General features: G+C 70.9%; 98 protein-coding genes and 3 tRNA genes (2 of these 101 only partly in view). 58 read left to right on the forward strand and 43 right to left on the reverse strand.

The window, feature by feature from the left end; all coding sequences use genetic code 11:
• From ACFQU3_RS12470 to ACFQU3_RS12500, 7 genes are all read left to right on the forward strand, one after another.
• A protein-coding gene (locus ACFQU3_RS12470) for a DUF6049 family protein (protein WP_385910191.1) crosses the window boundary here: on the forward strand, positions 1-1,774 show its 3' portion. The gene continues 584 nt to the left of window position 1, outside the view; only the last 1,774 of its 2,358 coding nucleotides appear in the window; its start codon lies off the left edge, out of view; the stop codon is at positions 1,772-1,774.
• A gap of 58 nt (positions 1,775-1,832) precedes the next feature.
• A complete protein-coding gene (locus ACFQU3_RS12475; RefSeq protein ID WP_385910193.1) occupies positions 1,833-3,797 on the forward strand; it encodes a protein kinase family protein in 1,965 nt (654 codons plus the stop codon).
• A 3-nt stretch (positions 3,798-3,800) separates the two neighbouring features.
• Complete coding sequence (gene sigM / locus ACFQU3_RS12480) at positions 3,801-4,373, forward strand: RNA polymerase sigma factor SigM (RefSeq protein WP_385910194.1); 573 nt, start codon at positions 3,801-3,803, stop codon at positions 4,371-4,373.
• Positions 4,374-4,617: 244 nt separating this feature from the next.
• Positions 4,618-5,511, forward strand: a complete 894-nt coding sequence (locus tag ACFQU3_RS12485; RefSeq protein WP_385910196.1) for a hypothetical protein — start codon at positions 4,618-4,620, stop codon at positions 5,509-5,511.
• A gap of 195 nt (positions 5,512-5,706) precedes the next feature.
• Complete coding sequence (gene trxB, locus ACFQU3_RS12490; protein WP_385910198.1) at positions 5,707-6,741, forward strand: thioredoxin-disulfide reductase; 1,035 nt, start codon at positions 5,707-5,709, stop codon at positions 6,739-6,741.
• 59 nt (positions 6,742-6,800) lie between these two features.
• Positions 6,801-7,130 carry a thioredoxin gene (gene trxA / locus ACFQU3_RS12495; protein WP_045189044.1) on the forward strand — a complete coding sequence of 110 codons (330 nt, stop codon included), beginning with the start codon at positions 6,801-6,803 and terminating at the stop codon, positions 7,128-7,130.
• A gap of 140 nt (positions 7,131-7,270) precedes the next feature.
• Positions 7,271-8,488 (forward strand): N-acetylmuramoyl-L-alanine amidase, encoded by a 1,218-nt coding sequence (locus ACFQU3_RS12500; RefSeq protein WP_385910199.1) that lies wholly within the window; start codon positions 7,271-7,273, stop codon positions 8,486-8,488.
• A gap of 31 nt (positions 8,489-8,519) precedes the next feature.
• Here the strand turns inward: ACFQU3_RS12500 and ACFQU3_RS12505 are convergent, their stop codons facing one another.
• Positions 8,520-9,176, reverse strand: coding sequence for an N-acetyltransferase (locus ACFQU3_RS12505; RefSeq protein ID WP_385910201.1), 657 nt, complete (start codon positions 9,174-9,176; stop codon positions 8,520-8,522).
• Positions 9,177-9,282: 106 nt separating this feature from the next.
• Here ACFQU3_RS12505 and ACFQU3_RS12510 point away from each other — a divergent pair, with 106 nt between their 5' ends.
• On the forward strand, positions 9,283-10,299 hold the full coding sequence (locus tag ACFQU3_RS12510) for a glutathione S-transferase family protein (protein ID WP_385910203.1): 1,017 nt from the start codon (positions 9,283-9,285) through the stop codon (positions 10,297-10,299).
• Positions 10,300-10,398: 99 nt separating this feature from the next.
• Here ACFQU3_RS12510 and ACFQU3_RS12515 read toward each other — a convergent pair whose 3' ends face one another.
• Entirely contained in the window at positions 10,399-11,226 is an 828-nt protein-coding gene (locus ACFQU3_RS12515) for an alpha/beta fold hydrolase (RefSeq protein WP_385910205.1), read from the reverse strand.
• Positions 11,227-11,328: 102 nt separating this feature from the next.
• The gene (locus ACFQU3_RS12520) at positions 11,329-12,219 is read right to left on the reverse strand and encodes a metallophosphoesterase (protein ID WP_385910207.1); all 891 of its coding nucleotides are present in this window, start codon (positions 12,217-12,219) and stop codon (positions 11,329-11,331) included.
• A gap of 11 nt (positions 12,220-12,230) precedes the next feature.
• Between ACFQU3_RS12520 and ACFQU3_RS12525 the strand changes: the two genes are divergently transcribed.
• On the forward strand, positions 12,231-12,707 hold the full coding sequence (locus ACFQU3_RS12525) for a nitroreductase family deazaflavin-dependent oxidoreductase (RefSeq protein ID WP_385910209.1): 477 nt from the start codon (positions 12,231-12,233) through the stop codon (positions 12,705-12,707).
• 49 nt (positions 12,708-12,756) lie between these two features.
• Here ACFQU3_RS12525 and ACFQU3_RS12530 read toward each other — a convergent pair whose 3' ends face one another.
• Complete coding sequence (locus ACFQU3_RS12530; protein WP_385910211.1) at positions 12,757-13,617, reverse strand: Fpg/Nei family DNA glycosylase; 861 nt, start codon at positions 13,615-13,617, stop codon at positions 12,757-12,759.
• A gap of 201 nt (positions 13,618-13,818) precedes the next feature.
• Here ACFQU3_RS12530 and ACFQU3_RS12535 point away from each other — a divergent pair, with 201 nt between their 5' ends.
• Positions 13,819-15,258 (forward strand): hypothetical protein, encoded by a 1,440-nt coding sequence (locus ACFQU3_RS12535; protein WP_385910213.1) that lies wholly within the window; start codon positions 13,819-13,821, stop codon positions 15,256-15,258.
• A 13-nt stretch (positions 15,259-15,271) separates the two neighbouring features.
• On the opposite strand, the gene ACFQU3_RS12540 is transcribed toward ACFQU3_RS12535, so the two are convergent.
• The 8 genes from ACFQU3_RS12540 to rpmH all read right to left on the reverse strand — a co-directional run bounded on the left by ACFQU3_RS12540 (position 15,272) and on the right by rpmH (position 22,083).
• Positions 15,272-16,420 (reverse strand): ParB/RepB/Spo0J family partition protein, encoded by a 1,149-nt coding sequence (locus ACFQU3_RS12540; RefSeq protein ID WP_385910215.1) that lies wholly within the window; start codon positions 16,418-16,420, stop codon positions 15,272-15,274.
• A gap of 340 nt (positions 16,421-16,760) precedes the next feature.
• Positions 16,761-18,305 (reverse strand): AAA family ATPase, encoded by a 1,545-nt coding sequence (locus ACFQU3_RS12545; RefSeq protein ID WP_385910217.1) that lies wholly within the window; start codon positions 18,303-18,305, stop codon positions 16,761-16,763.
• A 160-nt stretch (positions 18,306-18,465) separates the two neighbouring features.
• A complete protein-coding gene (gene rsmG, locus ACFQU3_RS12550; protein ID WP_385910219.1) occupies positions 18,466-19,257 on the reverse strand; it encodes a 16S rRNA (guanine(527)-N(7))-methyltransferase RsmG in 792 nt (263 codons plus the stop codon).
• A gap of 70 nt (positions 19,258-19,327) precedes the next feature.
• Positions 19,328-20,077: a protein jag gene (locus ACFQU3_RS12555; protein ID WP_385910221.1), complete on the reverse strand. Its 750-nt coding sequence runs from the start codon at positions 20,075-20,077 to the stop codon at positions 19,328-19,330.
• Between the two features lie 96 nt (positions 20,078-20,173).
• A complete protein-coding gene (yidC, locus tag ACFQU3_RS12560) occupies positions 20,174-21,163 on the reverse strand; it encodes a membrane protein insertase YidC (protein WP_385910223.1) in 990 nt (329 codons plus the stop codon).
• Positions 21,164-21,256: 93 nt separating this feature from the next.
• Complete coding sequence (gene yidD, locus ACFQU3_RS12565; protein WP_385910225.1) at positions 21,257-21,580, reverse strand: membrane protein insertion efficiency factor YidD; 324 nt, start codon at positions 21,578-21,580, stop codon at positions 21,257-21,259.
• Positions 21,577-21,927: a ribonuclease P protein component gene (rnpA, locus tag ACFQU3_RS12570; protein WP_385910226.1), complete on the reverse strand. Its 351-nt coding sequence runs from the start codon at positions 21,925-21,927 to the stop codon at positions 21,577-21,579. Before rnpA ends, yidD begins: the two co-directional genes overlap by 4 nt.
• Positions 21,928-21,945: 18 nt before the next feature.
• Entirely contained in the window at positions 21,946-22,083 is a 138-nt protein-coding gene (rpmH, locus tag ACFQU3_RS12575; RefSeq protein ID WP_028051105.1) for a 50S ribosomal protein L34, read from the reverse strand.
• Between the two features lie 550 nt (positions 22,084-22,633).
• Here rpmH and dnaA point away from each other — a divergent pair.
• Positions 22,634-24,268 (forward strand): chromosomal replication initiator protein DnaA, encoded by a 1,635-nt coding sequence (dnaA, locus tag ACFQU3_RS12580; RefSeq protein WP_385910229.1) that lies wholly within the window; start codon positions 22,634-22,636, stop codon positions 24,266-24,268.
• A 47-nt stretch (positions 24,269-24,315) separates the two neighbouring features.
• Here dnaA and ACFQU3_RS12585 read toward each other — a convergent pair whose 3' ends face one another.
• Positions 24,316-25,272, reverse strand: coding sequence for an NAD-dependent epimerase/dehydratase family protein (locus ACFQU3_RS12585; protein ID WP_385910231.1), 957 nt, complete (start codon positions 25,270-25,272; stop codon positions 24,316-24,318).
• Positions 25,273-25,395: 123 nt separating this feature from the next.
• Here ACFQU3_RS12585 and ACFQU3_RS12590 point away from each other — a divergent pair, with 123 nt between their 5' ends.
• The 13 genes from ACFQU3_RS12590 to ACFQU3_RS12650 all read left to right on the forward strand — a co-directional run bounded on the left by ACFQU3_RS12590 (position 25,396) and on the right by ACFQU3_RS12650 (position 41,095).
• Positions 25,396-26,187: a TetR/AcrR family transcriptional regulator gene (locus ACFQU3_RS12590; RefSeq protein ID WP_385910233.1), complete on the forward strand. Its 792-nt coding sequence runs from the start codon at positions 25,396-25,398 to the stop codon at positions 26,185-26,187.
• 661 nt (positions 26,188-26,848) lie between these two features.
• A complete protein-coding gene (gene dnaN / locus ACFQU3_RS12595; RefSeq protein ID WP_385910235.1) occupies positions 26,849-27,976 on the forward strand; it encodes a DNA polymerase III subunit beta in 1,128 nt (375 codons plus the stop codon).
• Positions 27,977-28,054: 78 nt separating this feature from the next.
• The gene (gene gnd, locus ACFQU3_RS12600; protein ID WP_385910497.1) at positions 28,055-29,245 is read left to right on the forward strand and encodes a phosphogluconate dehydrogenase (NAD(+)-dependent, decarboxylating); all 1,191 of its coding nucleotides are present in this window, start codon (positions 28,055-28,057) and stop codon (positions 29,243-29,245) included.
• Positions 29,246-29,264: 19 nt separating this feature from the next.
• Positions 29,265-30,551, forward strand: a complete 1,287-nt coding sequence (recF, locus tag ACFQU3_RS12605) for a DNA replication/repair protein RecF (RefSeq protein ID WP_385910237.1) — start codon at positions 29,265-29,267, stop codon at positions 30,549-30,551.
• Complete coding sequence (locus ACFQU3_RS12610; protein ID WP_385910239.1) at positions 30,544-31,098, forward strand: DUF721 domain-containing protein; 555 nt, start codon at positions 30,544-30,546, stop codon at positions 31,096-31,098. The genes recF and ACFQU3_RS12610 overlap by 8 nt, the downstream gene beginning before the upstream one ends.
• A 113-nt stretch (positions 31,099-31,211) precedes the next feature.
• Positions 31,212-32,699, forward strand: a complete 1,488-nt coding sequence (locus ACFQU3_RS12615; RefSeq protein ID WP_385910240.1) for a protealysin inhibitor emfourin — start codon at positions 31,212-31,214, stop codon at positions 32,697-32,699.
• 129 nt (positions 32,700-32,828) lie between these two features.
• A complete protein-coding gene (locus tag ACFQU3_RS12620; RefSeq protein ID WP_385910242.1) occupies positions 32,829-34,250 on the forward strand; it encodes a M4 family metallopeptidase in 1,422 nt (473 codons plus the stop codon).
• Positions 34,251-34,625: 375 nt separating this feature from the next.
• On the forward strand, positions 34,626-36,797 hold the full coding sequence (gene gyrB, locus ACFQU3_RS12625) for a DNA topoisomerase (ATP-hydrolyzing) subunit B (RefSeq protein WP_385910244.1): 2,172 nt from the start codon (positions 34,626-34,628) through the stop codon (positions 36,795-36,797).
• 136 nt (positions 36,798-36,933) lie between these two features.
• The gene (gyrA, locus tag ACFQU3_RS12630) at positions 36,934-39,741 is read left to right on the forward strand and encodes a DNA gyrase subunit A (protein ID WP_385910246.1); all 2,808 of its coding nucleotides are present in this window, start codon (positions 36,934-36,936) and stop codon (positions 39,739-39,741) included.
• A complete protein-coding gene (locus tag ACFQU3_RS12635) occupies positions 39,738-40,538 on the forward strand; it encodes a DUF3566 domain-containing protein (RefSeq protein ID WP_385910248.1) in 801 nt (266 codons plus the stop codon). The genes gyrA and ACFQU3_RS12635 overlap by 4 nt, the downstream gene beginning before the upstream one ends.
• Before the next feature lie 178 nt (positions 40,539-40,716).
• Positions 40,717-40,793 (forward strand) — tRNA-Ile (locus ACFQU3_RS12640).
• Positions 40,794-40,821: 28 nt separating this feature from the next.
• Positions 40,822-41,001 (forward strand): DLW-39 family protein, encoded by a 180-nt coding sequence (locus tag ACFQU3_RS12645; protein WP_385910250.1) that lies wholly within the window; start codon positions 40,822-40,824, stop codon positions 40,999-41,001.
• Positions 41,002-41,019: 18 nt separating this feature from the next.
• Positions 41,020-41,095: transfer RNA gene (locus ACFQU3_RS12650), tRNA-Ala, on the forward strand.
• 77 nt (positions 41,096-41,172) lie between these two features.
• Here the strand turns inward: ACFQU3_RS12650 and xerC are convergent.
• Positions 41,173-42,093 (reverse strand): tyrosine recombinase XerC, encoded by a 921-nt coding sequence (gene xerC, locus ACFQU3_RS12655; RefSeq protein WP_385910252.1) that lies wholly within the window; start codon positions 42,091-42,093, stop codon positions 41,173-41,175.
• Between the two features lie 146 nt (positions 42,094-42,239).
• Here xerC and ACFQU3_RS12660 point away from each other — a divergent pair, with 146 nt between their 5' ends.
• Positions 42,240-43,175 (forward strand): hypothetical protein, encoded by a 936-nt coding sequence (locus ACFQU3_RS12660; protein ID WP_385910254.1) that lies wholly within the window; start codon positions 42,240-42,242, stop codon positions 43,173-43,175.
• Here the strand turns inward: ACFQU3_RS12660 and ACFQU3_RS12665 are convergent.
• From ACFQU3_RS12665 to ACFQU3_RS12685, 5 genes are all read right to left on the reverse strand, one after another.
• Entirely contained in the window at positions 43,172-43,327 is a 156-nt protein-coding gene (locus ACFQU3_RS12665) for a hypothetical protein (protein ID WP_385910256.1), read from the reverse strand. The genes ACFQU3_RS12660 and ACFQU3_RS12665 overlap by 4 nt on opposite strands.
• Positions 43,324-44,265 carry an SMP-30/gluconolactonase/LRE family protein gene (locus ACFQU3_RS12670; protein ID WP_385910258.1) on the reverse strand — a complete coding sequence of 314 codons (942 nt, stop codon included), beginning with the start codon at positions 44,263-44,265 and terminating at the stop codon, positions 43,324-43,326. The genes ACFQU3_RS12665 and ACFQU3_RS12670 overlap by 4 nt, the downstream gene beginning before the upstream one ends.
• Before the next feature lie 88 nt (positions 44,266-44,353).
• Positions 44,354-44,932 carry a DUF6529 family protein gene (locus ACFQU3_RS12675; RefSeq protein ID WP_385910259.1) on the reverse strand — a complete coding sequence of 193 codons (579 nt, stop codon included), beginning with the start codon at positions 44,930-44,932 and terminating at the stop codon, positions 44,354-44,356.
• A 95-nt stretch (positions 44,933-45,027) separates the two neighbouring features.
• Positions 45,028-45,981 (reverse strand): aldo/keto reductase, encoded by a 954-nt coding sequence (locus ACFQU3_RS12680; RefSeq protein WP_385910261.1) that lies wholly within the window; start codon positions 45,979-45,981, stop codon positions 45,028-45,030.
• A 65-nt stretch (positions 45,982-46,046) separates the two neighbouring features.
• Positions 46,047-46,553 (reverse strand): SRPBCC domain-containing protein, encoded by a 507-nt coding sequence (locus ACFQU3_RS12685; protein WP_385910263.1) that lies wholly within the window; start codon positions 46,551-46,553, stop codon positions 46,047-46,049.
• A gap of 153 nt (positions 46,554-46,706) precedes the next feature.
• On the opposite strand from ACFQU3_RS12685, the gene ACFQU3_RS12690 reads away from it, so the two are divergent.
• Both ACFQU3_RS12690 and ACFQU3_RS12695 read left to right on the forward strand, forming a co-directional pair.
• Positions 46,707-48,065 (forward strand): glutamine synthetase, encoded by a 1,359-nt coding sequence (locus tag ACFQU3_RS12690; RefSeq protein WP_385910265.1) that lies wholly within the window; start codon positions 46,707-46,709, stop codon positions 48,063-48,065.
• Complete coding sequence (locus ACFQU3_RS12695) at positions 48,065-49,231, forward strand: amidohydrolase family protein (RefSeq protein WP_385910267.1); 1,167 nt, start codon at positions 48,065-48,067, stop codon at positions 49,229-49,231. The genes ACFQU3_RS12690 and ACFQU3_RS12695 overlap by 1 nt, the downstream gene beginning before the upstream one ends.
• Before the next feature lie 31 nt (positions 49,232-49,262).
• On the opposite strand, the gene ACFQU3_RS12700 is transcribed toward ACFQU3_RS12695, so the two are convergent.
• From ACFQU3_RS12700 to ACFQU3_RS12715, 4 genes are all read right to left on the reverse strand, one after another.
• Positions 49,263-51,572 carry a caspase domain-containing protein gene (locus tag ACFQU3_RS12700; protein WP_385910268.1) on the reverse strand — a complete coding sequence of 770 codons (2,310 nt, stop codon included), beginning with the start codon at positions 51,570-51,572 and terminating at the stop codon, positions 49,263-49,265.
• A complete protein-coding gene (locus ACFQU3_RS12705; protein ID WP_385910270.1) occupies positions 51,569-51,946 on the reverse strand; it encodes a hypothetical protein in 378 nt (125 codons plus the stop codon). Before ACFQU3_RS12705 ends, ACFQU3_RS12700 begins: the two co-directional genes overlap by 4 nt.
• Before the next feature lie 465 nt (positions 51,947-52,411).
• Positions 52,412-53,536, reverse strand: a complete 1,125-nt coding sequence (locus ACFQU3_RS12710) for a hypothetical protein (protein ID WP_385910272.1) — start codon at positions 53,534-53,536, stop codon at positions 52,412-52,414.
• 128 nt (positions 53,537-53,664) lie between these two features.
• On the reverse strand, positions 53,665-54,294 hold the full coding sequence (locus tag ACFQU3_RS12715) for an antitoxin (protein WP_385910274.1): 630 nt from the start codon (positions 54,292-54,294) through the stop codon (positions 53,665-53,667).
• A 188-nt stretch (positions 54,295-54,482) separates the two neighbouring features.
• Here ACFQU3_RS12715 and ACFQU3_RS12720 point away from each other — a divergent pair, with 188 nt between their 5' ends.
• Together ACFQU3_RS12720 and ACFQU3_RS12725 are read left to right on the forward strand one after the other, a co-directional pair.
• Entirely contained in the window at positions 54,483-55,001 is a 519-nt protein-coding gene (locus ACFQU3_RS12720) for a peptidylprolyl isomerase (RefSeq protein ID WP_385910275.1), read from the forward strand.
• A gap of 86 nt (positions 55,002-55,087) precedes the next feature.
• Complete coding sequence (locus ACFQU3_RS12725; RefSeq protein WP_385910277.1) at positions 55,088-55,990, forward strand: rhomboid family intramembrane serine protease; 903 nt, start codon at positions 55,088-55,090, stop codon at positions 55,988-55,990.
• Positions 55,991-56,241: 251 nt separating this feature from the next.
• Here ACFQU3_RS12725 and ACFQU3_RS12730 read toward each other — a convergent pair whose 3' ends face one another.
• Positions 56,242-56,493, reverse strand: a complete 252-nt coding sequence (locus ACFQU3_RS12730) for a cell division protein CrgA (protein ID WP_188028851.1) — start codon at positions 56,491-56,493, stop codon at positions 56,242-56,244.
• Positions 56,494-56,680: 187 nt separating this feature from the next.
• Here ACFQU3_RS12730 and ACFQU3_RS12735 point away from each other — a divergent pair, with 187 nt between their 5' ends.
• Together ACFQU3_RS12735 and ACFQU3_RS12740 are read left to right on the forward strand one after the other, a co-directional pair.
• Positions 56,681-57,463: a DUF881 domain-containing protein gene (locus tag ACFQU3_RS12735; protein ID WP_385910279.1), complete on the forward strand. Its 783-nt coding sequence runs from the start codon at positions 56,681-56,683 to the stop codon at positions 57,461-57,463.
• Between the two features lie 38 nt (positions 57,464-57,501).
• Positions 57,502-58,131, forward strand: a complete 630-nt coding sequence (locus ACFQU3_RS12740) for an aminodeoxychorismate/anthranilate synthase component II (RefSeq protein WP_385910281.1) — start codon at positions 57,502-57,504, stop codon at positions 58,129-58,131.
• Positions 58,132-58,250: 119 nt separating this feature from the next.
• Here the strand turns inward: ACFQU3_RS12740 and pknB are convergent, their stop codons facing one another.
• The 7 genes from pknB to ACFQU3_RS12775 form a co-directional block, all read right to left on the reverse strand.
• Positions 58,251-60,104 carry a Stk1 family PASTA domain-containing Ser/Thr kinase gene (gene pknB, locus ACFQU3_RS12745; RefSeq protein WP_385910283.1) on the reverse strand — a complete coding sequence of 618 codons (1,854 nt, stop codon included), beginning with the start codon at positions 60,102-60,104 and terminating at the stop codon, positions 58,251-58,253.
• 103 nt (positions 60,105-60,207) lie between these two features.
• The gene (locus tag ACFQU3_RS12750) at positions 60,208-61,563 is read right to left on the reverse strand and encodes a serine/threonine-protein kinase (protein WP_385910285.1); all 1,356 of its coding nucleotides are present in this window, start codon (positions 61,561-61,563) and stop codon (positions 60,208-60,210) included.
• Complete coding sequence (locus ACFQU3_RS12755; RefSeq protein ID WP_385910287.1) at positions 61,560-63,020, reverse strand: peptidoglycan D,D-transpeptidase FtsI family protein; 1,461 nt, start codon at positions 63,018-63,020, stop codon at positions 61,560-61,562. Before ACFQU3_RS12755 ends, ACFQU3_RS12750 begins: the two co-directional genes overlap by 4 nt.
• Complete coding sequence (locus tag ACFQU3_RS12760) at positions 63,017-64,414, reverse strand: FtsW/RodA/SpoVE family cell cycle protein (RefSeq protein WP_385910288.1); 1,398 nt, start codon at positions 64,412-64,414, stop codon at positions 63,017-63,019. Before ACFQU3_RS12760 ends, ACFQU3_RS12755 begins: the two co-directional genes overlap by 4 nt.
• A complete protein-coding gene (locus ACFQU3_RS12765; protein ID WP_385910289.1) occupies positions 64,411-65,841 on the reverse strand; it encodes a protein phosphatase 2C domain-containing protein in 1,431 nt (476 codons plus the stop codon). Before ACFQU3_RS12765 ends, ACFQU3_RS12760 begins: the two co-directional genes overlap by 4 nt.
• A gap of 4 nt (positions 65,842-65,845) precedes the next feature.
• Entirely contained in the window at positions 65,846-66,448 is a 603-nt protein-coding gene (locus ACFQU3_RS12770; protein ID WP_385910290.1) for an FHA domain-containing protein, read from the reverse strand.
• A gap of 66 nt (positions 66,449-66,514) precedes the next feature.
• Entirely contained in the window at positions 66,515-67,291 is a 777-nt protein-coding gene (locus tag ACFQU3_RS12775) for an FhaA domain-containing protein (RefSeq protein WP_385910291.1), read from the reverse strand.
• Positions 67,292-67,511: 220 nt separating this feature from the next.
• Here ACFQU3_RS12775 and ACFQU3_RS12780 point away from each other — a divergent pair, with 220 nt between their 5' ends.
• The 5 genes from ACFQU3_RS12780 (at position 67,512) to ACFQU3_RS12800 (ending at position 72,263) form a co-directional block, all read left to right on the forward strand.
• Positions 67,512-69,110, forward strand: a complete 1,599-nt coding sequence (locus ACFQU3_RS12780; protein ID WP_385910293.1) for a MinD/ParA family protein — start codon at positions 67,512-67,514, stop codon at positions 69,108-69,110.
• A gap of 42 nt (positions 69,111-69,152) precedes the next feature.
• Complete coding sequence (locus ACFQU3_RS12785; protein ID WP_385910295.1) at positions 69,153-69,962, forward strand: NAD-dependent epimerase/dehydratase family protein; 810 nt, start codon at positions 69,153-69,155, stop codon at positions 69,960-69,962.
• 235 nt (positions 69,963-70,197) lie between these two features.
• Positions 70,198-70,280, forward strand: a tRNA-Leu gene (locus tag ACFQU3_RS12790).
• Positions 70,281-70,576: 296 nt separating this feature from the next.
• The gene (locus ACFQU3_RS12795) at positions 70,577-71,563 is read left to right on the forward strand and encodes a serine/threonine-protein kinase (protein WP_385910297.1); all 987 of its coding nucleotides are present in this window, start codon (positions 70,577-70,579) and stop codon (positions 71,561-71,563) included.
• A gap of 49 nt (positions 71,564-71,612) precedes the next feature.
• Positions 71,613-72,263 carry an LON peptidase substrate-binding domain-containing protein gene (locus tag ACFQU3_RS12800; protein WP_385910299.1) on the forward strand — a complete coding sequence of 217 codons (651 nt, stop codon included), beginning with the start codon at positions 71,613-71,615 and terminating at the stop codon, positions 72,261-72,263.
• A gap of 203 nt (positions 72,264-72,466) precedes the next feature.
• Here ACFQU3_RS12800 and ACFQU3_RS12805 read toward each other — a convergent pair whose 3' ends face one another.
• A complete protein-coding gene (locus ACFQU3_RS12805) occupies positions 72,467-73,174 on the reverse strand; it encodes a M50 family metallopeptidase (RefSeq protein WP_385910301.1) in 708 nt (235 codons plus the stop codon).
• A gap of 163 nt (positions 73,175-73,337) precedes the next feature.
• Here ACFQU3_RS12805 and ACFQU3_RS12810 point away from each other — a divergent pair, with 163 nt between their 5' ends.
• On the forward strand, positions 73,338-74,174 hold the full coding sequence (locus ACFQU3_RS12810) for a peptidase M10A and M12B matrixin and adamalysin (protein WP_385910303.1): 837 nt from the start codon (positions 73,338-73,340) through the stop codon (positions 74,172-74,174).
• Between the two features lie 37 nt (positions 74,175-74,211).
• On the opposite strand, the gene ACFQU3_RS12815 is transcribed toward ACFQU3_RS12810, so the two are convergent.
• Positions 74,212-75,147 (reverse strand): 2-dehydropantoate 2-reductase, encoded by a 936-nt coding sequence (locus tag ACFQU3_RS12815; RefSeq protein WP_385910305.1) that lies wholly within the window; start codon positions 75,145-75,147, stop codon positions 74,212-74,214.
• A 161-nt stretch (positions 75,148-75,308) separates the two neighbouring features.
• Between ACFQU3_RS12815 and ACFQU3_RS12820 the strand changes: the two genes are divergently transcribed.
• Positions 75,309-75,803, forward strand: a complete 495-nt coding sequence (locus ACFQU3_RS12820) for a metallophosphoesterase family protein (RefSeq protein ID WP_385910307.1) — start codon at positions 75,309-75,311, stop codon at positions 75,801-75,803.
• 37 nt (positions 75,804-75,840) lie between these two features.
• On the opposite strand, the gene ACFQU3_RS12825 is transcribed toward ACFQU3_RS12820, so the two are convergent.
• A complete protein-coding gene (locus ACFQU3_RS12825; RefSeq protein ID WP_385910309.1) occupies positions 75,841-77,121 on the reverse strand; it encodes a cysteine desulfurase-like protein in 1,281 nt (426 codons plus the stop codon).
• A gap of 127 nt (positions 77,122-77,248) precedes the next feature.
• On the opposite strand from ACFQU3_RS12825, the gene ACFQU3_RS12830 reads away from it, so the two are divergent.
• Positions 77,249-79,015, forward strand: a complete 1,767-nt coding sequence (locus ACFQU3_RS12830) for an FAD-dependent oxidoreductase (protein WP_385910311.1) — start codon at positions 77,249-77,251, stop codon at positions 79,013-79,015.
• Positions 79,008-80,438, forward strand: coding sequence for an adenylate/guanylate cyclase domain-containing protein (locus ACFQU3_RS12835; RefSeq protein WP_385910313.1), 1,431 nt, complete (start codon positions 79,008-79,010; stop codon positions 80,436-80,438). The genes ACFQU3_RS12830 and ACFQU3_RS12835 overlap by 8 nt, the downstream gene beginning before the upstream one ends.
• Before the next feature lie 22 nt (positions 80,439-80,460).
• Here ACFQU3_RS12835 and ACFQU3_RS12840 read toward each other — a convergent pair whose 3' ends face one another.
• Positions 80,461-81,852, reverse strand: coding sequence for an FAD-binding oxidoreductase (locus ACFQU3_RS12840; RefSeq protein ID WP_385910315.1), 1,392 nt, complete (start codon positions 81,850-81,852; stop codon positions 80,461-80,463).
• A gap of 484 nt (positions 81,853-82,336) precedes the next feature.
• On the opposite strand from ACFQU3_RS12840, the gene ACFQU3_RS12845 reads away from it, so the two are divergent.
• The 4 genes from ACFQU3_RS12845 (at position 82,337) to ACFQU3_RS12860 (ending at position 86,759) form a co-directional block, all read left to right on the forward strand.
• Positions 82,337-84,661, forward strand: a complete 2,325-nt coding sequence (locus ACFQU3_RS12845; RefSeq protein WP_385910317.1) for a trehalase family glycosidase — start codon at positions 82,337-82,339, stop codon at positions 84,659-84,661.
• A gap of 109 nt (positions 84,662-84,770) precedes the next feature.
• Complete coding sequence (locus ACFQU3_RS12850) at positions 84,771-85,295, forward strand: DinB family protein (protein ID WP_385910319.1); 525 nt, start codon at positions 84,771-84,773, stop codon at positions 85,293-85,295.
• 111 nt (positions 85,296-85,406) lie between these two features.
• Positions 85,407-86,219: a CPBP family intramembrane glutamic endopeptidase gene (locus ACFQU3_RS12855; protein ID WP_385910320.1), complete on the forward strand. Its 813-nt coding sequence runs from the start codon at positions 85,407-85,409 to the stop codon at positions 86,217-86,219.
• Positions 86,220-86,249: 30 nt separating this feature from the next.
• On the forward strand, positions 86,250-86,759 hold the full coding sequence (locus ACFQU3_RS12860; RefSeq protein ID WP_385910323.1) for a GNAT family N-acetyltransferase: 510 nt from the start codon (positions 86,250-86,252) through the stop codon (positions 86,757-86,759).
• Here ACFQU3_RS12860 and ACFQU3_RS12865 read toward each other — a convergent pair.
• Positions 86,732-87,553, reverse strand: a complete 822-nt coding sequence (locus tag ACFQU3_RS12865) for a hypothetical protein (protein ID WP_385910325.1) — start codon at positions 87,551-87,553, stop codon at positions 86,732-86,734. The two genes, ACFQU3_RS12860 and ACFQU3_RS12865, sit on opposite strands and share 28 nt — an antisense overlap.
• Positions 87,554-87,744: 191 nt before the next feature.
• Here ACFQU3_RS12865 and ACFQU3_RS12870 point away from each other — a divergent pair, with 191 nt between their 5' ends.
• Positions 87,745-88,083 (forward strand): MmcQ/YjbR family DNA-binding protein, encoded by a 339-nt coding sequence (locus tag ACFQU3_RS12870; protein ID WP_385910327.1) that lies wholly within the window; start codon positions 87,745-87,747, stop codon positions 88,081-88,083.
• A gap of 37 nt (positions 88,084-88,120) precedes the next feature.
• Here ACFQU3_RS12870 and ACFQU3_RS12875 read toward each other — a convergent pair whose 3' ends face one another.
• Positions 88,121-88,525 (reverse strand): VOC family protein, encoded by a 405-nt coding sequence (locus ACFQU3_RS12875; RefSeq protein WP_385910329.1) that lies wholly within the window; start codon positions 88,523-88,525, stop codon positions 88,121-88,123.
• 223 nt (positions 88,526-88,748) lie between these two features.
• On the opposite strand from ACFQU3_RS12875, the gene ACFQU3_RS12880 reads away from it, so the two are divergent.
• Genes ACFQU3_RS12880 through ACFQU3_RS12890 form a run of 3 tightly spaced genes read left to right on the forward strand, consistent with a single transcriptional unit; the run spans position 88,749 to position 91,440 of the window.
• A complete protein-coding gene (locus tag ACFQU3_RS12880; RefSeq protein ID WP_385910499.1) occupies positions 88,749-89,663 on the forward strand; it encodes an ROK family protein in 915 nt (304 codons plus the stop codon).
• Positions 89,660-90,610, forward strand: coding sequence for a 1-phosphofructokinase family hexose kinase (locus tag ACFQU3_RS12885; protein ID WP_385910331.1), 951 nt, complete (start codon positions 89,660-89,662; stop codon positions 90,608-90,610). Before ACFQU3_RS12880 ends, ACFQU3_RS12885 begins: the two co-directional genes overlap by 4 nt.
• Complete coding sequence (locus ACFQU3_RS12890; RefSeq protein ID WP_385910333.1) at positions 90,607-91,440, forward strand: class II fructose-bisphosphate aldolase; 834 nt, start codon at positions 90,607-90,609, stop codon at positions 91,438-91,440. Before ACFQU3_RS12885 ends, ACFQU3_RS12890 begins: the two co-directional genes overlap by 4 nt.
• 270 nt (positions 91,441-91,710) lie before the next feature.
• On the opposite strand, the gene ACFQU3_RS12895 is transcribed toward ACFQU3_RS12890, so the two are convergent.
• Positions 91,711-92,610, reverse strand: coding sequence for an SIS domain-containing protein (locus ACFQU3_RS12895; protein ID WP_385910335.1), 900 nt, complete (start codon positions 92,608-92,610; stop codon positions 91,711-91,713).
• Positions 92,611-92,735: 125 nt separating this feature from the next.
• Between ACFQU3_RS12895 and ACFQU3_RS12900 the strand changes: the two genes are divergently transcribed.
• The 4 genes from ACFQU3_RS12900 (at position 92,736) to ACFQU3_RS12915 (ending at position 96,878) form a co-directional block, all read left to right on the forward strand.
• Entirely contained in the window at positions 92,736-93,536 is an 801-nt protein-coding gene (locus ACFQU3_RS12900) for a DeoR/GlpR family DNA-binding transcription regulator (RefSeq protein ID WP_385910337.1), read from the forward strand.
• Between the two features lie 165 nt (positions 93,537-93,701).
• Complete coding sequence (locus ACFQU3_RS12905; protein ID WP_385910339.1) at positions 93,702-94,970, forward strand: extracellular solute-binding protein; 1,269 nt, start codon at positions 93,702-93,704, stop codon at positions 94,968-94,970.
• Between the two features lie 13 nt (positions 94,971-94,983).
• Positions 94,984-95,979, forward strand: a complete 996-nt coding sequence (locus tag ACFQU3_RS12910; protein ID WP_385910340.1) for a carbohydrate ABC transporter permease — start codon at positions 94,984-94,986, stop codon at positions 95,977-95,979.
• Complete coding sequence (locus ACFQU3_RS12915; RefSeq protein ID WP_385910342.1) at positions 95,976-96,878, forward strand: carbohydrate ABC transporter permease; 903 nt, start codon at positions 95,976-95,978, stop codon at positions 96,876-96,878. Before ACFQU3_RS12910 ends, ACFQU3_RS12915 begins: the two co-directional genes overlap by 4 nt.
• A gap of 3 nt (positions 96,879-96,881) precedes the next feature.
• Here the strand turns inward: ACFQU3_RS12915 and ACFQU3_RS12920 are convergent, their stop codons facing one another.
• The 4 genes from ACFQU3_RS12920 to ACFQU3_RS12935 all read right to left on the reverse strand — a co-directional run bounded on the left by ACFQU3_RS12920 (position 96,882) and on the right by ACFQU3_RS12935 (position 106,404).
• Complete coding sequence (locus tag ACFQU3_RS12920) at positions 96,882-98,309, reverse strand: hypothetical protein (RefSeq protein ID WP_385910344.1); 1,428 nt, start codon at positions 98,307-98,309, stop codon at positions 96,882-96,884.
• A 145-nt stretch (positions 98,310-98,454) separates the two neighbouring features.
• Entirely contained in the window at positions 98,455-100,806 is a 2,352-nt protein-coding gene (locus ACFQU3_RS12925) for a beta-galactosidase (RefSeq protein ID WP_385910346.1), read from the reverse strand.
• Complete coding sequence (locus ACFQU3_RS12930) at positions 100,803-102,980, reverse strand: glycoside hydrolase family 3 N-terminal domain-containing protein (RefSeq protein ID WP_385910348.1); 2,178 nt, start codon at positions 102,978-102,980, stop codon at positions 100,803-100,805. The genes ACFQU3_RS12925 and ACFQU3_RS12930 overlap by 4 nt, the downstream gene beginning before the upstream one ends.
• Position 102,981: 1 nt before the next feature.
• Positions 102,982-106,404, reverse strand: a complete 3,423-nt coding sequence (locus ACFQU3_RS12935; RefSeq protein ID WP_385910350.1) for a GH36-type glycosyl hydrolase domain-containing protein — start codon at positions 106,402-106,404, stop codon at positions 102,982-102,984.
• Between the two features lie 178 nt (positions 106,405-106,582).
• On the opposite strand from ACFQU3_RS12935, the gene ACFQU3_RS12940 reads away from it, so the two are divergent.
• The 5 genes from ACFQU3_RS12940 (at position 106,583) to ACFQU3_RS12960 (ending at position 113,235) form a co-directional block, all read left to right on the forward strand.
• Positions 106,583-108,265, forward strand: coding sequence for an ABC transporter substrate-binding protein (locus ACFQU3_RS12940; protein ID WP_385910352.1), 1,683 nt, complete (start codon positions 106,583-106,585; stop codon positions 108,263-108,265).
• Positions 108,262-109,251, forward strand: a complete 990-nt coding sequence (locus ACFQU3_RS12945) for an ABC transporter permease (protein ID WP_385910354.1) — start codon at positions 108,262-108,264, stop codon at positions 109,249-109,251. Before ACFQU3_RS12940 ends, ACFQU3_RS12945 begins: the two co-directional genes overlap by 4 nt.
• Complete coding sequence (locus tag ACFQU3_RS12950) at positions 109,248-110,180, forward strand: ABC transporter permease (protein WP_385910357.1); 933 nt, start codon at positions 109,248-109,250, stop codon at positions 110,178-110,180. The genes ACFQU3_RS12945 and ACFQU3_RS12950 overlap by 4 nt, the downstream gene beginning before the upstream one ends.
• Positions 110,177-112,030, forward strand: coding sequence for a dipeptide ABC transporter ATP-binding protein (locus ACFQU3_RS12955; RefSeq protein WP_385910359.1), 1,854 nt, complete (start codon positions 110,177-110,179; stop codon positions 112,028-112,030). Before ACFQU3_RS12950 ends, ACFQU3_RS12955 begins: the two co-directional genes overlap by 4 nt.
• Positions 112,031-112,188: 158 nt before the next feature.
• Positions 112,189-113,235, forward strand: a complete 1,047-nt coding sequence (locus tag ACFQU3_RS12960; protein ID WP_385910361.1) for a LacI family DNA-binding transcriptional regulator — start codon at positions 112,189-112,191, stop codon at positions 113,233-113,235.
• Between the two features lie 119 nt (positions 113,236-113,354).
• Here ACFQU3_RS12960 and ACFQU3_RS12965 read toward each other — a convergent pair whose 3' ends face one another.
• Positions 113,355-114,470 (reverse strand): carbohydrate kinase family protein, encoded by a 1,116-nt coding sequence (locus ACFQU3_RS12965; protein WP_385910363.1) that lies wholly within the window; start codon positions 114,468-114,470, stop codon positions 113,355-113,357.
• 152 nt (positions 114,471-114,622) lie between these two features.
• Here ACFQU3_RS12965 and ACFQU3_RS12970 point away from each other — a divergent pair, with 152 nt between their 5' ends.
• Positions 114,623-114,943: the 5' portion of a 6-phospho-beta-glucosidase gene (locus ACFQU3_RS12970; RefSeq protein ID WP_385910365.1), read on the forward strand. The gene runs 1,041 nt beyond the window's last position; only the first 321 of its 1,362 coding nucleotides appear in the window; the start codon lies at positions 114,623-114,625; its stop codon lies beyond the right edge, outside the window.

The raw sequence follows: 114,943 nt of genomic DNA on the forward strand, positions 1-114,943 counted from the left end.
GTACGTCCCCCTCGAGGTCGCCACCCTCCTGCCCGTCACGCTCGACCCCGACATCGACCTCTTCTCGCGCGACGACGTCGCTCGACAAGCCGCCTGGGAGCGTGTCATCGGGCCGGGCTCGCGAGTGGCCCGGATCCTCGAGGGCACCCGCGGCCGGCCCGTCAACCTCGCCGTCGACCCGTCCGTGCTCGGTCCCGAGGCGACGACCGACCCCGGGACCGGTGGCCCGACGCCCACACCGTCGGGGAGCGGCACGTCGACCGGCACGCCGACACCCGGCGCGGGCTCCGGCACGTCGGCAGCAACCACCTCGCCGACCACCGCCGTGCCCACGACTCCGCCCACGGGTGAGCAGACCGGTCAGCCGACCGATCCGTCGACCGGCAACCCGTCGAACGCCGCGTCGGTCATCGAGGGCCTCGGTGACGACGTCGCCGCGCAGCTGCGCGGCCGCAGCGTGTGGTCCCTGCCGTACGCCGACGCCGACCTCGCCGCGACCGTCGGCACCGACCCGGCCAACTCCCTCGTGCGCGACCTCGTCAGCCGGGCGGCCACCCTGACCACTCGTCTCGGCCAGCCGGCACGGGCGGACATCGTGTGGCCCGTCGACGGGCTGCTGCCGGCCGGGCGCGAGCAGGGCATCAAGACGCTGCTGTCGGGGACGACGGTCAAGAAGCCCGCCGGCGTCGTGGTCAGCGCGGCCGCCGTCACGAAGGCGACGGCATACACCCCGACCGCCCGCAGGGCGACGGCCTCCGGGACCCGGCTGCTCGCGTACGACCCGCGCCTGTCGGCGCTGCTGCCCAGACGCGCCGACCCCAGCCCCGTCCTGTCGGTGCAGCGCTACCTCGCCGAGTCGCTCGTGCTCCTCGGCGAGCGCGCCGGCACCCCCCGGTCGGTGCTCGTCGTCGCGCCGCGCAGCTACGACCCCGACGCCGCAGGCCTCGCGACCTTCCTCGCCGCGGTCTCCAGCGCCCCGTGGCTCCAGTCGGTCGACGCCGCGTCGCTGCTCACCGACAGGGGCAACGACGTCGCCGCGCCGCAGACGAAACCCACGACACCCGTCTCGTCGGCAGCGCCTCGCCCGGTCCTCAACACCCGCCGGCTCTCCCAGATGGCCGACCAGCGCGACACCCTCCTCAGCGTCTCGTCGGTGCTGCGTGACGGGGATGCGTTCGAACGCACCTACCGCGAGGTCCTCGACGAGCTCGCGAGCGCGCGATGGCGCTACCGCCCGGGCTCCTGGGGCAACCTCGCGAACTCGGTCGCGAGCGACGTCCGGTCCGCGACGAGCGCGATCAAGGTCGCCTCGCGTGCCACGGTCAACCTGCTCGCAGAGACCGGCACGCTCCAGGTGACGATCGAGAACGGCCTCGACTACACGGTGCAGGACATCCGGCTGCGTCTCGCACCGAACAACCCACGCCTCCAGGTCATCGAGCAGCCCGGTCCGATCACGATCGGGCCCTCGTCGCGCACCAACGTGCCCGTGGAGGTCGCGGCGGTCGCCGCCGGGCGGGCCGAGATCCGGGCCTTCCTCACCACCGCCGACGGCACCCAGATCGGGTCACCCGCGACGATCAAGGTCTCGGCCAACCCCATCGACGGGGCCATCTACTGGGTCGGCGGCATCCTCGTCGGCCTCGTCCTGCTGTTCGGTGTCGTGCGCGCCATCGTCAAGGGCACGTCGCGTGTCGACGAGATCGCGGACATCGAGGCGGTCACCGCGGCCCACGAGGCGCTCGGCGATTCGGAGGACAGGGATCGCCGCTGACTCGGCCTAGGATGGGCCCCGAGCCACGAATCCACGCACGACGACCGGACGAGGGAGGGTGACGCACGTGCAGGGAGTCGGACCCGGATCCGTCCTGGGCGGCCGCTATGCGGTGACGCTGCGCACCTCCGAGGGCACCCACCACGAGCGCTGGCGCGCCAACGACCACACCCTCGAGCGCGAGGTCGTGCTCGTCTGCTTTCCCGCCCGCTCGTCCGTCGCCGCCCCCGCGCTCGACGCTGCCAGACGCGCGGCGGGCGTCGAGGACTCACGCCTCGTCCGCGTGCTCGACGTCGGGTCCGACCAGGGCGTCGGCTTCATCGTCGAGGAGCCCCTGACCGGTGCCGTGCCGCTCTCCCACCTGCTGCAGGGCGGCGGTCTGTCCCCCGACGAGGTGCGCCGCCTCACCGGAGAGGCCGCGACGGCCCTCGACAAGGCCGGCCACCGCGGGCTGCACCACCTCGCCCTGACCCCGAGCACGGTCCTGCGCATGCCCGGCGGGGAGGTCAAGGTCCGCGGCCTCGCCACCGAGGCCGCCCTCACCGACGCCGACCTCCTCTCCGACGAGCAGGCCTCTCGCGCCGACGCCGTCGGCCTCGTCAAGATCGCGTATGCCGGGCTGACCGGTCGCTGGCCCATGGTGGCCGTCGACGGTGGCCTGGTCCCCGCAGGTGCGCCTGTGGGCCTGGAGCCCGCGCCGACGATCGTCGGAGGCGTGGCCGCGCCCTCCGAGATCGCCGTGGGCGTGCCCAACGACCTCGACCTCATCTGCCGGATGACCCTGTCCGGCGGCGGGCGCGGACCGGTGTCGCCCGGTGACCTGGCCCTGCAGATCGCCCCCTGGCCGTCCGAGCCGCCCGCGTCCGACGGCGCGACCGGCATCGGGCTGCGCAGCCGGGAGGAGCTCGAGCCCACGCGTGTCCTACCGGCCGTGGGGACCACCGGGGCGGCAGGAGCCGCCGGGACGGGCCTTCGTGCGGATGCCGCCGCCGGCCTGCCGGGTGACCCGTCGAGCCAGTCCGACACGTCCTTCTTCGACCAGGTCTCCGAGGCACCGCCGGGACCGTCCGTGGCGTCCGGTGACCAGCCGTCGCGCGGCGCGGGCGACGCGACCGAACGCATCTCCGGCGGTCTCGCGGCCGCCGGCGCCGCGGCCGCAGGGGTGGCTGGGTCGATCGGCGACAAGGTCGGCTCGTTCGCGCGCGCCGCGGCCGACAAGGCGGCCGCTCGCGCTGCCGAGCGCCGATCCGCGCACGACGACGACTTCGAGGGCGAGGAGATCGCCCTCGCCGACGCCCTCGAGGAGGCCCCGACCACGGGCCTCGAGCCGCCGCTGCCGGTCTTCGGCCGGGACGTCCCCGAGTCCCCGAGCGGCGCCCAGTCCCGCATCGCCCTCGCGATCGTCGGGGTCCTCGTCCTCGTCGCGCTCTTCATCGGCATCAACAACGTCGCGAAGATCGGCCAGCACGACGGTCCCGCCCAGGCGGTGACCGTCACCCGGACCCGCCCGCCGAGCACGTCGCAGCAACAGCCCAGCACGTCCACGCAGGCCCCCACGTCGACGACGCAGGCCCCGTCGGCCGCCCCCGTCGAGATCACGGGTGGCACGGGCTTCGACCCGGAGGACGGCAACGAGGCCGACCAGAACGTCAAGAACGTCTACGACGGGTCCGACGACGACGGCTGGCGGTCACGCTGGTACGGCACGCCCTCGTACAACGGCAACAAGGATGGTGTCGGGGTCCTGCTCGAGCTGAGTGCACCGACCGCCGTCAAGGAGGTCGAGCTCGACCTCCCCGCCGCCCAGAACGTCACCGTCTACGCCACCGACTCCGACTCGACCGACTCGCTCGACGGGGCCCAGGAGGTCGGCTCGATGAAGGACGCCGAGGGCCGGGTCACGATCAAGGCCGAGGAGACCCTCGAGCCCGCGAGCCGGATCATCGTCCTCGTGACCAAGGCCGGCGAGGCCGAGTCCGACGGCCGCTACCGCGCACAGATCAACGAAGTGACGGTGCGCTGACCGATGAACCCGGGGGTTGCCGCCCCGATCGCCGAGCTGAGCGACCGGGAGCTGTTGGCACTGCATGTCGCCGGTGACGACCACGCCTTCGCCGAGCTGTTCCGCCGGCACAAGGACCGCATGTGGGCGGTCGCGCTGCGCACGGTTCGCGACCCCGAGCTCGCCGCCGACTGTGTGCAGGACGGCTTCATCGCTGCCTTCCGCAGGGCCGACTCCTTCCGCGGCGAGGCGGCCGTCACGACGTGGCTGCACCGCATCGTCGTCAACGCCTGCCTCGACCGGCTCCGCCGCCGCAAGCCGACCACCGAGCTGCCGGAGTACGAGCTCGCCGACCGGCACGACCACCACGCCTCGACCGAGGTGCGCCTCGACATCCAGGAGGCGCTCGCCAGGCTGCCCGAGGGCCAGCGCGCCGCACTCGTGCTCGTCGACATGCACGCCGTGCCCGTCGCCGAGGCCGCCGTGATCCTCGGGGTCGCGGAAGGCACGATCAAGTCACGATGCGCCCGAGGTCGGGCGGCGCTCGCGCAGCACCTGGGGCTCACGCCGGGCCTGCGCCCCGTGCATGAGGACTGACCTCGAGGACGTCGAGGACTGACACCACTGGTGGCGGGTGCTGCGGGTGGGCCGGCCGCGAGGGTTCAGCGTGCCGAGTGGGTAGGCAGCGTCCGACGGCGCGGCGAACCTGCGCCGGGTGCCGAGGATGATGGTTGAATCCGGTGGAACCCGACGGCCACAGGGGGCCGTCGAACCCTTGGCGTCCGGCATACCTCTGCCAGCCCGTACGACCACTGCACGCACTGCCCGAAGGACCACATCCGTGGACGAGTCCGCGCACACCCCTGACCACGACCGGCCGACCGGCGACCCCGCAGAGCAGGAGACCCTCCCGACCGTTGCGCCGCGCCCCGGCATCGCCGACGAGCCCGAGATCGAGGATGCCGGGCCCGAGCCGCACCTCGACCCCGAGGTCGAGGCCCGGGTGCAGGCGCTGCTCGCCGAGGCCTCGGACCCCGGACCCATGCCCGACGCAGTCGCCGACCGCATCTCCACTGCCCTGCTCGACGCCGCCCGGCTGCGCGTCGACCCCGGGCCCCTCGTCCCGGGCGCGCCCGGGTCGTCGACGGTCTCCGACACCCACAGCACGGGCCACACCGGCGGTTCCGTGCTCGCCATGCCCTCGCGCGCCGACCGACCCAAGCCGATCTATCTCGCTGCCGCGATCGCCGCCGCGGCAGCGGTCGTCGCAGTCGGAGCGTCCGCACTGCACGTGACCAAGCGCCCCAACGGCGCTGCCGTCGTCGGCGACAGGTTCACCTCCGGTTCGACCCGCCCGACCCCGGCGCCCAGCACGAACGGCGGACTCCACATCCAGCTCAGCACGACGGCCTACGACGAGACCAACCTCGCCTCCGAGGCGCGGCAGCTGCTGGAACACCCCGGACAGCCCATCCGCGACCTCGCGGCCGAGGCGCCCTCGATCGGCCCAATCGCGACGCCGATCGGCCTCGAGTCGTGCCTCGAGGCCATCGGAGCCCTCGACGCTGCGAGCCCCGCCCCCGAGGCCGTCTCGGCCGACCTCGCGACCTACGACGGCCGGCCCGCGGTGGTCGTGGTCGTGACCCGCAGCGGCGTCAGCACGGCCTGGGCGGTCGAGCGCAGCTGCACCACCGGCTCTCCCGGGGTGCTCAAGGACGCCACGCCCGTCCCGTGAGCCTCACCAGGGCCCTGTCTTCACACGCTCTCGCGCCTCACGAGCGCCGGTCCGCGCCCTGACGGGCGCGGGAACAACGACCGCCTAGGATCGGTTGAGGCCTATGCGGCTCGCGGCCTCCCGCGGCACCGGCGTCCGCCGGCAACCCTGGGGGCGAGCTCGCACGACACGAGAGCGTTACGAGGAGCAGCCCACATGTCCGACGTCCGCAACGTCATCATCATCGGCTCAGGCCCCGCGGGCTACACCGCGGCCGTCTACGCCGCACGCGCGAACCTCGCGCCCCTCGTCTTCGAGGGCGCCGTGACCGCCGGCGGCGCGCTGATGAACACGACCGAGGTCGAGAACTTCCCCGGCTTCACGGACGGCATCCAGGGCCCCGACCTCATGGACGGCATGCGTGCGCAGGCCGTCCGTTTCGGCGCCGAGATCGTGACCGACGACGTCACCTCGGTCGACCTCACGGGCGACATCAAGACCGTGACCGACGGCGAGGGCACCGTCCACCGCGCCAAGGCCGTCATCCTCGCGATGGGATCGGCCTACCGCGAGCTCGGACTGCCCCGCGAGAAGGAGCTCTCCGGCCACGGCGTCTCGTGGTGTGCGACGTGCGACGGCTTCTTCTTCCGGGACCAGGACATCGCCGTGGTCGGTGGTGGCGACTCCGCCGTCGAGGAGGCGACCTTCCTGACGAAGTTCGCGCGCAGCGTGACGATCGTGCACCGCCGCGACGAGCTGCGCGCGAGCAAGATCATGGCCGCGCGTGCTTTCGCCAACGACAAGATCCGGTTCGCCTGGAACTCCGAGGTCGCCGAGCTCCACGGCGAGGGCAAGCTCGCGGGCGTCACGCTGCGCGACACCGTCACGGGCGAGACGCGCGAGCTCGCGATCACCGGCCTGTTCGTCGCGGTCGGCCACGATCCGCGCAACGAGCTCATCAAGGGTGTCGTCGAGACCGACGACGCCGGCTACGTCATCGTGCAGGGTCGTTCGACCCGCACCAACCTGCCCGGTGTCTTCGCCTCCGGTGACCTCGTCGACCACACCTACCGCCAGGCCATCACCGCCGCCGGCACCGGCTGCGCGGCCGCGCTCGACGCCGAGCACTACCTCGCCGCGCTCGAGGACGCCGGTTCACCGGCCGAGGCCGCCGCCGAGGCGGCCGCCATCGACGAGACCGACTCGGGCGAGATCCTCGACCCCCGTGCCACCGTCGGCGCCGACGCCTAACCTCGAACCAGCCACCCCACCCAGCCACCTCACCCAGCCCCGCCGCACACCGAGAAGGAATCTCCATGGCACTGAAGAACACGACCGACGCCACCTTCGCCGACGACGTCCTCATGAGCGAGAAGCCCGTGCTCGTCGACTTCTGGGCGACGTGGTGCGGCCCGTGCCGCAAGGTCGCCCCGATCCTCGAGGAGATCAACGAGCAGTACGGCGACAAGATCGAGGTCGTCAAGCTCGACACCGACGCCAACGTCGACACGGCCGCCCGCTACGGCGTCGTGTCGATCCCGACGCTCAACGTCTACGTCAAGGGCGAGGTCGTCAAGACGATCGTCGGCGCGCACCCGAAGCCGAAGCTCCTTCGTGAGCTCGAGGAGTTCATCGCCTGACCAGGCTCGCCGAAGAGGTGGCACCGTTACCGGTGCCACCTCTTCGCCGTACTACGCTGCTTGACGGCGCCCGACTGCTCCGGCCGACGCAGAGCCCCACCGCGACTCCGACCGGAGCCCCTCCCCACGAAGGAGCCGAGATGACCCCACCGCAGTCAGTCGTGCTCCGGCGCGGCGACTCAGGCCCGGCCGTGGCCGCCGTGTGCGAGCGGCTCGTGCTGTCCGGCGACCTCCCGGGCGGGCCTGGCCACACGGATGGCTTCGGCGAGCCGGTCTACGACGAGCGCGTCGAGCAGGCCGTCAAGTCGTTCCAGCAGCGGCGCGGCCTCATCGTCGACGGCGTCGTCGGACGGTCGACGTATGCCGTGCTCGACGGTGCGCGGTGGGCGCTCGGTGACCGGGTGCTGCGCTACGTCCCCGAGCACTTCGTCGAGGGCGACGACGTCGTGGCGCTGCAGACGCGCCTCGCCGAGCTCGGCTTCACACCGGGCAAGGTCGACGGGTTGCACGGCCCCAACACCGATGCGGCGTTGCGCGCGTTCCAGGCGGCGGTGGGCATGACCCCGGACGGCACCGTCGGGCCGGAGACGATGCGCGCGTTCGCCGGCTTGCGCCGCTCGGTCAGTGGCGGCTCGGCCAACGCCCTGCGCGAGCGGGAGCAGATCCGGCGCAGCGGCTACAGCCTCAGCGGGCGCACCATCGTGCTCGACGCGGGCCACGGAGGCGCCGACTCGGGCGCCGAGGGGCACGGCGGGCTCGTGGAGTCGCGCCTCGCGCTCGACCTCGCCCGCCGCGTCGAGGGCCGGCTCTCAGCCCACGGTGTGAGCGTCGTCTTCACCCGCACCGAGACCACCGAGGGCGGCAGCGACGAGGAGCGCGCCTCGTTCGCCAACTCGTGCGACGCCGACCTCGTGATCAGCCTCCACACCGACCATGCGGAGTCCGGCTCGGCCCACGGCGCCGCTACGTACTTCTATGGCCATCCCGACAGCCATGGACGGGCCGACTGGTCGGTCGTCGGTGAGCATTTCGCCGACCTGCTGCTGCGGGAGGTCGTGGCCCGCACCGGGCTCACCGACTGCCGCTCCCACGCGCGCACGTGGCCGCTGCTGCGTCGCACGCGGATGCCAGCCGTGCGCCTCGACTTCGGCTACCTCAGCCACGAGGGCGACGCGAAGGCCCTGGCAGACCCGTACACGCTCGACCACATCGCAGAGGCTGTCGTCGTGGCCCTCCAGCGTGTCTACCTCGGCGAGTCCGACACGGCTCGCACCGGGGTGCTGCGCCTCGACGACCTGCGCCGTCACCTCGAGACGATGCGCGCTCAGCAGGTGCGAGCCGGGCGGACGGTCGGCTGAGCCCGACCCGCGGCCAGAGGCCCCGGCGTCCTCAGGCGCGGTCGGTCACGCTGGCGTGGCTCGACCCGTTCGGGTGCGTCTCGGGCACCGGCCGCACGCCGGGGACCCGGGCGAGGACCCGCGCGACCGCCGCGGCGGCCTCGTCGCGGAGCGTGACGACCGTGCGCAGCTCGATGCGCAGCCGCGGATAGGCGGGGTGGTCACGCTCCACACGGAAGCCGACCTTCTCGAGGAAGGCGACGTCGAGCACGCACGAGTGCCGCGACACCGCGAGCGGGCGGGCCGCGACGACCTCGAGCGAGCGGGCTCGGTGTCGCAGGGCGTCCTTGGCCGCTGACTGCACGAGGACCTTGCGCAGCCCGCCGCCGGCATACGGCGGCGTCATGACGGCGGTGACCAGCATGAGCGTGGAGGGGTCGGACGGCGACGTCGCGAAGGCCGCGAGGCGCGCGACATGGCGGGCCGGCGCGACGAGGACGTGGCCGGCCGGCTGTCCGTCGACATAGGCAACGCGGCCTGGCGGCCCCCAGTCCGCCGTCACGGTCTCGACCCAGTCGGCGAGCTGCTCGAGCGGCTCGCGCGGGTCGGAGTGCCCGTTGCGCGGGACCGTCTGCCAGAACGTGCACGGCGCGCACGGCCCGACGAGGTCGCCGACGCGGTCAGGCGTCAGGGGGCGCAGCTCACGCATCACGCCTCCTCGATCCCTGCATGTTCCCCATTCTCACCTCACGAGTCGACATCGGCACCACCAGCAGAGCCACCGTCGTGTCGTGGAGCCGAACTAGGGTGGCGGCATGAGTGAGCCCGGCACCTACGTCGAGAAGAGCTTCAAGCGCGACACCAACTACATCACGACCCGCATCACCGCCGACGGACGCGACGGCTTCCCCGTCGAGGCCGGGCGCTACCGCCTCGTCGTGGCCCGCGCCTGCCCGTGGGCCAACCGCGCCATCATCGTGCGACGCCTGCTCGGCCTCGAGGGCGCCCTGTCGATGGGGATCTGCGGGCCGACCCACGACAAGCGCAGCTGGACGTTCGACCTCGACCAGGGCGGGCTCGATCCCGTGCTCAAGATCCCGCGCATCCAGGACGCCTATCTCAAGCGTGACCCCGACTACCCGCGCGGCATCACCGTGCCGGCGCTCGTCGACATCCCGACCGGCGCGGTCGTGACGAACGACTTCAAGCAGATCACCATCGACCTCGAGACGCAGTGGCGCGAGTTCCACCGGGACGGCGCCCCGGACCTCTACCCCGAGGCCCTCGCCGACGAGATCGAGGCTGTGAGCGAGCCGATCTACCGCTACGTCAACAACGGCGTCTACCGGTGCGGGTTCGCCGGCACGCAGCAGGCCTACGAGAAGGCCTACCGCAGGCTCTGGGAGCACCTCGACCTGTTGGAGGATCGGCTCAGGACCCGCCGCTACCTCGTCGGCGAGCACGTCACGGAGGCCGACGTGCGGCTGTTCACGACCCTCGTGCGCTTCGACCCCGTCTACCACGGTCACTTCAAGTGCAACCGCAGCAAGCTCACCGAGATGCCCGTCCTGTGGGCCTACGCGCGCGACCTCTTCCAGACGCCGGGCTTCGGCGACACCGTCGACTTCACGCACATCAAGCGGCACTACTACGTCGTGCACCAGGACGTGAACCCCACTGGCGTCGTCCCGCTCGGCCCGGCGCTCGAGAGCTGGGCAACACCTCATGGGCGTGAGGAGCTCGGTGGCTACCCCTTCGGCGACGGCACTCCCCCCGGTCCGCCGCGAGAGGTGGTGCCTCCGGAGCACAACCCGGCCCTCGGGCTGCTCTAGACGACGGAGCCGGGTCTCCTGCCCCGCGCCGTCGGGTTTCCCTGTGGTCCAAGGAGCCCCGACGGCAGACGGCGGACTGGTGACCCAGCTCGCGGACGGTCAGGCCCGGAAGAAGTCGGCGAGCACCGGGGCGAGTGTCGCGGCCGGCACCTGGTGGAACTCACCCGGGAGCTCGACAGCGGTTGCGTTCGGCAGGGCGTCGGCGACGACCTGCGCTGCGTCGTGCAGCCACGGCATCTGGGTGCCGCTGCTGCAGACCGAGAGGAACGGGATCGTCACCCTGGCGAACGTGTCCTCGGGGATGCTCTGGTCATCGCCGCCGAGGCAGAGGCCGTCGTACCTCACCGTGTAGGTGAGCGAGAGCATCGGCTCCCACATGAGGGTCCCCTTCATGCCGTCGACCATCTCGGCCGGCATGCCGACGACGACGTTGTTGAAGTAGCGAAGGATGCCCTCACGGTCCCCGGCGGCCTCGAAGCGCTCGAGCGTGCCGATGTAGTCGTCGGGTGCCGGCGGCCAGCCCTCGGTGCGATACGGCACCTCGATGGCGGCGGCCTTGGCGAGCCGTGCCTCCGCGGCAGCGGCCTGGATGACGAGAGCGCCGCCGGAGGAGACCCCGAACGCATAGGCGGGAGAGCCGGTTTCGCCAGCAGCCTCCAGGACGGCGGTGATGTCCTCGACCTCGCGGGCGACGGCATACGGCTTGGTGTCCCCGCTGTCGCCCCGGCCGCGCCGGTCGTACGTGACGCCGGTGAGGCCATGCTCGCCGAGCGCCTGCGCGAGATCACGGAAGGCGCCCCGATCGCAGAACGCGCCGCCGACGACGAGGGCCACGGGTCCGGAGCCGTACGCCTCGTAGGCGATGGTCGTGCCGTCCGCGGACGTGGCGTGCGCAACGGTGGTGATGGTGTCGGGCTTGGTGCTCATCAGGGTGCTCCTCTGGTGCGTGGTGCGGGCTGCTGTCACCTCAATGTCGAACGACGGGGCCGGCTCTCGACATTTCGAATCTCGAAACATCCCGTGCGACGCTCAGCGCTTCGTCGAGAAGACGGTGCGGCGTTCCTCCTCCGGAACCGTCGCCATGAACTCGACGACCGCCTCGCTGAGGCTCGGCCACGTCGGGTGCTGCTCGACCGGAGCGACCGTGCCGACGACCGAGTCGTCGTGCACCTCGATGAGATTCCACGACTGCGGCCCGTCGACACCCATGAGCAGGTCGCGCGGGGCGCCGACGTCGTCGACGTAGCTCACCCCACCCGCCACGAAGACCGGGATGGCGCCCAGCATGCCGAAGCTCGTCACGTGCAGGTGCCCGCTGAGAATCGCCCGCACGTCGGTGCCCTCCAGTGCCGAGCGCAGCCGCTCGACGTCGTCGAAGTCGAGCAGCTGCATGACCGGTGACCGGTAGGTGATCGGCGCGTGGTGGGTCACGAGGATCGTGCCGTGCTCTGCCGGCGACGCGAGTTGCCTTGCGAGCCAGTCGTACTGGTCGTCGGAGAAGCCGCCGTGGTGGAAACCGGGCACGGCCGAGTCGATGTCGATGATCCGCAGCCCGTTGACGACCGTGACGGTGTCCTGAGGCTCGTCGGTGTCGCGTCCGTAGAGCTCACGGGCGAGTGGTCGCCGCTCGTCGTGGTTGCCGCCGGTCATGATGAGCGCAGCCCCCAGGCGCTCGGCGACGGGCTCGACCATCTGGCGCAGCAGCGCGTACGCCTCCGGCTGGGCGCTGTCGGTGAGGTCGCCGGAGAGCACGATCGCGTCAAAACGCTCCCCCGAGCCCTCCACCTTCTCCAGCGCCCCGCGGAACTTCGCCACGGTGTCGATGTGCCCCTGGAGCAGGCCCGGCCCGGCGATGAGGTGCATGTCGGACAGGTGGGCGATGACATGAGTCGGCGCCGGCCGGCTCCCCGTGAAGACCATGGCGCCAATGTATGCCGGCGGGCCCGCTCGAGCGCGCCGTCATCGCCCTCGGCGAGGTGGGACGCTGGACCTCGGAGGTGGTTCCCGTGCCGATCCCGGCCGCGGTCACGCGCTTCAACAAGGCGGTCCTCAACAAGGCGGTCGTCCATCTCGGCGGGCACGGCTGGTTCGTCGAGCTCGAGCACGCCGGCCGCCGCTCCGGGCAGACCTACCGGGTGCCTCTCATGGCCTTCGACGGTGGCGACGTCGTGACCATCGCGCTCACATACGGTCCTGGCGTCGACTGGCTCGCCAACCTCCGTGCCGCCGGGGGCGGTCGCATGCACCTCCGGTCCGAGCTGCTGAGCCTGGGCACGCCGCGCGACCTTCCCGAGGAGGAGGGACGGTCCCGGATGCCGCAGCCGCCGAGGGCCCTGCTACCGGTGCTCGGTTGCCACGACTACGTCGAGATCCCGGTGTTGACCCGCGTCCCCTTCGCGAGGTGGTGAGCCGAGTCATTCTGTCGCTCAGTCGTTTTCGGCGGTCTGGTTCCGGTCGTCAGTGGCGGACCTGGCAGGCCGGGCACCAGTAGAGGGTGCGTCCCGACACCTGGGTGTCCCGGACCGGCGCGCCGCACCGGGGACAGGCCTCACCAGTGCGCTTGTAGACGAGGAACCGTCGCTCGAACGTGTCACCGAGTCGTTCGCCCGTGAGCCGGCGGGTGATCTCTCGCGAGCGGCCGGACCGGCGGGCCCGGCTCGCGGCGGCTACCTGGTCGGGCATCGTGATGATCTGGGAGAACGTCCTCCCGAGCGGCATGAGGAGCACGAGGTCCTGCCAGATCTGCTGCCACGTCGTCGGGTCGAGCTCGCGCCCTGGGGTGAACGGGTCGACCGCGATCCGGTGCAGCACCTCGCAGCGGTAGACGTTGCCGACACCAGCAACGACGGACTGGTCCATCAAGAGTTCACCGATCCCCTTGCGGGACTTGGTGATTCGTGCCATGGCGGCCTCCGTTCGCTGGGCACGCCGAAGCGGGTCAGGGCCGAGCGTGGAGATGATCTCGCGCTGTCGGGCTCGGTCGACGAGCGTGCAGATCATCGGGCCGCGCAGGTCCGCCCAGTGTTCGGGCCCGACGAGGCGCAGCCGTACGGCTCCCACCGGGGACGGTAGCGGCATACCCCCGAGGGGTTTGACGGCGAACTGTCCGATGAGCCCGAGGTGCACGTGGAGGGTCACCGCCCCGATCTCGACGAAGAGGTGCTTGCCCCACGCCTGGGCGCGCTCGAGCACCTGTCCGTCCAGGTGCTCGGCGTCGGCTGCGAACCGGCCCTGTGGGCTCATGGCCTCGATGCGGTGGCTGCGGAAGGCTCGCTCCAGGCGATCGGCCAACGCGTGGATGGTGTGTCCCTCGGGCATCCTCGTCCTCTTCGTCCCTTGTCCGCCGGCCCCGCCGCCCCGAAGCCGCAGGACCGATCCTGCCCGACGTCGAACCTCGACAACTGGCAGGGGTCCCCCAGCGGACCCGCAGGTCAAGGCCGGGATGCCGGGTTACCGTGGAAGCGAGCACGATCAGGGGTGCGGGGCAGGTACGCACGCCACGGGACCAGGGATTGCCGCATGAGTGACACCGCGCGCCTCGTGGCCGATCCGTCGGCCACCGACCGTCAGTCCGCGACGATGCGACGACCTGCGCCGAGCTGGGCCGCGTTCGCCGCCGCCCTCATCGTCGGGACTCTCGCCACGGGAGTCCTGCTGCAGGTCTTCCACCCGTTCATCCGGCACGACGACTGGACGTCCACCCTTCCAGGTGACGCACCCGGCTCGGTAGGGCAGTTCGCCCGGAACCGGTTCGAGGGGCGTTGGCTCAACACCGTCTACTGGGTCCTCGTCGGCCAGTGGACCTCGATCGTCGTCGCGTCGGTCGTGTTCTTCGCGGCACACTGCGCCTTCACGTGCGGGTTCGTCCGCCTGTTCCGCCTGCGGCACCCCGGCGCCATCTTCTGCGCGACGCTCGCGGCGTTCGTCTCGCCGATCTGGGTGCGGCTGACGTACTGGCCCGGCACGCTGTCGGCGTCCATGATCGTCGCCGCCACGTCCGCGTGGACGCTCCCGTGGGCAAGACGTAGGCGGCTCACCCTGGTGGCATGGCTCCTGCTCTTCGTCGTTCTGTCAGTCCTCTCTTACCCACCCGTCGCCGCGCTCGTCTTCCTGTGCCTCGTCGTCAGTGAGCTGCGGTCCCGCGTACGCCGGCTCGCCCTGCTCGCCGCCGGTTTCGTTCTCGCGTACGGCGTCGGAGTCCTGGCCGTGTACACCTTCAACTGGCTCGCGTTCGGCGACTTCGGGCTCACGATCTCCGCGTGGCGCGGGCCCAACCCCCTGGTCAGCCTCGAGACCCTGGCCGAGAACGTCACACGCTACGGCCGCCAGTTCGCCAACGTCTCCCGGGTGCTCGGCTGGGCCGGCGTGATCTCACTGGTGTGTCTCGTCTGGGCGGTCCTCGACGCGTCCATCCGCCGGCTCGCCCTCGTGGCGCTGGCGGGCGTTGCGGTCGTCGTCGGCCTCGAGGCCGCCCTGACCATCTACTCCGGCGTCGTCGCCGGCCCGCGCGCGTCGCTATGGTCCTGGCCCGCGGCGTTCTTGCCAGCCATCTTGCTGCTCAAGGGAATTGGCGTGTCCCGCCGCATCGGGGTGGTGGCGCTCGTGGGCATGGCGGTCGTGGGTGGCGTCGCCTGGCGCAGTGACCTGGGCGAGCACCAGCAGACACGGGTGCAGTACGACGCGATCGTCGCCGACGTGGCCTCCGTCGCGGCCGAACACCCCGCTGACCGGGTGGTCATGTGGATGGAGCCGCAGCTGCGCAAGTCACCGGCGGGCAACATGACGGCAGTGACCATCCAGCAGATGCTCTACGACCAGCGCGGCATCTACCCCCGCTGGTGCAAGCCGCTCGCGTGCGAGTCGATCGCCGAGGCGGTCGCGCAGCAGCCGAAGGCCGACGTGCTGCGCGTCGACGGGCTCACCGTCGTGCGACTCCCCCAGCCCCCCAGGTGGTTGTGACGCAGGGCGGCGATCAGTCGCGGCCCGGGCTCGCCATGCCCATGAGGCCGAGGATGCGTCGGAGGTCCTCCATCGAGGCGAACTCGACCGTGATCTTGCCCTTGCGCTGGCCGAGCGCGATCGCGACCCGGGTCTCGAGGTGGTCCGACAGGCCGGACGTGAAGTCGTCGAGCTGTGGGTGGCGGCCACCGGCGCGGGGACGCCGCGGCTTCGGGGCGTCGTTGCCCTCGCCCAACGCCACGAGCTCCTCCACGTTGCGCACCGACAGCCCCTCGGCGACGATCCGTTGTGCCATGCGCTCCATGGCTCCCCCGTCGGCCATGCCGAGCAGGGCACGAGCGTGGCCCGCACTCAGCACGCCGGCGGCCACGCGACGCTGCACGAGCGGCGGCAGCTTGAGCAGGCGCAGCGTGTTGGAGATCTGGGGACGAGAGCGCCCGATGCGGGTGGCCAGCTCCTCGTGCGAGCACCCGAAGTCGTCGAGCAGCTGCTGGTAGGCCGCGGCCTCCTCGAGCGGGTTGAGCTGGCTGCGGTGCAGGTTCTCCAGGAGCGCGTCGCGAAGGAGGTCGTCGTCGCTCGTGTCCTTGATGATCGCCGGGATGACTCCCAGGTCAGCCGCCTCGGAGGCCCGCCAGCGACGCTCGCCCATGATGAGCTCATAGGTCTTGCCCTCGGCATCCTCGAGCTGGTCGGCCGGGATCCGGCGTACGACGATCGGCTGGAGCACGCCGATCTCTCGGATCGAGTGCACGAGCTCGGCCATGTGATCCTCGTCGAACACCGTGCGGGGCTGCTTCGGGTTCGGTCGAATGGAGTCGATGTCGATCTCGGCGAACTCGGCACCTGGGACGACGGCCAGTCCGCTGCCGTCCGCCGCATCGACCGTCCCTGCCGCTGCGGCGTCGGTGCGCGAGACGGCCTCGGCTGCGAGGGGTGCGCCGTCACCAGTGGCAGGCGCACCGGATGCCTGCACCGGCCGGTGAGACCCGTTCGCCCCGTCAGGAGCGGAGGCCCCCTCGACAGGGTCGCTGGCGGGCGCGACGGGCTCGGCCTGCTTCTGCTCGGTGAAGAAGACGTCCACGGGTCGGCCGGCGCCTCCGCTCGGTGCGCTCGGGATGAGTGCCCCGAGGCCTCGACCCAGTGCTCGACGCTTCTCCGCCATTCGCCAACCCCTTGCCGTCACCGACGCGGCCATCGCGTCCGGCGCTCAGTCTAGGTGCTTGCCCGGCCGCCGACGTGCAGCGGCAGCCGGATGTCGTTGCCGTTGAAGGTGGCTCGGAGGGATGCGGTCTGGTGTTTCACGTGAAACAGCCGGATATTCTGTGTTTCACGTGAAACGGAAGAGTCCTGAACCGTCGTGTTGCCGGCGGGGTGTTGACAGCCAGATCCGCAGCTCAGCCCTGCAGGACAGGACCACAAGGGCGGTCACGTTTCACGTGAAACGGGATCGCCACCTCGTGGTGACGGTCCCGCTAGGACGATGCCTCGTGGACCACGCCCGGTCAGGTGCGGCCGGCTGCACCTCGGTCGGCGATCTCGCCCGCGGCCTCGAGGTACGCGAGAGCCCCGCTGCTCGCGGGGTCGTACGTCATGACCGTCTCGCCGAAGCTCGGCGCCTCCGAGACGCGGACCGACCGCGGGACCGTTGTGCGCAGCACCTCTTCCGGGAAGTGCTCGCGCACCTCGTCCGCCACCTGTGCCGACAGGCGCGTGCGCCCGTCGTACATGGTCAGCAGGATCGTCGAGACGTGGAGCGAGGGGTTGAGGTGCACCCGCACGAGGTCGATGTTCTTGAGCAGCTGCGAGAGACCCTCGAGGGCGTAGTACTCGCACTGGATCGGGATGAACACCTCACTGGCCGCCACCATGGCGTTGACGGTCAGCAGGCCGAGGCTCGGCGGGCAGTCGATGAGGATGTAGTCGAACTCGTGCCCCTGCTCCCCCGCAGCGGCGATCGCCTTCTGCAGCCGCGACTCGCGCGCGACGAGAGAGACGAGCTCGATCTCCGCGCCGGCAAGGTCGATGGTGGCCGGGGCGCAGAAGAGGTTCTCCACCGTCGTGCACGGCTGGATCACGTCAAGCAGCTTGGTGCCGTCCACGAGCACGTCGTAGATCGAAGGAACCTCGGCGTGGTGGTCGATGCCCAGGGCAGTGCTCGCATTGCCCTGAGGATCGAGATCGATGACAAGGGCCTTGAGACCGGCCTGTGCGAGGGCCGCCGCGATGTTCACGGTCGTCGTCGTCTTGCCGACGCCGCCCTTCTGGTTGGCCACGGTGAGCACCCGCGGCGAGGTGGGCTTCGGGAACCGACGTCCGGTCAGCTGGATGCGTCGACGAGCGTTCTCGGCAAGCTCGCGCGCCAGGGGGGTGTCGTCCCCCGGAGTGGGGATGGCTGCGGCAAGGGCATCCCGGTCGGCCCGGTCGGCCCGGTCGGCGTGATCGACGCGATCGGCGGGCTGGCTCGCCTCCGGCGGTGCCGTGGAGGCGAGGGGTGCCGATCCGTCCCCGGCGTGCTCGTCCACAATGTTGTCCCCAGCCTCGGACGAGGCCGTTCTCCGTTCAAGAGCGCTGAATTCGGACGCCTCGTCCACGGCGTTGTCCACAGGCTCCTCGCTGGCTTCCCCCGCCTCCGGACGAGTCGGCTGCGAGACGACGGGCGCCTCGATCGGGGACTCGGACCCCTGCACGGAAGGGGTTTCCGCCGGGCGCTCCGATGGTCCCGCAGGGATCTCGCCGACACCCGCCGAGGACGTGCCGTTCTGCTCGGGGACGCCCGGCGCGGAGGCCGCGTCGTCCGCGGGCGGGGGGCTTCCCGCGAGCTCGGCCTCCTCGGTCGCTCCCAGCCTCTCGGCCGGCAGCCCGACCTCGACCTCCTCCGAGGCACCGAGATCCTCGGCGTCCAGGCGCTCGGCCGGCGTTGCGGGGGCTTCACCGGAGGGCGCGGTCCCGTCGCCCTCGACACCAGCGTGGACGTCCTCGCCACCAGCGTGGCCGTTCTCGCCGCTCAGTGTCGTCTCGTCGGCTGTTTCACGTGAAACACCCAGCATGCGCGCCAGCCAGCCCAGGCGCCGATGCTCAGGACCCGGCTCGGGTTCGCTCGGCCAGCCCAAGTTGGTCGACATCGTCACGGGGACAGCACCTCCGAGGTTGAGGGTCGAACCGCGTGGACCTTCGCGCGGACCGGCCATCGAAATGGTCTGGACACGATCATGGCTGATGCGGCGGACGGCCGCCCGCCGCCGGGCCGGGGCGTCGCGCACCACGTGGGCGATCCGCCCTTCGGCGTGCGGATCCGGCACTCGAGGGCTGTCGTGAACGAAAGAGTCGCCGGTCGACGACGTCACCGATCGTGGCGCGCAGCACGAAGGTCGGTTCGTCGAGCAGGCCGGTGCCGCAGGCCTCGACGCCGGCCTCGACGACGCCGAGTCGGGTCAGGGCCGTGCGGCCCTCCTCGAGCTCCTGCGCCGCCCGGGAGCCCTTGAGCGCCAGCAGGCTGCCACCGGCCGTGAGGAGCGGCAGCGTCCACTCTGCAAGCTGCACGATGCGCGACACTGCGCGAGCGGTGACCCACGGGGCGTCGAGCTGGTCCCACATCGTCTCTGCCCGCGCGGTGTGGACGGTGACGTTGACGAGGCCGAGCTGGGCGACCGTCCCGGAGAGCCACTCCGTCCGTCGGGCGAGGGGCTCGACCAGATGGAGCTCGAGGTCCGGTCGCGCGATGGCGAGGGCCACACCCGGGAGGCCAGCACCAGAGCCCACGTCGATGACGCGCTGGGTGGCCGCCGCGACCGGGATCGCCTCCTGGACGACAGCGCAGTTGAGGACGTGTCGATCCCAGAGTCGCGGCGCTTCTCGCGGACCGATCAGCCCGTGGGTGATACCAGTGTCGGCCAGGACGGCAACGAACTGTTCTGCCAGCTCGAGTCGGTCACCGAAGATGGCGGCAGCGGCCACGGGGGTCTGTGGTGGCGCGACCGGTTCGAGAGCATCGTGGGCCACGCGCTCACTCCTCGGGGTCTGCCGGCGATCTGCCTTCTCGCTGCCTCGTTTCACGTGAAACGAGGAGCGGTCACGCAGGAAGGATGACGACGTGGCGGTGCGGGTCGACGCCCTCGGACTCGGAGACCAGGCCAGCGGCAGCAACCTCGTCGTGCACGACCTTGCGCTCGAAGGCGGTCATCGGCTCGAGCGCCTGCTTCGTGCCCGACTCCTTGACCTCGGCGATCGCCGACTTGGCCAGCTCGACAAGCGCAGAGCGACGCTGCGCCCGGTGCCCCGCGATGTCGAGCATGAGCCGGCTCCGCTCACCGGTCTCGACCTGCACGGCAAGGCGCGTCAGCTCCTGGAGTGCCTCGAGGACCTTGCCGTCGGTGCCGACGAGCCGACGCGGCACGCGACCCTCGTCGGAGTCCACGATGGCGATGGCGGCACGGTCGCCGTCGACGTCGACATCGATGTCGCCGTCGAGGTCAGCGATGTCGAGGAGGGTCTCGAGGAAGTCGGCGGCCACCTCGCCCTCCCGCTCGAGCTGTCGGACGCGTGACTTCTTCTCGCCCTTGGCGGAGCCGGGCGCCGCACCGTCAGCACCCTCAACGCCGTCAACGTCGTCAACTCCGTCAGCCTCCACGTCCTCCGGCTCGAACTCCTCCGGCTCGGCGTCATCGCTCTTCGAGTCCGCCGGCTGCGGGCCCAGGTCGTCCTCGAGCACCGGGGCGGCCTGCTCGGCGACGGCCTCGGGCGCCACGGCGTTGCTCTCGCTGGTGGGCTGTTGCGTCACGTCGGTGGGGGTCTCGACGTCAGTGGCCTGTGTGTCGCTCATGGATACTCCTTCGTGAACCCGGGCTCTTCTGTGGATAACCTACGTTTCCGCAGTTCAGAGGCCCAAAGGCAATGTGGACAAGTATGTGGAGAACCGTCAGCGGCGGTTCTTGGGCGGCTGCGCCTTGGCGCGCTTCTTGCCCTTCGGCTGCTGCCTCTGGCCCGCCTTCGGCGCGTCGTCGAGGACCTCGTCGTCGGAGCCGAGGCCCGGCACCGTGAGCTCCTCCATGTCCTTGCCGCGCTTCTTGAGCCGCTCGCGACGGCGCGCCTCGGCCTCGGACCCGGGAGCGGGCATGTTGCGGATGACGTAGAACTGCTGGCCCATCGTCCAGAGGTTCGTGGTGAGCCAGTAGAGCAGGACACCGATCGGGAAGTTGATGCCGGAGATCGCGAAGAAGATCGGCATCAGGTAGAGCAGCACCTTCTGCTGCTTGGCGAACGGGTTGTCCAGGGCCGACGCAGGCATGTTCTTGCGCATCAGCTGGTACTGCGTCGTGAAGGTCGTCGCCGACATGAGGATGATGAGGATCGCCGTGAGGATCTTCGTGCTGAGCGGCGAGGTCGCGCCCTGCATGATGAACGCGTCCGAGAGCTTCGCGCCGAAGATGGTCGAGCTCTCGATCTGCGCAGCGACCGTGTTCGTGATCGGCCCGATCGCGTCGTGACCCGGCTTGCCCTCGGCCTGCGCCTTGAGGTTGTTGAGCAGCTGGAACAGCGCGAAGAAGAAGGGGCTCTGGATCAGGATCGGAAGGCACGAGCTGAACGGGTTGGTGCCCGTGCGCCGGTAGAGATCCATGATCTCTGCCTGCTGCGCCTTCTGGGCCTCCGGGTCGCGCTTGCCCTTGTACTTCTTCTGGATCTTCTGCATCTCCGGCTGGATGAGCTGCATCCGCCGTGACGAGTGGATCTGCCGTACGAAGAGCGGAATGAGCAGCACACGCACGATGACGGTGAGGCCGACGATCGACATGGCCCAGGCCCAGCCGGTGGGCAGCCCGATCTTGTCGAAGAGCCAGTGCCAGGCATACATGACCCAGGCTTCACCGAGCTTGATCGGGAAGAGCAGGGTGTTGAAGAACTCGATCAACGTGTGTCCTCTGTCGTCTGGTGGGCCGGCCGGTTCGAGGGGCATTCGGGTGAACGGCCGCTCACCACTGATCGGCAACCTTATGCCGGTTGGTCAGGTCGTGGGATGTGGGTGCGCGTGGTCGGTGCTGGGCTCACCGGGCCGGAAGTCCTCGGGCCTCCAGTCGTTGCGCTCTGCCCATGTCTTCGGAACGGGGTCGACCCCACCCGGGTTCCACGGGTGGCAGCGGCCGAGCCTCCGGGCCGTGAGCCAGGTGCCGCGCACCGGGCCGAAGCGGGTCAGCGCCGTGACGGCGTACTGCGAGCAGCTCGGGTAGAAGCGGCAGGTCGCTGGGCGCAGCGGGGAGACGAAGCGCTGGTAGAGCCGGACGGCCAGCACGAGCGGCGCCGACAGCACGCGGCTGAGGGAGACGCTCATCGTGAGCACGCCTTCTCGAGCTGGCGCGCGACGGCGCCCTCGAGATCGTCCCAGGTGGCGGTGGCCGCAGCCGGGTTGGCGCGCACGACGAGGTCGAACCCCGCGGGTATGCCGTTCAGCCGGGTCGCGACGCTCGCGCGGAGCCGGCGCTTGGTCCGGTTGCGCACGACGGCGTTGCCGACGGCCTTGGACACAACAAAACCGACGCGCGGCGGAAGCTCCGCACGCGCATCGGTCCGGTTGGCATGCACGACGATGAGTCGCCCGCCTGCTCTGCTGGCGCCGGGCCCGCGTACTGCCGTCGTGAAGTCCGCCCGCTCACGCAGTCGGTGACGTGCCGGCAGCACGCCGAGGCCTTCGGCTGCTCAGGCCGAGAGCTCGGCGCGGCCCTTGCGACGGCGGCCGGCGAGGATGGCGCGGCCGGCGCGGGTGCGCATGCGCAGGCGGAAGCCGTGCGTCTTGGCGCGGCGACGGTTGTTCGGCTGGAAGGTGCGCTTGCTCACGAGGATTCTCCGTAGGTTGCGAGTGCCCGTCCGGGCCGAGGACGGCGTCGGTGTGCACCCGTGGTGGGGCTGGCGATGGTCGTTGCGACCGCAATCGGCAAGCCCGTGGAGTCCGGGGCTCTCCGGACTGGTCCGGTGGGCCGTTCGGGGCCATGGGCATGCGAAAGAGGTCGCCGACACGCTCGGCCAACGATACGGGAGCCCCGGAACGAGGGTCAAACCGGCGCGTGGATGCCCGCGCGGAACGCAAACCCACGATCCTCGGACGTCTCGGCACGTGTGCAAGCCGACACGCCGAGCATCGGGGAATCTGTGGATGACTCGATTGTCAGCACGGGGTGCTCGGCTGTAGGTTTTCGACTCTGCCCGTTTCCTCGACTCCCCATGCACAGCCTGTGGACAAACGTGTGGACAACAGGGCATCGTTCACCAGACACGGACGAACCCAGACCGTCCGGACGGCGGAACCAAGTCCGCACAAAGCGACCCGCACCGAACCGGGAACCGCAACGGACACATGGCAATTGATTCAGGGGCAGGTGGGAAACAGGTGGCTCCGACAGGCGTCGACTACGCGCAGATCTGGCAGCAGACGCTCGGCACTCTCGACTCGGTCGGCCTGTCCAACCAGGAGCGCGCCTTCGTCCGGTTGTGCCGCCTCGTCGGCGTGCTCGACCAGACGGCACTGGTGCGCGCACCCAACACGTTCACGAAGGACTTCCTCGAGCAGCGGGTCCGGGAGCAGATCCACAGCGCCCTGGGCGACCAGCTGGGCCACCCCGTGCAGCTCGCAGTCTCGGTCGACGAGAGCCTCGAGACGGACCTCGGGATGATCACCGACGAGCCGAGTGGCCAGGCCTCGGTCCACGACGGCTCACGCGGTCAGCAGGGGGGCCAGCAGAACGGTCGGACCGGCTACGGATCCTCCGCGGGACCGACCGGGCTGACCGGCCAGGGGATGCAGTCGCCGCCCAACCCGCTGCGTGACCTCGCCGAGAGTGCCCCGGCACTCAACGGTGCCGACCTCGACGAGCCGCGCAGCGCGCTCTATCCCGACTTCCAGACCCGCATGGAGCTCGGGCCCGACCCGCTGAGCGCCGGCGAGAGCGGCCCCCTGCGCCTGCAGCAGCGTCCCGAGCCGACCTCGCCGGGCGACACCCGCCTCAACCCGAAGTACACCTTCGACACCTTCGTCATCGGTGCGAGCAACCGCTTCGCGCACGCGGCGGCCGTCGCGGTCGCGGAGGCCCCCGCCAAGGCGTACAACCCGCTCTTCGTCTACGGCGAGTCAGGGCTGGGCAAGACGCATCTGCTCCACGCGATCGGCCACTACGCGCGCACGATGTTCCCGAACGTGCGGGTGCGCTACGTGAACTCCGAGGAGTTCACGAACGACTTCATCAACAGCATCCGCGACGACAAGGCGAGTGCGTTCCAGAGTCGCTACCGCAGCGTCGACGTGCTGCTCATCGACGACATCCAGTTCCTCCAGGGCAAGCTGCAGACCCAGGAGGAGTTCTTCCACACGTTCAACACGCTGCACAACGCGAACAAGCAGATCGTCATCACGAGTGACCTCCCTCCCCGTGAGCTGTCGGGCTTCGAGGACCGGATGCGCACCCGTTTCGAGTCGGGCCTGCTCACGGACGTCCAGCCGCCCGACCTCGAGACCCGCATCGCGATCCTGCGCAAGAAGGCGATCCAGGACCGGATGAAGGTGCCGGACGACGTCCTCGAGTACATCGCGACGAACTTCAGCACGAACATTCGCGAGCTCGAGGGGGCGCTGATCCGCGTCACCGCCTTCAGCAACCTCAACCGTCAGTCGATCGACCTGCCGCTGGCCGAGATCGTCCTCAAGGACGTGCTGCCCAACGAGACCCCGAACCAGGTGACGGCGGCGACGATCATGGCCGTCACGGCGGCGTACTACGCGGTGACGCTCGAGGACCTCTGCGGCTCGTCGCGGTCGCGTCAGCTCGTCACGGCGCGCCAGATCGCGATGTACCTGTGTCGCGAGATGACCGACCTGTCGCTGCCGAAGATCGGCCAGCACTTCGGCGGCCGCGACCACACGACGGTGATGCACGCCGACCGCAAGATCCGCGAGCTCATGGGTGAGCGCCGTGCGATCTACAACCAGGTCACCGAGCTGACGAACCGCATCCGCCAGCAGTCCCACTGACGCCCACTGTGACCTGTTGCGGTCCCGCCTGCCTGTGACGTATGCCGTCAGCGGCGCCGGGCGGCGACCGTAGCCTCGAGTGCCTCCTCCCACGGTGTCGGTGCGAGCCCGAAGGTCTGCTCGGTGAAGGTGGAGTCGAGCACGAAGGGGCGCTCGAACTGGTGCCGTGTCTCGCGCACCTCGCGCATGAACGGCACGACGAGCCCGGCCGCGGTGCCGAGCGCCCGAGGCAGCACGCGTACCCGGCGGGACCGCACGGCGGCCACGCGGGCGACGTCCGCAGCAGCCTCGTCGAAGGTCCGGGGCGCGGCGGTCGGCACGTGCCAGGCCCGGCCCCAGCCGTCGTCACTCGTCGCTACTCTGGCGGCCAGGGCACCGACGTCGGGAACGTAGGTCCACGAGTGAGGGGCGTCCGCCCGGCCGACGGGCAGGAACGGTCGGCGTCCGGCGAGCAGTGAGTCGATGATGATGTCGTTGAGGTAGCTCGTGCGCGCCGTCGTGCCGGGGCCGAAGTAGTCGCACGAGCGCAGCTCGGTGACACGGAGGCGCCCGGCCTCGTGCCGGGCCAGGGCCTCGGTCCACATGTCGGCGCGCAGGGCGCCCTTGTGACCGCTCGGACGCATCGGGTCGTCCTCGCGCATCGGACGGTCGACCCGCCCGTAGCCGTAGAGGTTGCCGATGATGACGAGCCCGGCCCCGGTCGCCTCGGCCGCCGCCAGGGTCGCTGCCGCGACCGGCGGCCAGTCGGTGTCCCACGTCATGTAGCTCGGAGGGTTGACGGCGTTGACGATGCTCGTGGCGCCGCGAGCGAGCTCCGTGAGGCGTGCGGTGTCTCCCGCGTCGGCCGCGACCACCTCGACGGCGTCAGGCCGCGTTGCCTCCCACGGCCGCTCGGCCACTCGACCGGATCGCGAGGCGAGGGTGACGGTGTGGCCGAGCGCGACGAAGGCCGCGGTCGTCGTGCGGCCGACGCCGCCGGCGCCGAGGACGAGGTGGTGGGTCATGTCTGCTGCTCCCTTGGTGGTAGCTCTTGGTGAGCACTGCTCACGTTCAGAGGATGCTAGGAGATGTGGGAAAAATCAAGAGCACTGCTCACATTTTTTCCGCGGATGTGGCAGGCTCGGCCCATGGAGACGAGCCGCCGCGCTGACGGCACCGCCGACGCCACCGCCGACGCCACCGCCGAGGCCGACGACGTGCCGGTTGCCGCACTCGGAAAGCGGGCCCGCAACCGGCTCGCGGTCGAGGCGCAGATCCTGCGCGTCGCCCGAGCCCACCTCGCCTCCCATGGGGCCGCCTCCCTCAGCCTCCGGGCCGTGGCCCGCGACCTCGGCATGGTCTCGTCGGGCATCTACCGCTATGTGGAGAGTCGTGACGAGCTGCTCACCCGGCTCATCGTCGACTCCTACTGGTCCCTCGCGGCCGCGGTGCGCGCGGCGCACGACGCCGTTCCCGCCCATGACCTCACCGGTCGGTGGACCTCCATCGGTCACGCCTTGCGGGAGTGGGCGCTCGAGCACCCGCACGACTTCGCCCTTCTCTACGGGTCGCCTGTGCCGGACTACGAAGCGCCCGCCGAGCGGACCGAGCAGGCCGGCACCGCTGTGCTCGCGCTACTCGTCTCCCTCCTCGAGGACGCCCGGCTGGCCGGGCGCCTGGCCGAGGCCCCGGACCTGGGGGTGCCCCCGGAGCGAGCCACCGCGGGCGTCGGGCCGATGCTGGCCGATCCGATGTTCGAGGCGACGGGCCTCGATGCGGTCACCCTTGCGCAGGGGATCACCGCCTGGACCCTGCTCCTCGGCGCCGTGACGAGCGAGGTGTTCTCCCAGCTGGGCCCCGTACCGGACAGCGCAGCCCTCTTCGAGATCCTCCTGGCGGCGTCGAGCAGGCACGTCCTCGCCCCGTCCGAGACGCGCTGACGGACCGGGTGGACATGGGCGTCGACCAGCCACCCACCACTGTCGACCCGCCCCCGGCGCGCGAGCCACCGTCAGAGGTCCACATCTGTCCACAGAGTTGTCCACAGCTGTGTGCACAGCGTGACCTCACCGTGACCGAGGGTGGGCAGACGCCCCGCGCGTCGACCCACCAGAGTTGTCCACCGACTGTGGACAACTCTGTGGAAGCGGAGGGCAGCTCCATGCACAGGTGACTAGTCACCAAACAGGGCGAACCGGACATATGGTGTCGGCTCTTCCACATCCTTCTGTGGACGGGTGTGGACGGCGGCGCTCAACCTGCGGACAACCCACAGCCCGGCTGTGCGCGGCGTGTGCACGCTCGTTCGCCGTCCACACCCGCGTCCGGGCTAGCCTGCGCCCGCCCCACACGTCGTGCACATCCCCATTTCGTTCCTGACCTGCCCCGACGCGGGTTGTCCACAGGATCCACAGCACCTATGACTATGACGAGACCCTCTATCAGGGGAGATGCCCCGACAACGGGTCTCAGCCCCGCCCGCCCCGTTTGGGCGAAGCAGTCCAGGTCTCGTGGGCGCCCTAGGGAGTGTCTGTGGTGCCCGACACCGCCAGGCACTAGTGTCTGAGCCCCAATAGTCCTTCCCCTCGAAGTGAGTGCACCGTGAAGTTTCGGGTTGAGCGAGACGTCCTGGCTGAGGCCGTGACCTGGGTGGCCCGCGGCCTCCCGGCCCGCCCGCCGGTTCCCGTTCTCGCCGGCGTGCTCGTTGACGCGAACGAGGACGGCACGCTGACACTGTCGGCGTTCGACTACGAGGTGTCCGCGCGCATCACGGTCCCGGCCGATGTCGCCGAGTCCGGCCAGGTGCTCGTCCTCGGTCGTCTGCTCGCCGACATCTCGCGCAACCTGCCCAACAAGCCGATCGACGTCAGCACCGATGGCAGCAAGGTCAACGTCGCCTGCGGCTCGTCGCGATTCGCGCTCCGGGAGATGCCGGTCGCCGACTACCCCACCCTGCCTGCGTCCCCCGAGACGAGCGGCACCATCGCCGGCGACGTCTTCACCCAGGCGGTCGCCCAGGTGTCGGTTGCGGCCGACAAGGGCGACACGCTCCCGATCCTCACGGGCGTGCGGATGGAGATCGACGGCGACAAGGTCACGCTCCTGGCCACCGACCGCTACCGCCTCGCAATGCGTGAGCTCAACTGGAGCCCCGCCGCCCCCGACGCGAGCCACGTCGCGCTCATCCCGGCCCGTCAGCTCTCCGACACGGCCCGTGCCCTGGGTGCGTCCGGCTCGGTCGAGCTCGCACTGGGCCAGGGCGGCGACGGCCTCATCGGTTTCGAGGCGGGGCAGCGTCGCGCGACGACGCGCCTGCTCGACGGCGAGTACCCGAAGGTCACCTCGATCTTCCCGACATCGGTCGACACGGAGGCCGTCATCGAGACCGCGGCCCTCGAAGAGGCCGTCAAGCGCGTCGCCCTCGTCGCCGAGCGCAACACCCCGGTGCTGCTCAAGTTCACCGACGGCCAGGTCGCCATCGAGGCCGGCACCGGCGACGACGCCCAGGCCTCCGAGGCGGTCGAGGCGACCCTCCACGGTCCCGAGATCCAGATCGCGTTCAACCCGCAGTTCCTCCTCGACGGCCTGCACGCGGTCGGCACCCCCTGGAGCCGCCTGTCGTTCACTCAGCCGAGCCGGCCGGCCGTGCTGACCGGACAGGCTGAGGCAGACTCCGACCCGGACAGCAGCTACCGCTACGTCCTGATGCCGGTGCGGTTCGCCAGCTGACGCCTGCGGCTGTGTCCGCAGCGAGCCGCGTCCCGCCGGACGCGGTCAGGCTGGCGTAGCCTCGAACCGCGTTCCACGATCCGCTCCGCCCGCACTCCCTGCAGAAAGGCTCGCGACATGCAGCTTGGTCTCATCGGTCTCGGCAAGATGGGCGGCAACATGCGTGAGCGCTTGCGCCGCGCGGGCCACGAGGTCGTCGGTTACGACCGCAACCCCGACGTCGCCGATGTGCGCACGCTGCCGGCGCTCGTCAAGGCGCTCGCTGCCCCGCGCGTCGTCTGGGTCATGGTGCCGGCCGGCGACCCGACCCGCGAGACCGTCGCCAAGCTCGCCGAGCTGCTCGAGCCGGGCGACCTCGTGATCGACGGAGGCAACTCCCGCTTCACCGACGACTTCGAGAACGCCAAGCTGCTCGGCGAGAAGAAGATCGGCTACGTCGACTGTGGCGTGAGCGGCGGCATCTGGGGCCTCGAGAACGGCTACGGCCTCATGTGCGGTGGCGACAAGAAGTGGGTCAACAAGGCGATGCCGATCTTCGACGCGCTGCGGCCAGAGGGCCCGCGCGAGGAAGGCTTCGTCCACGCCGGCAAGGTCGGTGCCGGCCACTACACGAAGATGGTCCACAACGGCATCGAGTACGGCCTCATGGCGGCCTACGCCGAGGGCTACGAGCTGCTCGAGAAGAAGGACATCGTCACCGACGTCCCGGGCGCCTTCAAGGCATGGAGCCGTGGCACCGTCGTGCGCTCCTGGCTGCTCGACCTCATGGTCGACGCGCTCGAGGAGAACCCGCACCTCGACGACGTGTCCGACTACACCAACGACTCCGGCGAGGGGCGCTGGACCGTCGAGGAGGCCATCGCCCTGTCGGTGCCGATGCCCGTCATCTCCGCCTCGCTCTTCGCCCGGTTCGCCTCGCGCCAGTCGAGCTCGCCGACGATGCAGGCCGTCGCTGCCCTGCGCGGCCAGTTCGGCGGCCACCAGGTAATGACCATCGCCGAGGGCGAGAAGCTGCGTCAGGGTGACGTGCCGGCCGCCCCCGCCAAGAAGGCAGCCGCGAAGAAGGGGGCCTCGCGCCGAGCGGCGACGAAGCAGGCCAGCAAGCGCGCGTCCGCCCGCGCCTCGAAGGCCAACGTCGCCGCGGCCGAGAAGGCAGTCTCCTCCGGGCGCGCGACCGCGACCAAGGCCACCGACATGGCCGACTCGGCCCGCGGCCAGAAGCGCGCGGCTGCGAAGAAGACCGCTACGAAGTCCGCCACGAAGGCCTGAGCAGAGCGCCGCACCCTCCTTGCATGTCCGACACCTGACCCTCAAGGACTTCCGCAGCTACCCGAGCGCAGAGCTCGCGCTGACGCCGGGTGTCACGACGCTCGTCGGTCTCAACGGTCAGGGCAAGACCAATCTCGTCGAAGCGGTCGGCTACCTCGCGACACTCGGATCGCACCGGGTGGCGACCGACCAGCCGCTCGTGCGGTTCGGTGCGGCCCAGGCGATCGTCCGCGGCGCCGTCGTGCGCGACGACCGCGAGACGATGGTGGAGCTCGAGATCACGCCGGGTCGGGCCAACCGCGCTCGGCTCGGACGCTCGCCGGTGGCGCGGCCGCGCGACGTGCTGGGAACCCTGCGCACGGTCCTCTTCGCGCCCGAGGACCTGGCCCTCGTCAAGGGAGACCCCTCAGAGCGGCGCCGCTTCCTCGACGACCTGCTCGTGCAGCGCCAGCCGCGCTGGTCCGGGGTGCGCTCCGACTACGACAAGGTCGTCAAGCAGCGCAACGCCCTGCTGAAGTCGGCGGCGCCCGTGCTGCGCAAGGGCGCCCGACGCCAGTCCCGCCCCGGTGACCAGCCACTCGACGAGGCCCGCGAGGCCGCCCTGCACACCCTCGACGTGTGGAACGACCACCTCGCGACCGTCGGGTCGCAGCTCGTCTATGCGCGCCTGCGCCTGCTGCGCGACCTCGTGCCCGACCTCTCCGAGTGCTACGACGCGGTGAGCGCGGCCGCCTCCAACGCACGGGCCACGTACAAGAGCTCGCTCCACGAGGACCTCGCCAAGCAGATCGCTGCCGGGGAGGTGCCGGAGATCGACGAGCTGCGCCGCGGCATGCTCGAGACGCTCGAGCAGGTGCGCACCACCGAGATCGAGCGCGGCATCTCGCTCGTCGGTCCGCACCGCGACGACCTCGTCCTCTCGCTCGGCGAGCTGCCCGCCAAGGGGTACGCCAGCCACGGCGAGTCGTGGAGCTTCGCGCTGGGACTCAAGCTGGCGGCATACCGGCTCCTGCGGCGCGATCTCGGGGACGACCCCGTGCTCGTGCTCGACGACGTCTTCTCCGAGCTCGACTCCGGGCGCCGGGATCGGCTCGCCGCGCTCATCGCCGACTGCGAGCAGGTGCTCATCACGGCGGCCGTCGGCGCGGACGTGCCAGCCGTGCTGCGCGAGAACGGGACGACGTATGCCGTCCAGCTCGGCCAGGTGGACGTCGGCGGTTCCGGCGCGGTTGCCGGCGCGGCTGCGGACGTGGACACGGACGTGGACACGGATGTGGACTCGAGTCTGGACTCGGGTGATGAGTGACGAACCGCCGGGCGACGACGCCCCGGAGCCGAGTGACGAGGCCACGCGCATCGCGGACGCCGCGGCCTCGGCCCTGGCTCGCGCGCGGGCCGCGGCGGCCGACAAGGGGCTGCGGCCGGGGATGAAGCCGCGCAAGCGGCGCCGACCGATCGGCGACGCTGCGGTGCTCTCCGGGTCGGCACGCGACGGTCGCGACCCGTCCCTGCTCGGCGACCAGCTCGACCGGCTGCTCATCGACCGCGGCTGGAAGGTCGACGTCGCGGTCGGGTCGGTCATGGGCCGGTGGGCCGAGATCGTCGGTCCGGACATCGCGGGTCACGTGGAGCCGCTGACGTTCGTCGACGGCGTGCTCACCGTGCGAGCCGACTCGACCGCCTGGGCCACCCAGATGCGTCTGCTGTCGTCGTCACTGCTCGCGCGGATCGACGAGGAGATCGGCGCGGGCGCAGTCAAGGAGCTCCGGGTCGTCGGCCCGAGCGCACCGTCGTGGAGCCGGGGTGCGCGGCGCTCCCCCGACTCGCGTGGGCCGCGCGACACGTACGGCTGACCGGCCCCGGGCCGGGTGCGAACTGCCCACTCGACAGGGGCTCGTGGTCGAGTGGGCAGTTCCCCCCCGTGCGTCGCCGGGCGCCTGTCGGTGTCGCGTCGCAGACTGTCGTCATGACCTCGACGCAGCACCCCGCACCCCAGCCGACACATCAGCTGTCCGCGTGCACGATCGTGCCGCCGTACATGCTCGAGGCGATGGCGGCGAGCGACGAGCCGCTCCTCGTCGAGCACGCGCGCGAGGCGTTGCGCCACGACGCCGAGCTGCGGGCGTCGCGTCGCACCCCGACAGCACGGCCGACCGGTCGGCGGGCACCGCGGCGGGCCGACGTCCCCGAGGCGCACGGGGCCGGACCACACCGGACGATCTCGGACGCCAAGGGCGCCACCACGACTCCTGGCACGAAGATCCGCGGCGAGGGCCAGGCCGCCTCGCAGGACGAGGCCGTCAACGAGGCCTACGACGGGCTCGGCGCGACCTGGGAGCTGTGGTCAGAGGCGTACTCCCGCGACTCGCTGGACGGCAAGGGCATGCCGCTGCTCGCGACGGTCCACTACGGCCGCAACTACGACAACGCCTTCTGGGACGGATCCCAGATGGTGTTCGGTGACGGCGACGGTGTCATCTTCGAACGGTTCACCAAGAGCCTCGACGTCATCGGCCACGAGCTGGCCCACGGCGTCACCGAGCACACGGCCGGGCTGCTCTACCAGGGCCAGTCGGGGGCGCTCAACGAGTCGATCTCCGACGTCTTCGGCGTTCTCGTCAAGCAGCGCCAGCTCGGGCAGAGCGCCGAGCAGGCCGACTGGCTCGTCGGTGCCGACGTGCTCAACCCGTCGGTCCAGGGCCGGGCCCTTCGCGACATGCGCAACCCCGGCACCGCCTACGACGATCCGCGCCTGGGCACCGACCCGCAGCCCGCCCACATGGACGCCTACGTCGACACCGACGACGACAACGGCGGCGTGCACATCAACTCCGGCATCCCCAACCGCGCGTTCGTCCTCGCAGCCCTCGCCATCGGCGGCAACGCGTGGGAGGACGCCGGCGCCGTCTGGTATGCGGTCGTGTCGGGTGACGGGATCAAGGCCGACTGCGACTTCGCGACCTTCGCCGAGCTGACCGTCGCCGCCGCGGCCACCGCCCATGGAGAGGGATCGGCTCAGCAGGCCGCGGTGCGCTCGGCCTGGGAGCAGGTGGGCGTGCTCGGGGCGAGCGTCGGGTCGGGCGAGCCGACGCCCGGCGAGTCCGTGCCGGGTCGCGACTCGGCGGGCGACTCCGAGGGTGACGAGCAGCCGACCGGCGAGGTGCCCGGTGTCGGCGCCCGGCTCCTGCTGCGCCGCACCGGGGGTTTCGCGGGCCAGGTGCGCGAGCGGCAGATGGCCCTGGGCGACCTGCCCGAGCGGGATGCCAGGGACTGGCGCCACCTGCTCGCGGCGCCGACGCTCCAGCGGATCGCCGCGACGCCGCAACGCAGCCACCCCGACGCGTACACCTACTCCGTCGTGTGCGACGAGGTCGGCTGCAACGTCACGGTCGAGGAGCCGCACCTGCCCGAGGCGATCCACTCGCTGTTCGAGCGCACCCTGGCCCACGACTGACCGACGCCGTCCTCGGCACCTGCCGAAACGAGGGGAACTCTTTACGAATCCTTGCCGTGCGACGCGTGCTCCGGGTGGTTGCCTGTGTCGTCGCCACCAGCGACACCACAACCCTCCGAAAGGTTCGACATGCGTCGTACGCCTCTCATCGCCTCCGCCGCCGTCGTCGCGGCGGTCGGCGCCCTGCTGTCGACGGCCGCCACCGGCTCCGTCGCGGCTCCCCTGCCCACCGCTACAGGCTCTGCGGTGCCTGCAGATCTCAGCCTCGTCAAGGTGCGCCAGAGCCTTCTCGGCTCACACACGTGGTACGCCCAGACGTACCGCGGTGTACCGGTGCTCGGTGGCTACTACGCCGTGCACGCCACGGGTGTCACCGCCTCGGTGGACGACGGCCGGCGCACGGTGAGCGGGCTCGCCTCGACGACACCTGGGCTGGCCCGGACCGCCGCGGCGAGCGCGGCGAAGGCGCACGGCAACGCCCGCGTGACCCGTCTCGTCGTCGTCCCCGACGCCGCCGGAGCGGTCGCGACCCTGGCGTGGGAGGTGACGACAGACCAGGACAAGAAGGTCCTCGTCGATGCCCGCAGCGGCACGGTCACGAAGGTCACCGACGAGCGTGTCCTCGCCAGCGGCACCGGCAAGGTCTTCGACCCCAACCCGATCGTCGCCCTCCAGAACGAGTCGCTCACCGACGGCAACAACGCCGATGCCGCCGTGCCGGCGGCCGCCTACAAGACGGTGACGATCGCCAACCTCGACGGCTCCGGCTACCTGCGCGGTTCCTTCGCCACGGTCGTCAACAGCAAGAAGGGCAAGAACGCCGCCGCCTACTCCGCGACCAACGCGTTCAGCTACACCCGCAGCGACACCCGGTTCGAGCAGGTCAACAGCTACTACGCCGTCGACCGGATCCAGACCTACATCCAGTCGCTCGGGTTCACCGACGTCAACAACGAGGCCCAGGACCTCAGCATCAACACGACGACGCAGGACAACTCCTGGTACACGCCCAGCCAGGACACCATCACGGTCGGGACCGGTGGCGTGGACGACGGCGAGGACCAGGAGGTCGTGTGGCACGAGTACGGCCACGCGATCCACGACGACCAGGTGCCCGGCTTCGGCAGCAGCTCCGACGCCGGCGCCATCGGTGAGGGCTTCGGCGACTACATGGCCGCGACGATGTCGCAGGCCAACTCCTCCGACACCGCGACGACCCCGTGGGCGTGCGTCATGGACTGGGACTCGACCTCCTACACGTCCGGCACGCCGCACTGCATCCGCCGGCTCGACACGAGCAAGACCGTCGCCAACCGCACGGGTGAGATCCATGACGACGGCGAGATCTGGAGCCACGCGCTCTGGGACCTGAACAAGGCGTTCGGTCGCGACAAGGCGACGCGGATCATCCTCGAGGCGCAGTTCGGCTACGCGCCGTCGACGACGTGGGCCGCCGCCGCGCAGAAGACGGTCGACACGGCCGCCGCGCTCTACGGCTCCGCCGACGCCACCACGACCAAGGCGGCCTTCCAGGCCCGCGGCATCCTCTGACGTTCGCCGAAGCCGGATGCCGGGAGGCCGGGTTCCGCTGGGACCCGGCCTCCCGGCATACCCCGGCAGAAGCCATGGGGAAGTGAGCGTGAACACCTGTGGACGAGCGGCTTCCGGCGTTCGTGGAAGGGAGAGAATGGAGCTGTCCGGCCCGCTCTGACGCCGTCGTACGGCTGGCTCGTGGGAAGGCGTCACAGGGGCGCTGAGGGGTCGGGGCGTGACTCCCCCCTCGGAACACAGGGTGTGCGGGCCGGAAACTGGCCCTCTGGCGCGTCTCAGGGCACGGTTTGCCTCGCCGGACCGTTAGACTGGTGAGGTTGCGGCTCGACGTCCACGTCGAGCCGCCCGCATGAGGTCTGACCACCGAGGAGAGACGTGTCCGACGCTGACGAGCCGACCACCAGCAGCACCACCCTCAGTTCCACCGGACCCTCGTCCTTCGTCGACCAACCAGCGGCACCCATCGACTCCCGCCCCAACGGCGTCGACTACGACGCGAGCGCGATCACTGTCCTCGAGGGCCTCGAGGCCGTCCGCAAGCGTCCCGGCATGTACATCGGCTCGACCGGGCCGCGGGGCCTGCACCACCTCGTCTACGAGATCGTCGACAACGCGGTGGACGAGTCGCTGGCCGGCTACGCGGACACGATCGACGTGACCCTGCTCGCCGACGGCGGCGTCCGGGTCAAGGACAACGGCCGCGGCATCCCCACCGACATCCACCCGGTCGAGAAGATCAGCGCCGTCGAGCTCGTGCTGACGCAGCTGCACGCCGGTGGGAAGTTCGGCGGAGGCGGCTACAAGGTGTCCGGAGGCCTCCACGGAGTGGGCAGCTCGGTGGTCAACGCCTTGTCGACCCGCCTCAAGGCTGCCGTCCGCCAGAAGGGCCACGTCTTCCGGATGAGCTTCACCGACGGTGTGCCCGATGGTCCCCTGGACCGTCAGGAGGCCACCGACGAGACCGGCACGACGATCACCTTCTGGGCCAACGACCAGATCTTCGAGACCGTCGACTACGACTTCGAGACCATCCGTGCGCGGATGCAGCAGATGGCCTTCCTCAACAAGGGCCTGACGATCAACCTCGTCGACGAGCGCGTCGAGCAGGCTGCCGCCGACGAGCAGGACGTCGACCTCGACGACCTCGGCGAGGGCCTGGAGGTCGTGGAGGAGTCCGACGACGACGGCCCGCAGGGCGCGGCGTCCGACGCAGCCGGGGCGCCCGAGAAGAAGAAGGTCACGGCCAAGCGGGTCAGCTACCGCTACGACAACGGCCTCGTCGACTACGTCAACCACATCAACGGCAGCAAGCGCAGCGAGCCGGTGCACCCCGAGGTCATCTCCATCGAGGTCGAGGACTCCGCCCGCTCGCTCAGCCTCGAGCTGGCGATGCAGTGGACCAACGCCTACAGCGAGTCGGTCCACACCTACGCCAACGCGATCAACACGCACGAGGGCGGCACGCACGAGGAGGGCTTCCGCGCGGCGATGACCAAGCTCATCAACGACTTCGCCCGCCGGCAGAACCTCCTCAAGGAGAAGGACGAGAACCTCACCGGCGACGATGTCCGCGAGGGCCTCACGGCGGTCATCTCGGTCAAGCTCGCCGAACCGCAGTTCGAGGGCCAGACCAAGACCAAGCTCGGCAACTCCGAGGTCAAGGGATTCGTCCAGCGCGCCATGACCGACGAGTTCGGCCACTGGCTCGAGGCGCACCCCAACGAGGGCAAGGACATCGTCCGCAAGTCGGTCCAGGCCGCGGCCGCGCGCATGGCGGCCCGCAAGGCGCGTGAGGCGACCCGCCGCAAGGGCCTGCTCGAGTCGGGTGGCCTGCCGGGCAAGCTCAAGGACTGCCAGAGCAAGGACCCGAGCCTCTCCGAGGTCTTCATCGTCGAGGGCGACAGCGCGGGCGGCTCTGCCACGCAGGCCCGCAACCCGCACACCCAGGCGATCCTCCCGATCCGAGGCAAGATCCTCAACGTCGAGAAGGCGCGCATCGACAAGATCCTCGCCAACAACGAGGTCCAGGCGCTCATCTCGGCGTTCGGCACGGGCATCGGCGAGGACTTCGACATCGCGAGGGCGCGCTACCACAAGATCGTGCTCATGGCCGACGCCGACGTCGACGGCATGCACATCCGCACCCTGCTGCTGACGCTGCTCTTCCGCTTCATGCGCCCGCTCATCGAGGCCGGCTACGTCTACCTCGCGCAGCCGCCCCTCTTCCGCCTCCGGTGGAGCAACGCCGACCACCAGTTCGCCTACTCCGACAAGGAACGCGACGGTCTGCGCCAGCTCGGCGAGGGCAAGGGCTGGCGCCTGCCCAAGGACAACCCGATCCAGCGTTACAAGGGTCTCGGCGAGATGAACTACCAGGAGCTCGGCGAGACGACCATGGACCAGAGCACGCGCACGCTGCTCCAGGTCACGCTGGACGACGCGGCCAAGGCCGACGAGGTCTTCGCGATCCTCATGGGCGAGGATGTCGAGTCCCGCCGCACGTTCATCCAGAAGAACGCGCGTGACGTGAAGTTCCTCGACATCTGAACGCTCGGGAGCTCACGGCCCGGACGGGCCTGCGGCCCCGACCCCGAAAGCACAGCCGGTCGCGCCGAGCGTTCCACGTGAAACGTGACCACACGGCATACGAAATGAATGTGACTGAGAGACAAAGGGATCTGACGTGAGCGACGACCTGCCTCCCACCAACGGAGACGACGTCAACGAGACGCCCGGACAGAACGAAGAGCAGACCGACGAGCAGACCGGCGGCACCGACCTCGAGGCCCTCCTCGGGGGCGGATCCGGCGGGGACGGCGGCGACGGTGGCGACGGCGGGGACGACGACGAGGGCGACCCCAACGCCCAGGCGGTCGTGGTCCCGGCCGACGTCGGCCAGCACGACCGGGTCGAGCCCATCGACCTCAACACCGAGATGCAGCGCAGCTACATCGAGTACGCCATGTCGGTCATCGTCTCCCGCGCGCTGCCCGACGTGCGCGACGGCCTCAAGCCGGTGCACCGCCGCATCGTGTACGCGATGTACGACGGCGGCTACCGCCCCGACCGCGGCTACAACAAGTGCGCGCGCGTCGTCGGCGACGTCATGGGTCACTACCACCCGCACGGCGACAGCGCGATCTACGACGCCCTCGTACGCCTCGTGCAGGACTGGTCGCTGCGCTACCCGCTCGTCGACGGGCAGGGCAACTTCGGCTCGCGCGGCAACGACGGCGCGGCCGCCCCGCGGTACACCGAGTGCCGGATGGCCTCCATCGCCATGGAGATGGTCCGCGACATCGAGCAGGACACTGTCGACTTCGTCCCGAACTACGACGGCAAGACGATGCAGCCGGCCGTGCTGCCGAGCCGCTTCCCGAACCTCCTCGTCAACGGCTCTGCGGGCATCGCCGTCGGCATGGCCACGCAGATCCCGGCGCACAACCTGCGCGAGGTCGCGGCGGGTGCGCAGTACTACCTCGACCACCCCGAGATCAACCGCGAGGACCTCCTCGAGGCGCTGCTCGGCATCATCAAGGGCCCGGACTTCCCGACCGGCGCGCTCATCATGGGCCACCGCGGTATCGAGGAGGCCTACCGCACGGGCCGCGGCTCGATCATCATGCGAGCCGTCGTCGAGGTGGAGGAGATCCGCAACCGGCAGTGCCTGGTCGTCAAGGAGCTGCCCTACCAGGTCAACCCCGACATGCTGGCCATGAAGATCGCCGACCTCGTCAAGGACGGCAAGATCTCGGGCATCGCCGACATCAACGACGAGACCTCGGGTCGCACCGGCCAGCGCCTGGTCATCACGCTCAAGCGCGACGCCGTCGCGAAGGTCGTGCTCAACAACCTCTACAAGCACACCCAGCTGCAGACGACGTTCGGCGCGAACATGCTCGCCCTCGTCGACGAGGTGCCGCGCACGCTGCCGCTCGACGGCTTCATCCGGCACTGGGTCGACCACCAGATCGAGGTCATCGTCCGGCGCACGAAGTTCCGCCTGCGCAAGGCCGAGGCCGACATCCACATCCTGCGTGGCCTGCTCAAGGCACTCGACCGGCTCGACGAGGTCATCGCCCTCATCCGCGCGTCGCGCACCGTGGACGTCGCACGCGACGGCCTCATCGAGCTGCTCGAGATCGACGAGATCCAGGCCAACGCGATCCTCAACATGCAGCTGCGACGTCTCGCTGCCCTCGAGCGCGAGAAGCTCATCGAGGCGCACGACGAGCTGCAGGCGCTCATCGACGAGTACAACGCGATCCTGGCCTCGCCGCAGCGCCAGCGCGACATCGTGTCGGAGGAGCTCGCCGACATCGTCGAGCGCTACGGCGACGAGCGCCGCACGACGATCGTGCCCTTCGACGGGGACATGTCCATGGAGGACCTCATCCCCGAGGAGGACGTCGTGGTCACGATCACGCGCGGTGGCTACGCCAAGCGCACTCGAGTCGACCAGTACCGCTCGCAGAAGCGTGGCGGCAAGGGCGTGCGTGGTGCCTCGCTCCGTGGTGAGGACGTCGTCGAGCACTTCTTCACGACGACGACCCACCACTGGCTGCTCTTCTTCACCAACCTCGGCCGGGTCTACCGGGCCAAGGCGTACGAGCTGCCCGAGGGCTCCCGAGACAGCAAGGGCCAGCACGTCGCCAACCTGCTCGCGTTCCAGCCGGGCGAGCAGATCGCCCAGGTGCTCGCCATCCGTGACTACGAGTCCTCCGACTACCTCGTGCTCGCGACCCGGGGTGGCCTCGTGAAGAAGACGCGGCTCGCCGACTACGACTCGAACCGCTCGGGCGGTCTCATCGCGGTCAACCTCCGCGAGGGAGACGAGCTCGTCGGCGCGGGCCTCGCGACCAACCGCGACGACCTGCTCCTCGTCTCGCGCAAGGGCATGTCGCTGCGGTTCACCGCCACCGACGAGGCGCTGCGTCCGATGGGCCGATCCACGTCCGGTGTCACGGGCATGAAGTTCCGCGACGGCGACGACCTGCTCGCCATCTCGGTCGTCGAGGAGGGTGAGAGCCCCGACGTCTTCGTCGTCTTCGAGAACGGTCTCGCCAAGCGGACCCCCGTCAGGGACTACCGCCTGCAGGGTCGCGGCGGTCTCGGCATCCAGGTGGCCAAGCTCTCCGAGAAGGGCGGCGACCTCGTCGGTGCCCTGACCGTGATCGACACCGACGAGGTCATGGTCGTCATGGAGAAGGGCAAGATCGTCCGCTCGCGCGTCGACCAGGTCCGACACACCGGCCGCTCCACCCAGGGCGTGAAGTTCGCGACGCCCGACAAGGGCGACTCGATCGTGGCCGTGGCCCGCAACGCCGAGTCGGAGATCGCCGTCGAGGAGATCGAGGCCGGTGAGAGCGTCGACCAGCCGACCGGTACGGGAGCGCCGGCTACGGTTCCCGCCGTCGATGGCGTACCGTCGGACGAGACGTCGAACGACGAGGCCGGCTCGTCCGAGGGCGACACCGGAGGTGACGAATGAGCACGAGCAGCCCCGAAGGCTCCCGGAGTGGGGCAGGTGCTACCGGCGGGTCCGACGATTCCCGGCGCGCGTCCGGCGCGTCCACGAGGACCAGCTCCGAGTCAGCCGGCTCGTCCGGCCGTAGCGACCAGCCCACCTCGAACGGATCCGGCTACTACGGCTCCAACGGCGCCACCTACTCCGCGAGCGGTTCCCAGCTGTCCGGTTCGGGCTCTGGTCCGTCCGCCTCGAGCTCGGCCGGTTCGAGCGCTGCCGGTTCGGGCCTGACCGGTTCGGCCAGCACGTCCGGTGCGGCGAGCGCGGACCAGGGCCACGCCCTCTCGCGCGGCGCGGTCACCAACCGCACGGCCCCGACGCAGCGCGTCGGCGCCGGCCACGCCGGTGCGACCACGGCCGCCGGCGCCCGCCCGGCGGCCCAGCGCAAGCACAAGGGCCCGCGCCGTGTCCGTCTTGCGGTCGCGCGCGTCGACCCGTGGTCGGTCATGAAGATGAGCTTCCTGCTCTCCGTGGCGCTCGGCATCGCCGGCGTCATCCTCACGGCCGTGCTGTGGATGATCCTGTCGACGATGAACGTCTTCACCGACGTCGAGGGTGTCCTGCAGTCACTGCAGACGACGACGTCCGACCCGTTCTCGATCAAGGACTACGTCGGCTTCGGTCGCGTCGTGTCCCTCTCGATCGTCATCGGCGTCATCGACGTCATCCTGATGACCGCGATAGCGACCGTCATGGCCTTCCTCTACAACATCTGCTCGGCCCTCGTCGGTGGCGTGCAGCTGACCCTCACCGACGACTGATCCCGCTCCCTGCCGTGCTGGGACGCCCCCGTGCAGCAGCCGCCCGCCTGCCGGCATACGGCCGTCCGGAGGGTGGTCCCGGACCGTTTTGTAGGTTGCCGGGGGCATCAGGTAACGTTTCCCCTCGCGTCCGGTCATCCGTTCCGACGGGGTCGACCGAGCGCGCGAAGGTGACGATGGGCCTATAGCTCAGACGGTTAGAGCGCTTCCCTGATAAGGAAGAGGTCGGAGGTTCAAGTCCTCCTAGGCCCACCATCACCGCCACCACGGAGAGGATCGTCGAATGCTGAAGCGTCTCGCCCTCATCGGTGGCGCCGTCGCAGGTCTGCTGTTCCTTCGCAAGAAGGCGAAGCAGCAGCAGGCCGAGCAGGACCTGTGGACGCAGGCCACGGACGACGTGCAGGCACCGGTCAACCCGGCTCCCCGTCCCACGGCGACCGACGAGACGTCGACCTCGGCCTGAGGCCGCTCTTCCACATCAGGGGCCATGGCGCAATTGGTAGCGCACCTGCTTTGCAAGCAGGGGGTTAGGGGTTCGAGTCCCCTTGGCTCCACCACTTCCCACCTGGGCAAACGCCCACCGGTGTCGCCGGACGCCTCGGCACCCGAGGGCCGATCCGGACAGACTGCCTGACTACGCGGCGTCGTCATCGTCGTCCTCGCTCCCGCTGCTCAGTGCCGGAAACACGGTGTCCATCACGCTGGCGCCGGCCTCAAGCACGGGGCGCAGCTCGTGCCGGTAGACCAGTTCGGTGACTGCCGTTCCCGAGTGGCCCATCAGGCGCGAGATCTCCTCGATAGCCAACCCGCGCTCGGACAGGATCGACACGAACGAGTGCCGCAACTCGTACGGCGTCCACTGCTTGGGGTCGAGCCCCGGCACGTGCGTCAGGGCGTCCCGGAACATCCGCCGCACGTTGTGCGCGTCCTGCTCGGTCCCGACCCGCGAGGGAAAGACGAGATCGTGGTCCTGCCAGCGCGCACCCGCCTGCTCACGCTCCGCGGCCTGGTCCTGACGGTGACCCTTGAGAACTGCGACGACGTAGCCAGAGCTTGCCAGAGTCCTCCGAGACTTCCGCGTCTTGACGTCACCGCCGACCCGGACCGACCGCCACACCTCGACGTATGGGACCTCCCCGCCGTCCTCGGCAAGATGCACTCGAGACCAGCGCAGAGCCCGAACCTCCTCCGGGCGCAGACCGACGAGCAACGACACCACGATGTACGCGTGCATGTGATGGCGGCGCGTCTTGTCCAGTACGTCGGAGGCCTGCTGCAAGGTGAGCGACTTCGACGGTCGACCGGGCCGACCCTTGGTCGCCGGGCAGAGGTCGACGACGTTGCGCTCCACCAGCCCGCGCTTCATGGCCCGCCGCACCGAACGACTCAGCACCGAGCGCACCTGCTTGAGCGTTGAGGTCCACAGGCGCTTCCATCCGTCCGGGCTACTCGTGGAACCTCCCGCCATCCGGGGCCCCTTCATTGCCCTGTGGACGGTTGGACTGCCGCTGTATCTCGCCATGACTGTCACGAACAGCTGCCGGATCACGCTCATACACCACCCTTCCGGACGTGACCCCTCAGCTGCAGGGGCGAGCACGGGTTTGAGTACGGAGACTGATGCCCCGGTCGGGTCCCGTGCCTAGCCTCGGGCAGGGTCGGCGCCCGCTCCGTGAGGTGCCGCGTTCACAGGGGAGTGACATGAAGGCAGTTGCGCGCGTGACCGTGCTGTTCGCGATGGTGGTCGGGGTGTTGCTCGGCACGAGCTCGGTGGCCCAGGCGGCCTACTACAACGAGTACTCCGACATCGCGTCGACGCCGGACTCCAACAGCTGCACGGCGGCCCAGGGCTTCGCGGCCGGTGCGACCTACCTCTACGTCGTCAAGACGAAGGGCGACGACTCGAGGGCTGTCATCTACCGGGTCAACAAGAGCACCGGCAAGCGCGAGCTCATGACCAACGGCACCGACAAGCGGTCGTACAACACGTGGCTCGGCCACGCCAACGACATGACGATCAGCGACATCGACGGCCGGCACCACCTGTTCGTCGTGACGATGAAGAGCAGCGGGGCCCAGCTCGTCAAGCTGCGCTACGACGGCACGACCTACTACAAGGTGGGCTCGTACGCCGTGAAGCTCGGCGGGGTCACCAAGACGGTGTCCGGGATCAGCCGGGTGTCGGTCTCGAGCACCACGCTTACGTTCTTCTTCAAGTCCGGCGCCGCGGTCTACAACGGCAGCATCCCGCTGCGGGCCAACACCGGCACCGTCAACCTCTCCAAGGCCTTCGACCTCAAGGTCGCTGGTGCGCTCGTCAACGGCAAGACCGTCTCGGACCTGACGACCTTCACCAACCAGGGCTTCTTCTACGACGCCTCGACCAAGCTCCTCTACTACCCGCTGACCAAGGACAACCGCAGCATCGTCCTCGTCTACCGAGGCATCACGGCAGCGACCCGCGGCACGCTGACCTCGACGAGCACCCTGTCGTTCCGGATCACGTCGTCGGTCTACTCGAAGTTCGAGATCGAGAGCGTGGGCACGAGCGGCGGCAGGCTGTACTTCAACACCAACCGCTCCAACTCCAGCGGCGCCCATGACGGGGTGCACGTCTTCAAGGGCTACTCCGGCTAGTCACGCGTGCGCCCGACCCGGTCGCTGAGGGCGCCGCCGAGAGGCTTCAGGAGCATGAGGACGACGAGGGCGACGAGGTTGACCCACGTCGCGGTCATGCCCTGGCCGGCATACGTCGCCTTGACGGTCGTGGGCCCGTTGACGCGTCTCACCGCTCGACGAGGACGACCTCGTACTCGTCGGCTGTCGGCGGGAAGCCGGTGTCGAACTTGGCGTTCACGGCGGCGAGCTGGTCGCCGTGAAGCGCGATGGTCGACGGCGTCTGGAACAGTTCACTGGTGATGACGTCCTCGACGACCGCTCCGGTCAGATCTGGGTTCGGTCGTAGCCGGGTGACCTGGTTGAGGAAGGGCTCGGCCACCCAGAGCCTCCCGGACTCGTAGAGGATTCCGTCCGGAGCGACGCCCGCCACAAGAAGCTCACTTGCGCCGGTCAGCGGATCGACGGTGTAGAGCGCCCCGTTGGTCGAGTGGGCCACGATCAGCGTGCGCCCGTCCGGTGTGGCGGCGATGCCGTTCAGGTTGAAGTCGCCGCTGGTGTCGGCCGCTGGACCGGTCAGCGTCAGCACGTTGAAGTCTCCTGGTGTCCCGGTTGGGCTGATCGGCACGAAGTAGAGCTTCGGCTGCACGGAGTCGGTGAACCAGGCACCGTCCTGAGTGATCACCACGTCGTTGATGATCGACGTGCCCGGCGTCCCGAACTGGTACGTCGCGACGGCCGCACCGGTGGTGCCGTCGTAGACGTAGCCCTGGCCGGTGAAGCCACCGGCGACGAACAGCTGACCACTGGCGTCGTCGAGCTTCAGGCCCAAGGCCATGTGATCAGGTGGCGCGTCGATGAACTGTTCGGCGGTGCCACGTTGGAGATCACCTCGGAAGATGTCACCGCCGAAGAGCTCTCCGGCGTAGAACGTGGAGCCACGCCCAGCTGCGACACCTTCAGCCGAGCTCGCGCCCGGCAGCACGATGACCTCCTCGGCCGGCGCCGCAGCGGCCGGCGTCAGCCACGTGACCGCCGCAAGAACCGCCAATCCCACCGCGCCCAGCAGTCGACGCCGTGATCGGAGAATCCACAGATCGATGCCTGGCATGGGGACCTCCCCCACTCGTTCGGCCGCGACTTTTGCCGTAAGGGGACGCTAGCGCACGAGGAACCGGACTGTCACCGGTCCTGAGTGCTTAGCCACCCGAGCCGGGCCAGCCGTTGGCGCCGATGTACCAGACGGCCGACGTCAGCACGACGACGACGAGCAGAGCGAAGAGCAGACCGCCGGCCACGGGAAGGAACCACCCGGGTGCTCGCCTTGACCGGACTGCCACGACCTTGACCACAACCGCACCGATGACGGCGCATCCGAGTACGCCGTGCACGACCGTCCGCGCCGGCACGGGCTCCCCGTCGGCGAAGGTCCCGGTCTCCAGGCCGAGGGCCCAGAGGCAGTGGTACGCGACGACCACGGTGAGCACGAGAGCGATCGCTCCCGAGGTCCGGTGAGCGGTGCCGAGCCAGGACGGCGCCCTGACGCCGAGCTTGCCGTACATCCAGAGCGCCCCGATGAGCTGGACCACGGCGAGCACTCCGATCACGACGGAGAGCACGACCTTCATGTCGATGACCGTGCGGAAGCCGAACGTCGTCGTGCCGGCGAGGGTCGGGTCGTGCACCTTGCCGAACACCCCGACGAGCAGCGCAACGACCGCTCCTGCGATGAACGCCGTCAAGGGGACGGACATGCTCCTCGGCGTGCTGTCTGCCATGGGGTCAGGATGCTCCTGGGCGGCTCGTTCCGGACCGGAACGCCGTGAACGCCCCACACTGGCGCCCGTCGTCGACGCCCGGGGCGCCCATCGAGCTAGCGCCAGGCTCGCGTCGCAACCTCGAGCGTGTCGATCTCGTCCTGGGTCAGGTGGAACGTCAACGCCTCGGCATTCGCCATGGCCTGCTTGCGGTTCTTGGCTCCCGGGATGGGCAGGATCGTGTCGTTCTCGATCAACCAGCGAAGAGCCACCTGAGCCGGGGTCCTGCCGTGGCGCTCGCCGATCTCCCGCAGCAAGGCGGTGACCGGCTCGAGGGCCGCCAGACCCCGACGGTCGAACGGTTTGCGGTACCGCCGCAGGCCTCTGGGTCGGTTGGCCCGGGTGTACGTGCCGGTCAGCGCGCCGCTGGCCAGCGGCTGGTAGGCGATGAGGGTGACGCCGAGCTCACGGCAGGTATCCAACACCCCGTTGGTCTCGGGTCGGCGGTGCAGCAGCGAGTACTGCACCTGGTTGGACGCGAGCGGGATGCCGCGCCGGGCCAAGGCCGCGTGCGCCTGGCGCATCTGGTCGGCGGAGTAGTTGCTCACTCCGACGGCGCGAACTCGTCCGGCAGCCACGGCATCGGCCATGAGGTCCATCAGGCGTGGGATGTCCACCCGCCGCGAGGGGAAGTGGTGCTGGTAGAGATCGACGTGGTCACGTCGCAGCCGGGCCAGGCTGTCGGCGAGCTGGCCCGGCATGTCGTCGGCGCCGGCCCGCAGAGTGGCGGGGAACTTCGTCGCGATCAACGCTGCGTCACTGGAGAGCTCGCCGAGCCGCCGCTCCGAGGCGCCGCCGGCGTACATGGCTGCCGTGTCGAAGAGGGTCACCCCCGCCGCGATGCTGACCTGCCATGCGGCGCGCTCCTCGTCGAGGCCCTCCGCGCCGCCGTAGGCGATCTTGGCCGGGTGGAGCCGGGCCAGCCCGTGCGCCTCTCCCCAGGTCATCGCACCGACGCCGAGCCGCGGCACGAGCACGTCGCTGCGTCCCAGCGGCTGGGTAACTGGCATGGTGCGACCGTCCTGTCCCTTCGTGGCCGTCACCCAACCGTACTGGCTGGTCCGGCAGCGACGAACTACCTGACGGCGACGGTCAGTGCGTTGAGACGCAGCTGGATGCCTCCGCGCAGATGAGCCAGGTCGACGTCCCCATCACCGTCGCTCGCCACGATCAGGGCCACCTGCTCGGTCCAGGTCAGCCGCGTCGACACCGAGGTGGGTGGGTCGACGCTCGCGACCACTGCGTCGTCGCCCCCGTCGGCCACACCGAGCTCCACCGTCACCAAGGACGCCCAGCGCACCACGCCGTCGACGACAGCCCGGTACGCGAAGACGATGCGCTGATCGTCGACGAGCTCGAGGTAGTGCGACTGGTTCTCCAGCTGCTCGGTCGGGGAGTCGAGGGTGGTGAACGACGCCCGAGCGTTCTCGCCACCTCCTACGCGGAAGTCGTGCGCGTAGCGGGCGCCGGAACCCGGCATCCGGATCCACCGCCGCCGGATGGTGTCTTCGGCAAACGCCGCATACACGGCCGCCGGAGGCGCGGGCAGGGTCCTGGTCAGGACGAGGGTGTCGTGCCGCATGGTGGTGCAAGGCGCACGGGCGCGAATCTAGTCCCGGAGGCTGATCGCGCGCGTGATCGCGCAACCGGTTCGTCCTGGCGACAGCACGACCTGGCGCGCGATCAGCTCGCCCCAGCTGTCGCCACGAGCTACCCGCCGGAGCAGACTGCCCTCATGAGCGACAGCGACCTCACCGAGCCGGCCGAGCTGACCGAGTCACTCGCCCGGCAGGGCGTACGCATCGTCGCGGGCTGGGCGACCAACGCCTCGAACCTCGTTCACGCCAAAGCGATGCCGGTCGCACGCACCGCCGACTTCGTCACCGCCGGGGCCGGCATGTCGCCCGTCTACAACGGGTACTCGCTCGACGCCTCGATCCAGCTCACGCCGTTCCACGACGCGGTCGGCGACCTGCGGCTGCGCCTCGTCCCCGAGGCCGTACGCGTGCTGCCGGGTGGGGTGGCCGCCGGACCGACGTATGCCGTCACCCAGGACGGCGAGCCCGACCCGGCCGAGCCCCGCGGCATCCTGGCCCGCACCGTTGCTCGCCTGGAGGCTGTCGGCCTGACCCCGCTCGTCGGCCACGAGCTCGAGTTCGTCCTCGTTGCGCCCGACGGCTCGGCGCTGCCAGCAGCCTCGTGGACGCCGTACGGGCTCTCGGCGGTCGTCGACCGATCGACTTTGATCGGCGAGATCGTCGAGGCGGCGGCCGCAGCGGGTCTCGGCGTCGAGCAGGTCCACGCGGAGTACGGGGCGCACCAGCTGGAGCTGTCCCTCGCGCCACAGTCCCCGGTCGAGGCGGCTGACTCCGTCATCCTGCTCAAGACCGTCGTCGGCGTCGTCACCCGCGCGCACGGCCTCGCCGCGTCGTTCTCGCCGGTGCCCTTCGCCGGCCTCGTGGGCAACGGCGCGCACCAGCACCTGTCCCTCGTGGCCGACGGCGCGAACCTGTTCGGTGACGAGGCAGCGTCCGGATCCGCCGACCTGACCGGCCCGGGTGGGCACGCGATCGCCGGCATCCTCGACGGGCTCCTCGGCGCCCAGGCCGTGCTCGCCGGGTCCGTGCTCTCCGGCCTCCGTCTCCAACCAGGCATGTGGTCGGGGGCGACCGTCTGCTGGGGCACCGAGAACCGTGAGGCTGCCGTGCGCTACCTCGCACCCGGTCCGGCCAACCCGCACGGCGCCAACATCGAGGTCAAGCTCGTCGACCCGTCGGCCAACCCGTACCTCGCAACGGCCGTCATCCTCGGCCTCGCCCTCGACGGCATCGAGCGCACCCTCCTGCTGCCGCCGGAGACGACGCTCGACGTCGGCCAGCTCGACGCCGAGGACCGCGCCGCCGCGGGGCTCGAGCTCGTGCTCACCGACCACACCGCGATCCTCGACGCCTTCACCGGCTCGGTCGCCGAGCACGTTCTCGGCGAGCAGGCGGCAGCCGCCCTCCTCGCCGTCCGGCGCCACGAGGGCGAGGTCTTCGCGGACCTCGATGCCACCGAGCTGACGGCTCGCCTCCGGCTCGCCTGGACCGTCTGATGGCCGACCGCTGGGCCGGCGCGGCCGCAGAGCTGCTCGAAGAGCTCGACCGGATCCGGCTCGTCGACCACCACGTGCACGGCGCGCTGAGGGAGGCACCGACCCGGACGGCATACGGCGACGCGCTCAACGAGGTGGACACCGATCCGCTTCCGCCGCAGGCGAACCCGTTCGACAGCCAGCTCGGCTTCGCCATCCGCGCGTGGTGCGCGCCGGTGCTCGGACTCGACCGGCATGCCTCCGCCGACGACTACTGGGCGGCCCGCGCCCAGCTTGGCGAGGACGAGGTCAACCGTCGCTTCCTGACCGCAGCCGGAGTCAGCCACTGGCTCGTCGACACCGGGTTCCGCACCGACGACCTGCTCTCCCCCGCCGCCATGGCCGACGCGGGCGGCGGGGACGCCCTCGAGGTCGTGCGCCTCGAGACGCTCGCCGAACAGGTCGTCGCCGACGGAGCCACCCCGAAGACGTATGCCGTCCGCTTCCGTGAGCTGCTCGAGCGCCGCTCGATCGGGGCCGTCGCCGCCAAGTCGGTCCTCGCGTATCGCGCCGGCTTCGACGTCGACCTCGGCCGGCCCGGTGATCGCGAGGTCGAGCACCACGTCGATGCCTGGCTGCGCCGTGGCGACCCGTCGAGGCTCACGGACCCACGCCTCATCGCCTTCGGCCTCCACGAGGCGGCCGCCAGTCGACTGCCGATCCAGCTGCACGTCGGGCTCGGCGACCGCGACCTGGACCTGCGCCGGTCCGACCCGCTCCTGCTGACCGAGCTCCTGCGCGACCCGAGCATCGCCCGCGTGCCGGTCATGCTCCTGCACTGCTACCCGTTCGAGCGCGAGGCCGGCTACCTCGCGCAGGGCTTCCGCAACGTCTTCCTCGACGTCGGCCTCGCCGTCAACCACCTCGGCGCCCGTTCACCCGCCCTCGTCGCCCGCAGCCTCGAGCTCGCGCCGTTCGACAAGGTGCTCTACAGCTCGGACGCCTGCGGCCCGTCGGACCTGCACTTCCTCGGCGCGCGGCTCTGGCGCAATGCGATGGCCACGGTGCTGGGCCGGTTCGTCGACGACGACGAGTGGTCCTTCGACGACGCCCGCCGCATGATGCGGATGTCCGCCCGGGAGAACGCGTTCCGCGCGTACGAGCGCCTCGCAGAGCGGCCGTCCTGAACCGGCCTTCGTGTCGCTCCCGGCCCTCTCGTCAAGCCGGCGCTGCGCGACGGCCGATGAAGCCGGCGCCGATGGCGAGCAGCGCAGTCGTCGTCACGAGCCACGGCATGCCCGACGCGTCACCACCTTCGGCCGTGAGCAGGACCCACTCCGACAGGACGAGCCCCAGGACGGCGATCGCCCACGCGAGCAGCATCATCCGGCCGGCGGCGCTGGGTCTGGCTGAGAGCGCCAGCAGCGTGAGCGCGACCGTGAGCAGTCCCCACAGGTAGAGGATGGCCGCCCAGTAGCCGGCGATGGGAATGTCGACAGAACCCACGTAGCCGGCGTAGTTTGCCAGCACGACCGCCGTGACGGCGGCAGTGGCCAAGACGGCATACGTGGCACCGTCGCGCCACGCGATCGGCCCCCGGGGAAGCGGTGAGCGCCAGGCCGTCACGGCGACGACGGCAAGACCGGTGATCGTGATGAGCGACTGCCCGACGAAGGCGAGCACCCACCCCACCACGATGTCCCGGTTCTCGATCCTGGACTCGACAGCGACGCCGATCGAGGTCAGGACGCCCATCCCTGCTGCAGCGACACATCCCGTCAGGAAGCCGATGGCCACGTCTGCGCGCACGCGCGGGGCCAGCACGAGCGCTGCCGCCACGACGGCGAGCAGTGCCCGGACGCCGGGTCCCAACAGGATCTCGACCGTCACCGTGGCGTCCTGGTCGGCGAACCACCACGTGGTGCCGGCGAGAACCATCACGGCGCCGATGAAGAGTCCCCAGGCGGGCCATCGACCCAGACGGCGTTCCTCCTCGGATGACTCCCCCGCCGACCCAGCGCCGATCCTCCGGTATGCCGTGTCCCCAGCCGTGCCCAGCGCCTCCTTCGTGTCCTCGAGCGGCCGCTCCACCGGCGTCGGCGGTGGCGTGATGTGCGGTTGGGCAGTGGGCTCGGCCGGCGTGAGGCGACGTTCGGTCAGCTCGGGGCCGCTTGCGGCCGTGGCGGATCCGGCCGCCTCACCGACCGGCTCGGGCGGCGTCGGCGCTGGAACCTCCGTCGGTGGGCTGGCCCATCGACTGGTCACCCGCGCCTCGACTGGCACGATCACCGATCCCGTCGACCCGATCAATGTCACGGTTCCGGCAAAGGCGCGACCGGGCGGTGACAACGACACCGTCACCGTCCCGCCCTCCACGAGGGCGGACAGTGGTGGGTCGGCCTCGGCGCGGACCTCGCGTGCGATCGGGAGCCCGTGCACGTGCAGCTCGCGCTCCACGGCGACGTCGGCGTCCGGGTGCAGGTCGCCGAAGTCGAGCGCCGTCGGCGTGACCTTGGGTGCGGCGGCGTCGATGACGGCGACGGCGTCGTCGGCCACGGACCTCGTGTCGGAGCGGGCAACCTCGCGCAGGGCCTCGAGCGCACCGAGGGCCACCCCGAGGTCCTCGTGCCCGAGCCGGTCGCGCAGCTCGAGCACCGCGCCGCGCCGATAGGTCGGGTCGGGGTTGCCCAGAGCGGTCCTCAGCGCCTCCGAGATCGGCACCGGACGGATCCGCCTGCGCCTGCTCCGCGCGAGGTACACCTCGCCGGACATCTCGACGTCACGGCCGGGGGTCTGGCGCGGGTTCTGCTCACGCACCCGGTCGAAGACGTAGTCGTAGAGCTCGCCGAGCGCCACGAGCCCGTCCTCGTCGCGGTCCGCCTCGCCGCTGCGCAGCCCCTCGACGAGCGCCGAGGTGAAGACCGAGGGCTGCGGCTGGTGGTCCGCCGTCAGCGTCGTGCCCTCGAAGGCGTACTCCATCGCACTCGACGCGCTGATCACCGCGCGTCCCCGGCCCCCGCCGAGCCGACCCGCCGGGAAGCTGTCGGCTACGTTGACCGGACCCCCCGCACGCACCGCCACGCCTTCACCGAAAGCGCCTCCGTAGCAGCAGTCGATGAAGAGCACGATGGTGCGCGCTCTGGCCGATCGCATGCACCGCTGGACGAAGTCCGCGGACACCGAGGTCGAGCCCAGCCGGTCCGGGCGGGTGTTGCGCGCCGCGAAGAAGAGCTCGCCCGTGTCGCTCTTCAGTCCGTGCCCGGAGAAGTGCAGCAGGAGCAGGTCCTCCGGGCGGCTGTCGGCGAAGAGATCGTCGATGTGGGCCTGCACCTCGTATGACGCCGCGTTGCGCACCACGGACACGTCGAAGCCGCCGATGTCCGAGTCGCCGAGCACCTCGGCCAGGGCACGCGCGTCGGCCTCGGGCGCACGCAGCTGGGTCAGGCTCGCGTGCTCGTAGGTGTCATTGGCGATGATGAGGGCGCGGCGCGTGCCGGCACTTTCCGGGGCGCCCGGCAGGGACGTCATCTGGCCTCCTCGTGTCGGCGCACGAAGAGGTCGAGCAGTCGCTGCTCCTCCGCCGACGACCCGCCCCTCAGCACGATCACGTCGCCGTCGATCTCGAGACGCACCGTGCGGGTGGTGCCGCGCTCCCGGCCGAGCCAGCCACGCAGCGTCGCCACGAGCGCGGTGAGACCCCCGGATCCGAGCACCGCGATCGCGAGGCTGTTCAGGGCCGCGACGTCGATGGCCCGGGTGCCGGGTGGACCGACGACTCGTGTCGTGGCGACCTCGAGCTCGTCGACCTGGCGCAGCTCCTCGAGGACGTTGCGGTGCAAGGCGTCGATGCGCGAGGCGTCCGCCTCACGCTCGTCCAGCCGCACGTCGACGATCATGCCCATCGGCCCACCTCACGGTGCCGGAGTCCCCTCGGTCGATCGTACTCGCGAGACCACGGGCCAGCCGGGCCTTCACGCACCGTCCCGGCGGGTCCGGTGGACCGGCCGGTCGCCCGGTCCACCGCCAATCGACGGCTGACTTGCTCTGGCGCAACCCGCGGCCTGGTGCCATGCTCGTCAGAGCAGCATCGTCCGAGCCTCCCCGAGGCCCGGATCCAGCGGCGTTTCGCGTGGAAGGACCCAGCACTGACACGCTCAATGTGATGCAATCTTCATCGAGCCCCTCGCGCAACCAGCCAGTTCATGGCAGACTGGGTGCAGCGAAGGGTTGGGCCCGCACGAACCGCGCCCAGCCCTTCTGCTTGTGCTGGCTCGCACTGTCCCCCTGTCGGTGCGAGCCAGCTCAAGCAGAGAAGGACCCGGATGCCTCAGGCACCCGGGTCCTTCTCTGTGTGGAGTCGCGCTTTGTCAGCTCGAGCGGTCTCCCTGTTCCTTGGCCATCCGCGCCTTGGCCGACCCACGCGGTGACGCCTTCGTCGAGGCCCCGTTGATCGTGCCGCCCTCGACCGCGTCAGACGTGATCGCATCGGAGTCCGGCGCTGCGTCGACGGCCGTCACCTGCCCAGGGCTTGCTGACGCGCCGGCCGGCTCCTCGGTGTCGGCACCGTAGGCGTCGGTCGCGTCGTCGATGGCCTCACCGGAGCGGTCCTTGGCGTCGGCGATCGCCGCCTGGCCCTTGGCCGCGAGGTCGCCTGCCTTGTCCCTGGCCTTGCTCGCGGCGTCGGCGACGACCTCCTTCGCATGGCCGACCTGCTCGGCTGCCTTGTCCTTCAGGGTCGCGCTGTCCGTGGTGCTGACGGCACCCGCCGCACCCGCGGAACGGGAGTCGAGCGGGGTCGCCCACGGGTCGTCGGCCTCCTTCTGCTTGCGGAAGGCCGCGACCGCGGCCACGGCTGCGGCCGACAGGCCGATGGCGATGAGCCACCTGCCCTTGCCGCGCCGCTTCTTCGCGACGGCATCGCCCTTGAGCACGGCGTAGGCATCCTGGGCGCGGTGCCCACCCACGGCGGCGGTCTCGCGCGCCTGAGCGGCGGCCTGCTCCAGGTGCGGCTGGGCCGCCTCACGCGCCTGCTCGGCGCCGGCTGCGAGGGCAGCGGCAGCGGTCGCGATGGCTGCTCCCACCTTCGGCAGCACCGACTCGACCAGCGTCGACTGCGCCGACTCGACCCTGGGCCGGGCCCGGTCGGCCGCCTCGTGCAGCGCCTCTCCGGCGACCTCGCGGGCGCTCACGGTAGCGTCGTGGAAGCGGTCGCGGGCCACGTCGGCGGCGTCGTGCAGCGCCGGGGCCGCAGCCTCGCGGGCCGCGAGGAAGCGCTCTCGTGCCGCGTCGGCAGCGTCGTGCAGGACCGGCGTCGCGGCCTCCCGAGCGGCATACGCCCGGTCTCTGGCGGCGGCGGCTGCCCCGCTCGCCGAGTCGGCGGCACCATGTCTGAGGGAGCCGAGCCGGTCGCCTGCTGCCGACCCGAGATCGGCTGCCGCAGCTCGCGCCTGGTCGACGGCAGCCTCCGTGCGGGACTGCTTGGTTCGGAACATGCGTCCTCCTAGGTCCTCTCGTCCTTACCCATCCTGCCAAGTTCGGCCACGAACCGCACGGAGGGCGCCGGCGGGTGGGTCGCACCCGTCGGAGACGCCCGGTCCCGTATGCCGTGTGCCTCGACCACTCAGCTCGTGGCCTCGTGCGGGGGCTGGGCCGCGCGGTCGGTCCCGCGTTCGGTCGCGAGGTCGGCGTCCTCGGGCTGAGGAGCGTCGCCGTGGCCGGGCGTGCCGGGCGTGGCAGGCGGGTGGTCGAGTCCCAGCACGGTGTCCTCGAGCGTCGTGTCGGTGAGCGACTCCTGCGTCGGGGCCGGGAGGTCACCTGCCGCGGCGTCGAAACCGGTCTCGTCCGGCGTCGTGGCCGTGGCGTCCGTCGTCGGGTCCACCGCTGTCGGCGCCTCGGGGTCGACCGGGTAGGGCGCACCGGGGGTCACGTCGGCGGCGCCCGCGGCTGCGGCCGCGCCGGTTGCGGTCGTCGGCCCTGCCGTGTGGCCCTCGGCGACCTTGTCGACCCCCTTGGCGACCTGGTCCTTCACCTTGACGACCTTGTCGTGGTACTTCCCGTCGGTCTTCTCGTCGATCTTGGCGGTCGCCGACTCGACGTAGCCGTCGATCTTCTCGCGGTTCTCGGCGGCGAAGTCGCCTGCCTTCTCCCGCGCCTGCTTGGCCGCGTGTGCCGCGGTCTCCTGCAGGTGCTTCGCCTTGGCTTCGAGGTCGAGCTCCTCGGCCTTCTTCTTCAGCTTGTCCATGAACGACATCGGCACTCCGTCCTGCACCGGGCCGGGCCCGGCGACTCATCGGGTCGCGTCCTCATCTGGCGGTGAGGATGATCCTTCCCCTTGGGCAACGGTGGGTCCACTTGAAGGGTTCCGTGCCCCACCGGTCATACTCACGCTTACCCGGCCGGACGGCATACGTGCTCATCCGCCGTGCGAGGATTGGGCGCATGAAGGCAACCCTGCACACGAACCACGGCGACATCGTCGTCGACCTCTTCGCGCACCAGGCCCCGAAGACGGTGGAGAACTTCGTCGGCCTCGCCAAGGGCGAGAAGGAGTACAAGGACGAGGCGGGACGCACCAACCCGACCCCGTTCTACGACGGCCTGATCTTCCACCGGATCATCCCGAACTTCATGATCCAGGGCGGCTGCCCGCTCGGTCAGGGCTTCGGTGGGCCGGGCTTCACGTTCGACGACGAGATCAGCCCCGACAAGGACTTCACCAAGCCCTACGTCCTCGCCATGGCCAACGCCGGCAAGCGCATGGGCCGCGGCACCAACGGCTCGCAGTTCTTCATCACGACCGCTGCGACCACCTGGCTGCAGGGCAAGCACACGATCTTCGGCGAGGTCGCCGACCAGGCGTCACGAGACGTCGTGGACAAGATCGGTGCGGTCGCCACGGGTGCCAACGACAAGCCGCTCGAGGACGTCGTCATCAACTCGGTCACCATCGAGGACTGACCTCACCTCATCCACGGACGCGACCGGCAGGGGGAATCCCGTTGTCTGACAACCCGACCAGTGGCCAGCCCCCGGTGGAACCGGACGTGCCACAACCCGCTGCCGGTCCGTCCGTGTGCCCGCGCCACCCTGACCGGGAGGCGTACGTCCGCTGCCAGCGCTGTCGACGCCCCGCGTGCCCCGAGTGCCAGCGGCCCGCGGCAGTGGGCATCCAGTGCGTCGACTGCGTGCGCGAGGCCGCCCGCACCGCCCCCAGCGCGCGCACCGTCTTCGGCGGCCGCGCGACCGACGGCACGCCCGTCGTGACGTACGCGATCATCGCCGTCTGCGCCGTCGCCTACCTCGCCCAGCGGGCGAGCCCAAGTGTCACCGGGGACTTCGCCTTCGCCCCGGCGCTCGGCTGGACCGAACCGTGGCGCTTCGTCTCGGCCGCGTTCCTCCACTCGCCGGACACCATCTTCCACATCCTGCTCAACATGTTCGCGCTGTGGTCGCTCGGCCAGTACCTCGAGCCGATGCTCGGGCGCGCCCGCTTCGCGGCGCTGTACCTCATCAGCGGTATCGGCGGCCAGGTCGCCGTCACGCTGCTCGCCGGCTCGCCGACGCGGGACGGGCTCATGACCGGCACGGACCGGCCTTGGGTCACCGGGGTCGTCGGTGCCTCTGGCGCGATCTTCGGCCTGTTCGGCGCTCTGCTCGTGCTCAACCGCCACCTCGGCCGGTCCTCGACCGCGATGTACGCGACGATCGCGATCAACGCGGCCTTCGGCTTCCTCTATCCCGGCATCTCGTGGCAGGCCCACCTCGGCGGCCTCGTCACCGGCCTGGCGTGTGCCGGCGTCATCGTCGCGTTCCGACGCCAGCGCATCCGTCAGCTGGTGTGGGTCGCCCTCGGCGGAGTGCTCGCGGTCCTTGTTGCCGTGACCGTCGCGAAGTACCTCTCGGTTCCGGAGGCCATCCGGATGATCGACTCCAGCGACTTCCGCTGAGGCTCCCGGTGAGAGTTGTCCACCGCCTGTGGAAAAGCCTGTGGATGTAGTTACACACGTGTGATTCATCCCCAGCTGGGGACAATGGTGTGGATAACCGTGGCGATGCGCGGTCCGGGTTGTGCACGGCCATCATCCACAGCTGTGGACCACAGACGACGACGCCGGCTGTCCACAGATGTGGACAGCCGGCGTCGTGGTCTTGTGGGCAGCCGGAGCGCCTCAGCGGGGCCTCAGCGGCGTCAGCGGCGTCAGCGCCAGCGCATCGTCATGATGAAGCCACCCATGAGCAGGACGAAGCCCACCCCGAGGTTCCACACACCGATGGACCCGATGGGGTACTTATACTCGCTCACGTAGTAGACGACGATCCACAGCAGCCCGAGGACGAGCAGCGTGATGAAGACGGGCGCCCACCAGGTGGGGTTGGGCTCTGCGGCCTTGCTCGTGCGGGGCGGGGTGTACGCCGTCGCCTTGTGGTCGCGGCCTTTGGACTCGGGCACTGCTTTCTCCTTGCTCTGAGTTGAGCCAAGGGTAGCCAATGACCGGTGTCATGGACGGGCTCACCGCGTACTGCCGGCGCTCGACGGCACCCCGAGCCCTCGCCGCCGCACCTGAGATCGGTCCGATGAGGCGAGCCGTGCACAATGGTGTCAGCGCGGAGGGTCCGCGCGAGCGAGGACATCGGTGATGACGGACGTCGACCCGCCCGAGGTGGCGCACGACGACGTGGCCCCGGCGGCTCCGGCACCCCGCCGGCGCGTGACCTGGCGCCTGCTCGTGCCCGTCGTCACGGCTGCGGCAGGCGTGATGTTCGCGATGAGCTTCCAGGCGGCGCAGGGCCGAGACCTGCGGGCCGACCGCGACCTGCCGCAGCTCATCATCGAAGGTGACGCCCGCGTCGCCGAGAAGGCGACGGACCTCGACGAGCTCCAGAAGGAGGTCGAGGCCCTCGCCAAGGCCAGTGCGCCGACCGACAAGCACCTCTCGAGCCTGACCCGCGCCGCCGACGAGCTCGCCGCCACGGCCGCGACGACCAAGGTCAGGGGGGAGGCCATCGAGGTCACCCTCGACGACGCCAAGCGCACCGCCGACTCCCTGCCCGACGGCTTCACCGCCGACGACATCGTCGTGCACCAGCAGGACGTGCAGGCCGTCGTCAACGCACTGTGGACCTCGGGCGCCGAGGCGATGATGATCCAGGACCAGCGGGTCATCTCGACCAGCGCGGTCCGCTGCGTCGGCAACACCCTGATCCTCCAGGGGCGTGTCTACGCCCCGCCCTACCGGATCACCGCGATCGGTGACATCGACCGCCTGCAAGAGGGTCTCGACGCGGACCCTGCGGTCAACATCTACCGCCAGTACGTCGACGCCGTCGGTCTCGGCTACGGGATCCACACCCACACCTCGATCGAGTTCCCGGCATACTCGGGGTCGGTCGACTTCCAGTACGCGTCGCCGATCCGCTGAGCGCCCGTCCACCGCCGCCACCACCACTGAGGCCCCGCATGACCCGCATCCTCGTCGTCGACAACTACGACAGCTTCGTCTACACCATCGTCGGCTACCTCGAGCAGCTCGGCGCCGAGTGCACGGTCGTGCGCAACGACGCGGTGCCTGCTACGGACGCTGCGGCCTACGACGGCGTCCTCGTGTCACCGGGCCCGGGCACCCCCGAGGAAGCCGGGGTGTCGATGGACATCATCCGCGAGTGCGCACGGCTCTCGAAGCCGATGTTCGGCGTCTGCCTCGGCCACCAGGCCCTCGGCGTCGTCGCCGGCGCGACGGTCGGCCGCGCACCGGAGCTGCTCCACGGCAAGACCTCGCTGGTGCACCACGACGGCACCGGCGTCCTCGAGGGGCTGCCCAGCCCGTTCACCGCGACGCGCTACCACTCGCTGACGATCGACCCCGCGACCCTTCCCGACGAGCTCGTCGCCACCGGCCACACCGACTCGGGCCTCGTCATGGCCGTGCGTCACCGCGACCTGCCGCTGCACGGCGTGCAGTTCCACCCCGAGAGCGTCCTCACCGAGGGCGGTCACCGGATGCTCGCCAACTTCCTCGCCATGTGCGGTGACGGCGAGGCCGTCGAACGCTCGGTTGGGCTGAGCCCGCTCGTCACCGCTGCCGTCTGACGTCGCCCTCTGATGTCGCCGTCTGACGTCGCCGTCGGGGCGTATGCCGTCGGGCGGACGACAGTGCCCACTCGACCTCGTCATCCGGTCGAGTGGGCACTTTCCACCGTGCAGCCGGGTCAGGGAAGCAGCGTGGTCGGCTCGACAGTGCCTGTCGGCGGCTCGGTCGTCGCGGGCGGCGGGGTGACGGTCACCGTGGACGGGCTCGGGCTCGGCGCGCGGGCCACCTTGACGACGATCTCGGTGCCGATCTTGACGACGTCGCCGGCCTTGTCGACCGAGAGCACCTCGTCGGGGTTCTTGTCGGAGTCGACCGTCTGCTTGCGCGGCTCGAGGCCGGCGTTTTGGAGCGCGACCGCGGCCAGGGCCCAGTCCTGCCCGACGAGGTTGTCGGGCACCTTGACGTTGCCGGTGGCGTAGAAGATACGGATCTTGGTGTCCTTGGACACGACCGCCTGGGCGGCCGGCTCGGTCTTCGTCACCTTGTTCTTGTCCTGGTCGGGCGTGTTCTCCTCGGTGAAGCCCGCGACGGCGAAGCCTGCCTTCTCGAGCTCCTCGCGGGCGGTGTCCTTGTCGAAGCCCGTGACGTCCGGGACCGTGAGCGTGTCGGGGCCGGACGAGACGACGTACTTGACGACCGACTGCTCGGCGACCTGCGTGCCGGACTCGGGGTACTGGCTGATGACCGAGCCCTTGTCGACGTCGCTGCTCGCGGCGGTCGTCTTCTCGCCGCGTAGGCCGTTGGTCGTCAGGGTTCGGGCGGCGACGTCCTCCTTCATCCCCTCGATGGTCGGGACGGCGACCTTGGTGACGTTGGGCGTCTGGTTGCTGAACCAGGAGGCCGCGCCCCAGCCGACGAGGGCGAGGACGGCGATGACGAGCGCCGTGATGAGAGCGGCCTTGCCCCGGCCGCCCTGCCGGCCCCTGGAGTCGGTCTCCTCGTGGCCGACGGCCGGGAGGCCGGCAGTGTTCTGGTACCGCTCGCGCCGGGACGTCATGGCGGGCTGCACCGCGGTCGGGGCGCCGGGCGAGGCATACGACTGCGGGAGGGTCTGGGTCGCGGCGGCGCCGACGACTGCAGCGGTGCCGAGCGCCGCGGCGCTGATCTGGCGACCGAGACGGACGTTCTCGAGGTCGGCCCGGAAGGACGCGGCGTCCTGGTAGCGGGCCTCGCGGTCCTTGGCCAGGGCGTGCAGCGTCACGGCGTCGAGGTCGCCGCCCACCGAGTCGTTCCACACGCTCGGGGGCTGCGGGAGCTCACCGACGTGCTGGTACGCGATGGCGACCGCCGAGTCGCCCGTGAACGGCGGACGGCCGGCGAGCAGCTCGAAGAGGAGGCAGCCGGTCGAGTAGAGGTCGGAGCGCTCGTCGACCGTCTGGCCCTGCGCCTGCTCGGGCGAGAGGTACTGGGCGGTGCCGACGACCGACTGGCTCTGCGTCATCGTGGCGGCGGTGTCGGCGATCGCCCGGGCGATGCCGAAGTCCATCACCTTGACGTGGCCGCCGCTCGTGATCATGACGTTGGCGGGCTTGATGTCGCGGTGGACGATGCCCATCCGGTGGCTGTAGGACAGTGCGTCGAGGATGCCCTCGGTGACCCGGATGGCCTCGGCCGGGTCGAGCTGCTGGTGCTGGGTCAGCTTCTGGCGCAGCGTCTCGCCGTCGACGTACTCCATGACGATGAACGGCAGGGTCGTGCGCGTGCCGTTGGGTCCTTCGGTGAAGCTCTCGTCCTCACCGGAGTCGAAGATGGCGACGATCGAGGGGTGGTTGAGGCCGGCCGCGGACTGGGCCTCGCGCCGGAAGCGCATGAGGAAGTTCGCGTCGCGGGCGAGGTCGGAACGCAGCATCTTGATGGCGACCTGACGGCCCAGCCGGGTGTCGTGGCCGAGGTGCACGTCGGCCATGCCGCCTCGGCCGATCAGCTCGCCGACCTCGTAACGTCCACCGAGGACACGGGCTGCGGTGCTCACGTCGATCGCCTCTGCTCGTTGGGGAACTGCTCGTCCGGCTGGTGGTTCATCCTGGTCCGCTCGTCGGGCGCCTGTGTCGCGCTGCTCGGGCTGGTCTGTCATGTCACTTGTCCTTGCCGCCCTTGCCCTTGCCCTTGCCCGGCTTGGTCGGCTCGGGGGTGGTGGGCTCGACGGGCTTGGTCGTCGTCGCGGTCGTCGCCGTCGTGTGCGTCGGTGTGGGCGACGTCGTCGACCTCGTGGTGCTCGTGGACGGGGCCGGCGTGCCGGCCGAGGCCGTGTGCGAGGGCGGGGCCGTCGGGGTGGTGGCCGGGGTGGGTCCACCCATGATGCTGCCCAGCGCGAAGGCCCCCCAGGTGACGAGGGCGACTGCCGGGACGGCCAGCCATGCCAAGCGGGAACGAGAGCGGCGCTGACCGGATCGGCTTGTCCGCGAGGTGGATCCGCCGGAGTGCCGGCTGGCGCGAGTCGCGGTGATCGGCATGGCGCGCGTCGCGTCGACCGGCGACGGTGCCGACAGGACCGGCGCCGGCACGGCGGCCGTGGTCGTGGCCGTCGTCGTGGCGTCGGCCAGCACCTCGGTGGCGTCGGTAGGGAGCACCTCGGTCGCGTCGTCCGCGGGCGGCGGGGACGACGCCGGCAGGGCACCGAGCGGAACACCGGTCGCCTCGGCCACCGTTCGGGCATCGGCGGGCCGGTCGCCCGGTGACTTCGCGAGGCTCGCGACGACGATGGCGCGCAGGTCTGCGGGCACCGTGTCCGGTAGGTCCGGCGGCGGGTCGTTGACCTGCGCGAGGGCGGTCGCGACCGGCGTGCCCATGTCGAACGGCTTGCGGCCCGTCAGCATCTCGTGTGCGACGACCCCGAGCGAGTAGACGTCGCTCGCCGCGGTGGCGGGCTCGCCGAGGGCCTGCTCGGGGCTGATGTAGTCAGGGGTGCCGAGGACTTCGCCGGTGATCGTGTGGCCCGACCCGGCGCCCAGGCGCGCGATGCCGAAGTCGGTGAGCTTCGCCTGCCCAACGGGCGTCACGATGATGTTGGCCGGCTTGACGTCGCGGTGCACCATGCCCGCCTCGTGGGCGACCGAGAGGGCGAGGGCGGCCTGACCGAGGATCGAGCGCACGTCGTCTGCCGGCATACCGTCGGGGTGCGCGTGGATGAGCTCGCTGACGGTGCGGCCCGGCACGAGCTCCATCACGAGGTATGCCGTGCCGTCCTCCTCGCCGTAGTCGAAGACGGCCGCGATGTTGGGGTGGTGGAGCGACGCGCTGCCACGCGCCTCGTCGCGGAACCGCTCGAGGAACGCCTCGTCGTCGGGACCCGGCGCGCGCATGATCTTGACGGCGACGGCGCGCTGGAGCACCTCGTCGGTGGCCTCCCACACGACGCCCATGCCGCCCGCCGCGATGACGGAGCCGAGGGTGTAGCGACCACCGAGCGTCGCACCGGTCGTGAGTGTCATCGGCTCAGCACCGCCTCCATGACCTCGCGGGCGATCGGCGCGGCGACCCGGCCGCCGCCCACCTCGCTGCCCGTGACGCCGCCGTCCTCCACGACGACCGCGACGGCGACCTTGGGGTCGGTGGCGGGCGCGAAGGAGATGAACCACGCGTGCGGGGGCTTGTCGGGGTCGTGCTGCGCGGTACCGGTCTTGCCGGCCACCTCGACGCCGTCGATCTGCGCCCGCGCGCCGCTGCCGTTCTGCACGACGGACACCATCATCTTCGTCAGGGTCGAGGCGGTCTGCTCCGACACCGCCTGCGAGAGCTCCACCGGATCGGGCGTCGACTCGATGATGTCGAGGTTGGCGCTGCGCACGGACTCGATGAGGTACGGCGTCATGACCCGGCCGCCGTTGGCGATCCCGGCCGCCACCATCGCCATCTGCAACGGGGTCGTGCGCACGTCGTACTGACCGATCGCGGCCTGCGCGGCCTGCGGCGCGTTGAGGTCGGCCGGCACCGAGCTCGTCGCGACCCGCATCGGCACCTGCAGGGAGTCGCCGAAGCCGAACTTGGCGGCCTGCGCTCTCAGCTTCTCGCCGCCGAGCTCCAGACCGAGCGAGCCGAACGCGGTGTTGCACGAGATCTCGAGCGCGTGGATCAGGGTGGTCTCGTCGCCGGGCCCGCACGCCTGGCCGTTCTCGTTGGGCAGGTTGGTGCTCGTCAGCGGCAGGTCGAGCTTGGCCGGGCCGGGGACCGTTGAGCCCTCGTCGGTGGCGATGCCGTCTTCGAGCGCGGCCGCGGCCGTGACGACCTTGAAGGTGGACCCGGGCGGGTACACGCCACTGATGGCCCGGTTGAGGTAGGCCTTGCCCTTGTCGGTCGACAGCGACTGCCAGGCCTTTGCGGCCTTGGACAGGTCGTGGCTCGAGAGCGGGTTGGGGTCGTACGTCGGGTGGCTGACCATGGCCAGGATCGCGCCGGTCTTCGGGTCGAGCGCGACGACCGCACCCTGGCTGTCGCCGAGGGCCTCGTCGGCCGCGGCCTGCGCCTTGGGGTCGATGGTCAGCTCGACCGTCGCGCCGGAGGTCTTGCGGCCCGTGATGAGGTCGGTCATGCGGCGCACGAACAGCGTGTCGGCGTCACCCGAGAGGAGGTCGTCGGACGCGTGCTCGAGGCCGTACGGCGCGCCGACGGAGTACGAGTAGAAGCCGGTCAGCTGGGAGTACAGCTCACCCTGGGGATAGCTGCGCAGGAAGCGGTACTGGTCCTCGACGGGCACCGACTTCGCGACGGCCTGGCCGCCGACGATGATCGAGCCGCGCTCCCGTGAGTAGTTGTCGAGGAGGGTGCGCTTGTTGGTCGCCATCGCACCGAGGGACTTCGCCTGGGCGAACTGCACGATCGTCGAGGCGACGAGCAGGGCCGTGAAGAGGCACGCGATGAGGACGGAGAGCCGACGGATGGGGGTGTTCACGGCAGCTTCACCACCTGGGTCAGCTCGGCCGGTGCCGGCTCGTCGGCGGCGACCCCGACGGGCATCTCGGGCATCGGTCGGCGGGCCTGGTCGGAGATGCGCAGGAGCAGGGCCATGATCACCCAGTTGGCGAGGAGGGACGAGCCGCCGAGCGACATGAAGGGGGTCGTCAGGCCGGTCAGCGGGATGACGCGCGTGACGCCGCCGATGACGATGAACAGCTGGAAGGCGACCGAGAACGACAACCCGATGGCGAGGAGCTTGCCGAAGCCGTCACGCACGCCGAGCGCCGTGCGGATGCCACGCTCGCAGAACAACAGGTAGAGCACGATGATCGCGACGGCGCCGAAGAGGCCGAGCTCCTCACCGAGGCTCGGGAAGATGAAGTCGCTCTCCGCGAACGACGTGAGGTACGGCCGACCGGCGCCGAGGCCGGTACCGGTGAGGCCGCCGGAAGCCATGCCCCACAGACCGTTCGCGAGCTGGTTGGAGCGTTCGAGGTTGTCCTGCGAGAACGGGTCGAGCCACAGGTCGACGCGCTTCTGGAAGTGCGTGAACGCCGACAGTGCGAAGGCGACGGCCGCGGCGAAGAGGAGCAGGCCGATCGCGATCCACGAGACGCGCTCCGTCGCGACGTAGAGCATCGCGACGAAGAGGCCGAAGAACAGCAGGGCCGAGCCGAGGTCCTTCTGGAAGACGAGGATGAGCAGGGCGAGGACCCATGCGACGAGGATCGGGCCGAGGTCGCGTCCGCGCGGGAACGTGAAGCCGAGGACCTTCTTGCCTGCCAGCGAGAGCACGTCTCGGGTCTGCACGAGGTAGCCGGCGAAGAAGATGGCGAGGGCGATCTTGGCGAACTCACCGGGCTGGAAGTTCATCGGTCCGATGGAGATCCAGATCTGCGAGCCGTTGATCGTGCGGCCGATGCCGGGCACGAGCGGCAGCAGGAGCAGCACGAATCCGACGGCCATTGTCACGAAGGTGTAGCGGCGCAGCAGCCGGTGGTCACGCAGGGCGAATAGGACGCCGACGGCGAGGGCGACGGCGAGCGTCGTCCAGATGATCTGGCGGTACGCGTCGCCGTCGGCGCCGAGCTTGCCCGCGGCCAGGTCGAGGCGGTGGATCATGACGAGCCCCAGACCGTTGAGGACGGTCGTGATCGGCAGGAGCACGGGGTCGGCGTAGGCGGCCTTCCAGCGCAGCACCAGGTGCACGCCGAGCGCGAGGACGGTGAATCCGCCCGCGACCGGGATGATGTTGGCCGGGACCGTGCCGTTGCGGTTGAGGTCGGTCGTGACCCACGCCATCATGACGATGGCGACCGCGAGCAGCAGCAGGAGCAGCTCGGCGCCGCGGCGCGTGCGCGGGGTCAAGGGCTCGACGGTCGTCGTCACGCGACCTCCCCGATGGCGCCGGGACCACCGGCGGCGGCGACGCGCGGCGGGGTCGTCGTGGTCGGCTTCGGCGCCGTCGTGCTCGGCCGCGGCACGGTGGGCGTGGTCGGCGCGGTGCTCGGCGGCGTCGAGGGCACCGTCGACGGGGTGGGCGTCGGGCTCGTGCCGCACGGCGTGCCGGTCTGGGCGAGGTGCTGGCAGCGCTGCGCCTCCGTGCGCAGGGCGTCGACCTTGGTCCGTGCGTCCGCGAGGTCACGTGCCGAGATCGTGTTGCCGACCGAGCCCTGCACGTCGACCGGCAGGTCGGAGACGCGCACGTCGGACTGTGACTCGAGGTGCGAGAGGGTGATCGGGCCGATGTCCTGCGAGACGCCTCGGAAGATGGCGACGCGGCCGGCGTCGGCGGCGACGAAGTACTGCTTCTGCGACCACGCCCAGGCGGCGTACCCGCCGCCGCCGAGGATGGCGGCGATAACGAGCGCGGCCAGGATGCGGGTCACGATCTTCGAGCGCCGCGAACGGGTGCGGTCCTCGGCCAGCTCGAGCGAGTCGTCGTCGGCGTCGGAGCGGCCGGTGGCCTGGCGCGACAGGGCCGCCGCCTTCTCGGCAGGGCTCGTCGGGATGGCGCGCGTGCGGCCCCGCATGCGTCTGCCGGCGGCGCCGACGACCTGCGGCACCGTGGTCGGCAGGTCGTCGCCGTCGGCGTCGACGACCTCCGCGACGATGACGGTCACGTTGTCGCGCGTGCTGGCCTTGAGGGCGACCTCGATGCACCGGTCGGCGGCCTCGGCCGGAGTGCGTGCCTCGCGGACGATCTCCTCGATGACGTCCGCGCCGACGAAGTCCGACAGGCCGTCGGAGCAGAGCAGGAAACGGTCGCCGATCTTCGCCTCGCGCAGTGACGTGTCGGGCTCGTCGTCGGGCTGGCCGGTCATGACGCGGGTGACGACCGAGCGCTGCGGGTGGTGACCGGCCTCCTCCCTGGAGATGCGGCCCTCGTCGATGAGCTGCTGCACGAAGGAGTGGTCCTTCGTGATCTGCGAGAACGTGTCGCCTCGCAGCATGAAGGCCCGGGAGTCTCCGATGTGGGCCATCGCGAGCTTGTTGCCCGTGCGGAGCATGACGATCGTCGTGCTGCCCATGCCGGCGAGGTCGGAGTTCTCGCGCATCGCCTTGGTGAGCTTGGCGTTCGCGGCGTGCAGCGCCTCCTCGAGGAGCGGGATCGCCTGGTCGGCGGTGACGTCCTCCTCGTCGAGCGGGGCGAGCTCGCCGACGATCATCGAGCTGGCGACGTCGCCTGCAGCGTGCCCGCCCATGCCGTCCGCGAGGACGAGCAGGTTGGGGCCGGCGTATCCCGAGTCCTCGTTGCGGGACTTGGGTCCCAGCCCGAGGTCGGAGCGCGCGGCGTAGCGCAGGGCGATGGCCATCGGCTCAACCTCGCAGTTCGAGGACGGTCTTGCCGATCCGCAGCGTGGTGCCGACCTCGACGGGTCGCGAGCCGGTCAGCCGGTCGCGACCGATGAAGGTGCCGTTGGTGGAGCCGAGGTCCTCGACGACCCAGCCGTCGCGGCCGGAGGTGTCGGGGTAGATGCGGCAGTGCCGGCCCGATGCGTAGTCATCGTCGAGCACGAGCGCGCACTCCGGGTTGCGGCCGATGAGGACGCCGCCGCTGCGGAGCGGCAGCGACGTGCCGGTGAGCGGGCCCTCGGTGACGACGAGCCTCGTCGGGACGCTCTTGCCCCGGCCCCGTCCGCGCCACCCGGACGCGCCCGACCCGGCCTCCGCCGCAGGCGCCGCGCCGGCTGCCCCTGCTGCGGCGGCCGCGCCCCCGCCGCCGGGCGAGGGGACGGGGGTTCGGCGTGCGCTGGGTTGGCGGTCCTTCGCCTGCGCCTGCTTGGCTGCCTTGCGCTGGCCGCGCCTGTTCACGGCGGTGCCGTAGATGTCGGTGCGGAGCACGCCGACGACGCTGAAGATGAAGATCCACAGCAGCGCGAGCAGACCCAGCCGCAGCAGGGTCAGGGTGAGTTCACTCATGCGTCACCACAGGTCATCACCGGACGGGCGTGGTCCAAGGCCTTCATCGTGATCTTCATCGTGCTCTCACCGGCGCCCGGCGCGGAAGGTCGCGGTCGTGCGGCCGATCGTCAGGCGGTCGCCGTCCTGGAGCCGCTGGCTCGAGACGCGCTCACCGTTGACGAAGGTGCCGTTGGTGGAGTTGAGGTCGCGGATCGAGGTCACGAGGTGCGGTCCGTCGGTCGTCACCCGGATCTCGCTGTGGCGGCGGGACACGCCCGGGTCGTCGATGACGATGTCGGCGGTCTCGTCGCGGCCGAGGGTCGTCAGGCTTCCGAGCAGCGGGTAGCGGTCGCCCCCGATGTCGAGCCAGGGACGGGCCGACGGGTTGGACCGCGGCGCGGGACGCTGCACGGGGGCCTCGTCGACGGCGGTGCCCGTGCTGGCGTGCGGGCGCGGCGCCGGAGGCGCCTGGGCGTTCTCGCGTCCTGCCTGCTTGGCCGTCGCGGGACGGACGCGGAAGACGCCGGTCTCGAGACCCTCGCCCTCGACGAGCTGAACCTCGAGGGGCCCGCCCGGCTGGTAGCCCTGCGAGTCGGCGTGCTCCTGGGCCGCCGCGACGAGGTCGTCGGAGAGGTCCTCCTCGTAGTCGCCGAGCCGCTCGTAGTCGGTCTGGCTCAGCTCGATCGTGTAGAGGTTGGGGACCATGGCCCGGCCGTGGCCGAGCAGCGCTGCACGGTCGTCCATGGCACGGCGGATCGCGGAGGCGATCTCGACCGGCTGGACCTCCGACTTGAACGCCTTGGCGAAGGCACCGTGGACAGCCTTGGCGAGACCGTGCTCGACACGGTTGATGATTCCCACGCCGTCTCCTCCTCCTGGTGAGCGCTCCTGCCGGGCGCTTCATCGTAACCGGGTCGACCCCCCGACCCTCCAACCCGCGGCCGGGTACGGGGTGCCCGAAACTCCCGTTCTGCCCCTTTACCTCGTGGTCAGCGGGTTTGATGTCCCACGGAAGCATGGGACCATCGCACGGGGTCCCGAGGCGGGTCCTCGCACGTGGTAGGCCAGCAAGGAGGGCTCGATGAGCAAGGACGAGACCGGTAGCACCGAGGGTCAGGGACTTCCCGGCTTCCCCGCGAACAACTCCATCCCGGGCGGTTTCACCCTTCCGATCCCGACAGCGACGACGGCGGGTCAGGTCGACGACACCCCGGCCGACCCGTGGAGCTCCACCTGGGACGACACGTCCTGGCAGCCGAGCGACAGCGGCACGGTGGCCGCGGGAGGGACCGGCGCCAACGACTGGTCCGACTCGTATGAGTACGGCGGCGAGTACACGGCCGAGTACGACACCGAGACGACCAACAGCATCAGCGCCCAGGACAGCGCCGGCGACCAGAACGGCTGGACCCCGTGGGAGCCGTCAGACCCCGGCCTCTCGGCCGCGTCGGACGCCGCGGCCAATGCGGCCGTCGACGACGCGACCCAGCACTGGGCGACCCTCCAGCACAACGCCGACACCGCCGCCGCCTCCGAGGAGGAGTACTCCGGCTGGACACCCGCCGGCGCCACGACCGACCCGTCGGCGGACGCCTCAGGCGGCGCGACGCACTACTCCGACGACCACACCGCGGCTCAGCAGGCGTATGCCGCCCGGCCGGCCGTCGACCCCGACGTGGCCGCGGCGGCCGCCGAGGGAGGCTACGACGCCCACCAGACGGCATACGACCTCACGCCCGAGGCCCGATCGGGCAACTCCGACCGGCCGAGCGCGGAGGACCTCATCACGGCCCGCTCCAAGGGGGAGCGGCAGAAGGTCAAGGCCAACTCGGGCCTGCGCAAGGCGTTCGGCCTGGGCCCCAGCGTCAAGGAGCTGCTCGAGCGCGACCGCATCGACCGCATCGCCCGTCCGCTCAACGGCCGCAAGACGATCATGGTCATCAACACCAAGGGCGGTGGCGGCAAGACCCTCGTCACGCTCATGCTCGCGAGCTACCTCGGGCGCTACCGCTCGGGCTCGGTGCTCGCGTGGGACAACAACGAGACCGAGGGGACGCTCGGCATGCGCGCCCCGTCGCAGAGCCACCACCGCACGGTCGTCGACCTGCTCGGGGCGCTGCCCACGATCGCCAACGACCCCAACGCCGGCACGTCCGAGCTCGAGCACTGGGTGCGCGAGCAGCGGGGGCTCTCCTTCGACGTGCTCGCGTCGGCCGACGACGACGAGGCCATGCGCATCATCGGTGAGCAGGAGTTCGAGGACCTCCACACGCAGCTCTCGCGCTTCTACCGGATGATCGTCGTCGACACGGGCAACAACCGCCTCTCGCCCAACTGGCTGGCGGCCGCGGCCCGCGCCGACATGCTCGTCTTCGCGACCTCGCTCAAGGACGACACGTCGGTCGTCGCGGCGAAGAACCTCGACGCGCTCGTCGCGATGGGCCGGGGCGACCTCGTGCGCAACGCCGTCTGCGTCATCTCCCACACGTCGGCCAAGGGCAACGACATCGGCGCCGGTGTGCACACCCGTGAGCACTTCGAGCAGTGGGTTCGAGCGGTCGTCGACATCCCGTACGACCCGATGCTCGCGCCGGGCCTGCACCTCGACCCGCTGAAGATCAGCAAGAAGACGCACGACGCGTGCATGGAGATGGCCGCCGTCGTCGTCGACGGTCTCTGACGCGGCGCCCGGCCCGGCCTCTCGAGAGCAGGTGCGGCTGACGTGGCCCTTCTCGCGCTGACCGGCGCCGCCGGCCGCATCGCGACCGCGCTGCGGCCGAGGCTGCGCGCTGCGGGTCACCGGCTGGTGCTCGTCGACGGTGTCGGCGTGCGTCTCGACGACGTCGACGAGGAGCTCGAGCGGGCCGTCGAGGCCGACCTGCGCGACGTGGACGGTCAGGCCGCGGCGTTCGCGGGGGCCGACCTCGTCGTGCACCTCGGCGCGTACTCCGACGAGCAGCTCTGGGCCGACATCCTCGCCGTCAACATCGACGGCACCCGCGCGGTGTGCGAGGCAGCGCGACTCGCGGGCGTGCGACGGATGCTGCTCGCGAGCTCCGTCCACGCGGCCGGGTTCGTGCCGGTCGACTCAGAGGCGGCCCGGTCGGGCATGCCGCTGCCGGCCCCTGACACGTACTACGGAGTGAGCAAGGCGGCGCTCGAGGCGCTCGGGGCCCTCTACGCAGGCCGGTTCGGGATGACGGTCGTCAGTGCACGCATCATGACCTTCGGCGACGAGCCGGAGGCGCCCCGCTCGTTGCAGTCCTGGCTGTCGGGTGACGACATGGCCCGCCTCGTCCACGCGGCCCTGACGACGGAGGCCGCCGGTCACCACGTCGTCTGGGGCGTCTCGCGCAACACGCGCCGCCGTGTCGACCTGGCCCCGGGCCTCGGGATCGGCTTCGACCCACAGGACGACGCCGAGGCGTACGCCGCGGAGGTCGAGCGGCGCGACCCGAGCGAAGCTCCGGGTCTGCTCGGTGGGGGCTTCGCGACGCCCGACTACCGGCTGGGCGAGCCGCACGGCGGCTGAGCGCTCGTTCCGGGGCCACACGGCATACGACGTCGGCGTATGCCGTGTGGGATCACGGGATGACGATCACGTTCGACTTCGGGCTGGACCTGGGCCTCGACGGTCTCGAGGCCAAGCTGGCCGAGGATGTGGGCGAGGAAGTGGGCGGCGGGGGGCGGCGCGGCACTGACCGGCGCGCCGGTGTGGGCCGGTTTGGCGAACTCGTCGGGTATGCAGCACACTGTCCTCTTGTCACGCGCGAGTGGCGGAACGGCAGACGCGCTGGCTTCAGGTGCCAGTGTCCGAAAGGGCGTGGGGGTTCAAATCCCCCCTCGCGCACGCGATGACGAAGGGCCCCAGTTCTCGGAGCTGGGGCCCTTTTCGCGTGCCGGGGCCCTTCGACGACGGCTCCCCCTCGCGCCAGACGACCGCTCGTGCACGACGCGCCGATGGGGTGTTGCGGACCGCTTCGGCCGGGGTATGTAGGCGGGAGCCCTGCGCGGGGGCGAGCTGCCGAGACCGGGCCGCTGGACGCTGACCACCGCTCTGGTCAACTACCATTTCTGCTGACGAAGGCCCCTGAGAATGTCGACTGACGTGCACCTTCCGTCCGAAAGGCACAGGTGCCCCCTCACATGAACCGCTTGCACGAAGGGTTCGTCCTCGGCGGCCGCTATCGACTCGAGCGGCGTATCGCCTCCGGCGGCATGGCCGACGTGTGGGCCGGCACGGACGACGTGCTGCAGCGTCCCGTCGCGGTCAAGGTCATGCGGCCCGACACCGACCACGAGCGCCTCTTCGCCCTGAGGTTCCACGACGAGGCCGTTCACTCTGCGGCGCTGCTGCACACGAACATCGCGACCGTCTTCGACTACGGCAAGGACGACGGACTCGCCTTCCTCGTCATGGAGCTCGTCGAGGGTGAGCCGCTCTCGGCGATCCTCCGGAAGCGCGGGCCCCTCTCGCCGCACGAGGTTCGCTCGATCATCGGTCAGGCAGCCCTCGCGCTCGGCGTGGCGCACGAGGCTCGGGTCGTGCACCGCGACGTCAAGCCCGCGAACATCATGGTCCGCGAGGACGGTCTGGTGAAGCTGACCGACTTCGGCATCGCGCGCGCGCTCGATGCGTCCGGGCACACGCAGCACGGCGAGATGCTGGGCACGCCGAACTACATCAGCCCGGAGCAGGCGCTCGGTCACGCGGCGACGGGGGCGAGTGACCTGTACGCCCTCGGCGTCGTCGCGCACGAGATGCTCTCGGGTCAGCGGCCGTTCGACCGGGGCACCCCGATCGCGACGGCCCTCAGCCACGTCAACGAGCCGTCGCCGCCGCTGCCCGACGACGTCCCGGAGGACCTGCGCGACCTCATCCTGGAGTGCCTGGAGAAGGACCCGGAGAGGCGTCCTGCCAACGCCGCGGCCGTCGCCATCCGCCTGGGGCTCGGCGACCAGGAGGTCAGAGGCCTCGCGCTCGGGCTCGCCACCGCCATCAACGGCTCTCCGGCGGACCTCATGGAGGCGGTCGAGGAGCTCGCCGACGAGTCCCGTGGAGCCCACGCCGCGGGGACCAGCGACGACGAGCTCGGCTCGACCCAGTGGATGGCGTCGGGCCTGCCCGACTGACGGGCGGCGCACCTGTCGCGCCCTGCGGCGCCGACCTACGCTGGATCACATGGCGACCCTGCCGCTGTTCCCGCTCGGCACCGTGCTCATGCCCGGGGCCCGGCTGCCGCTGCAGATCTTCGAGCCCCGCTACGTGCAGCTGCTCCACGACCTGCTCGACGCCCAGGACGAGCGCTCCCCGGTGTTCGGCGTGGTCGCCATCCGAGAGGGTCACGAGGTGGGCGAGGACGCGGTGCGGGCGCTGCACCCGGTCGGCTGTGGCGCCCTGCTGACGCAGGCAGCCGCCCTCGAGGGCGAACGCTTCATCGTCATCTCGGAGGGCACCGACCGCTTCCGCCTCGATGCGATCGACGGTGACGCCGGCACCCCGTACGCCACCGGGCGCGTCACGTGGCTCCCCGAGCCCGACGGTGACGCGGCCACGATCGTCGAGCTCGCCGCCCGGCTGCGCTCGGAGCTGACCGACTTCGCGGCCGCCACGGGTCAGGAGGCGGAGATCCCCATCGACGACAGGGCGCTCGCGTATGCCGTGCCCGACACCGTGAGCCTCGACGTGGCCGACCGCCAGCGTCTGCTCGAGAGCAATGACACCGAGTCGCGTCTGCGGCTCGGACTCCAGCTGACGCAGCGTGAGCTCGAGTTCGCAACCGCGCTCGGCGCGGTCGCCAGTCCGCCGCTGCCTCCGTTCAGCCTCAACTGAGCCTCAAGCCAGCCCGGCGGCATACCTTTGTGTGTCCCCCTATGCCACCGGGCTGGCGTCACGGCCAGCCGTGCACCAGCCGCGACGTTCCCCCGAGGCTCAGACCGCGCACGAGGCGCGACGTGGGTGCGGCTCCCCCTGGCGCCGCGCCCGGGCTCCCCGTACCCATACGGAGCGAGCCCTCACGACCATTTCGCGGACGATCAGCGAAGGGTTGCGACGGCCTCTGCGGCGACCAACCACGTCGCGAGCGCGCACACCACGACGAACGACCCGTTCCACACGGCGCGTGGCACGTGAGTCAGCGAGGCGAGCACGCCGGGGTCGCTGCCGCGGCTGCGGTCGCGCAGCACCGCGCCGAGGTGACGCCACGCCCCGACGAGGAGCACGACGCCGAGGCCCACCAGCACCTGCGGCTGGAGCGTGTCGTCCCGCCACCACCAGAGCGCACCCGACGCGGCGATCGCGACGGCCATGACGACGACAGTCAGCGCCGAGCGGACCCGGACGAGGGCGAACAGGAGGACGGCCAGCCCCGCCGTGACGAGGGGCGCCGACCAGCCGCGCCCCGCCGCCCACACCATGCCGGCGCCCAGGATCGCGGGCACCGGGTAGCCGGCCCAGGTCGAGGCCACGCGGCCCGGCCCCCGTACGGGCCCCCGGGTGACGGCGTGGCCGGACATGTCACCCCGCAGCACGAAACCCGTGAACCGGCGACCGACGAGGACCCCGACGACCGCGTGCCCGAGCTCGTGGACGAGGGTCACGACGAGGCGCACGACCCGCCAGAGCGGATCGACGACGATGAGCGCGAGGGCGACGGCGAGGACGACGACGACCCGGGGAGCCGACAGGGCCACGTCACCGGTCGCCGGGACCACCCGGTCGCGTACGAGCTCGAACCACTCCACGGACGCAGAACCTAGCCCACCTGCTCCGCGCCGCCCGGACCTGCCCACGGACCTGCCCACAGCATGGCTCGGCCCGCCCTTGCGGGTACGTCAGGGGGGCGGCCGGCGCCGATCGCTGGTCCTCGATGCGACACGACGGGCGGTACACGGCATATTGCTGAACATGCGTCAGGGGTCCTACATTCGCGCGCCCGGCCGGCACCGGGCGACGTCGCCACACCCGAGCCGACTCCTCTGGCCGGGGATGGCCGTGCTGGCCGTCCTCGTGCTGGCCGTGCCCATGTGGCTCTGGCAGGCCCGGCCGTTCGACTCGCGGCACGGTCTCGGCGTCGACGCCCCGCCCGCAGGTATCGGCGCAGCCCAGGCGCCGCTCGGGGCCCCGCCGACGATGCCGAGGGGGCAGGGCGGCTACACGTTCATGCGGCTCCAGCCGAGCGGCACCGACCCGGTGGCGTACGACCCTTGTCGGCCCGTCCACTTCACGACGAGCTCGGTCGGGCTGCCCCCGGGTGGTGAGGTGCTCGTCCGTGACGCCGTTGCCACGATGTCGCTGGCGAGCGGTCTGCAGTTCATCGATGACGGCCTGACGGACGAGGCCCCGACGCCCGAGCGCGACCCCTACCAGCCGGACCGTTACGGCGACCGTTGGGCGCCGGTCTACATCGCCTTCGCGACGCCCGAACAGATCCCGAGGCTCGCCGGCGGCACGGTGGGACTCGGCGGCAGCACGCCGCGCGCCGCCCGCGACGGGGTCCTCGTCTACGTGACGGGATCGGTGTGGCTCGACCGCGACGCGATGACCGACCTGCTGCGCGCCGGACGCGCCGACTCGGCCCGGGCCGTCATCGAGCACGAGGTCGGCCACGTCCTCGGCCTCAACCACGTGGCCGACAGCTCACAGCTGATGTCCGAGTCCGGCGGCTCGGTCGACGGCCCGGCCGACGGTGACCGTCGTGGCCTCGCCGTCCTCGGCCGCGGGGTGTGCCGCCCGGACCTCTGAGGAGCGGGCGGCGGCGAGCGGTCGTGTGCGTATGCCGTCAGCTCGGCAGCGCGTGCGGGTGACGGGTCGTCAGCACCTCGAGGAGCAGCCGGTGCAGCGGCACGTCGACACCCGACTCCGCCGCGAGCCGCACGACCGCCCCGGTCCACGCGTCGAGCTCGGAGGGCTTGCCGGCGAGCAGGTCGCGCTGGAGCGAAGTGGTCGCCTCCGGTGGCTGGTCGTCGACGAACGCCATGGTGCCCGCGACGACGGAGTCCGGCAGGCGCACGCCCCGCGCCCGCGCCACCGCCTCGACCTCGTGCATCGCGTCCTCGAGCAGGGCACGGCTCGAGGGCTTCGAACGCAGCTCCCCGACCGTGGCATCGAGGGCCGCTCCCAACCCGCCGAACGGCACGACGAAGAGCATCTTCGACCACAGCTCGGCCCAGATGTCCTCGGGCGCGGGTGAGACGGCGCCGGATGCCGTCACGGCGTCGCGCAGCCGCATCACCCGGTCGGACGGGCCGCCGGGAGCGGGTGACCACTCGTCGAAGACCAACGATGCAGGTCCGCCGGCGTGCGTGATGCGGCCGGGACCGTCGATGTAGGCGAAGATCTTCGCGATGCCGGGGAGCACCGCTTCGCGGCCGACGACAGCAGCCACGCGGTCGGGGGCCTCGACGCCGTTCTGGGTCGTCACGACCACGCTGTCGCCGTGGACGAGACCGGCCACGGCCTCGAGAACCGGCGGCAGCTGCCACGTCTTGACGGCGAGCAGGACGACGTCGACCGGCCCGATCGACCCCGGGTCGTCCGTGGCGTTAGCGGGGTGGACCGTCACGTCGCCCGCGACGCTCGAGACGGCAAGTCCTGTCTCGCGGATCGCCTCCAGGTGGGCCCCGCGCGCGACGAAGGTGACGTCGTGTCCGGACGCCGCGAGCCGCCCCCCGAAGTAGCCGCCGATCCCGCCCGTGCCGAGCACCGCGATGCGCATCCTGACCTCCTGGACCTCGTCGGGCACGCCGGTCGGGCCCTCACCGCCATCATCGTCCTGCCGCCGGTGGGGCGTAGCGTCGGGGGCGCACCCTCTCATCGAGACGCAGCCGGAGGAGAGGCCATGGAGCTCACCACGACGGTCGACGACGGGCGGCGGCCATGAAGGTGGTGGTGCTCTCCGACACGCACAGCCCGCGCCGGTGGAAGGGCTGCCCGCCGGCTCTGCTGCCGCACCTCGAGGCGGCCGAGGTCATCCTGCACGCCGGTGACGTGTGCACGCCTGACGTGCTCGACTGGCTCTCGACCTTCGCGCCCGTCCACGTCGTCGTCGGCAACAACGACGTGCCGGAGGTGGCGGAGTGGGGCGCACCCGAGACCCTCCAGCTCGACCTGGCGGGTGTCCAGGTCGGCATGGTGCACGACAGCGGCCAGCGGCAGGGCGGGGGATCGCGCCTGCGTGGCCTCTTCCCCGGCGCCGACCTCGTCGTCTTCGGTCACTCACACATCCCTCTGGACGAGACCGCTGACGGCCTGCGGATCCTCAACCCGGGCTCGCCCACCGACCGGCGACGGCAGCCGGCAGGCACCTTTGCGCTGCTCGACCTGCGGGACGGGGTCGTCGTCGACGTCCGCATCGAGGAGCTGCCGCGGTGACGGGGGTGGTGAGGGCCGTGGTGCCGGCGAGCCACCCTCAGGCGACGGAGCCACCCGTGTGCGAGTGGCTTCGCGCCGTGGGGGTTGCTCGGGCCCGGCCGCAGATCTCCTCCAGCCCGGTCGCGAGCCGGTCGACGTCGTCGGCGTCGGTGTAGGGCGCGAGACCCATCCGCAGACCCCCGGCCGCGCCGAGGCCGAGGTGGTGGCTGCACTCCCACGCGTAGAAGCTGCCGGCCGGCGCGTTGACCCCGCGCTCGGCGAGGGCGGCACGCAGCGCCTGCGGGTCGTGGCCGTCGACCGTCACGAGCAGCGTCGGCGTGCGACGCTTCGCGTTGCTGTATGCCGTGAGGCCGGGGATCGCGCGCAGCCGGGCTTCGAGCGTGGCCAGGAGGGCGTCCTCATGCTCCTCGAGAGCGGTGAAGGACGCGACGAGCCGGTCACGGCGTGGTGCAGACGGGTCGGGCAGCACGAGATCGGCGAGGAAGTCGACGGCCGCCGTCGTGCCGGCGAGCAGCTCGTAGGGCAGCGTGCCGAGCTCGAACCGCTCCGGCACCGCATCGGACGACGGCACCAGCTTGTCGGGGTGCAGGGTCTCGAGCAGACCAGGCGCCGCGGCGAGCACGCCGAGGTGCGGGCCGAGGAACTTGTACGGCGAGCAGACCCAGAAGTCGGCTCCGCTCGCCGGCACGTCCGTGGTGACGTGCGCCGTCGCGTGCACGCCGTCCACCCAGAGCAGCGCGCCGACCGCGTGGGCGAGGTCCGCGACGGCGCGCACGTCGGGGCGGGTGCCGATGAGGTTGGACGCCGCGGTGACGGCTACGAGGCGGGTGCGCCCCGTGATGACGGCCCCCACGGCATCCGGCGCGAGCTCGCCTGTGGCTGGGTCGAACTCGGCCCAGCGCACCGTTGCGCCGCGCGCCTCGGCGGCGAGGACCCACGGCCGCACGTTGGCGTCGTGGTCGAGCCGGGTGACGACGACCTCGTCGCCGGGTCCCCAGTCGCCGGAAAGCGTGCGGGCCAGGTGGAAGGTCAGCTCCGTCGCGGACCTGCCGAACACGACGCTCCCCGGGTCGACGGCGAGCAGGTCGGCCATCGCAGCACGCGCCGCGAGGACGATCCGGTCGGCGCGCCGCTCGGCGGGGGTCACGGTGCCGCGGTTCGAGATCGCCGAGGTCAGCGTGCCGACGACCGCGGTGGCGACGGCGTCGGGCACCTGCGAGCCGCCGGGCCCGTCGAAGTGCGCGGCTCCCTCGCGGAGGGCCGGGAAGTGCCAGCGGATCCGGTCGACGTCGTAGGAGGAATGTGCCACGGGTGCCATGGACCCCATCCTCGCCGACAGCGACGGGATCGGCCGTTCCGGACCCGGAGGCCGCAGTTTCGCCTACCGTCGGAGGAGGGGGTGGTCGTACTCCGACCTGTCTGCACGACCGTGTGAGGGGTGACGCATGACCCGTCCTCTCCTGCTCGTCGTCGATCCTGACCTCGACGGCCTGGCGCGCACCGAGGGAGAGCTCGCGCGCCGCTTCGGTGCGGACTTCCGCGTGCGCAGCGAGTCCGACAGCGCGGCCGCACTGCAGCAGCTCGAGCTCGCCGCGGAGCGCGGCGATCCGGTCGCCCTCGTCCTCGCGGACCCATGGCTGCCTGGCATAGGGGGTGCCGACCTGCTCCGCGCGGTGCGAACGCTGCACCCGGATGCCGGCCGCGCCCTCCTCGTGCCGTGGGGCGCGTGGGCGGACCGGCGGACCGCAGACGCGATCCTGCGCGGCATGTCGCTCGGCGACATCAACTACTACGTCCTCGAGCCGTGGACCTCACCGGACGAGCTCTTCTGCCGCACCGTCTCGGAGTTCGTGCAGATGTGGTCGAGGACCGTCGAGAACCGCCGCCGCGAGGTCGTCGTGGTCGGTGCGGCTCGCGACCCCCGTGGCCACACGGTGCGAAGCCTTCTGAGCCGCAACGGTATCCCGCACGCCTACCTCGACCGCGGCACCCCGGAGGCGACTGCCGTGCTCGAGTCGATCGAGGCTCCGCGTCCGGCCGACGCGGAGGGCCCCCTCGTCATCTGGCTCGCGGCGCTCGGCGGTCGGGTGCTGATCGACCCGAGCGACGTCGAGATCTGCCAGGCGTGGGGCATCGCCACCGACCTCGGCGCGCCGGGTGGCGGCGATGAGGTGCGCGACGTCGACCTGCTGATCGTCGGCGCCGGGCCGGCCGGGCTCGCTGCCGCGGTCTATGGCTCGTCCGAGGGCCTCTCGGTGCTGTGCGTCGAGGAGCAGGCGCTCGGCGGCCAGGCCGGTACGAGCTCGCTCATCCGCAACTACCTCGGCTTCTCGCGCGGCCTCTCCGGGGCCGAGCTCGCACAGCGTGGATTCCAGCAGGCCTGGGTCTTCGGTGCGAGGTTCGTCCTGACCCGGCGGATCACCGCCATCGACCCGCTCACGGACGAGGCCGGCGTCCCGTGCTTCCGGGCCACGGTCTCCGACGTCGGCGAGGTGCAGGCGCGGTCGGTGCTCCTCGCGACCGGCGTCGCCTACCGCCGACTCGGCGTGCCCGCGCTGGAGGAGCTGACCGGTTCTGGCGTGTACTACGGGGCCAACGTGTCCGAGGCGCACGGGCTCATGGGCGCGCACACCGTCATCGTCGGTGGCGGCAACTCGGCCGGGCAGGCCGCCCTGCACCTGCAGAGGTATGCCGCGGACGTGACCATCGTCATCCGGACGCCCGACCTCTCCTCGACGATGTCGCGCTACCTCATCGACGAGATCGAGGCCTCGCCGACGATCACGGTCGTCCCGAACGCGGACGTCGTCGACGGGAGCGGTGAGGGCTGGCTCTCGGAGATCGTCGTCGCCGACCGCGCCACCGGCGAGCGGCGCTCGATCGCGGCCGACGGCCTCTTCGTCATGATCGGCGCGCAGCCGCACACGTCGTGGCTGCCCGAGGCCGTCGTCCGCGACAGGTGGGGGTTCCTGCTCACCGGAGCCGACGTGCGGGAGGCAGGTGCCTGGTCCCTCGAGCGTCCGCCGTGCGCCCACGAGACGTCGCTGCCGGGTCTCTTCGCGGCGGGCGACGTGCGGGCGGGATCCGTCAAGCGGGTCGCGTCAGCGGTCGGTGAGGGGTCCGTCGTCGTGTCCGAGGTCCACCAGTTCCTCGCGCTCGCCCAGGCCAAGTCCCGCCACGCAGAGACGGAAGCCCAGGCTGACCGTGGCTGAGCATGCCGCCGTCGGACCTCGAGCGCCCGCCCCCACAGGCACGGGCCAGGCACGCGCGGGAGCCCGGCGGCGCGTCGCCGTCGGTGCCGCGGCGCTGGCACTGCCCCTGCTCGGTCTGGTCCTGCTCCGGCTCTCGGGGCAGCTCGACCGGCAGTGGCAGCACGAGTCGACGCACTTCTGGATCGTCCTCGGCGCGGCCCTGCTCAGCGCGCTCACGGCATACGGCACCGGGGCAGCCGCGGTGCGGCGCGGCGACGTGCGCGTCATGTACGTCTCGCTGGCCTTCCTCTCCGCCGCAGGCTTCCTCGGCCTGCACGCGCTGGCGACGCCGCGCATGCTCCTCGAGACCGCGTCGGCCGGCTTCAACGTCTCCACCCCGGTCGGCATCGCGATCGGCTCGCTCTTCGCGGTCGCGTCGGTGCGCGAGGTCGACGCCGGCAGGGCGGCCGCAGAGATGCGCCGGGCGCGGTGGGCGCGCGTCGCCCTCATCCTCCTCATGGTCGCGTGGGCTGTGGTCTCGCTCCTGCGCCTGCCGCCGTTGGACGTCGGGCCCGGCCTCGAACGCGGGTCGGGCCCCATGGCCGTGGCGGCCGTGCTCGCCGTCGTGCTCTACGCGGTGACGGCCGGGACGTACGCCCGACTGTGGTGGCGACGGGGTGGCCTCCTCCCCGCGGCGATGGCTTCGGCGATGGTCCTGCTCGCCGAGGCGATGGTCGCCATCGTCCTCGCGCCGAACTGGCACTACTCGTGGTGGGAGTGGCACCTGCTCATGCTCGCGGCGTTCGTCCTCGTCGCGTGGGGCGCCCAGCAGTCCTGGCACGAGGAGCGCTACGCGGCCCTCTACACGGCGGACACCCTCGCCGGGCGACGTGAGATGACCATCCTGTTCGCCGACCTCAAGGGCTTCACGACCTTTTCCGAGGGGCACGACCCGACGGAGGTGACCGCGATGCTCAACGCGTACTTCACCGTCGCGATCCCGGCCGTCGTCAAACGCCATGGTGGCACCATCGACCGCCTCATCGGCGACGCGATCATGGCGACGTTCAACCGGCTCGGCGACCAGCCCGACCATGCGCGCCGGGCCGCCGAGGCGGGTCTGGACCTCCAGACCGAGACGGCGCGCATCGCCGACGAGCACCCCGGCTGGCCCCGGTTCCGAGTCGGGATCAACAGCGGCGAGGTGCTCGTCAGCGTGCTCGGCAGCGAGGGTGGCCGCACCCACACCGTCATCGGCGACGCCGTCAACGTCGCGTCCCGGATCGAGGGGCAGGCGCCCGTCGGCCGCGTCGCGGTCACCGCCGACACGTTGGCGATGCTCCCCGGCGCGACCACAGCGCCACTCGGTCCCCTCGACCTCAAGGGCAAGGACGAGCCCGTCGAGGCGTTCGTCCTCCTCTCCCTCCCGGACGACCACTCGTGACCGGGCCGCGGAGGTCTGCCGGTCAGCCGGCCGGCGGGACGTTGTGGTTGCGGCGGAAGACGTTGCCGGGGTCGTGGGTGCGCTTGACCTCCGCGAGCCGGTCGAAGGTCGGGCCGGGGTAGATCCTCCGGACGGCGTCGGCGTCGTCGGGGAGCGAGAAGCCGACATACGCGCCCGGCGTGCCCTTCGCGATCGCGGCCCCGAGGGCCTCGATCCACCCATCCTGGGCCGCCAGGTGCTCGACCCCGTCGACGATCGCGGCGACGTTGTACATCAGCGGCCACTCGCGGTGGGCGTACGCCGTGGCGCCCGACGCGACGCGGGCAATGGCCCCGCCGAGCGGGCGCAGCTGGACGACAGCCATCTGCACGCCCGGGGCGCCGAGCTGCGCCCCGAGCTCGTCGATGACGCGGGCCGCGTCGGCCACGCCGAACTCCTGCGCGAAGCCCGTCGTCGACGTGGCCACCGGGTGGTAGTCGGCGCCCTCGTCGGCAGCGAACAGGCCGGCATACGGCATCGGGTTGAGCAGGTCGGCGATGGGCGCCGCGACCGCGCGCAGGCGCGACAGCACGGGCTCGGCCTCCTCGGGCGACCCGGCGTACGACACGAGGGCGAAGATGACGAGCTGCCCGTGAACCTCCGCCGGGACGAACGGCATCGGCGGCGCGGGCATGACGTTGACGATCGCGCCGAGCTGCTCGGGTGCCTCCTGCGTGACCCGCACGAGCTCGGCCACGGTCTCGGCCGTGGCCGGTAGCACCAGCAGGCCGCCGACGATCTGCGGCACCTCGTGGAGGCGGTAGGTGAAGCGGGTCACGACGCCGGCGTTTCCGCCGCCGCCACGGACCGCCCAGAAGAGGTCGGGCTCGTGCTCGGCGTCGACCTCGTGGATGGTGCCGTCGGCCGTGACGACCTGAGCGGACAGGACGTTGTCGATCGTGAGGCCCTGGGCGCGGCTCAGGAAGCCGACGCCACCGCCGGTCGTGATGCCGCCGATGCCGACGGTGCCCGTGTCGCCGAAGCCGATGGCGAGGCCGTGCTCGCCGACGGCGGCGGTGACCTCGCCGGCGGTCGCGCCGGTGCCGGCCGTGACGGTGCGCGCCTCGGCGTCGACCTCGATGGTGTCGAGGCCGCTGAGGTCGATGACGAGGCCGCCCTCGACGGTGCCGTGGCCGGCGCCGCTGTGGCCCCCGCTGCGCACGGCGATCTCGAGGCCGTGCTCGACGGCGAAGGTCACCGCGGCCGAGACGTCCTCGGCCGTTGCAGCGGTGACAGCGACGCGGGGTGCTGCGTCGAGGTGGCGGTAGAAGATTGCGTGTGCGGCGTCGAAGCCGGGGTGGCCGGGCTCGTGGACCGTGCCGCTCACGGCTCGGCGCAGTGCGTCGGTGCTGATGGTGGCGTCTGTCGTCGTCATGCTGGCCATCCTCTGGGCTCAAGTGGACGTGAGGTCAAGGGACTTTTTCGTGGCGTCCCTTCACCCACACGTCGAACGGCGGGCTCGGTTTGTGACACGGCGGGGCGAGATATCTGCGCGGAGCTGCGCGGCACCGCGTTCGGCCCGGTTTCTGGACGCCGGCTGTGAGATTGGGGTTGCGAATGCGGACAAAAGCCTCTTACCGTGCAGCAACACCCGGATGTTAACGCTCACATCCATCGAAGGACGGACGACGATGTCTCGACCATCGCGAGCCCTCAGGGCACGCAGCGTCACCGCCGGAGCCGTGGCCACCCTCGTGGTGGTCACCGTCGGAGCAGCGGCCCCGGGTGCCGCCAGCGCCTCCCCCATGACGCCCCGCGGACCGGCCACAGCGCCTGCAACCGCGACCGCAACCAGGACCACAACCACGTCCACGACCTCGGACCATCCAGAGCCGGCGCCCCTCAGCCGGCCGTTCGCCATGCCAGGCTTCAAGGAGCAGGAGTTCAACGGCGCGCTCTTCGTCGGCGAGGGCGAGACCCGCTTCTCGGTCTCGGTCGACCTGCTGACGAAGGACGGCAAGGTGATCAACGAGAACATGGTGCCGAGCATCTGGAGGCTCGGCCCGATCGCGACCGACGGGTCGTACTACGAGATCGAGCTCTCGACCGACGACCGCGTCATCACGAAGGAGCGGCTCGGCGGCCTCCGGGCCACCATCGACCACCCAGAGAGCTGGTCGGCGACCGACGTCGCCAACGCCCAGGCGCAGCTGCCCGGTCTCCAGGCGAAGTACGACGCGATGCAGGCGGGCAAGCGCAACGTCGTCGTCAGGTACGCCCGCGTCGACGACACCGAGCTCGTAGGCTCGGTCACCGCGCTCGACGACGACACATCCGTCTGGCTCGACGCGAGCGCCCCGTGGCTCGAGCCCAGCACGTATGCCGTCGACGGGCCGTCGTCGCTCACCGGCAGCTCCGCGGGCATTCGCGACGCGAGCCGCACCGGCTACTTCCGCGTCGACACCGACGCCCCGTCCGATGCGTCGGCGTCGTGGGCGACCGTGAAGGACATGGTCGCCGGCATGGTCGGGAAGCCCGCGGCCGCGGGCCAGGGCGCGGCCGCGCTCAGATACGAGCTGTCCAGGGGCGAGACCGTCACGTTCACCGCGCACCTGGGCGACTCCCCCGTGCCACAGGCGACCCGGACCAAGGAGGAGACGCTCGCGTTCATCGCCGACGCTCGCGCCCACGTGGACGACGGGAGCGTCCACGGCAGCGGTGAGGTCGGCCGAGCGGCGACCTTCATGCGCGACGCGATGGCCCTCAACGCCAACTACGACGAGAAGTACGACCGGTCCTTCGTCATGTGGGGACTCGGTGGCGGCGGCGACGACATCTTCAAGGGCTGGGACTCCGGCTGGGACGGCATCACCGCGGGAAGCCTCGACCCGGCGCTCGCCCTGGACCACGTCCGTGACTTCTACGACCAGAACGGCGGTCCGCGCTACGACCAGCTCAACGCCGGCCCGATGCACGCCTACCTGGCCTGGCGCACGTACACCCGAACCGGCGACAAGAGCATCCTCGAGCTCGTCTACCCGTACCTCACGAGCTACATCGCGCGGATGCCGGAGTTCGACACCGACAAGGACGGACTGCTCGAGAGCCCGTGGGCCGGTCCGCGCCTCGGCGGTCGCGGCAACCACCTCGGCCTCGACGACAGCCCCCAGTACGCGAACTTCCAGCAGGTCGTGACCGAGGGCACCGACCACCGCGACAACACGAACCTCACCGACGTCGCGCTCAACTCCTACTACGGCCTCTTCGCCGAGAACCTCTCGCAGATGGCGACAGCGCTCGACAAGCCGGACGACGCGGCGAGGTACGCGGCGCTCAAGGAGCAGCTCAAGACCCGGATGAACGCCCATCTGTGGAACGCCGACCGTGGCCTCTACCTCAACCGCTACCTCGACGGGTCGTGGGAGCCGACGAACACACCCACCGTGTTCTACCCGCTCTTCGGTGGGCTGGCCACGCCCGACCGCGCGAAGGTCCTCGTCGAGGACCACCTGCTCGACCCCGACGAGTTCTGGGGCGAGTACGCGGTGCCGAGCGTGGCGCGCAACGACCCGGCGTTCTGCAGTGCCGGTGACCATCACCCGGGCGTCACGGGCTACGAGTACTTCCAGAAGCATCTGGAGGAGGACGCCTGCGAGGAGTGGAAGGGCGCTGTCTGGCCGCCGATGAACGCCACCGTCTACGACGGCCTCAAGCGGTACGGCTTCGACAAGCCGGCAGCCGACCTCGCGACGAAGAGCACGAAGCTGTGGCTCACCACCTGGGAGGAGCTCGGCTGGTTCCCCGAGTACTTCGACCCGGAGCCCGGCCAGGTGATCAACAGCGCGGCGACCGACACGACCTGGCGCACCTACTCGTGGAGCAACCTCATGCCGCTCATGGGAACGCACGAGCTCATCGCCGACGAGCCGTGGGGCAACCCGGCCGGCTTCCGGTTCGGCACCCTCGGCCTGCCGGGCACGAACGAGGTCGACGGGGTGCCGCTCCACGGCCACCGCTACGACGTGACGGCGGGCCCGACCGCGACGGTCGTCCACGAGGACGGCCTCCTCGCCTTCAACTCGACGGGCGGACGGGTCGTCGTGCGCGACTTCGTGCTCACGAGCTCGGGCGCGACGTTCACCATCAAGGCGGACAGGCCGACGAAGGTCCTCGTCCATCCACGTGGAGGTGGCAAGCCCTTGGCCGCCAGCGTGCCGGCCGGCACGACCTCGGTGACGCTCTGACGGCACTCGCACGCGAGTCGCCCGCCCGGCAGCCTTCTGCCGGGCGGGCGGTCGTTGGCGGCGGCTGCCTCCGCACCGGCTGCGGGTGCATGCTGGGTAGGTGGACGACGTGACGACAGACACCGCTCGTGACCTGCTGCTCGACGGCTTCGGCCGCATCCGTGACGGTGTGCCCGAGGTCGTCGACGGTCTCTCCGTCGACGAGCTGCTGTGGCGCCCGGACGCCGACGCGAACCACATCGCGTGGCTCGTCTGGCACCTCGCGCGGCAGCAGGACGACCAGGTCTCGCAACTGACGAAGGCCGACAGCTCGGTGTGGGTCGGCGACGGCTGGGTCGACCGGTTCGGACTGCCGTACCCGCCCGACACCCACGGCTGGAGCATGAGCTCGAAGGACGTCGGCCGGTTCACCGTCGCCGACCCCGAGCTCTTCGCCGGCTACCAGGGAGCCGTCCACGAGCGCACCGTCGCGTATGTCGAGGGCCTCGACGCGGCGGCATACGGCCGGGTCATCGACCGCCGCTGGAACCCTCCCGTGACGGCCGGCGTGCGGATCATGTCCGTGCTGGAGGACGCGGCCAAGCACCTCGGGCAGGCGGAGTACGTGCGCGGCATGGTCGAGCGGCGGCGCTGACGGCGCGCGACCTGTGCGCCCAGGGGGACCCCTGTGACGGTGGTGGCGCACGAGGTCCTCTGCTCGGCTGAACACGCGTCCGGCACAGGTTTGCGTGCCACCATGGAGAAGATGACTGCACTCGTGACCACACCGTCCGCCATCGGGGGCCCACCCGACGGCGGTGTCGTGCAGTCCCACGAGGTCGTACGCCGGCACCGCCTCGCGCTCATCGCGCGTGGTCGCCGGGCGCGCCTGGCCGCCACCGTCGTGGTCGTCTTCGCGCTCGCGGCGGTCAACCTCGCCAACCACGTCCTCGGCTGGGACACGATGTGGCTCGGGCCCGTCGGCGCGGTCGCGCTGCTCGGTTTCGCCCGCTGGCAGGGCCTGTCGTGGCACCAGCTCGGGCTCGCGCGGCGCACGCACGCGCGCGGCATCCGCTGGGGTCTCGGCGTTGTCGCCGTGGTCGGGCTCGTCTACCTCGTCGGCATCCTGCTGCCCACGACCCGCACCGCCTTCCTCGACGTTCGTTACCACCTGCCCCCGGCCGGCGCCCTGTTCACCGCATTCGTCATGATCCCGGTCGGCACGATCCTGCTGGAGGAGGTTGCCTTCCGCTCGGTGCTGTGGGGCTTCCTGTCTCGGCACGCCCGGATGTGGCAGGTCGTGGTGGGATCATCGGTGCTCTTCGGGCTCTGGCACGTCTTCCCGGCCATGGCCTCGGCGACCGGCAACGAGGCGATCGGCAGCGCGGTCGCCGGGCTCGGGCCCTTCGCCAAGGTCGCCGTGGTCGGCGGCACCGTCCTCTTCACCGCGCTCGGAGGTGTCCTCGCTGGTGAGCTGCGCCGGCGCAGCGGCAGCCTCTTCGCGAGCGTCGGCATGCACTGGGCGACGAACTCCCTCGGCGTCCTCTTCGGCGTCCTCGCCTGGCGCCTCGCCGCGTGACGCTCGCGGCAAGGCTGCGAGACTGCCGACATGGAGGGCTTCACGATCCGGGCGGCCCGGCCCGAGGACTACGACGTGCTCGGTGAGCTGACCGCCACCGCCTATCTCGACGACGACCTGCTCGACCTCGGCGCCGAGGACCCGTATCTCGACGTGCTGCGCGACGTGCACCACCGGGCCGATCATGCCGAGGTCCTCGTCGCGGTGGACGAGACCGGCTCGGTCCTCGGTGGCGTCGCGTTCGTCGGCGGACCGGGCCCGTTCGCCAACATCGCCGAGCAGGACGAGGCGGAGTTCCGCACCCTCGCCGTCGCGCCGAGTGGCCGCGGGCGCGGCGTCGGTACGGCCCTCGTGACCGCGTGCCTCGACCGGGCCCGCACGCTCGGCCGCCAGCGCGTCGTCCTGTCGACGCAGCCGATGATGCACGCCGCGCACCGGCTCTACGAGCGTTTCGGCTTCGTCCGGGTGCCGGAGCGAGACTGGTCGCCCGTCGGCGACACGAACCTGCTCGTCTACGCGCTCGACCTCGCGCGCGACTGAGCGGCCGCCCGTGCACGGCGGATGAGGTCGCGCACGGCGCCGACGATCGTCGGGTCGAGCTCGACGTGCGCCTCCAGCAGGTCGAGGAGGGTCGCGGCCGCCAGCGCATTGCGCTCGTAGCCCGGCACGAGGTCGGCGAGCGGCAGGACGTCGGCGCCGAACCGCCGCTCGACCCCGCGGTCCACGACGAAGGCGTCCTGCGCGTCACCGTCCCCCAGTCCGAGGTGGCCGAGCACCGTGACCCAGCGGTCGACCGCATACCCCTGGATGAACCGCGTCGCGGTCAGGCGCTCGCCTCGGAGGTCGCGGTGCAGTCCGACGTAGAGGTTCGTGACCGCCTCGCCCACCTCATGCTCCAGCGGCGGCGCGTGCGGCACAGGCACCTTCGGTGTCTCGAGCCCGGCCGGTGCGTCGGCGCGGCTCCAGTGGATGCGGCCCGGCGGGTAGCCGGCGGTCGACATGTCCGCGAGGGGGAAGACCGCATACTCCGCGAAGAGCCCGTCGGCCAGGAGCGCCTTGCGCCCAGCCGGGCTGTTCGGGAACGACCACAGGACGGGGTGCGCGGCCTCGAGCCAGTCGAGGTCGGCGAGGTAGCGGTCGCACGCTGCCGCGTCGTCGACGACGACGAAGAAGTCGGCGTCGGAGTGCTCGTCGAGTCGGTGCAGGTCGCGCCCGACCGATCCGAGGCCGAGGAGCGCCACCGCGTCACCGCGGCGGTCGAGCTCGGATCCGAGTCGGTCGAGGAAGGCGAGCAGGCGCTCGGGGACGGTGTGCTGGGACGGCGAGAACGGCATACGTCGGCTCCTTGGAAGAGGTCGACGTGTCAGCCCGCCCGGCCCGGTGCCGTCGAGGTCGCAACAGGACGCAGGGTATGCCGCCGCGTGCCTCGACGGAAGAGGTGTCGCCGCCAGCGGAGCAGGTCCCTCGTGCCGGACGCATCGGAACGGCGTGCTGCCCGGCCGTGTGGCAGGGTGGAGGGGTGCCCGTGACCATCGACGACGTGCGCCGTGTGGCCGAGCAGCTGCCTCGCTCGTACGAGGTGCTGGTCCGCGATCGCGTGAAGTTCCGCGTCGGCAAGATCGTGTGGCTCGCCTTCTCCGCCGACGAGACGCAGATGGGCTTCGCGTTCCCCAAGGAGGAGCGCGACGTGCTCGTCGCGAGCGAGCCCGACGTCTTCCTCATGCCGCGTCGCTCCGACCTGCGGTTCAACTGGGTCGAGGTGAGGCTCGCGGCGCTCGACGAGGTCCGGATGCGTGAGATCGTCATCGACGCCTGGCGGCTCGTCGTGCCCAAGACCGTAGCGCTCGCGCAGGGTGGCGACTGAGGGCCAACCGCGAAGCGGTCAGCCGGCGCGCCGGCGGTCAGCCGATGCGGTAGGACGCGGACGCCCGCGGACCCTTCTCGGCCGCGCCGCGCTCGATGCAGAACTCGTTGCCCTCCGGGTCGGCCAGCGTCACCCAACCGGTGCCGTCCTCCTTGCGGTGGTCACCGATGACCGTGGCACCCGCGGCGAGGGCCCGCTCGACGGCCTCGTCGCGGGTGCCCTCGTCGGGGGCGACGTCGAGGTGGACGCGGTTCTTCGCCGTCTTGCCCTCCGGCACCGGGACGAAGAGCAGACCCGTGCCGGGGTGCGGGAAGCAGGGTGCGACGACGACCTCGGGGTCGTCGTCGTAGTAGACGTTCCAGCCGAGCAGGCCAGCCCAGAACGTGGCGAGGTCTCGCGAGTCGGCGCAGTCGAACGTGATGTTGTGGATCTCCAGTGCCATGCGCGCAGCGTCGTCCCGATCACGCTCCGCCGCAACCCGTTTGCACGTGTCGGTCGGCGGCGTGCGTGAGCCGGGGACGGCATCGCCGCCGGGCGCGCGTTTCCCGAGCGGCCAGGCGCCGTCGGTGGGAGGCTGACGTTGTGCCCCGCCGCCTCTCTGCGTGTCCAAGTGTGATTGTTCAGGTAAAAAACCGCGCACTAATGCGCATAGACTGCGCGGCGTGATGCGCGAAGCAGTGGTCGGGATCGACGTCGGTGGCACCCGGGTCAAGTCGGTCCTCGTGACGCCCGACGGGCAGGTCCTCGCAGAGGCGGTGTGGCCGACGCCCGAGGACGTCGGCCACCAGCTCGGCGAGGTCGCCGCCAAGTCCGTGGTCGAGCTGACGGCCCGCGCCGGCGATGCGGGTGGTCAGCTCGACCTGCTCGCGGTCGGCGTCGCCGTGCCCGGGCTCGTCGACGAGGTGACGGGCATCGGCGTCTGGTCGGCCAACCTCGGCTGGCGCGATCTCGACCTGCGCGGGGGTGTCGCCGCCCACGTCGACGTCCCGGTCGCCGTCGGACACGACGTCCGCTCGGGGCTGCTCGCCGAGCACCGGCTCGGCGCGGCCCGAGAGGCCGACAACGTGCTCTTCGTCCCGCTCGGCACCGGCCTGGCGAGCGCGATCCTCTGTCGCGGTCAGCTCGTCACCGGCTCGCTCTGGACCGGCGAGATCGGACACATCGTCGTCGTGCCCGACGGCCCCCAGTGTGCGTGCGGTCAGCGCGGCTGCCTCGAGGCGCTGTCGAGCGCCGGAGCGATCGGACGCCGCTGGTCCGAGGCCACCGGCCTCGTCGGCGACGCCGAGGAGGTGGCCCGTCGCGCCGACGCCGGCGAGCCCGAGGCCCGTCGCATCTGGCAGGAGGCGATCGACGCCCTCGCGATCATGGTCGCCCCGGTCGTCGCGGCCGCCGGCACCGAGCTCGTCCTCATCGGTGGCGGCCTCGTCCACGCCGGCGACACCCTCCTCGACCCGCTCCGCGACGCGCTGACCGTCCGCCTGGGCGGCCGGGACGACGTCGCCGTCGAGGCAGCAGCCCTCGGCGACCGCGCCGGCTCGCTCGGGGCCGCGACCATCGCGCTCGACCTCGTCGGTCGATGATCATCACGCTGACGCCGAACCCGGCGTTCGACATCACGTATGCCGTGACGTCCGTCGCGCTCGGCGAGTCCCACCGCGTCGGCTCGGTCAGCGAGCGCGCCGGCGGCAAGGGCCTCAACGTCGCGGCGGTGCTCACGGCCATGGGCCACCGGGCGGTGGCCGTCGCACCCGTGTTCGAGCTCGACGCCGGCCTCTTCGCGTCCGACCTCGACGCTCGCCGGGTCCCGCACCGACTCGTCAGCTCACCCTGCCCGACCCGGCGTTCGGTGGCCGTGGTCGAGGCCGACGGGCGTGCCACCTTGCTCAACGAGCCCGGTATCGGCCAGTCGCAGCGGGTCTGGGACCGCCTCGCGGACGAGCTCGTGCGACTCGCGCCCGAGGCGAGCGTGCTCACGGTGTCGGGGAGCCTCCCGCCCGGCACCGACCACGACCTCATCCGCCGCCTCACCCTCATGGCTCGCGAGGCCGGCCTGCGGGTCGTCCTCGACGTCAGCGGCATCCCCCTGACCCGTGCGCTCGGTGCCGGCCCGGACCTCGTGAAACCCAACCGGGTCGAAGCGGCCGTCACGTTGACCGGTCTCGGGAGGGGCGAGGTGCCTAGCGTCCCCGGCGCGGCCCGCGCCCTCGTCGTCGCGGGCGCGAGGGCAGCCGTCGTCAGCGACGGCACGAACGGTCTCGTCCTCGTCCACGAGGACGTCGCCCTGCGCGCCCACCTCCGCCGTCCGCTGTCGGGCAACCCGACGGGCGCCGGTGACGCTCTCACCGCCGCGCTGGCGGCCGACCTCGAGGGGGGCCTGCCGCAGGGCCGCGACGCCTGGGCGGCCGCGCTGCGCCGCGGCATCGCGTGGTCCGGCGCCGCCGTCCTCCAGCCGGTCGCCGGCTCCGTCGACCCGGCCGACGTCGACCGCCTGCTCCCCACCGTCGAGATCGAGGAGATCCGTCCGTGAGCCGTTCGCCCCTGACGCCCCTGCTCGCGGAGGCGTCAGCCGCCGGGCGGGCCGTCGGGGCCTTCAACGTCGTCCAGATCGAGCACGCCGAGGCGTACGCCGCTGCGGCCGAACGCGTGGGCCTCCCCGTGGTCATGCAGATCTCGGAGAACTGTGTGCGCTACCACGGGTCTCTCGGGCCCCTCGCGGCCGCGACGCTCGCGATCGCCGACGCGTGCGCCCAGCCCGTCGTCGTGCACCTCGACCACGCCGAGGACGTCGACCTCGTCGAAGAGGCCGTGCGGCTCGGGCTGACGTCGGTCATGTTCGACGGGTCGATGCTGCCCGACGACGAGAACCGCGCCGCCACCCGACGCGTCGTCGAGCTGTGCCACAGCGCCGGCATGAGCATCGAGGCCGAGCTCGGAGAGATCGGCGGCAAGGACGGCGTCCACGCCCCCGGAGCCCGCACGGACCCCGCGGATGCCGCCCGGTTCGTCGCCGACACGGGCGTCGACGCCCTCGCGGTCGCCGTCGGCAGCAGCCACGCCATGGCCGACCGGACCGCCGAGCTCGACACGGATCTCATTGCGGCGCTGCGCGACTCGGTGCCGGTGCCGCTCGTGCTGCACGGTTCCTCGGGCGTACCCGACGCCGGCCTCGTCGCGGCAGTGCGGGCCGGGATGACGAAGGTCAACATCGCGACGCACCTCAACCGGGTCTTCACGCGCGCGATGACCGACCGTCTCGAGCAGTCGCCGACCGTCGACACGAGGGTCTACCTCGGCGCCGCGCGCGACGCGGTCACCGACGAGGCCGCTCGCCTGCTGCAGCTGCTCGCCCTCCGCTGACCCCACCACCCCGTCGAGTGGGCACTTTCCACCGGGTGGGGGTGGGTGCGAAGTGCCCACTCGACTGTTTGTGATGGTCGAGTGGGCACTTTCCACTGGGTGGGGGCGGGTGCAAAGTGCCCACTCGACTCTTGGGGTGGGTGCAAAGTGCCCACTCGACTGTTTGTGATGGTCGAGTGGGCACTTTCCACCGGGTGGGGGTGGGTGAAAGTGCCCACTCGACTGTTTGTAATGGTCGATTGGGCAGTTTGCATCGGGTCCAGGGCCCCCTCAGGTGAGCACGATGCTCCGGGTGAGGTTGCGCGGGGCGTCGGCGTCGAGCCCGGCCGCGTCGGCCTTCGCGAGGCACAGGCGGTGCAGGCGCACGAGCTCGGCGAGCGGGTCGATGTCGCGGTGCTCGAAGTGCGCGCCGGCCGCCCGGACCTGGTCCGCGAGGCCCTCGGGCACGTCGCCGAACGCCCACACCGCACGGCCGGGGGCAGCGATGCTGATCGGGCCGTGGCGGTACTCCATGGCCGGGTAGGCCTCGGACCAGAACTGCGCCGACTCGCGCAGCTTGAGCGCGGCCTCGTTGGCGATGCCGCCCGGCCAGCCCCGTCCGAGGAAGGTGACCTGCTCGGCCACCGCGAGCCGGCCGTATGCCGTCGACGTCTCCTCGGCGAGGACGGCGCGGGCCTGCGCGGCGACCGGCGCGAGGTCCTCGCCGAGGGAGGCGCGCAGCAGTGCGAGGGTCGTCGTGGCGAACCGCGTCTGCACGACGCTCCGCTCGTCGACGTCGTCGAGCAGGATCGTCGCGGCGGACCGCTCGACCACCGGCGTGCGGGCGGTCGCGACGATCGACACGTGCGGGGTCCCGGAGGCCCGCAACGACTCGACGACCTCGATGACCTCGGTCGTCGTGCCCGAACGCGTGATCACGACGACCCGGTCGTAGCCACGGCTCAGGCGGTGCTCCGAGGCGGCGTACGCGTCGGTGACGCCCTGCCCGAGCTCCTCACGGCGTGCGGCATACGCCTGGCCCATGAACCACGACGTGCCGCAGCCGATCGTCGCGACGCGCTCGCCCGGCCTCGGCAGGTGCTCGGCGACCGTCGCGAGCCGTCCGACGACCCGCTCCCAGTCGTCCGGCTGCGTGGCGATCTCCTGGGCGAGGTGCTGGTTCTGCGGCATCGTGGGGCTCCGGACGGTCGTGACGGCCCAGGGCCGTAGTGATGTGACTGTGTTTGATCGAAAGACAGCGTAAACGCGCATAGATGCACATGTCCATTGCTCGAACTGCGCGGTATGGTCGGCGCGTGACCGAAGAGATCGATCTCGCCCGTAACCGCGCCAGCCGCTGGTCGACCATGCTCGACCGCCTCGCCACCGTCGGACGTCTCGGCGTCGGGGAGGCCGCCGAGCTGCTGGGCGTCAGCGAGGCCACCATCCGTCGCGACTTCTCCGAGCTCGCCAAGCGACAGCTCGTCGCCCGCAACCACGGTGGCGTCGTCGCGACCTCGGTCGCCTACGAGCTCCCGTACCGCTACCGGAGCAGTCGCGCGGACGACGACCGGGCCCGCGTCGCCGAGGCGGCGGCCGCGCTCGTGCGCCCGGGCCAGGTCATCGGGCTCAATGGCGGCACGACGACGACCGCGACGTCGCGGGCCATCACGGCGCGCGAGGACCTCGCGAGCGAGGGCGAGATCACGATCGTGACCAACGCGCTCAACATCGCGACCGAGGCGGTGCTGCGACCGCACGTGCAGTGCGTCTCACTCGGCGGCGTCGCGCGCCCGGAGTCCTACGAGGTGACCGGCCCGCTCGCGCAGCTCGTCCTGCACCAGCTGTGGCTCGACGTCGCGGTCGTCGGTGTCAACGGGCTCTCCGCGCGCGAGGGAGCGACCTGCCGGCACGAGGAGGAGGCCGCCATCATCCGCACGATGATCGAGCGCTCGAAGCAGGTCATCTGCGTCGCCACGGGCGACAAGCTCGGCATGCGCACCTTCGCCTCGATCTGTCCCGCCGAGCGCATCGACCACCTCGTCACTACCGTGGGCGCAGACCGGGCGGAGATCGACGCGCTGCGCGAGGCGGGCGTCGAGGTGCACCAGGTCTAGGCGATCCGCGCACGGGGGATGCGCGATTGTGATTGATTGGACCAAATTTCAGTCACCTTTGGTCTTGCGGTGAGCAAAATCCCGCTCTAGGTTGGGCGTCACCGTGTGACGGGTGGGCGCGTGATCACGCCGCCAACCACTCCCGGCACCGAACCAAGGAGAGACATGAGGTCGATGAAGAACTCTGTGGTCGTCGCGGGTCTGGCCATCGCGGGCCTCGCCCTCGGGGCCTGTGGCGGTGGCACCGGAGCCGGCAACGCGGGCGGCGCGGGAGGCTCCACCGGTGGTGGTGAGGAGGCCAAGACGATCAAGCTCGTCGCGGCCGAGTACTCCAAGGACCACACCAAGGCGTTCTGGGACGCGTTCGCCAAGACGTACAAGGAGAAGACCGGTTACACCCTCGAGGTGCAGGTGGTCAGCTGGGACAACATCGACCAGCAGTCCTCGACGATGATCCAGAACAACCAGGCGCCCGACATCCTCAACCTCAACGCGTACGCCAGCTACGCGAAGGACGGCCTGCTCTACGACTCCGATGCCGTCCTGCCGGCGAGCGTCAAGAGCGACATCCTCGACACGTTCGTCAAGTACGGCACGTACGACGGCAAGTTCTACGGCTTCCCCGACCTGTCCTCTGCCCGCGCCTTCTTCTACAACAAGACGCTCTTCAAGCAGGCCGGCATCAACCAGCCGCCGAAGACCTGGGCGGAGCTCGAGGCAGACGCCAAGAAGATCACCGCGCTCGGTGGTGGCAACGTCGGCTACGCCCTCCCCCTCGGACCCGAGGAGTCGCAGGGCGAGTTCTCCATGTGGCTGTTCAACAACGGCGGCACGTGGAAGGACGGGGGGAAGTGGACGATCAACTCCGACAAGAACGTCGAGACGCTGACCTTCCTCAAGAAGCTGACCGACGCGAAGCTCACCCAGAACAACCCTGCCCGCAGCAACCGCGCTGACGCGTTCGACCTCTTCAAGTCCGGCAAGGCCGGCATGGTCATCGGCTTCAGCCCGCTCGCGGCCGACCTCGACAAGGACAAGAAGGTCGACTACGGCGTCGCGCCGTTCCCGACGAACGACGGCTCCGAGAGCAAGACCTTCGGCGTGACCGACTACCTCATGGCCTTCAAGAAGCCGGGCAACGAGAAGGCGGTCAAGGCCTTCTACGAGCTGTACTACCAGCCCGACCAGGTCAACACCTTCATCAAGGCCGAGGGCTTCCTGCCCGTCACGAAGTCCGGTGTCGAGGCGTTCGCCGGTGAGACGAAGCTCAAGGTCTACCTCGACACGCTGCCCAACGCGCAGCTGACGCCGACCGACGACCCGACCTGGGACAAGGTCAAGCTCGCCGTCCAGCAGAATCTCGGCGCCGCCATGACCGGCGACCCGAAGGGCGTGCTCGACAAGCTGCAGCAGACCGCCGAAAACGGCGGCTGAGGCTCGCGGCGCGATGACCGAGCCCTCCACCGTGACCCCCGACCCCGCCATCGCCGCGGGGTCGGGGACCCCCGGCTCCCGTATGCCGTCCCGCCGGTCCCGTGGCAGGCGGGCCGGCCGCATCGGCCAGGTCCACCCCCTCGTCGCCCTGGTCTGGCTCGCGCCGGCCCTCGCGCTCATCCTCGGCGTCGTGCTCTACCCGGCGATCAAGCTCTTCGACGCCTCCCGCGGCGACTACTCGATCACCGGGCTGCGGCGCGGTGACGCCGGCTGGGACAACTACGCCAAGGTCCTGGCCCACCCAGACCTCGGGACGGTCCTGCTCAACACGGTCGTGTGGGTCGTCGCGGTCGTCGCGGTCACGATCGTCATCAGCCTGGCCCTCGCGCAGTTCCTCGTGAAGCAGTTCCCGGGGCGGCGCTTCGTGCGGTGGGCCGTCATCATCCCGTGGGCGGCGTCGCTGGTCATCACCAGCCAGCTGTTCGTGCTGCTCTACGACTACAACTACGGGATCATCAACCACGTGCTGCTGAAGCTGCACGTCATCGGCACACCCATCGACTTCCTCGGCAACGACAGCTGGACGATGTTCTCGATGGTCGTCGTCGGTGTCTTCGTGTCGGTGCCGTTCACGATCTTCGTCTTCATCGCCGGTCTGGGCGCCATCCCCGACGACGTCATGGAGGCCGCGACCGTCGACGGCGCGAGCCCGTGGCAGCGTTACTGGAACATCACCCTGCCCCTCATGCGCCCGGCCCTGATGATCGCGACGGTGCTCAACGTCATCTACGTGTTCAACAGCTTCCCGATCGTCTACACGCTCAACGACCGCAACCCGGGCTACCTGCACGACACGACGATCACGTTCATGTACAAGCTGGCGTTCAAGAGCCAGGAGAAGGACGTCGGCATGTCGGCCGCGGCGGGCATCTTCAACGTCCTGCTGATCCTCGTCGTCGTCGCCGTCTACCTGAAGATCATCAACTGGCGCGAGGAGACGAGCCGATGACCTCGACCACGGTCTCAGCCCCGCCGTCGGCGGGCACGCCTGCGACGCAGGTCAGCTCGACATCAGCGCCTCGGGACCCCAAGCGGCGCAGGCGGATCCTCATGGCGATCGGCGGAGCGCTCGTGGCGTTCGTGTTCGTCGCGCCGTACCTCGTCATGGTGCTCGACTCGCTGCGCACGAGCACCGACGTCAAGAGCGCGCCGCCGACGATCTTCCCGAAGGTCTGGCAGTGGGACACCTACGCGCAGGTGCTCGGTGACGAACGTTTCCTGGCCTGGCTCAAGACCTCGCTCGTCGTCGCGGCCGGGTCGACCGCCATCGTCATCCTCGTCGCGGTCCCCGCGGCGTTCATGACAGCCCGGCACCGCTTCCCGGGACGAGGCGTGTTCCTGCTGCTCGTGCTCGTGACGCAGATGTTCGCACCCACCTCGCTCGTCGTCGGCCTGTACCGACAGTTCTTCGAGCTCAACATGATCAACACGTACGGCGCGCTCATCATCACGAACGCCGCGTTCAACCTGGCCTTCGCGATCTGGATCCTGCACGGCTTCTTCGCCTCGATCCCGCTCGAGGTCGAGGAGGCGGCGGCGCTCGACGGCGCGGGCCGCTGGCAGGTGCTGCGCCGGGTCATGCTGCCGCTGACGCTGCCGGGCCTCGTGACGGCGACGATCTTCACCTTCATCGCCGCGTGGAACGAGTACGTCGTCGCGCTGACGCTCATGATCGACGACGACCGCAAGCCGCTGACCGTGGGCATGCGGGCCTACATCACCGGCTACGAGCAGCACTGGGACCAGCTCTTCGCGGCGTCGGTCATCGCCGTCGTGCCCGTGGTCATCCTCTTCGCGATCATCGAGAAGCACCTCGTGGGCGGCCTCACCGCCGGCTCCGTCAAGTAGGCGTCACAGCCGGGCCGGCGGGGGCGGCACGACGACGCCGACGACGGTGCCGAGGTCGACGACCGACTGCCGGGCCGCCGCGATCCGGCGGCACTCGGCCGCGGTGCACCACCGCGGCACCACGCCGTCCTGGGCCGTGCGCACCATCATCCGCACGGTGCCGGCGGTGATCTGGCCCCTCGCCGTGTTCCGCTGCTTCGCCGGCTGGTAGAGCACGACCTGCGGCCGTGACCCGTCGGGTCGCGGCCGCGTGGCCCGCTCGACGAGGGCGGAGTACTCGCGGCGCGTCGCCTGGTGGTCACCGACGTCCGAGCGCCACGTGAGGACACCGACCACGGCGAGGACGGCCAGGCAGGCGACTCCGATGCGGGGCGACCACCGCGACCCGGCCAGCAGCAGCGCGGCCGGGAGGACGATCGCGAGCCAGGCCCAGAGCTCACCGCGGGGGTCGGTGTCGATGCCGGTCACCAGGGTCTGCGCCGAGCCCAGCCCGACCACGACCGCGATGGCGAACCACAGCCGCACCAGGGCCGGCCAGAGGCGCGCGTCGAGGTACGCGACCACGGACGCGGCGACACCCACGAGGCCGGCAGCCCAGACGACTCCCCCTAGTCGGTACAGGGCGCGCAGGACGCGCAGGGTGTTGACCTTCGCGTCGTAGAGGCTGACCAGGGGGTTCGGGTGCCGCCAGGCGGCGATGCGCAGCCCGAAGTGGTCGAACGCGATCTTGTTGAGCACGTAGATGACGGCGACGCCGACCGCGTAGGCGGCGATGAAGCCGACCGCGAGCAGCACCAGGTCGCGCCACGGCCGCAGCCCCACCTGCAGCACGGCACAGACGAAGAGCAGGATCCCGACGGGAGGGTAGGTGAGCACCGCGAGGACGGTGACGACGAGCAGCCACCCCCCGAGGCGGCGCCGGCTGCGTGCTGCCGCCGGCAGGGTCCAGACACCCGCCGCGGCGACGACAACCGAGGGCGTGAGCGTGCCCGGCCAGTAGAGCAGCCGCACCCACACGACGGACACGAAGAGCGTCAGGCCGAGCAGCGCGTCGACCGCCCAGTGCAGCTGCGGGAGCCGCAGCCGGACGAGGCGCCACAGGCCTGCGACGAAGAGCGCGTATGCCGCCGCGTACGTCACGGCAGCCGCGACGGGGGTGCTGTGCTGCCCGATGACGTACCACCAGGCCGAGTTGAGCCAGCGGCCCTCGAGGAGGTTCTTGGCGACGACTCCCGCGGCCGTGGGCGTGTCCGGCGGCAGCAGGTAGGGCCAGTCGTCCCGTCGGATGTAGGGCGCTACCGCCTGCGAGACCGCATCCGTCAGGACCAGCGCCGCCGCGAGGACCACCGCCACGATGACCCATCTCGGCGGCTGGGTGGCGTGACCGTGACCGGGCGACCCCGTGGCGGAGGGGCGGACCTGGACCGTCATCGTTTGGACTCGCTCACCCGTCACGAAGGGGACATCTGTCCCCATGACGATAGGTACGGATCCGCCGGGGTCCCGGGATCCGGGAGCCTTCACAGCGACTTCCCAGCGGACTCACCGGATGCCTACCCCGGCACGCTGCCTCGAGTCAAGGAGCCGGTGTGCCGTCGGGCGGGTGGAGGGTGTGCTCGCCCTGAGCGAGCCGGACCACCGTGCCGTCGACGACCACCGTGGTCCCGCCGTCCTCGTCGAGGCCAGGGCGGAAGCGGACCGTGCCGTCCACGTCGACGGCGGCGACCTCCGCCGAGGCCCAGTCGACGCGGCGACCGGCGACGTCGAGCCCGAGGGCCAGGACGTGCCCGGTGCGGCCCGGGACCTCCAGCGTGGTCCCCGCGGCGATCGCGGTGCCGTCGAGGGCGACGGTCACCGTGGCCGCAGCGCCGGACGTGTTGATGACGTGCAGGGCCTGCTGGCCGTCGGCCGTGCTCGTCGTCGTCGCGAAGACGCCCGGCCACTGCGTCTCGAGGCGAAGCCCCGGGCCGACGCCGAGGCTCGACAGGGCCCGGTCGAAGAGCAGCGGGTCCGACGGCACCTGGGCGGCCAGCACGATGGCCCGGCCCTCGCCGAGCGGCACGTCGACGCCGCACACGGCGCCGTAGACGTCGGTGAGCACGACGTCGCCGCGCTCGTGCACGAGCGGCTGGAGCCAGCCGGCCCGCATCTCCGGCCACGGCTCGGCCCAGCCGTGGGCGACCAGCGACGGGAAGTAGTGCCCGTGGTCGCGCACGACCTCCCCCGGCTTGATGCCGAGTGCGTCGGCGAGGACGGTGCACGGCGTGCCGTCGAGGTCGCGTTCGGGGAGGCGGCCGAGCAGCACGACGTTGCCTCCCGACACGACGTGGCCGACGAGGCGCTCCTGCACGGTGCGCGACACGTAGCGGCCGACGCCGACGAGCACCGTGCTGCCGGGCTCGGGGTCGCGACGCTCGAGATGCACCGCGCCGTAACGGAACCCGCCGAGCAGCAGCGATCGTGCGAGGGCCTTGCGCTCACCCGCCCCGCGCTGCGACGTCAGGTCGTCGACGACCTCCGTCATGAGGGCGGACCCGGGATGGTGGTACTCCGTCATGTAGGCGTCGAGCACGAGTCCCAGCGACACGTCGTCGTGGTCCTCCTCCATCCGGGAGAGCCACTGCTCGTTGGCCTTGATCGCGTGGATGCTGCGCTTCGTCGCCTCGTAGGTGTAGCCGCGCTGCCCCTCAGGACCGACCGGCGCCGCTGTGCCGTGGCGCTCGCCGGTGAACGAGATGCGGTCGTTGCCGTCGCCGACGACCTCGTCCAGCGGCGGGTTGATGCCGCCGGCGAAGAGGTAGTAGTTGATGAGCCGGTTGCCCTGCGCGAGGCAGAGCCGCGTCTTGAGGTCGGCGGTCGACGGGTCGTACTGCATCTCGGCTCCGGCGCCGTAGTCGCCCGACCCCGCCTCGAACTCCAGCGAGGTCAAGGGCTGGTCGTCGTCGTGCACGGCCGCCATGAAGGCGTTGATGACGTAGAGGTCGGTCATCGTGTTGAGCGTGGCCTCGCCGAGGTAGTGGTCCGAGCCCGAGACCATCCCCGGGATGCCGCTGTACGTGTCGACGAGCTGGCTGATGCCGATGGGGAACGGCGCGCCGTTGCCGCCCTCGGTGCCGTGGAGGTTGACGAAGAACGGTACCCCCGCGACGTCGCGCTCCTCGCACATCCGGCGCAGGGTGGCGACGTAGTCGCCGAACCGGCGGCGCATGAAGAGGCCGAGGTCGAGCCGCAGCGGCCCGGCAGCTTCCTCCGAGGGGGAGCGCACGAGGTCCGCCCAGCCGGCCTCACCGGGCAGGACGGCATACGGGGGCGCGTCGGCGTGACGCTCGCGGACGAACTCGCCGAACGACTCGACGAGCCCGTCGGTGAGGTCGGGCGAGTTCGTCACCCAGGCGAGCATGCCGACCTCGTTGTCGAGCTGGACACCGATGACCGGGCCGCCGGCCGGCTGCAGCCGCGGCGCGAGCACGGGCATGATCGCGTCGAACCAGCGGCCGCTCTCGGCGAGGAAGGCGGGGGCGAGGTAGTCGACGGTGCGGGAGGGAGCCGGTGCCCCGTCCCAGCCGACCGGGACGATCTCCGGGTGGTCGCGGCAGACGCGGAACGGGATGCCCTCGTTCTTCAGCTCGGCCATGACGAACGGCCCGGGACGCGCGATGAAGCGCAGGCCCTTCTCGGCCGCGAGGTCGATGAACGCGCCGACGTCGCGCTCGGGACGGGTCTCTCCCGTCACGTCGATGCTGCCGTCGGGCAGTTCGTGGAAGATCCACGGGAGGTACGAGGCGACGGTGTCGCAGCCGGCCCCGACGAGCAGGTCGAGGCGCTGGCCCCACTCCTCGCGCGCGACGCGGAAGTAGTGCACCTCTCCCGACATGACGATGCAGGGCTCTCCGTCGATGCGGATCTGGCGCCGCGTGGTCTCGATCATGAGTCGTTCCTCACCGTGATGGTGACGGGCTGGAGCCGGGCGGAGTCGGGCCCGGTGAGCAGGACCACCTCTCCCTCGTCGATGCGGGCGGTGAGGTCACGGCCTGTGTACGCGAACTGCTCGGCGTGGACCTCGAAGGTGACCTCCCGCGACTGTCCCGGGGCGAGGTCGACGAGCGCCCAGTCGGTGAGCTCGACGAGGGGCCGGGTGACCTGGGCGACGGGGTCACGGACGTAGAGCTGGACGACCTCGCGGCAGGGGCGCTCGCCGGTGTTCGCCACGGTGACCGTGAGGGTGAGGGAGCCGTCGGTGGGGATGGTGGAGGTCGACACGGTGGGCGCGGCGTAGTCGACCGTCGTGTATGACAGGCCGAGCCCGAAGGGGAGCCGCGGGTAGGTGAGCGCGTCGAGGTAGCGGCCCTCCTCGTGATCGACGTCGGCACGGATGAGCCGGCCGGTGGGCCGCTGGTGCGTGCTCGTGGGGATGTGGCCGCTCGAGAGGGGGAACGTCATCGGCAGTCGGCCGTGGGGCTCGACGTCGCCGAGGAGGATCGAGGCGAGGGCGGTGCCGGCCTCCACCCCGGGGTGCCACACGACGACGACGGCAGCGGCCAGGTCGAGCACCTCGCCGAGGTCGAGCGGGCGGCCGGTGTAGACCACGGCGACGACGGGCTTGCCGAGCCGGGCGACCGCCCTCAGCACGTCGAGCTGGCCGTGCGGAAGGCCGATGTCGGTGACGGAGTTCGCCTCGCCGGACCGCGACGGGTGCTCGCCGAGCAGCATCACGGTGCGTTCGGCCCGCCGGGACTGCTGGAGCGTGCGGTCCGAGAAGCGGCCGTCGCTCACCTCGACGCGGTCGCCGAGTCGCGCCTTCAGCGCCGAGCCCGGGCTCACGACGTCCTCGCCACGGCCGTCGAGGGTCCACGTGCCGAGGAGGGCTTCGCCGTCGTCGACGAAGGGGCCGCTCAGCAGCACCGTGCCGGAGTCGCGGTCGAGCGGCAGCACGCCGTCGTTCTTGACGAGCACATGGGCGGCCTGGGCGGCTCGGAGCGCGACCTCGCGGGACTCGGGAGTCGGGGCGTTGGTCGCACCCGGCCGGGCGGCATACGGGCGTTCGAAGAGACCGAGCCGGAACTTGAGCCGCAGCACGCGACGCACGGCGTCGTCGACGAGGGCGAGCTCGACCTCGCCCGACTCGACGAGCTCCTCGAGGTGCGCGAGGTAGGCGCCGCTGACCATGTCGAGGTCGACGCCGGCACGGATGGCGAGGGCGGCCGCCTCACGGTTGTCGGCGGCGACGCCCTGGAACACGATCTGCCCGATGCCGTTCCAGTCCGCGACGACAACGCCGTCGAAGCCCCACTCGTTCTTGAGGACGCCGCGGACCAGGTGCTCGTGGGCGTGCATGGGCGTGCCGTCGACGTCGTTGAAGGCGGCCATGACGGTCATGACGCCGGCGTCGACGGCGGCCTTGAACGGGCGCAGGTGGAGGTTGCGCAGCGTGTTCTCGCCGACGCTCACCGTGTCGTAGTCACGGCCACCGGCGGCCAGGCCGTAGCCGGCGAAATGCTTGGCACACGCGGCGATCCGGTCGAGGCCGCTCGGGTCGCTGCCCTGGAAGCCACGTACGAGCGAGGCTGCGAGACGTCCCGAGAGGACCGGCGTCTCGCCGAGGGACTCGGCGACGCGGCCCCAGCGCGGCTCCTCGGAGATGTCGACCATCGGCGCGAAGGTCCACGCGACGCCCTCGACGGCGGCCTCGCGGGCCGCGACCTCACCGACCCTCTCCGCGATGTCGGGGTCGAAGGACGCCGCGAGCCCCAGCGGGATCGGGGCCACGGTGCGGTGGCCGTGGATGACGTCGCGGCCGAAGAGCAGCGGGATGCCGAGGCGGCTGCCCTCCACGGCGTGGCGCTGGGCGGCGTCGATGCTGCCGACGAGGACACCCTCGTCGCGCTCGTTGCCGCCCGTCGCCCCGGACGCGTAGAGGCTCGAGCTGATGCGCCCGGCGCGGATGGTCTCGGCGTCGGCATCGGGATCGATGTTGGCGACCTGATGGGTCTGGCCGACCTTCTCGGCCAGCGTCATCTCGGCCATGAGCAGGTCGATGCGCTCCTCGACGGGCAGCGCGGCATCGAGCCACGGCCTGGTGGTCGTGGCGGTGGTGTCAGTCATGTCAGTGGGTCTCCACGTAGATCTCGGTGTCGGTGGGGTCGGCGGTGCTCCGGCCGGTGACGGGGCCTGCGACGAGGTCGGCGGCGCGCACGACCGCCCCCGCGCGCCGGTAGGGGTTGCGTATCGGTCGCAGGTCGAGCTCCCGGCCGCCCACCGTGACACGGCGCACGCCGTGACCCGCGTGGCCGACGACGTAGCGGACCGTGAGGTCGTGACCGCCGAGGGGCAGACGCGCGGTCAGCTCCGACGCGGACGAGCCCTCGCCCGGCGGCAGGACGGGGTCGATCTCGACGTCGTCGCCCCGCTGGCGGATGCCGAGCATCACCTCGGTCACGAGCCGCAGCACGAGCCCCGGCCCGGACGAGTAGACGCGCCACCCGCCCTCGAGCGGCACCTCGCCTGCCATGAGCGCGGCATACCTCTCCTGGGCGTCGTAGCGGTCGGCGAAGACGCCGTCGGACGAGGAGTAGTAGCACGTCGTCTGCCGCGGCCGGGCCTGCGGCACCACGGACCCGAGGCCGACGGGGCTCGACTTCGCGAGCGCGCGGAGCAGGCCCTCGCCGTCACCGACCCGGGCCAGCGCCTCGGCGTAGCGCAGGTGGGCGTGCATGTACATCAGCCCGATCTCGCGGCCCCAGAACGTGCTTGCCTCGGCGCGCTGGAAGACCGTCATCGGTCCGCCGACGTAGCGGACGGGACGGTCGAAGAGGCGCACGCCGTCGGGGCCGAGCAGGTGCTCCTCGATGAGGTCGAGGTGGTGGCGCGCCTGCTCCGGAGTCAACAGGTCTGCGCCGATGGCATGGATCCACGGCAGCACGCCGTAGCGCAGGCCGGTGCGCTCGTCGGTCGGGTGCACGAGCGGCTCGACCCGTCCGTCGTCGTGGTGGAGCAGGTAGCCGGGCAGCACCGGGTCGGATGCGAGCTGGTCGAGCAGCGCGTCGTGCGTGCGCTCGGCGAGGTCGTCGGCGTCGTCGGCGAGGCCCCCCGTGTCACCGGAGGCACCGACCGCGCGGAGGCCCTCCGCGAGGGTGCGCAGCGACTGCGTCTGGAGCACGGCGGTCCACGTCGACACGAGATGCGCGGCGAGGTGCGGGTCCGCGGGCTGGAGCGAGTCGTTCCAGTCGCCGTGGCCGTACGCCGGCAGCGGGCTCCCGGGGACCGTGCACTCCGTGATCCGGTCGACGGCGCGGCGCAGGTGCTCGGCGACCGTGGCGGGCTCGCCGAGCGCATCATCGCCGACGAAGGCGACGGTCTCGTCGAGCAGGCCCGCGTCCCCCGTCGTGCGGAGGTAGTCGCCGGCTGCCAGGACGGGCCAGAAGACGACGTCGCCGTGCGAGTCCTGCTGCCCCGACTCGCGCAGCGGTGGCAGGAACTCGAAGGCCTGCCCCCAGTCACCGCGGGCGTTCTGCGCGCGGAAGACGCGGAGCAGGACGTCGCGCACCGAGTCCTGGCGCCCGAGGGCGGTGAGCAGGCCGACCGGTCCCTGGCAGACGTCACGGGTGCCCCAGGCGCCGCCCGAGAACTGCTCGAGGCCGCGCGGCGACAGGTAGTGGACGAAGGCGTTGTGGGTGAACCACGGCAGGGCGGCGGAGAGGTGGTCCGCCTGCGCCCCGAGGTCGTGTCCGAGCTGCGCACTCTCGAGTGAGACGGCATGGGCGGCCTTGTCCCAGAAAGCCGCTCCGAGATGCTTGTCCGTGGGGGTCACCTCGCCTTCGGCCGCCTCTCCGGCGCCGGGAGCCGAGGCCACCACGAGGTCGAGCTGCTCGGCCGGCTCGAAGAGCACGGTGAGCCAGCCCGGCCCACGTGCGACGCCGTCCCCCTGCAGACGCGCGTCGCCGACGTCGGCGCTGCCGGGCCCGGTCCACGACATCCGCCACGGGCGCGGGTCGTGCGCGGTCGTGACGTCGACATGGTCGCCGGCGGTCGTCACCGAGGGGGCCGGTGTCAGGTCGTCGGCGACCTGCATCGCGAGAAGCACCCGTCGCGAGGGTGCGCCGCGCTGGCGCACGGAGAGGCGCAGGAGGTGCTCGGCGGCGGGGGCGCTCGAGGTCACGGTGAGCAGCGGGCCCGACTCGGCGGCATACCACCACGTGCAGTGGTCCAGGCCGGTGAACCATGCGCTCGGCGTCTCGAGGAGGCACCACGTGCCGTCGGGCGTCTCGACGAACAGGCGCACGCCGTGGGCGCGCTGGAGACCGAGGTAGGTGCGGCGCCCGGTGGCGAGCGGGTTGCGACCGACGTGGCCGCGCGTGACCTGTGAGTGGAAGGTGCCGGCCATCCAGACCGTCGAGGCGAGCGAGCGCGAGTCCGGGGTGAAGGTGTCGCCGGTGCGCAGGAGGTGCCCGTGAGGACGCAGGACGGCCAGCTCTTTCGCGGGCGTGACGAGCTCTCCGCCGTGGACGGCCCAGGCCAGCTCGGTCCCGGCGTCGGAGGTCTCGGTGCGTGTGCGACCGGCGAGCAGGTCTGCGGCGCCGAGCTCCTCCTGGGTGAGCGCTCGGGACGGGAACGCCGGGCTGGAGGACCACAGCGTGGCCGGTGTCGGCCGGCCCGTTGCGCGGTCGCCCGGCTCCGGGTCCTCTGCCGGGATCGCCGCGACCGCGACGTCGGCCCAGCGCGCGTCGTCGTCGGAGGTCGCCGCGGGATGGTCCTCGAGGGCGATGCCCCAGAAGCCGGTGCGGTGGGTGCTGCCGGGTGCGATCTCGACGGGCGCGTCCTGGAGGGCGATGAGCGAGTGCTCGTGCTGGAGCCGACGCGAGGGCAGCTCGGCCGCGTCGAGGCCGCTCCACACGACGCCGCGCTCGGTGCGCTCGACCACCTGGAGGGCGTCGGTCGACCAGCCGGCGCCGGTGCCGACGGTGCCGACCATGAGCCACGGCGCGCGTTCGCCCGGCATGTTCTGGCGCACGGCGACCGCGGTGCCGTGCCCTGACGTCGCAACCGGCGTGATGTCGAGGTACTGGCTCACGTAGTACTCGTTGATGCGAACGTTCGCGAGGGGCGCGAGCGCGGGGTCGTGGGTCAGCACGACGTCGGCAGTGACCGGCTCGTCGGACGAGTTCGTCAGCTCGACGTCCCAGTGCCAGGTCGGCGCGTCGGCCGAGCCGTCGCCGAGCCGCAGCGAGAGTCGGTAGGCGAGCGCCTCGTGGCTGCCGGTCAGGACGACGGCCTGCCCGACGCGAGTCACGACCGACCCGCTCCCCGGCCCGAGGAGTGCCATCCGGCGGGTGCCGTCCGGCCGGTGCACGCGGAGGTGGATGTTCGTCAGACCCGCCTCCGCGACCGTCGCAGGGTGGAGCAGCAGGCTCGTGCCGAAGGCCTCGAGGCGCCGCAGCGCACCGTTGTCGAGGACCTCGGCGACGAGGCCCGAGCGGCTCTCCAGGATGGAGACCGTGGGCGCGGTCAGGACGGCGTTGTCGTCGAGCACCATTCATTCCTACCAGCGGCCCCGTTTGCACTCCAGAGTGAATCCCCTTGAAAACAAATGAAAGTCAGGGCACGCACGACGAACCCTATGAAAGTACTTACATGCCTCAAGAGCGTTGACACCGGTCATTCGCCCGCGCCTACTCTGGCGGAAATCCCGCCCCCGACGGAGGTCCGCAATGACGCCGACTCGTACGAAGCCCACGCTGATCGTGACCGGCCTGACCGCCGTCCTCGCCCTGACCGGCTGCGCCGGCAGCGCCAAGCAGAAGGAGAGCGACGGGAGTGCGGGTACCGGCGGGATGATCGCCCAGCTGACGTTCCCGTCGGATGCCGACGCGACCGTCGGCGGACTCGTCAACTACAACCCGAACTCCCCCAAGCCGCTCACGTCCAACTGGCTCTACGAGCCGCTCATCGTGCGCAACAACCTCACGTGCGAGGAGACGCCGTGGCTCGCCACGAAGGCCACGTGGGAGGGAGCCACGAAGCTGACGCTCGACATCCGTGAGGGCGTGAAGTGGAGCGACGGCAAGCCCTTCACCGCCAAGGACGTCGCTTTCACCTTCAACCTCGGCAAGCAGTACCCGGCGATCGACAAGGCCGGTGTCTGGAACGACACGTTCGGTGCGCCGGCGAAGTCCGTCACCGCCCAGGGCAACCAGGTCGTCTTCGAGTTCAGCGGCAACGCGGCCCCGAAGTACGACGGCATCATCTCGACGAAGATCCTGCCCGAGCACTACTACTCGAAGGTCGGGGACCCGTCGAAGTACGTCGACAAGACGCCGGTCTTCACCGGTCCGTTCACGATCGGCAGCTACAACGGCCGACGCCTCGTCCTCGAGCGGCGCCCGGACTACTGGCAGGCCGACAAGATCAAGGTGGGCAAGCTCGTCCTCGAGGGCAACTACGACGCCTCGCAGGCGGCCCTCAAGCTGCGCTCCGGCCAGCTCGACGCGTACTGGGGCGAGGTGCCCAACCCGAAGAAGACGTTCGTCGACGCGGACCCGAAGACCAACCACCTCTACTACGCCCCCAACGGCATGACGGTCCTCACGGGCCAGGACCAGAAGCCGCCGTTCAACGACCCGAAGTTCCGCGAGGCGATCAGCTACGCGATGGACAAGGAGGGGATGTCGGTCAAGGCGACCTACGGGATCATGAAGCCGGCCAGCCAGACCGGTCTCAAGCTGCCCTCCATGGAGAAGCTGCTGCCGGAGAAGTACGCCGGTCAGGACACCGTCATCCCCTACGACGTCGCCAAGGCGAACCAGCTGCTCGACGCGGCCGGCTACAAGAAGGGCGCCGACGGCAAGCGCACGATGCCCGACGGCTCGCCGCTCGCCGTGAACTTCTCGGTGCAGGCCGGGTGGATCGACTACCAGGCCGTCGCGGACGTCGTCGCCAAGGGCCTGAACGACGCGGGGGTCGCGACCAAGGTCACCGCCTCGGCCCCGGACTCGGTCGACGGCCAGAAGAAGACGGGCGACTTCCAGCTCATGCTCGAGTACCTCCACGGTGGCTGCGAGCTCGCCAAGAACATCGGCGCCAAGCTGTCGAGCAAGCAGTTCCCCACGGCGACCGAGATCCTGCCCAACGTCGGCCGGTTCAGCGACCCCAGCGTCGACCAGGCCGTGACGAACCTGTCGCAGTCGACCGAGGAGACCGACCAGAAGAAGTACCTCGGTGAACTGGTCGACACGATGATGACGTCGTACCCCGTGACCCCGCTCATCTACGCCCCGGCCCGCATCCTCTACCGCACGGACAAGGCGGTCGGCTGGCCCAGCGAGCAGGACCCGTACGCCAACCCCTCTGACGACCGGCTCCTCGTCATCACACGCCTGACCGCGCCGAAGTGAAGTACGTCGCTCGGAAGTTCGGCTTCTTCGTCGCAACGCTCTGGGCCGTGGTGACGCTGAACTTCCTCATCCCCCGTCTCCAGCCGGGTGACCCTGCGGAGATCATGGTCAAGAAGCTGGCCGGCAAGGACGCACAGCTCGACCCGGCACAGGTGCGCGCCATGCGCGCCATGCTCGGCGCCCCCGACGGCTCGATGATCCAGCAGTACGGGACGTACCTCGGCGAGCTCGGGCGCGGCAACTTCGGGCTGTCGTACAGCTACTACCCCTTCAAGGTCACCGAGGTCATCGGCCAGGCGTTCTGGTGGACGGTCATCCTCGTCACCGTCACGCAGGTGCTCTCCTTCGTGGTCGGTGTCGTCCTCGGGGCGTATGCCGCGTGGCGGCGCAACTCGCGCTTCGACTCCGTCGTGACCCTGGGCTCCACGTTCCTCGGCACGCTCCAGCCGTTCTGGATCGCCCTGCTGCTGCTCTACGTCTTCGGCTACAGCCTCGGCTGGTTCCCGACGTCGGGCGGCTACGAGGAGTCGACACCGGGCCTCAACTTCGCCTTCGTCCAGGAGGCGGTGTCGCACTCGTTCCTGCCGGCTCTCGCGCTGCTCATCGTCACGCCCATCGGCTGGATCCTCGGCATGCGCAACACGATGATCATGAACCTCGGCGAGGACTACATCCGGCTCGCCAAGGCCAAGGGCCTGCCCGACCGCGTCGTCGCCCTGAAGTACGCCGCCCGCAACGCCCTGCTCCCGAGCGTCACCGGCTTCGCCCTGGCCCTCGGCGGCGTGCTGGGTGGCGCCATCCTCGTCGAGCAGGCCTTCGACTACCCGGGCCTCGGCCGGCTCATGGGTGAGGCGGTCGAGAACAAGGACTACCCGCTCCTGCAGACCCTGATGCTGCTGACGACCGTCGGCGTGCTCGTGGCGAACCTCGTCGCCGACCTGCTCTACGGAGTGCTCGACCCGCGCGCGAGGAGGGCGCAGTCATGACCACCACCCCCGCGAAAGACGTCATGGCAGAAGGCGACTCGGCACAGGCCCTCACTGTCGAGCAGGTCTCGGACGCGGGCCGCCCCGACCGCTGGTGGGAGGTCGTCTGGAGCAGCAGGAAGGCCCGCGTCGGCGTCGTCATCGTCGCCGTCTACGTCATCGTCGCCGTCTTCGCCCCCCTCATCGCGCGGCACGACCCGCTCGACTCGTCGTTCACACCGCTTGCCGATGCCAGTGGCGAGAACTGGCTCGGCACGACGACCGACGGCCGCGACATCGCGTCGCAGCTCATCTACGGGACACGGATCTCCTTGCTGGTCGGACTCTTCGGCGGCCTCCTGGCGACGATCATCTCCCTCGTCATCGGCATGGTGTCGGGCTACGCCGAGGGCACGATCGTCGACGACGTCCTGTCGTTCGTCACGAACGTCGCGCTCGTCATCCCGGCCCTGCCGCTCATCATCACGCTCGTCGCCTACTCCGAGGTGCGTGGCGTCTGGCTCATCGTGTTCGTCATCGCGATCACGTCATGGGCAGGTGGCGCGCGCGCCAAGCGTGCGCAGATCATCACCCTGCGCAACCGCGACTTCGTGACGGCGGCGAAGTTCTCCGGCGAGGGCACGACGCGCATCATCTTCCGGGAGATCATGCCCAACATGAGCTCGCTCGTGGCGGCGGCCTTCGTCGGCGCCGCCACCGGGGCGATCGGTGCCGAGGCGGGCCTCGCGGTCCTCGGTCTCGGTGACACGCAGAGCGTCTCGTGGGGCACGATGCTCTACCAGGCCAACGCCCAGGGCGCGATCACGCAGGGGCTCTGGCTGTGGGTCTTCGTGCCCGGCCTCGTCCTCGCGATCCTCATCACCGGCATGTCGTTCATCAACTTCGGTGTCGACCTGCTGAGCAACCCGCACCTCCGGGAGGACGCATGAGCCTGCTCGACGTGTCGGACCTGTCGGTCCGCTACGAGCCGAGGTCACACCGGCCGCTCGACGCCGTCCGGGACGTCAGCTTCTCGATCGAGCCCGGCGAGTTCGTCGGCCTCATCGGCGAGTCCGGCTCGGGCAAGACCACGCTGGGCACTGCGCTGCTGCGCCTGCTCCAGCGACCGGGCCGCATCAGCGGCGGCAGCATCACCTTCGACGGCACCGACATCACGCACCTGCCGGAGGACGACCTGCGTGACCTGCGCTGGCGCGACATCTCGACCGTCTTCCAGAGCAGCATGAACGCGCTCAACCCCGTGACGCGGGTGCAGGCGCAGTTCCGCGACGTCATCGAGCAGCACTCGACGCTCCGGGGCGAGGCCGTGACGAAGCGGATCCGCGAGCTGTTCGACATGGTCATCATCGACCACCGGTTCATCTCAGCCTTCCCGCACGAGCTGTCCGGCGGCATGCGCCAGCGCGTCAACCTCGCACTCGCGCTCGCCCTCGAGCCGAAGTTCGTCCTCCTCGACGAGCCGACGACCGGCCTCGACGTCGTCGTGCAGCACTCGATCCTCGAGAACGTCCGCCGCCTCCAGGCGGAGCAGGGCTTCGCGGTGCTGTTCATCAGCCACGACATCGGCACGGTGCTCGACCTCTCCGACCGGATCCTCGTCATGTATGCCGGCCGCGTCGTAGAGGAGCAGCCGGCCGCTGCGCTCCTGCGCGATCCGCTCCACCCGTACTCGAAGGGTCTGCTCGGGTCGTACGGCGACCCGCGCGCCGAGACCGTGCGGATCACCTACGTGCCGGGCCGGCCGCCGGACCTCAGCCTCCCGATCGTCGGCTGCAGCTTCGCCCCGCGCTGCCCCGAGCGGATCGCCCGGTGCACCGAGGTCGACCCGCCGCTCGTGCCGCTGGGCGCCGGCCGGGCCGCGTGCCACGTCGCCCGGCTCCAGCGCGAGGAGGGCGGTGCCGGCGAGCACGGCGAGCCCAAGCGCACCTTCGACGGCCCGCAGTTCGTCAAGACCGCCGAGGAGTCGACGCGCGCGCTGCGCGGCGACGTCGTGCTCACCGTCGACCACGTCTCGAAGGTGTTCACCCGTCGCCGTGGCCTCACCGTCCAGCACACCGAGGCGGTGACCGACGCGAGCTTCGTCCTGCGCAAGGGCGAGGTGACGGCCCTCGTCGGACAGAGCGGCAGCGGCAAGTCGACGCTGGCTCGGATGATCACCGGCGTCGACAGCCCGACGTCCGGCCGGATCGTGTTCCACGGCCCCAGGGGTGACCAGGAGGTGGCCGGCTTCCGCGGACGTTCGCTGCGCGACTACCGCAGCGACGTCCAGATGGTCTTCCAGGACCCGTACAGCTCGATCAACCCGGCGAAGCGGCTCGGCTACATCCTGGCCCGGCCGCTGGCCAACTACCACGGCCTCAGGGGCGAGGCCCTGCGTGGCCGGGTCGAGGAGCTGCTCGAGACCGTGGCCCTCACGCCGGCGGGCCGGTTCGTCAACCGGTACGGCTACGAGCTCTCCGGAGGCCAGCGCCAGCGCGTCGTCATCGCCAAGGCGCTGGCGGTGGAGCCCGAGATCATCGTCGCCGACGAGCCGATCTCGAGCCTCGACGTGTCGATCCGCGCCGAGATCCTCGAGCTGCTGAACGACCTCGTCCAGACGAAGGACGTCGGCATCCTCTACATCACCCACGACCTGCTCAGTGCGCGGATGCTCGCCGACGAGGTCATCGTGCTCAACAACGGTCGGGTCGTGGAGCAGGGGCAGACCCTTGCGGTGATCCGCTCGCCGCAGGACGCGTACACCCGCACGCTCATCGAGGCGATCCCCAACCCGTTCTGAGCCGCGCGCTCGCTCGGCGAGGCTCCACCGACGAAGCCCCACGCCGAACCCATGCCCCGGCATGGGTTCGGCGTCGCCGTCGGCCTCCACGCCCCGTGTGCCCGGCTTGTGCACGTTCGCGGTGGAGTGCACAGTTGAGCCGGCGAGAAGGAGCCTCGGTGTCGACAGAGCACGATGACGCGCGACCGGTCACGATCTACACCGTGGCCGAGCGGGCCGGCGTGTCCATCGCCACGGTCTCGCGCGTGCTCAGCGGGTCCACCCCGGCGTCCGCGATCACGCGCCAGCGGGTGCTGCGGGCGGTGGAGGACCTCGAGTACGTCCCGCTGCGCGCAGGGCGCGCGGTCGACGTGCCGTCCCACGAGACGCACGGGTTGGTGCTCCCGGGACTTCGCGGGCCCTACTACTCAGAGCTGCTGTCGGGCTTCGAGGTGACGGCCGCGCAGGCCGGCCAGTCGACCGTCGTCGTCGTGTGCGACGCCTCGAAGGACGCCGAGGCAGCGGTACGCAAGATCCTCGGCCGGGTCGACGGCATCGTCATCGCCAACGACACGGTCAGCGACTCGATGGTGCGCCAGATCGTGCGCTCGACGCCGACCGTGCTCGTCGCCCGTGACGCCATCGAGGGGTGCGACTCCGTGCAGGTCGAGAACTTCATCAGCTCGGCCGATCTGACGCGGCACCTGCTCGAGCACGGTCGCAGACGCCTTGTCTTCGTGGGCGATCCGGACGCCTCGCACGACATCTCGGAGCGCTACCGCGGGTTCCTGCACGCACTCACGCACCAGCGCGGCGCGGAGGTGGCCGAGCCGATCCGGGTCGAGTACGAGGAGACGTCAGCCCGACGTGTCATGGACGGGCTGAGACACGCGGAGGCCTCAGGCGCGGACATCGACGGCATCGTGTGCGCCAACGACGAGCTCGCGCTCGCGACGATGGTGCTCCTCGGCCGCGAGGGCCTCCGGGTGCCCGACGACGTCGCCGTCGTCGGCTTCGACGACATCATGACCTCGCGCTACCTCGCGCCCGGTCTGACGACGGTGCAGCAGCCGATGCGTGAGCTCGGACGGTGGGCCGCCATCCGGCTCCACGAGCGCATCGCCGGCCGGACGTTCGACGTGCACCCCCAGGTGCTGCCGACACGCCTCGTCGTGCGCGGGTCGTGCGGCTGCGACTGGGACCAGACCTCGGTCGTCGGGGCCTGAGCGCCGCGGCCAGACGTGTGCGTGGCCGGGCTTTCGCGCACAGACCGCGGTTGGTGGCACGGGCGGCCGTGCCACCAGCAGGCCATGACACGAGACGCAGCCCGTGACTCGAGTGCGGTTCAGAAGGGTTCGACGTCGGCGCGGCGCGCGATCGTCGCCGTCGCGCGGCGGCACGCCATGACCGGGACCCGCGGCACGATGTCGTCGAGGAAGGCGAAACGTCGCCGGAGCGAGCGATGGTACGCGTCGCCGCTCGTGTCGGCGACGAGCGCGGTCCACCAGTCCGCCAGGTCGCCCCACCCCGGGGCCGCGAGCGAGCCGCCGTACTGCTGCATCGCGAGCCCCGCGCACAGGCTGGCGAATGTCATCCGCTGCTCGAGCGGCCACTCGGCGAGCGTCCCGACGAGCAGGGCTGCGCCGAACACGTCGCCGGCCCCGGTCGGGTCGACCTCGTGCACACGCAGGGACGGCACCCGGGCCTCCTCGCCGGTGCGGGCGTCGATCCCGAGCGCGCCGTCGGCGCCGTCGGTGACGACGGCGACCGGCACGCGGTCCGCGAGCGCGTAGACGGCCTCGACCGGGGTCCTCGTGCCGGTGTAGGCCATCGCCTCGACGGCGTTCGGCATGAAGACGTCACACCGCTCCAGCCGCTCGAGCACGTGCGGCGACCACCGCTCGTTCGGGTCCCAGCCGACGTCGGCGAAGACGATCGCGCCGCGCTCGCGGGCCTGGTCGACCCAGGTCGGCCCCGTGGCGCCGAACGCCTCGTCCTCGGCGAGGTCGACCATGATCGCCCGTGATCTCGGCGGCGTGCCGATGAGCTCGCTCGCCCCCACGGGCGACGGGTGTCCGTGCGAGACCATGCTGCGGTCGCGGTCGACCGACATCGACACCGTGACGGGGCTGTGCCAGTCGGCGAACCGGCGGCTCCGGGCGAGGTCGATGCCCTCCTGCTGCTCCAGCGTGCGCCAGCAGAAGTCGCCGTAGTCGTCGTCGCTGAAGGCCGCCGCCAGGCCCGTGCGCAGCCCGAGCCGCCGCGTGGCGACGGCGAGGTTGGCGATGCCTCCGGGGCACGAGGCGAGGCCCTCGGCCCAGACCTCGGTGCCCGGCTTGGGCGCGGTCGGCAGCCCGGCGAAGATCATGTCGAGGAAGACGGTGCCCCACACGAACACGTCGAGCTGCGGGTCGTCGTCGGTGCGACGCGACGCCAGCGGGTCGAACGTGTGGTGCGGCACGCCCCCATGATCGCGCACCCTCGTGCGCGACTCGCGGGTTTTCCGGTGCTGCCGGCGAGCATCCACGCCGACGTATGCCGTCACCCGTGCTCCGCTCGCGCGTCGGGTGAGCGCTTCGTCCCGCCTTGGTACGGTCCGGGGGTGGTGCTGCCATGAAGCTCGTCATCCTCGGCGGCGGTGGGTTCCGCGTGCCGCTCGTGCACGGGGCGCTGCTGCACGACACGGCCGAGCGCCGGGTCACGGAGGTGGTCCTGCACGACACCGACCCGTCCCGTCTCGACGTGATGCGCCAGGTGCTCGCCCAGCAGGCGGAGAAGTACGCGTCCGCCGGGGTCGCGCCGCCCACGGTCTCGGCGACGACCGACCTCGACATGGCACTCACGGGCTCCGACTTCGTCTTCTCGGCGATGCGGGTCGGTGGTCTCGAGGGACGGACGGTCGACGAGCTGCTGGCCCTCGACCTCGGGCTCCTC

This window comes from Terrabacter sp. GCM10028922 (genome assembly GCF_042666095.1).
Lineage (GTDB): Bacteria > Actinomycetota > Actinomycetes > Actinomycetales > Dermatophilaceae > Terrabacter.

What these genes read in the sequence shown, in the direction of transcription:
- ACFQU3_RS12815 (WP_385910305.1), bottom strand. Translation starts at nt 75,147, where the DNA reads ATGCGCATCGCGGTGCTCGGCACGGGCGGGATCGGCGGCTACTTCGGG.
- ACFQU3_RS12950 (WP_385910357.1), top strand. Translation starts at nt 109,248, where the DNA reads ATGACCACCACCCCCGCGAAAGACGTCATGGCAGAAGGCGACTCGGCA.
- ACFQU3_RS12620 (WP_385910242.1), top strand. Translation starts at nt 32,829, where the DNA reads ATGCGTCGTACGCCTCTCATCGCCTCCGCCGCCGTCGTCGCGGCGGTC.
- ACFQU3_RS12865 (WP_385910325.1), bottom strand. Translation starts at nt 87,553, where the DNA reads ATGCCGTTCTCGCCGTCCCAGCACACCGTCCCCGAGCGCCTGCTCGCC.
- ACFQU3_RS12825 (WP_385910309.1), bottom strand. Translation starts at nt 77,121, where the DNA reads ATGGCACCCGTGGCACATTCCTCCTACGACGTCGACCGGATCCGCTGG.
- ACFQU3_RS12800 (WP_385910299.1), top strand. Translation starts at nt 71,613, where the DNA reads ATGGCGACCCTGCCGCTGTTCCCGCTCGGCACCGTGCTCATGCCCGGG.
- ACFQU3_RS12875 (WP_385910329.1), bottom strand. Translation starts at nt 88,525, where the DNA reads ATGGCACTGGAGATCCACAACATCACGTTCGACTGCGCCGACTCGCGA.
- ACFQU3_RS12885 (WP_385910331.1), top strand. Translation starts at nt 89,660, where the DNA reads ATGATCATCACGCTGACGCCGAACCCGGCGTTCGACATCACGTATGCC.
- ACFQU3_RS12695 (WP_385910267.1), top strand. Translation starts at nt 48,065, where the DNA reads ATGGCCGACCGCTGGGCCGGCGCGGCCGCAGAGCTGCTCGAAGAGCTC.
- ACFQU3_RS12690 (WP_385910265.1), top strand. Translation starts at nt 46,707, where the DNA reads ATGAGCGACAGCGACCTCACCGAGCCGGCCGAGCTGACCGAGTCACTC.
- ACFQU3_RS12765 (WP_385910289.1), bottom strand. Translation starts at nt 65,841, where the DNA reads ATGGCCATCGCCCTGCGCTACGCCGCGCGCTCCGACCTCGGGCTGGGA.
- ACFQU3_RS12895 (WP_385910335.1), bottom strand. Translation starts at nt 92,610, where the DNA reads ATGCCGCAGAACCAGCACCTCGCCCAGGAGATCGCCACGCAGCCGGAC.
- ACFQU3_RS12525 (WP_385910209.1), top strand. Translation starts at nt 12,231, where the DNA reads ATGCCGGCGGGCCCGCTCGAGCGCGCCGTCATCGCCCTCGGCGAGGTG.
- ACFQU3_RS12820 (WP_385910307.1), top strand. Translation starts at nt 75,309, where the DNA reads ATGAAGGTGGTGGTGCTCTCCGACACGCACAGCCCGCGCCGGTGGAAG.
- yidD (WP_385910225.1), bottom strand. Translation starts at nt 21,580, where the DNA reads ATGAGCGTCTCCCTCAGCCGCGTGCTGTCGGCGCCGCTCGTGCTGGCC.
- ACFQU3_RS12645 (WP_385910250.1), top strand. Translation starts at nt 40,822, where the DNA reads ATGCTGAAGCGTCTCGCCCTCATCGGTGGCGCCGTCGCAGGTCTGCTG.
- ACFQU3_RS12705 (WP_385910270.1), bottom strand. Translation starts at nt 51,946, where the DNA reads ATGGGCATGATCGTCGACGTGCGGCTGGACGAGCGTGAGGCGGACGCC.
- ACFQU3_RS12700 (WP_385910268.1), bottom strand. Translation starts at nt 51,572, where the DNA reads ATGACGTCCCTGCCGGGCGCCCCGGAAAGTGCCGGCACGCGCCGCGCC.
- ACFQU3_RS12740 (WP_385910281.1), top strand. Translation starts at nt 57,502, where the DNA reads ATGACCCGCATCCTCGTCGTCGACAACTACGACAGCTTCGTCTACACC.
- ACFQU3_RS12635 (WP_385910248.1), top strand. Translation starts at nt 39,738, where the DNA reads ATGAGCACGAGCAGCCCCGAAGGCTCCCGGAGTGGGGCAGGTGCTACC.
- ACFQU3_RS12930 (WP_385910348.1), bottom strand. Translation starts at nt 102,980, where the DNA reads ATGACTGACACCACCGCCACGACCACCAGGCCGTGGCTCGATGCCGCG.
- ACFQU3_RS12685 (WP_385910263.1), bottom strand. Translation starts at nt 46,553, where the DNA reads ATGCGGCACGACACCCTCGTCCTGACCAGGACCCTGCCCGCGCCTCCG.
- ACFQU3_RS12880 (WP_385910499.1), top strand. Translation starts at nt 88,749, where the DNA reads ATGCGCGAAGCAGTGGTCGGGATCGACGTCGGTGGCACCCGGGTCAAG.
- ACFQU3_RS12915 (WP_385910342.1), top strand. Translation starts at nt 95,976, where the DNA reads ATGACCTCGACCACGGTCTCAGCCCCGCCGTCGGCGGGCACGCCTGCG.
- ACFQU3_RS12530 (WP_385910211.1), bottom strand. Translation starts at nt 13,617, where the DNA reads ATGCCCGAGGGACACACCATCCACGCGTTGGCCGATCGCCTGGAGCGA.
- ACFQU3_RS12675 (WP_385910259.1), bottom strand. Translation starts at nt 44,932, where the DNA reads ATGGCAGACAGCACGCCGAGGAGCATGTCCGTCCCCTTGACGGCGTTC.
- ACFQU3_RS12615 (WP_385910240.1), top strand. Translation starts at nt 31,212, where the DNA reads ATGACCTCGACGCAGCACCCCGCACCCCAGCCGACACATCAGCTGTCC.
- trxB (WP_385910198.1), top strand. Translation starts at nt 5,707, where the DNA reads ATGTCCGACGTCCGCAACGTCATCATCATCGGCTCAGGCCCCGCGGGC.
- ACFQU3_RS12660 (WP_385910254.1), top strand. Translation starts at nt 42,240, where the DNA reads ATGAAGGCAGTTGCGCGCGTGACCGTGCTGTTCGCGATGGTGGTCGGG.
- ACFQU3_RS12590 (WP_385910233.1), top strand. Translation starts at nt 25,396, where the DNA reads ATGGAGACGAGCCGCCGCGCTGACGGCACCGCCGACGCCACCGCCGAC.
- ACFQU3_RS12710 (WP_385910272.1), bottom strand. Translation starts at nt 53,536, where the DNA reads ATGTTCCGAACCAAGCAGTCCCGCACGGAGGCTGCCGTCGACCAGGCG.
- ACFQU3_RS12955 (WP_385910359.1), top strand. Translation starts at nt 110,177, where the DNA reads ATGAGCCTGCTCGACGTGTCGGACCTGTCGGTCCGCTACGAGCCGAGG.
- ACFQU3_RS12520 (WP_385910207.1), bottom strand. Translation starts at nt 12,219, where the DNA reads ATGGTCTTCACGGGGAGCCGGCCGGCGCCGACTCATGTCATCGCCCAC.
- ACFQU3_RS12585 (WP_385910231.1), bottom strand. Translation starts at nt 25,272, where the DNA reads ATGACCCACCACCTCGTCCTCGGCGCCGGCGGCGTCGGCCGCACGACG.
- ACFQU3_RS12770 (WP_385910290.1), bottom strand. Translation starts at nt 66,448, where the DNA reads ATGAGTGAACTCACCCTGACCCTGCTGCGGCTGGGTCTGCTCGCGCTG.
- ACFQU3_RS12810 (WP_385910303.1), top strand. Translation starts at nt 73,338, where the DNA reads ATGCGTCAGGGGTCCTACATTCGCGCGCCCGGCCGGCACCGGGCGACG.
- ACFQU3_RS12780 (WP_385910293.1), top strand. Translation starts at nt 67,512, where the DNA reads ATGAGCAAGGACGAGACCGGTAGCACCGAGGGTCAGGGACTTCCCGGC.
- ACFQU3_RS12720 (WP_385910275.1), top strand. Translation starts at nt 54,483, where the DNA reads ATGAAGGCAACCCTGCACACGAACCACGGCGACATCGTCGTCGACCTC.
- ACFQU3_RS12925 (WP_385910346.1), bottom strand. Translation starts at nt 100,806, where the DNA reads ATGATCGAGACCACGCGGCGCCAGATCCGCATCGACGGAGAGCCCTGC.
- ACFQU3_RS12500 (WP_385910199.1), top strand. Translation starts at nt 7,271, where the DNA reads ATGACCCCACCGCAGTCAGTCGTGCTCCGGCGCGGCGACTCAGGCCCG.
- sigM (WP_385910194.1), top strand. Translation starts at nt 3,801, where the DNA reads ATGAACCCGGGGGTTGCCGCCCCGATCGCCGAGCTGAGCGACCGGGAG.
- ACFQU3_RS12855 (WP_385910320.1), top strand. Translation starts at nt 85,407, where the DNA reads ATGACTGCACTCGTGACCACACCGTCCGCCATCGGGGGCCCACCCGAC.
- ACFQU3_RS12540 (WP_385910215.1), bottom strand. Translation starts at nt 16,420, where the DNA reads ATGGCGGAGAAGCGTCGAGCACTGGGTCGAGGCCTCGGGGCACTCATC.
- ACFQU3_RS12840 (WP_385910315.1), bottom strand. Translation starts at nt 81,852, where the DNA reads ATGACGACGACAGACGCCACCATCAGCACCGACGCACTGCGCCGAGCC.
- ACFQU3_RS12735 (WP_385910279.1), top strand. Translation starts at nt 56,681, where the DNA reads ATGACGGACGTCGACCCGCCCGAGGTGGCGCACGACGACGTGGCCCCG.
- ACFQU3_RS12510 (WP_385910203.1), top strand. Translation starts at nt 9,283, where the DNA reads ATGAGTGAGCCCGGCACCTACGTCGAGAAGAGCTTCAAGCGCGACACC.
- ACFQU3_RS12750 (WP_385910285.1), bottom strand. Translation starts at nt 61,563, where the DNA reads ATGACACTCACGACCGGTGCGACGCTCGGTGGTCGCTACACCCTCGGC.
- ACFQU3_RS12610 (WP_385910239.1), top strand. Translation starts at nt 30,544, where the DNA reads ATGAGTGACGAACCGCCGGGCGACGACGCCCCGGAGCCGAGTGACGAG.
- ACFQU3_RS12505 (WP_385910201.1), bottom strand. Translation starts at nt 9,176, where the DNA reads ATGCGTGAGCTGCGCCCCCTGACGCCTGACCGCGTCGGCGACCTCGTC.
- ACFQU3_RS12830 (WP_385910311.1), top strand. Translation starts at nt 77,249, where the DNA reads ATGACCCGTCCTCTCCTGCTCGTCGTCGATCCTGACCTCGACGGCCTG.
- ACFQU3_RS12535 (WP_385910213.1), top strand. Translation starts at nt 13,819, where the DNA reads ATGAGTGACACCGCGCGCCTCGTGGCCGATCCGTCGGCCACCGACCGT.
- ACFQU3_RS12905 (WP_385910339.1), top strand. Translation starts at nt 93,702, where the DNA reads ATGAGGTCGATGAAGAACTCTGTGGTCGTCGCGGGTCTGGCCATCGCG.
- ACFQU3_RS12670 (WP_385910258.1), bottom strand. Translation starts at nt 44,265, where the DNA reads ATGCCAGGCATCGATCTGTGGATTCTCCGATCACGGCGTCGACTGCTG.
- ACFQU3_RS12920 (WP_385910344.1), bottom strand. Translation starts at nt 98,309, where the DNA reads ATGACGGTCCAGGTCCGCCCCTCCGCCACGGGGTCGCCCGGTCACGGT.
- ACFQU3_RS12860 (WP_385910323.1), top strand. Translation starts at nt 86,250, where the DNA reads ATGGAGGGCTTCACGATCCGGGCGGCCCGGCCCGAGGACTACGACGTG.
- ACFQU3_RS12555 (WP_385910221.1), bottom strand. Translation starts at nt 20,077, where the DNA reads ATGAGCGACACACAGGCCACTGACGTCGAGACCCCCACCGACGTGACG.
- ACFQU3_RS12680 (WP_385910261.1), bottom strand. Translation starts at nt 45,981, where the DNA reads ATGCCAGTTACCCAGCCGCTGGGACGCAGCGACGTGCTCGTGCCGCGG.
- ACFQU3_RS12845 (WP_385910317.1), top strand. Translation starts at nt 82,337, where the DNA reads ATGCCAGGCTTCAAGGAGCAGGAGTTCAACGGCGCGCTCTTCGTCGGC.
- ACFQU3_RS12545 (WP_385910217.1), bottom strand. Translation starts at nt 18,305, where the DNA reads ATGCTGGGTGTTTCACGTGAAACAGCCGACGAGACGACACTGAGCGGC.
- xerC (WP_385910252.1), bottom strand. Translation starts at nt 42,093, where the DNA reads ATGAGCGTGATCCGGCAGCTGTTCGTGACAGTCATGGCGAGATACAGC.
- ACFQU3_RS12795 (WP_385910297.1), top strand. Translation starts at nt 70,577, where the DNA reads ATGAACCGCTTGCACGAAGGGTTCGTCCTCGGCGGCCGCTATCGACTC.
- ACFQU3_RS12715 (WP_385910274.1), bottom strand. Translation starts at nt 54,294, where the DNA reads ATGTCGTTCATGGACAAGCTGAAGAAGAAGGCCGAGGAGCTCGACCTC.
- ACFQU3_RS12940 (WP_385910352.1), top strand. Translation starts at nt 106,583, where the DNA reads ATGACGCCGACTCGTACGAAGCCCACGCTGATCGTGACCGGCCTGACC.
- ACFQU3_RS12515 (WP_385910205.1), bottom strand. Translation starts at nt 11,226, where the DNA reads ATGAGCACCAAGCCCGACACCATCACCACCGTTGCGCACGCCACGTCC.
- ACFQU3_RS12910 (WP_385910340.1), top strand. Translation starts at nt 94,984, where the DNA reads ATGACCGAGCCCTCCACCGTGACCCCCGACCCCGCCATCGCCGCGGGG.